This window comes from Lautropia dentalis (assembly GCF_003892345.1).
In the GTDB taxonomy this organism is placed as follows: Bacteria; Pseudomonadota; Gammaproteobacteria; order Burkholderiales; family Burkholderiaceae_E; genus Lautropia; species Lautropia dentalis.
The window spans coordinates 115,344-228,688 of the sequence record NZ_RRUE01000002.1 but is presented as its reverse complement, the minus strand read 5'-3'; the positions used below and the strand labels follow the sequence as shown (position 1 = coordinate 228,688).

At 64.3% G+C, this 113,345-nt stretch carries 108 protein-coding genes, 4 tRNA genes and 2 pseudogenes (2 of these 114 cut by a window edge); 86 read left to right on the top strand and 28 right to left on the bottom strand.

What is annotated here, in order from left to right:
* Positions 1-179, bottom strand: partial view of a glycogen/starch/alpha-glucan phosphorylase gene (locus EHV23_RS09095; RefSeq protein WP_238990404.1) — the 5' end (the start) only. It extends 2,311 nt beyond the left edge of the window; 179 of the gene's 2,490 nt are visible here — the first part of the coding sequence; the start codon lies at positions 177-179; its stop codon lies beyond the left edge, outside the window.
* 563 nt (positions 180-742) lie between these two features.
* On the opposite strand from EHV23_RS09095, the gene EHV23_RS09090 reads away from it, so the two are divergent.
* A tRNA-Tyr gene (locus tag EHV23_RS09090) sits at positions 743-828 on the top strand.
* Positions 829-896: 68 nt separating this feature from the next.
* Positions 897-970 (top strand) — tRNA-Gly (locus tag EHV23_RS09085).
* A gap of 314 nt (positions 971-1,284) precedes the next feature.
* Here EHV23_RS09085 and EHV23_RS09080 read toward each other — a convergent pair.
* Both EHV23_RS09080 and EHV23_RS09075 read right to left on the bottom strand, forming a co-directional pair.
* Positions 1,285-2,154, bottom strand: a complete 870-nt coding sequence (locus EHV23_RS09080; RefSeq protein ID WP_125095793.1) for a Crp/Fnr family transcriptional regulator — start codon at positions 2,152-2,154, stop codon at positions 1,285-1,287.
* Between the two features lie 370 nt (positions 2,155-2,524).
* Positions 2,525-2,941 (bottom strand): DUF2946 domain-containing protein, encoded by a 417-nt coding sequence (locus EHV23_RS09075; RefSeq protein WP_125095792.1) that lies wholly within the window; start codon positions 2,939-2,941, stop codon positions 2,525-2,527.
* Between the two features lie 525 nt (positions 2,942-3,466).
* On the opposite strand from EHV23_RS09075, the gene EHV23_RS09070 reads away from it, so the two are divergent.
* On the top strand, positions 3,467-4,783 hold the full coding sequence (locus tag EHV23_RS09070) for an anaerobic C4-dicarboxylate transporter (RefSeq protein WP_125095791.1): 1,317 nt from the start codon (positions 3,467-3,469) through the stop codon (positions 4,781-4,783).
* A gap of 149 nt (positions 4,784-4,932) precedes the next feature.
* On the opposite strand, the gene EHV23_RS09065 is transcribed toward EHV23_RS09070, so the two are convergent.
* The 4 genes from EHV23_RS09065 to EHV23_RS09050 form a co-directional block, all read right to left on the bottom strand.
* A complete protein-coding gene (locus EHV23_RS09065) occupies positions 4,933-5,598 on the bottom strand; it encodes a DsbA family protein (protein ID WP_125095790.1) in 666 nt (221 codons plus the stop codon).
* A gap of 123 nt (positions 5,599-5,721) precedes the next feature.
* Positions 5,722-6,117, bottom strand: coding sequence for a group III truncated hemoglobin (locus tag EHV23_RS09060; protein ID WP_125096783.1), 396 nt, complete (start codon positions 6,115-6,117; stop codon positions 5,722-5,724).
* Positions 6,118-6,403: 286 nt separating this feature from the next.
* A complete protein-coding gene (locus EHV23_RS09055; RefSeq protein ID WP_125095789.1) occupies positions 6,404-7,948 on the bottom strand; it encodes a flavodoxin domain-containing protein in 1,545 nt (514 codons plus the stop codon).
* Positions 7,949-8,035: 87 nt separating this feature from the next.
* Complete coding sequence (locus EHV23_RS09050) at positions 8,036-8,491, bottom strand: PAS domain-containing protein (protein WP_125095788.1); 456 nt, start codon at positions 8,489-8,491, stop codon at positions 8,036-8,038.
* A gap of 233 nt (positions 8,492-8,724) precedes the next feature.
* On the opposite strand from EHV23_RS09050, the gene EHV23_RS16495 reads away from it, so the two are divergent.
* Together EHV23_RS16495 and hpaR are read left to right on the top strand one after the other, a co-directional pair.
* The gene (locus tag EHV23_RS16495) at positions 8,725-9,693 is read left to right on the top strand and encodes a p-hydroxyphenylacetate 3-hydroxylase reductase component (protein WP_125095787.1); all 969 of its coding nucleotides are present in this window, start codon (positions 8,725-8,727) and stop codon (positions 9,691-9,693) included.
* A gap of 245 nt (positions 9,694-9,938) precedes the next feature.
* Positions 9,939-10,637 (top strand): homoprotocatechuate degradation operon regulator HpaR, encoded by a 699-nt coding sequence (gene hpaR, locus EHV23_RS16085; RefSeq protein WP_238990403.1) that lies wholly within the window; start codon positions 9,939-9,941, stop codon positions 10,635-10,637.
* Between the two features lie 191 nt (positions 10,638-10,828).
* Here hpaR and EHV23_RS09035 read toward each other — a convergent pair whose 3' ends face one another.
* A complete protein-coding gene (locus EHV23_RS09035) occupies positions 10,829-11,758 on the bottom strand; it encodes an MBL fold metallo-hydrolase (RefSeq protein ID WP_125095786.1) in 930 nt (309 codons plus the stop codon).
* A 532-nt stretch (positions 11,759-12,290) separates the two neighbouring features.
* On the opposite strand from EHV23_RS09035, the gene EHV23_RS09030 reads away from it, so the two are divergent.
* The 23 genes from EHV23_RS09030 (at position 12,291) to EHV23_RS08920 (ending at position 38,516) form a co-directional block, all read left to right on the top strand.
* Positions 12,291-12,365, top strand: a tRNA-Thr gene (locus tag EHV23_RS09030).
* A gap of 105 nt (positions 12,366-12,470) precedes the next feature.
* Positions 12,471-13,661, top strand: coding sequence for an elongation factor Tu (tuf, locus tag EHV23_RS09025; protein WP_125095775.1), 1,191 nt, complete (start codon positions 12,471-12,473; stop codon positions 13,659-13,661).
* A 30-nt stretch (positions 13,662-13,691) separates the two neighbouring features.
* Positions 13,692-13,767: transfer RNA gene (locus EHV23_RS09020), tRNA-Trp, on the top strand.
* Positions 13,768-13,873: 106 nt separating this feature from the next.
* Positions 13,874-14,260, top strand: a complete 387-nt coding sequence (gene secE / locus EHV23_RS09015) for a preprotein translocase subunit SecE (protein WP_125095785.1) — start codon at positions 13,874-13,876, stop codon at positions 14,258-14,260.
* Positions 14,260-14,793: a transcription termination/antitermination protein NusG gene (gene nusG / locus EHV23_RS09010; protein WP_125095784.1), complete on the top strand. Its 534-nt coding sequence runs from the start codon at positions 14,260-14,262 to the stop codon at positions 14,791-14,793. The genes secE and nusG overlap by 1 nt, the downstream gene beginning before the upstream one ends.
* A gap of 243 nt (positions 14,794-15,036) precedes the next feature.
* Positions 15,037-15,468 carry a 50S ribosomal protein L11 gene (gene rplK / locus EHV23_RS09005; protein ID WP_125095783.1) on the top strand — a complete coding sequence of 144 codons (432 nt, stop codon included), beginning with the start codon at positions 15,037-15,039 and terminating at the stop codon, positions 15,466-15,468.
* Positions 15,469-16,170 (top strand): 50S ribosomal protein L1, encoded by a 702-nt coding sequence (gene rplA, locus EHV23_RS09000; protein WP_125095782.1) that lies wholly within the window; start codon positions 15,469-15,471, stop codon positions 16,168-16,170.
* Between the two features lie 346 nt (positions 16,171-16,516).
* Positions 16,517-17,041, top strand: coding sequence for a 50S ribosomal protein L10 (gene rplJ, locus EHV23_RS08995; protein ID WP_125095781.1), 525 nt, complete (start codon positions 16,517-16,519; stop codon positions 17,039-17,041).
* A 71-nt stretch (positions 17,042-17,112) separates the two neighbouring features.
* Entirely contained in the window at positions 17,113-17,499 is a 387-nt protein-coding gene (gene rplL / locus EHV23_RS08990; protein WP_125095780.1) for a 50S ribosomal protein L7/L12, read from the top strand.
* 339 nt (positions 17,500-17,838) lie between these two features.
* On the top strand, positions 17,839-21,954 hold the full coding sequence (gene rpoB / locus EHV23_RS08985) for a DNA-directed RNA polymerase subunit beta (RefSeq protein ID WP_125095779.1): 4,116 nt from the start codon (positions 17,839-17,841) through the stop codon (positions 21,952-21,954).
* A gap of 30 nt (positions 21,955-21,984) precedes the next feature.
* Entirely contained in the window at positions 21,985-26,328 is a 4,344-nt protein-coding gene (rpoC, locus tag EHV23_RS08980) for a DNA-directed RNA polymerase subunit beta' (protein WP_238990402.1), read from the top strand.
* Between the two features lie 441 nt (positions 26,329-26,769).
* Positions 26,770-26,991 carry a type II toxin-antitoxin system HicB family antitoxin gene (locus EHV23_RS08975; RefSeq protein WP_125095778.1) on the top strand — a complete coding sequence of 74 codons (222 nt, stop codon included), beginning with the start codon at positions 26,770-26,772 and terminating at the stop codon, positions 26,989-26,991.
* Between the two features lie 410 nt (positions 26,992-27,401).
* Positions 27,402-27,782 (top strand): 30S ribosomal protein S12, encoded by a 381-nt coding sequence (gene rpsL, locus EHV23_RS08970; RefSeq protein ID WP_005674283.1) that lies wholly within the window; start codon positions 27,402-27,404, stop codon positions 27,780-27,782.
* Between the two features lie 447 nt (positions 27,783-28,229).
* Positions 28,230-28,700 carry a 30S ribosomal protein S7 gene (gene rpsG / locus EHV23_RS08965; RefSeq protein ID WP_125095777.1) on the top strand — a complete coding sequence of 157 codons (471 nt, stop codon included), beginning with the start codon at positions 28,230-28,232 and terminating at the stop codon, positions 28,698-28,700.
* Between the two features lie 128 nt (positions 28,701-28,828).
* Positions 28,829-30,934, top strand: coding sequence for an elongation factor G (fusA, locus tag EHV23_RS08960; protein ID WP_125095776.1), 2,106 nt, complete (start codon positions 28,829-28,831; stop codon positions 30,932-30,934).
* A 50-nt stretch (positions 30,935-30,984) separates the two neighbouring features.
* The gene (gene tuf, locus EHV23_RS08955; protein ID WP_125095775.1) at positions 30,985-32,175 is read left to right on the top strand and encodes an elongation factor Tu; all 1,191 of its coding nucleotides are present in this window, start codon (positions 30,985-30,987) and stop codon (positions 32,173-32,175) included.
* Positions 32,176-32,243: 68 nt separating this feature from the next.
* Positions 32,244-32,555 carry a 30S ribosomal protein S10 gene (gene rpsJ / locus EHV23_RS08950; RefSeq protein WP_125095774.1) on the top strand — a complete coding sequence of 104 codons (312 nt, stop codon included), beginning with the start codon at positions 32,244-32,246 and terminating at the stop codon, positions 32,553-32,555.
* A 249-nt stretch (positions 32,556-32,804) separates the two neighbouring features.
* Entirely contained in the window at positions 32,805-34,190 is a 1,386-nt protein-coding gene (locus tag EHV23_RS08945; protein WP_125095773.1) for a nucleobase:cation symporter-2 family protein, read from the top strand.
* Between the two features lie 26 nt (positions 34,191-34,216).
* Complete coding sequence (locus EHV23_RS08940; RefSeq protein ID WP_125095772.1) at positions 34,217-34,618, top strand: hypothetical protein; 402 nt, start codon at positions 34,217-34,219, stop codon at positions 34,616-34,618.
* 180 nt (positions 34,619-34,798) lie between these two features.
* The gene (gene istA, locus EHV23_RS08935) at positions 34,799-36,328 is read left to right on the top strand and encodes an IS21 family transposase (RefSeq protein WP_125095771.1); all 1,530 of its coding nucleotides are present in this window, start codon (positions 34,799-34,801) and stop codon (positions 36,326-36,328) included.
* 17 nt (positions 36,329-36,345) lie between these two features.
* Entirely contained in the window at positions 36,346-37,107 is a 762-nt protein-coding gene (istB, locus tag EHV23_RS08930) for an IS21-like element helper ATPase IstB (RefSeq protein WP_125094144.1), read from the top strand.
* 231 nt (positions 37,108-37,338) lie between these two features.
* Complete coding sequence (locus tag EHV23_RS08925; protein ID WP_125095770.1) at positions 37,339-37,653, top strand: alpha/beta hydrolase fold domain-containing protein; 315 nt, start codon at positions 37,339-37,341, stop codon at positions 37,651-37,653.
* Between the two features lie 5 nt (positions 37,654-37,658).
* Positions 37,659-38,516, top strand: a complete 858-nt coding sequence (locus EHV23_RS08920) for a subtype B tannase (protein ID WP_238990401.1) — start codon at positions 37,659-37,661, stop codon at positions 38,514-38,516.
* Between the two features lie 223 nt (positions 38,517-38,739).
* Here EHV23_RS08920 and EHV23_RS08915 read toward each other — a convergent pair whose 3' ends face one another.
* The 3 genes from EHV23_RS08915 to EHV23_RS08905 all read right to left on the bottom strand — a co-directional run bounded on the left by EHV23_RS08915 (position 38,740) and on the right by EHV23_RS08905 (position 43,660).
* A complete protein-coding gene (locus EHV23_RS08915; RefSeq protein ID WP_125095769.1) occupies positions 38,740-40,104 on the bottom strand; it encodes an MFS transporter in 1,365 nt (454 codons plus the stop codon).
* A gap of 57 nt (positions 40,105-40,161) precedes the next feature.
* Positions 40,162-41,586: a maltoporin gene (locus EHV23_RS08910; protein WP_125095768.1), complete on the bottom strand. Its 1,425-nt coding sequence runs from the start codon at positions 41,584-41,586 to the stop codon at positions 40,162-40,164.
* 142 nt (positions 41,587-41,728) lie between these two features.
* Positions 41,729-43,660 (bottom strand): alpha-amylase family glycosyl hydrolase, encoded by a 1,932-nt coding sequence (locus tag EHV23_RS08905; RefSeq protein ID WP_125095767.1) that lies wholly within the window; start codon positions 43,658-43,660, stop codon positions 41,729-41,731.
* A gap of 571 nt (positions 43,661-44,231) precedes the next feature.
* On the opposite strand from EHV23_RS08905, the gene rplC reads away from it, so the two are divergent.
* From rplC to rplQ, 28 genes are all read left to right on the top strand, one after another.
* Positions 44,232-44,948: a 50S ribosomal protein L3 gene (gene rplC / locus EHV23_RS08900; RefSeq protein WP_420813067.1), complete on the top strand. Its 717-nt coding sequence runs from the start codon at positions 44,232-44,234 to the stop codon at positions 44,946-44,948.
* A gap of 17 nt (positions 44,949-44,965) precedes the next feature.
* The gene (gene rplD, locus EHV23_RS08895) at positions 44,966-45,586 is read left to right on the top strand and encodes a 50S ribosomal protein L4 (protein WP_125095765.1); all 621 of its coding nucleotides are present in this window, start codon (positions 44,966-44,968) and stop codon (positions 45,584-45,586) included.
* Positions 45,583-45,879 carry a 50S ribosomal protein L23 gene (rplW, locus tag EHV23_RS08890; protein WP_125095764.1) on the top strand — a complete coding sequence of 99 codons (297 nt, stop codon included), beginning with the start codon at positions 45,583-45,585 and terminating at the stop codon, positions 45,877-45,879. The genes rplD and rplW overlap by 4 nt, the downstream gene beginning before the upstream one ends.
* Positions 45,880-46,707 (top strand): 50S ribosomal protein L2, encoded by an 828-nt coding sequence (rplB, locus tag EHV23_RS08885; protein WP_125095763.1) that lies wholly within the window; start codon positions 45,880-45,882, stop codon positions 46,705-46,707.
* A gap of 13 nt (positions 46,708-46,720) precedes the next feature.
* Positions 46,721-46,996 (top strand): 30S ribosomal protein S19, encoded by a 276-nt coding sequence (rpsS, locus tag EHV23_RS08880; protein ID WP_125095762.1) that lies wholly within the window; start codon positions 46,721-46,723, stop codon positions 46,994-46,996.
* Positions 46,997-47,074: 78 nt separating this feature from the next.
* Complete coding sequence (gene rplV / locus EHV23_RS08875; RefSeq protein WP_125095761.1) at positions 47,075-47,416, top strand: 50S ribosomal protein L22; 342 nt, start codon at positions 47,075-47,077, stop codon at positions 47,414-47,416.
* Between the two features lie 15 nt (positions 47,417-47,431).
* Positions 47,432-48,280 (top strand): 30S ribosomal protein S3, encoded by an 849-nt coding sequence (rpsC, locus tag EHV23_RS08870; protein ID WP_125095760.1) that lies wholly within the window; start codon positions 47,432-47,434, stop codon positions 48,278-48,280.
* A gap of 51 nt (positions 48,281-48,331) precedes the next feature.
* Entirely contained in the window at positions 48,332-48,748 is a 417-nt protein-coding gene (gene rplP / locus EHV23_RS08865) for a 50S ribosomal protein L16 (RefSeq protein WP_125095759.1), read from the top strand.
* A gap of 18 nt (positions 48,749-48,766) precedes the next feature.
* A complete protein-coding gene (gene rpmC / locus EHV23_RS08860) occupies positions 48,767-48,964 on the top strand; it encodes a 50S ribosomal protein L29 (protein ID WP_125095758.1) in 198 nt (65 codons plus the stop codon).
* Positions 48,961-49,239: a 30S ribosomal protein S17 gene (gene rpsQ / locus EHV23_RS08855; RefSeq protein WP_125095757.1), complete on the top strand. Its 279-nt coding sequence runs from the start codon at positions 48,961-48,963 to the stop codon at positions 49,237-49,239. Before rpmC ends, rpsQ begins: the two co-directional genes overlap by 4 nt.
* Before the next feature lie 550 nt (positions 49,240-49,789).
* Positions 49,790-50,158 (top strand): 50S ribosomal protein L14, encoded by a 369-nt coding sequence (gene rplN, locus EHV23_RS08850; RefSeq protein WP_005674255.1) that lies wholly within the window; start codon positions 49,790-49,792, stop codon positions 50,156-50,158.
* Positions 50,159-50,204: 46 nt separating this feature from the next.
* On the top strand, positions 50,205-50,522 hold the full coding sequence (rplX, locus tag EHV23_RS08845; RefSeq protein WP_125096780.1) for a 50S ribosomal protein L24: 318 nt from the start codon (positions 50,205-50,207) through the stop codon (positions 50,520-50,522).
* Between the two features lie 36 nt (positions 50,523-50,558).
* The gene (gene rplE / locus EHV23_RS08840; RefSeq protein ID WP_125095756.1) at positions 50,559-51,098 is read left to right on the top strand and encodes a 50S ribosomal protein L5; all 540 of its coding nucleotides are present in this window, start codon (positions 50,559-50,561) and stop codon (positions 51,096-51,098) included.
* A 50-nt stretch (positions 51,099-51,148) separates the two neighbouring features.
* Positions 51,149-51,454, top strand: a complete 306-nt coding sequence (gene rpsN, locus EHV23_RS08835; protein ID WP_125095755.1) for a 30S ribosomal protein S14 — start codon at positions 51,149-51,151, stop codon at positions 51,452-51,454.
* 93 nt (positions 51,455-51,547) lie between these two features.
* On the top strand, positions 51,548-51,943 hold the full coding sequence (rpsH, locus tag EHV23_RS08830; RefSeq protein WP_125095754.1) for a 30S ribosomal protein S8: 396 nt from the start codon (positions 51,548-51,550) through the stop codon (positions 51,941-51,943).
* A gap of 12 nt (positions 51,944-51,955) precedes the next feature.
* Positions 51,956-52,489, top strand: coding sequence for a 50S ribosomal protein L6 (rplF, locus tag EHV23_RS08825; protein ID WP_125095753.1), 534 nt, complete (start codon positions 51,956-51,958; stop codon positions 52,487-52,489).
* An 88-nt stretch (positions 52,490-52,577) separates the two neighbouring features.
* Positions 52,578-52,943, top strand: a complete 366-nt coding sequence (rplR, locus tag EHV23_RS08820; protein ID WP_125096779.1) for a 50S ribosomal protein L18 — start codon at positions 52,578-52,580, stop codon at positions 52,941-52,943.
* Positions 52,944-52,956: 13 nt separating this feature from the next.
* Positions 52,957-53,484, top strand: a complete 528-nt coding sequence (rpsE, locus tag EHV23_RS08815) for a 30S ribosomal protein S5 (RefSeq protein WP_125095752.1) — start codon at positions 52,957-52,959, stop codon at positions 53,482-53,484.
* Positions 53,485-53,525: 41 nt separating this feature from the next.
* Positions 53,526-53,717 carry a 50S ribosomal protein L30 gene (gene rpmD, locus EHV23_RS08810; RefSeq protein ID WP_005674245.1) on the top strand — a complete coding sequence of 64 codons (192 nt, stop codon included), beginning with the start codon at positions 53,526-53,528 and terminating at the stop codon, positions 53,715-53,717.
* Between the two features lies 1 nt (position 53,718).
* Positions 53,719-54,174 (top strand): 50S ribosomal protein L15, encoded by a 456-nt coding sequence (gene rplO / locus EHV23_RS08805; RefSeq protein WP_125095751.1) that lies wholly within the window; start codon positions 53,719-53,721, stop codon positions 54,172-54,174.
* Between the two features lie 4 nt (positions 54,175-54,178).
* Entirely contained in the window at positions 54,179-55,519 is a 1,341-nt protein-coding gene (gene secY, locus EHV23_RS08800; RefSeq protein WP_125095750.1) for a preprotein translocase subunit SecY, read from the top strand.
* Between the two features lie 22 nt (positions 55,520-55,541).
* On the top strand, positions 55,542-55,760 hold the full coding sequence (gene infA, locus EHV23_RS08795; protein WP_005674242.1) for a translation initiation factor IF-1: 219 nt from the start codon (positions 55,542-55,544) through the stop codon (positions 55,758-55,760).
* 87 nt (positions 55,761-55,847) lie between these two features.
* The gene (gene rpmJ, locus EHV23_RS08790) at positions 55,848-55,961 is read left to right on the top strand and encodes a 50S ribosomal protein L36 (protein WP_125095749.1); all 114 of its coding nucleotides are present in this window, start codon (positions 55,848-55,850) and stop codon (positions 55,959-55,961) included.
* A 16-nt stretch (positions 55,962-55,977) separates the two neighbouring features.
* Positions 55,978-56,343, top strand: coding sequence for a 30S ribosomal protein S13 (gene rpsM / locus EHV23_RS08785; RefSeq protein WP_125095748.1), 366 nt, complete (start codon positions 55,978-55,980; stop codon positions 56,341-56,343).
* A gap of 17 nt (positions 56,344-56,360) precedes the next feature.
* Positions 56,361-56,774, top strand: a complete 414-nt coding sequence (gene rpsK / locus EHV23_RS08780) for a 30S ribosomal protein S11 (RefSeq protein ID WP_125095747.1) — start codon at positions 56,361-56,363, stop codon at positions 56,772-56,774.
* Positions 56,775-56,866: 92 nt separating this feature from the next.
* Positions 56,867-57,490, top strand: coding sequence for a 30S ribosomal protein S4 (gene rpsD, locus EHV23_RS08775; RefSeq protein ID WP_125095746.1), 624 nt, complete (start codon positions 56,867-56,869; stop codon positions 57,488-57,490).
* A gap of 25 nt (positions 57,491-57,515) precedes the next feature.
* Entirely contained in the window at positions 57,516-58,586 is a 1,071-nt protein-coding gene (locus EHV23_RS08770) for a DNA-directed RNA polymerase subunit alpha (protein WP_125095745.1), read from the top strand.
* A gap of 31 nt (positions 58,587-58,617) precedes the next feature.
* Positions 58,618-59,013: a 50S ribosomal protein L17 gene (gene rplQ, locus EHV23_RS08765; protein ID WP_125095744.1), complete on the top strand. Its 396-nt coding sequence runs from the start codon at positions 58,618-58,620 to the stop codon at positions 59,011-59,013.
* A 321-nt stretch (positions 59,014-59,334) separates the two neighbouring features.
* Here the strand turns inward: rplQ and hemB are convergent, their stop codons facing one another.
* Both hemB and yihA read right to left on the bottom strand, forming a co-directional pair.
* Positions 59,335-60,405 (bottom strand): porphobilinogen synthase, encoded by a 1,071-nt coding sequence (gene hemB / locus EHV23_RS08760; RefSeq protein ID WP_125095743.1) that lies wholly within the window; start codon positions 60,403-60,405, stop codon positions 59,335-59,337.
* Between the two features lie 283 nt (positions 60,406-60,688).
* Positions 60,689-61,402: a ribosome biogenesis GTP-binding protein YihA/YsxC gene (yihA, locus tag EHV23_RS08755; protein ID WP_125095742.1), complete on the bottom strand. Its 714-nt coding sequence runs from the start codon at positions 61,400-61,402 to the stop codon at positions 60,689-60,691.
* Positions 61,403-62,025: 623 nt separating this feature from the next.
* Between yihA and EHV23_RS08750 the strand changes: the two genes are divergently transcribed.
* Positions 62,026-62,727 carry a c-type cytochrome gene (locus tag EHV23_RS08750; protein WP_238990486.1) on the top strand — a complete coding sequence of 234 codons (702 nt, stop codon included), beginning with the start codon at positions 62,026-62,028 and terminating at the stop codon, positions 62,725-62,727.
* Positions 62,728-62,735: 8 nt separating this feature from the next.
* On the opposite strand, the gene EHV23_RS08745 is transcribed toward EHV23_RS08750, so the two are convergent.
* The 3 genes from EHV23_RS08745 to lptM form a co-directional block, all read right to left on the bottom strand.
* A complete protein-coding gene (locus tag EHV23_RS08745; protein ID WP_125095740.1) occupies positions 62,736-65,003 on the bottom strand; it encodes a TonB-dependent receptor in 2,268 nt (755 codons plus the stop codon).
* A 350-nt stretch (positions 65,004-65,353) separates the two neighbouring features.
* Positions 65,354-66,742, bottom strand: coding sequence for a diaminopimelate decarboxylase (lysA, locus tag EHV23_RS08740; RefSeq protein WP_125095739.1), 1,389 nt, complete (start codon positions 66,740-66,742; stop codon positions 65,354-65,356).
* 202 nt (positions 66,743-66,944) lie between these two features.
* On the bottom strand, positions 66,945-67,292 hold the full coding sequence (lptM, locus tag EHV23_RS08735; RefSeq protein ID WP_125095738.1) for an LPS translocon maturation chaperone LptM: 348 nt from the start codon (positions 67,290-67,292) through the stop codon (positions 66,945-66,947).
* A gap of 130 nt (positions 67,293-67,422) precedes the next feature.
* Here lptM and cyaY point away from each other — a divergent pair, with 130 nt between their 5' ends.
* Positions 67,423-67,755: an iron donor protein CyaY gene (gene cyaY / locus EHV23_RS08730; RefSeq protein ID WP_125095737.1), complete on the top strand. Its 333-nt coding sequence runs from the start codon at positions 67,423-67,425 to the stop codon at positions 67,753-67,755.
* Positions 67,756-67,838: 83 nt separating this feature from the next.
* Here cyaY and EHV23_RS08725 read toward each other — a convergent pair whose 3' ends face one another.
* A complete protein-coding gene (locus tag EHV23_RS08725; protein ID WP_125095736.1) occupies positions 67,839-70,262 on the bottom strand; it encodes a penicillin-binding protein 1A in 2,424 nt (807 codons plus the stop codon).
* Positions 70,263-70,729: 467 nt separating this feature from the next.
* Here EHV23_RS08725 and EHV23_RS08720 point away from each other — a divergent pair, with 467 nt between their 5' ends.
* From EHV23_RS08720 to EHV23_RS08700, 5 genes are read left to right on the top strand one after another with little or no spacing between them, the layout of a single operon-like run.
* Entirely contained in the window at positions 70,730-71,812 is a 1,083-nt protein-coding gene (locus tag EHV23_RS08720) for a pilus assembly protein PilM (protein ID WP_125095735.1), read from the top strand.
* Entirely contained in the window at positions 71,809-72,444 is a 636-nt protein-coding gene (locus EHV23_RS08715) for a PilN domain-containing protein (RefSeq protein ID WP_125095734.1), read from the top strand. Before EHV23_RS08720 ends, EHV23_RS08715 begins: the two co-directional genes overlap by 4 nt.
* Positions 72,444-73,082, top strand: a complete 639-nt coding sequence (locus EHV23_RS08710; RefSeq protein ID WP_125095733.1) for a type IV pilus inner membrane component PilO — start codon at positions 72,444-72,446, stop codon at positions 73,080-73,082. Before EHV23_RS08715 ends, EHV23_RS08710 begins: the two co-directional genes overlap by 1 nt.
* Positions 73,083-73,099: 17 nt before the next feature.
* A complete protein-coding gene (locus EHV23_RS08705) occupies positions 73,100-73,627 on the top strand; it encodes a pilus assembly protein PilP (RefSeq protein WP_158615899.1) in 528 nt (175 codons plus the stop codon).
* 26 nt (positions 73,628-73,653) lie between these two features.
* A complete protein-coding gene (locus EHV23_RS08700) occupies positions 73,654-75,867 on the top strand; it encodes a type IV pilus secretin PilQ (protein WP_125095731.1) in 2,214 nt (737 codons plus the stop codon).
* A gap of 200 nt (positions 75,868-76,067) precedes the next feature.
* On the opposite strand, the gene EHV23_RS08695 is transcribed toward EHV23_RS08700, so the two are convergent.
* Both EHV23_RS08695 and EHV23_RS08690 read right to left on the bottom strand, forming a co-directional pair.
* On the bottom strand, positions 76,068-76,706 hold the full coding sequence (locus EHV23_RS08695; RefSeq protein WP_125095730.1) for an NYN domain-containing protein: 639 nt from the start codon (positions 76,704-76,706) through the stop codon (positions 76,068-76,070).
* A gap of 222 nt (positions 76,707-76,928) precedes the next feature.
* Positions 76,929-77,231, bottom strand: coding sequence for a type II toxin-antitoxin system TacA family antitoxin (locus tag EHV23_RS08690; RefSeq protein WP_125095729.1), 303 nt, complete (start codon positions 77,229-77,231; stop codon positions 76,929-76,931).
* A 262-nt stretch (positions 77,232-77,493) separates the two neighbouring features.
* On the opposite strand from EHV23_RS08690, the gene EHV23_RS08685 reads away from it, so the two are divergent.
* From EHV23_RS08685 to EHV23_RS08625, 13 genes are all read left to right on the top strand, one after another.
* Entirely contained in the window at positions 77,494-78,672 is a 1,179-nt protein-coding gene (locus tag EHV23_RS08685; RefSeq protein ID WP_125095728.1) for an RpnC/YadD family protein, read from the top strand.
* Positions 78,673-78,728: 56 nt separating this feature from the next.
* Positions 78,729-79,304, top strand: coding sequence for a shikimate kinase (locus tag EHV23_RS08680; RefSeq protein ID WP_125095727.1), 576 nt, complete (start codon positions 78,729-78,731; stop codon positions 79,302-79,304).
* 99 nt (positions 79,305-79,403) lie between these two features.
* Positions 79,404-80,492 (top strand): 3-dehydroquinate synthase, encoded by a 1,089-nt coding sequence (gene aroB, locus EHV23_RS08675; protein WP_125095726.1) that lies wholly within the window; start codon positions 79,404-79,406, stop codon positions 80,490-80,492.
* Between the two features lie 185 nt (positions 80,493-80,677).
* Positions 80,678-82,039, top strand: coding sequence for an amidase family protein (locus EHV23_RS08670; protein ID WP_125095725.1), 1,362 nt, complete (start codon positions 80,678-80,680; stop codon positions 82,037-82,039).
* 172 nt (positions 82,040-82,211) lie between these two features.
* The gene (locus EHV23_RS08665; RefSeq protein ID WP_125095724.1) at positions 82,212-82,757 is read left to right on the top strand and encodes an adenine phosphoribosyltransferase; all 546 of its coding nucleotides are present in this window, start codon (positions 82,212-82,214) and stop codon (positions 82,755-82,757) included.
* Positions 82,754-83,149, top strand: a complete 396-nt coding sequence (locus EHV23_RS08660; protein ID WP_125095723.1) for an RNA-binding S4 domain-containing protein — start codon at positions 82,754-82,756, stop codon at positions 83,147-83,149. Before EHV23_RS08665 ends, EHV23_RS08660 begins: the two co-directional genes overlap by 4 nt.
* 5 nt (positions 83,150-83,154) lie before the next feature.
* Positions 83,155-84,063, top strand: a complete 909-nt coding sequence (locus tag EHV23_RS08655; RefSeq protein WP_125095722.1) for a class II aldolase/adducin family protein — start codon at positions 83,155-83,157, stop codon at positions 84,061-84,063.
* Positions 84,064-84,070: 7 nt separating this feature from the next.
* Positions 84,071-86,308 (top strand): DUF898 family protein, encoded by a 2,238-nt coding sequence (locus tag EHV23_RS08650; RefSeq protein ID WP_158615898.1) that lies wholly within the window; start codon positions 84,071-84,073, stop codon positions 86,306-86,308.
* A 265-nt stretch (positions 86,309-86,573) separates the two neighbouring features.
* The gene (locus EHV23_RS08645) at positions 86,574-87,410 is read left to right on the top strand and encodes a CDP-alcohol phosphatidyltransferase family protein (RefSeq protein WP_203228955.1); all 837 of its coding nucleotides are present in this window, start codon (positions 86,574-86,576) and stop codon (positions 87,408-87,410) included.
* A gap of 123 nt (positions 87,411-87,533) precedes the next feature.
* A complete protein-coding gene (locus tag EHV23_RS08640; protein WP_125095720.1) occupies positions 87,534-87,791 on the top strand; it encodes a hypothetical protein in 258 nt (85 codons plus the stop codon).
* Positions 87,792-88,048: 257 nt separating this feature from the next.
* Entirely contained in the window at positions 88,049-89,191 is a 1,143-nt protein-coding gene (locus tag EHV23_RS08635) for an ABC transporter substrate-binding protein (protein ID WP_203228954.1), read from the top strand.
* A 161-nt stretch (positions 89,192-89,352) separates the two neighbouring features.
* Positions 89,353-90,375 carry a FecCD family ABC transporter permease gene (locus EHV23_RS08630; RefSeq protein WP_238990400.1) on the top strand — a complete coding sequence of 341 codons (1,023 nt, stop codon included), beginning with the start codon at positions 89,353-89,355 and terminating at the stop codon, positions 90,373-90,375.
* A 193-nt stretch (positions 90,376-90,568) separates the two neighbouring features.
* The gene (locus EHV23_RS08625; RefSeq protein ID WP_125095719.1) at positions 90,569-91,330 is read left to right on the top strand and encodes an ABC transporter ATP-binding protein; all 762 of its coding nucleotides are present in this window, start codon (positions 90,569-90,571) and stop codon (positions 91,328-91,330) included.
* A 68-nt stretch (positions 91,331-91,398) separates the two neighbouring features.
* Here EHV23_RS08625 and EHV23_RS08620 read toward each other — a convergent pair whose 3' ends face one another.
* From EHV23_RS08620 to uvrA, 6 genes are all read right to left on the bottom strand, one after another.
* A complete protein-coding gene (locus EHV23_RS08620) occupies positions 91,399-92,514 on the bottom strand; it encodes a hypothetical protein (RefSeq protein WP_125095718.1) in 1,116 nt (371 codons plus the stop codon).
* A 180-nt stretch (positions 92,515-92,694) separates the two neighbouring features.
* Positions 92,695-93,813, bottom strand: a complete 1,119-nt coding sequence (locus EHV23_RS08615; RefSeq protein WP_158615897.1) for a hypothetical protein — start codon at positions 93,811-93,813, stop codon at positions 92,695-92,697.
* A 267-nt stretch (positions 93,814-94,080) separates the two neighbouring features.
* Complete coding sequence (locus tag EHV23_RS08605) at positions 94,081-95,166, bottom strand: hypothetical protein (RefSeq protein WP_125095715.1); 1,086 nt, start codon at positions 95,164-95,166, stop codon at positions 94,081-94,083.
* A gap of 760 nt (positions 95,167-95,926) precedes the next feature.
* Entirely contained in the window at positions 95,927-96,982 is a 1,056-nt protein-coding gene (locus EHV23_RS08600; RefSeq protein ID WP_125095714.1) for a hypothetical protein, read from the bottom strand.
* Positions 96,983-97,342: 360 nt separating this feature from the next.
* Positions 97,343-98,431 carry a hypothetical protein gene (locus EHV23_RS08595; RefSeq protein WP_125095713.1) on the bottom strand — a complete coding sequence of 363 codons (1,089 nt, stop codon included), beginning with the start codon at positions 98,429-98,431 and terminating at the stop codon, positions 97,343-97,345.
* 358 nt (positions 98,432-98,789) lie between these two features.
* A complete protein-coding gene (gene uvrA, locus EHV23_RS08590; RefSeq protein WP_125095712.1) occupies positions 98,790-101,729 on the bottom strand; it encodes an excinuclease ABC subunit UvrA in 2,940 nt (979 codons plus the stop codon).
* Positions 101,730-102,035: 306 nt separating this feature from the next.
* Between uvrA and EHV23_RS08585 the strand changes: the two genes are divergently transcribed.
* Complete coding sequence (locus EHV23_RS08585) at positions 102,036-103,304, top strand: MFS transporter (RefSeq protein WP_238990399.1); 1,269 nt, start codon at positions 102,036-102,038, stop codon at positions 103,302-103,304.
* Between the two features lie 260 nt (positions 103,305-103,564).
* Entirely contained in the window at positions 103,565-104,101 is a 537-nt protein-coding gene (gene ssb, locus EHV23_RS08580) for a single-stranded DNA-binding protein (RefSeq protein ID WP_125095711.1), read from the top strand.
* Positions 104,102-104,243: 142 nt separating this feature from the next.
* On the opposite strand, the gene EHV23_RS08575 is transcribed toward ssb, so the two are convergent.
* Positions 104,244-105,575, bottom strand: coding sequence for a threonine/serine exporter family protein (locus tag EHV23_RS08575; protein WP_158615896.1), 1,332 nt, complete (start codon positions 105,573-105,575; stop codon positions 104,244-104,246).
* Between the two features lie 215 nt (positions 105,576-105,790).
* Between EHV23_RS08575 and EHV23_RS08570 the strand changes: the two genes are divergently transcribed.
* From EHV23_RS08570 to EHV23_RS08540, 8 genes and pseudogenes are all read left to right on the top strand, one after another.
* Positions 105,791-106,141, top strand: a complete 351-nt coding sequence (locus tag EHV23_RS08570; RefSeq protein ID WP_125095709.1) for an FmdB family zinc ribbon protein — start codon at positions 105,791-105,793, stop codon at positions 106,139-106,141.
* Between the two features lie 33 nt (positions 106,142-106,174).
* The gene (locus EHV23_RS08565) at positions 106,175-106,816 is read left to right on the top strand and encodes a DUF502 domain-containing protein (RefSeq protein WP_125096774.1); all 642 of its coding nucleotides are present in this window, start codon (positions 106,175-106,177) and stop codon (positions 106,814-106,816) included.
* Between the two features lie 133 nt (positions 106,817-106,949).
* Positions 106,950-108,773 carry an aspartate--tRNA ligase gene (gene aspS, locus EHV23_RS08560; RefSeq protein WP_238990398.1) on the top strand — a complete coding sequence of 608 codons (1,824 nt, stop codon included), beginning with the start codon at positions 106,950-106,952 and terminating at the stop codon, positions 108,771-108,773.
* 9 nt (positions 108,774-108,782) lie between these two features.
* A pseudogene (locus EHV23_RS16080) lies at positions 108,783-108,990 on the top strand (NUDIX domain-containing protein); the annotation flags it as partial.
* Between the two features lie 146 nt (positions 108,991-109,136).
* Positions 109,137-109,376, top strand: a pseudogene (nudB, locus tag EHV23_RS16075) (dihydroneopterin triphosphate diphosphatase); the annotation flags it as partial.
* A 187-nt stretch (positions 109,377-109,563) separates the two neighbouring features.
* Positions 109,564-110,328 (top strand): endonuclease/exonuclease/phosphatase family protein, encoded by a 765-nt coding sequence (locus EHV23_RS08550; RefSeq protein ID WP_203228953.1) that lies wholly within the window; start codon positions 109,564-109,566, stop codon positions 110,326-110,328.
* A 213-nt stretch (positions 110,329-110,541) separates the two neighbouring features.
* A complete protein-coding gene (locus tag EHV23_RS08545) occupies positions 110,542-111,573 on the top strand; it encodes a D-hexose-6-phosphate mutarotase (protein ID WP_125095707.1) in 1,032 nt (343 codons plus the stop codon).
* Between the two features lie 241 nt (positions 111,574-111,814).
* Positions 111,815-112,327, top strand: coding sequence for a GNAT family N-acetyltransferase (locus EHV23_RS08540; protein WP_238990397.1), 513 nt, complete (start codon positions 111,815-111,817; stop codon positions 112,325-112,327).
* An 11-nt stretch (positions 112,328-112,338) separates the two neighbouring features.
* Here EHV23_RS08540 and EHV23_RS08535 read toward each other — a convergent pair whose 3' ends face one another.
* Both EHV23_RS08535 and EHV23_RS08530 read right to left on the bottom strand, forming a co-directional pair.
* Entirely contained in the window at positions 112,339-112,773 is a 435-nt protein-coding gene (locus EHV23_RS08535; RefSeq protein ID WP_125095706.1) for an acyl-CoA thioesterase, read from the bottom strand.
* Positions 112,774-112,915: 142 nt separating this feature from the next.
* On the bottom strand, positions 112,916-113,345 hold the final stretch of the coding sequence (locus EHV23_RS08530; RefSeq protein ID WP_125095705.1) for an endonuclease/exonuclease/phosphatase family protein. Its footprint extends 812 nt past the window's final position; the window shows 430 of its 1,242 coding nt (coding positions 813-1,242); its start codon lies off the right edge, out of view — the gene reads right to left on this strand; it ends in the stop codon at positions 112,916-112,918.

Below are 113,345 nucleotides of genomic sequence, written 5' to 3'. Positions count from 1 at the left end.
GCGAGGGCCTGGTACCAGTCGGTCTTGGTGGCGGTCTTGGGATCCTTGCCGATGGTGTAGAGCAGGCGGTTGGCTACGTAGCGGCGCAGCGCCTCGTGATCATTCTGGTTGATCGGGGCGGGTTCGAACGCGTCGGCGAGCGGAGTGGGGTTCTTGGTCTTTTTGGAGATCTTGGCCATCTTCAAACCTTCAGGGGAAGGAAGCTCCCCGGTTGCCGGGAAGCGGTAGATACTAATTTTGCAACCTTGACGCCGGCTCTGCCAGTTAAACCCCGGCTTTCGATGTAACCGTTGTTGACGTGGCCACGGTACGGCATCCTTCGTACCGCCGGGCGTGGGCGCCAGGACGTTTCCGGGGGCCATTCTGGCAAATTTGCGACACGGTACGGGCATTCGATGCCCCCGAATGTGCGCAGTCTGCAGGGATGATCGCCGCACAACATGGGGAAGGGGATGAATACGCTGCACCGCAGCAGGGGCTTTGTACCCGACAGGAAAGGCAGGCGCCCACCCATTTTCGGGGTTTTTCACCGGCGATGGGTGCAATTCCCGTATTGTGATGGTGCGATGCACATTGTGAACACGGGGTTTCGGGGGGTGGGGCTCGAGGGGCTTCAGGGTGTGTCGTGGTATTGGGGAGCATCCGGACGGGGTCTGACAGGACCATCGCCTGACGGGCCACCCTCGGCAGGATTGCTGTTTGACAGGTACGAAACACTCCAGCATAATTGCACTTCTTCCCCGGAGAGGTGCCCGAGTGGCTAAAGGGGGCAGACTGTAAATCTGTTGGCTTACGCCTACGTTGGTTCGAATCCAACCCTCTCCACCAGTTCAGGACCCTGACCAGCCGGTCAGGGTCTTTTCGCAATGGCGTCCGGTGTGCAACGCACCGCTCGTGCGGGTGTAGCTCAATGGTAGAGCAGAAGCCTTCCAAGCTTACGACGAGGGTTCGATTCCCTTCACCCGCTCCATCCTTTCGCCTCGTTCCCGTTTTTCGCCTTGCCCCCGTTTTGTCTGCTGCCCTGTCCCTGGCACCCAAAAGGGTTTCGCGGGACGAAGGGAGGCATGGCACGCTCTGATCGTTCTTCCCGTTGTCGGGTCGCCCGTTTCGGCGTGTCAGTTTGGGACGCAGCAGCTCGTGGCCGGGCGGGTTGGTCGGTGTCGAGCGTCAGGACACGTCCAGCGCCTTCTCCGCAAAAAACCCGCTCCGGCGTGTGACCGGGAGCGGGTTCCGGGGCGCGCGAACGAACAGGTCCATGCGCGCTCTGGTACGACCTCGCCGGGTTCAGTCGGCCATGGCCTCCATGGCGGGGGCTGCGGCCTTGCGCCGCGTGCTGCTGCCCGTGCCGGCAGGCTTGGTGGCCTGTGTGTCGGCCTGCTGGACGGCATTGCTGCGGCGATAGCGACGCTGGCGGTGCAGCCCCAGGTGCCGCGTGAGGTAGCGGCAGGCGCTTTCGGGCGTGGAATCGATGATGAACGCCAGATCCCGTAGCTGCGGCAGCTTGCGGTGGCGCACCGATACCGGCTCGTCGTCATTCATGCCGGTGTCCAGCACCTGCAGCAGATGGTCCAGCCGGGCGCCTACCGGCCCCTGGCGCATGCGCATGGCATCGGCAGCACGATCCTGCTCCTGCAGGAAGGCGGTCATCAGGATCAGCATCCGCTGCATGTCGGTGCTGGCGTCCACCTGGGTCACGCGGCAGTCGGTCACCGCCACGGCGCGGAAGGTATAGGGCTGGTGCAGGGCAGATTCGGCGCCCAGCAGGTCGCCGGGCAGGGCCAGCCGCACGAAGCTGGCGCCGTCCGCCGTCACGGCTTCGAGGCGCACCAGACCCTGGTTCAGCTGCCAGATGGCGCCCGTTTCACCTGCCTGCAGCAGCACTTCGCCGATACCCAGGGTGCGGGAGGGCATTGGCCGAGCGGTGCTCTCCGTGTCGGCGTCGGCCTCTTCCGGCTGGCTATGGGCAGCCTCGGACTGCCCGGCGGTACAGGGGCGCGCGGCACGGACGGTCTCCGTTCTGCGGGTGGTGGCTGGCGCAATGGCGGCCGGCGTCCCGGCCAGGGGGGCATCGTCGCCATACAGGTTCGCGAATGTCCCGGCCGTCATCAGCGGCTGGGCGGGGGACGGGGTGGGAAGGACGGATTGGGTATTCATGACGGTCTCACTCCGGATGTCTGGTGCCGGGCCCCGCAACGCCTGTGTCTGTCGGGCGGATCGGGGCAGGGGAATCTCCTGACGGTCTGTGGCCTGCGGGGGCTCGGCGTGCCGTAGAGACAGGCCGGCGGGCAGGGACGGATTGACGCGGCGACAGGGGAGCGTCCTGGCCCGTGGCGGCAGGTATCACGGATTTCCGGGGGGAGACGGTGCCGGCATCGCGGTGTGCAGCGCAGCAGAAACCGTCAGGAATCGCCTGTTCCGGCGGGGAGCCGGTCATCCGTCGCCGTGCATGGCGGATGAAAAGCGGTGAACGGGAAGATCCGTGAGGCCGCGGCCGGGCAGGCGCAACGGGGCGCCGCAGGCCGGGTCAGGCGATGCGCGGAGGAGCGCGACCGAGGTGAGGGCGCCACAGCGCCAGGGCAGGCGGTGGCGTGGGGGCCAGCAGCTGGGTGACGCGGCTGGCAATGCGCACCGGCAGCACGAGCGCAGGCGGCACGCTGGCCACCATGGGCATGTCCTGCTGCAGGCGGCAGTAGGGGCAATGGCCGTCCCCATGCAGCGCGCTGTGATCGAGCGGGCTGGGCGTCGGGGCGTCGGTACCGTAGGTCTGCAGCAGCCGGTGATGGCCCGGGCTGCCCGGATAGGACGGCGTCGTGCAGACTTCCAGCGGATACTGGCCCGTCCAGCTGGCCAGCATGGCGGTGAACGAGGGCGCAAGCGTGCCGACCAGGACGGCCAGCATGGCCATCCAGACGATCAGCGGACGATTGCGGCGGGCGTTCATCGTTCAGCGTGGTACGTGGGGTTGAAGGACGGGACGATGCAGCCGGGAAGCGTTCCCCCAGGATGTCTGCGCAAAAGCCTCGCAGACCCTTGCAGACCTTCCGGAAGCTGCCATTGTCCGTCAGATTGACCGATTTCCTGCTTTGTGTCCAGAGGTGTCACGGGGTTTTACACGTCGGGGGAGGTGTTTCCGGGGGGTGTGCATTGCAGCATCGCTGTGGTGCCGGCCTGTGTCATGACCGCATCGATGCCCATGGACCCATGCGTCATGAGCGGGCCTCATGACACGTGTTGTCTGGGCGCTACGGGCAGAAGCCGATATACTCACACTTCGCAACAATCAAGAATCATTCATGCCTGTGGGAGACTCCCCGGCATTCAGGAGGCTCTGTCGCGATCTGCAGGGCGCACGCAGGGCATCCTTTACCCGGGGCGGGAGCCCCTGTCCCCATGCGGGGTCTCCCGGGCCGGACGGCACACCGTCTGGTGGCGTCACGCGCAGGCCACTCAGCCTCCGGGAATTATCATGTTTTTCGCCATTCAGTTTGCGATTGTTCTTTTGTGTATTCTGGTGGGTGCCCAGATCGGTGGTATCGGTCTGGGCGTCTTCGGCGGGATAGGTCTGGCCATTCTGGCCTTCGGCTTTCACCTGCAGCCCACCAGTCCCCCCATCGACGTGATGCTGATGATCATGGCGGTGGTTTCGGCCGCAGCCGCCATGCAGGCGGCGGGTGGCCTGGACTATCTGGTGCGGCTGGCCACCCGGGTCCTGCATCGCAATCCCCGCTACATCACCTTCATCGCGCCGGCGGTCACCTACACCTTCACTGTGCTGGCCGGTACCGGGCACGTGGCCTACTCGGTGCTGCCGGTGATTGCCGAGGTCAGCCGGCGCAACGGCATCCGCCCCGAGCGCCCACTGTCGATGGCCGTGATTGCCTCGCAGTTCGCCATCGTGGCCAGCCCCATCGCGGCGGCCGTGGTGTCGGTGGTCCACTATCTGGAACCGCAGCACGTGTCGCTGGCCGATGTGCTGAAGGTGACGGTGCCCTCCACCCTGCTGGGCATCTTCATTGCCTGCCTGTTCGTCAACCGGATGGGCGTGGAGCTGAAGGACGATCCGGGCTACCAGGCGCTCCTGAAGGATCCCGACTACCTGAAGAGCCTGGAGATTACCTCCAATACCGAAGACGGCCCGCTCAAGCCCACCGCGAAGACCTCGGTGGCCATCTTCGTGGGAGCGGCCCTGCTGGTGGTGCTGATGGGCGCCGTCAAGTCGCTGCGTCCGGTGTTCGACGGCGAACCGATGGGCATGGCGCATACCATCGAGATCATCATGCTGGCGGCCTCGGCCATCATCATCATGACCTGCAGGCCCGATGGCAACGAAATCACCCGTGGTAGCGTCTTCCATGCCGGCATGCGGGCCGTGATCGCCGTCTTCGGGGTGGCCTGGCTGGGTGACACGCTGATGCAGGCCCACATGGGCGAGCTGAAGGAGGCCGTGTCGTCGCTGGTGGAAACCGCCCCATGGACCTTTGCATTTGCGCTGTTCGTGCTGTCGGTGCTGGTCAACAGCCAGGGCGCCACGGTGGCCACGCTGTTCCCGGTGGGCATCGCCCTGGGCGTACCGGCGCCGATTCTCATCGGCACGCTGGTGGCCGTCAACGGCTATTTCTTCATCCCCAATTACGGCCCGATCATTGCTTCCATCGACTTCGACACCACGGGCACCACACGCATCGGCCGCTTCATCTTCAACCACAGCTTCATGCTGCCGGGGCTGCTCAGCATGGCCTTCAGCCTGGCCTTCGGGCTGCTGTTTGCGGAGCTGTTCCTGTAGCGCGCGGCATGGACCGGTCCGTTCCTGCGCTGGCTCCGGATTTGCGTGCTTGACAAGGTGCCGCGCAGGCGGGGAAACGCCGGCAGCACACGGCCGGATCCGGCCCGAAGGAAAATCTCCCCTGGGCGCCCGTGATGTGCCTCTGCCGGTTACAGCAGGTTGTCCAGCTCGTCCTCGGAGATACCGTGGATCTGCCGGGCAAAGTGCATGGGCTGGGTAATGAGCAGGCTGGCCGGCAGCGAGCGCAGACAGCCCTGCCCGTCGTCGAAGATGAAGGCGGGCACCCCGCGGGCCGAGTGCTGCTGCATCAGCGCCCGGGCGGTATCGATGCGGCTGCGGTGGGCCGCCTGCAGGGCATCCGTGGGGCGCTGCATGCCCAGGGCGGCCTCTGCCAGTCCCATCTCTTCCAGCAGCGCGGCCACTACGGCGGGATCGGTGACGTTCTGGCCGCCGGCATAGCGGGCGTGCTGCAGGCCCTGCAGGGCCTCGAACTCGCGGCAGGGGGTGGTGAGCGACACGGCCGTCAGGGCCAGGGTGGGCAGCGTGCTGTCGAGAGGCTGCTGGCTGCCCAGTACCCGGTCACGGTAGCGGGTGCTGAAGGGCAGGCCGGTGAGCTGCTCGATGTGCAGATCATTGGTCCACGCATGACCTGCCAGGGCGGTGCTCATCGGCCGGGCGCCATTGCCGGAGAACTGGCCGCTCGGCAGCAGGGCCAGCGCCACGCCGGTGGATTCCACCAGCCGGGCCAGTGCCTGATTGATGCCATAGCACCAGTCGCACAGCGGGTCGAAGAGGTAGGTCAGCGTCTTGCTCATGCCACAGCACCATGACTGGCCGGCGAATGTCCGGCCGCAAACCATCAGGAAACAGCCGGAGATTGTGGAACTGTGTGACGTAACGCGCTGAAAAGGTCTGTGTTGCCGTAGTGTTATTTGGTGTTAAGGCAGCGGTGTGGCCTCCCTGTCGGGAAAATTGCCCATCTGGTAGCCCAGCCACAGGCGCTGGGCAATGCGGCCGGCCATGGCGTTGGCCTGGGCGGCCATCCGCTGGTTGGGGTTGTCCTTCAGGTTGTCGGCAAAGAGGGCCAGCCAGCGCTCGAACATCTCGGCCGTGAGATGGGGCAGGGCCACGTGCTTGGGCATGGGCTGCCCCATGAAGCGGCCGGTGCGGCGCAGCAGGCTGGACCAGAAGTCTTCCAGCTTGACCAGATGGGCCGGCCAGTCGTCGATGTGATCGTTGAAGATCGGCCCCAGCACTTCATCCTCGCGGATGCGTGCATAGAAGCTGTGCACCATCTGGTGGATCTCTTCTTCGGTGCAGATGTCGGCAGGCATGATGATGCGGTCGGGCGCAAAGGAAAAGGACAGCGGAGGCGCCCCCCGTGCGGGAGGCACTTCCCGTGTCCTTCATTGTGACACCACGCCCCGCCGGTGTGCATTGACCTTCGTATAGAGCGTGTCATGGGCTCGTTCGTCCCCGCGGAACCTCCCTTTGGGCGTGCATGGACTGTGATGGCGGCGCTGCCAGTGTCTTGAAGCCGTGGAGGTTTCTGTGGTCCTGCCGCCTTGTCCTGCATGCTCGAGGGGGGCTTAGGGTCAGCCCCGAATCCGTGCGTTGATGTCAGTACAGCTCCAGGTGCAGCCGTCCCTGGCGCTGCAGCAGCTTCCAGCCCGTATCGTCGGCGGCCAGCTCGCTGCTGCCTTCCATCAGCGTGTTGACGGCGCCCGACACGGCCTGTTCCAGATGCGCCTTGTTGCCGCACAGGTAGACGTGCGCCCCCCGGTCCAGCAGCGGAAGCAGCGTACCGGCATGATCGGCAATGGCATTCTGTACGTAGTATTTTTCGGCGCCATCGCGCGAGAAGGCCGTGATCAGCGTGCCCAGCACACCTTCCTGCTGCAGGGCCTTCAGCTCGTCTTCGTACAGGAAGTCTTCCGAACGGTGTTTCTCGCCGAAGATGAGCACCGTTTCACGACGGATGCCCTGCGCCTGCATCTCGCGCAGCAGGCCGATCAGCGGGGCGATGCCCGTACCCGTACCCACCAGGATCAGCGGCGTGTCGGCACTGCCGGCCAGATGGAAGCCCGGATTGGCACGGCAGTAGATGCGGAACGGCCCCTCGTGCGACAGCAGCCAGCGGGTGGCCGTGCCCTTGTGCGGGCGGCCGTTGTGCTCGTAGCTCACCTCGCGCATGCACAGGTCCAGATGGCCGGCCTCACCGTGCGAGGCAATCGAGTAGGCCCGCACCAGGCAGGCCGACAGCAGTTTGGCCAGCTCGGGCAGCGGCACGCTCTCGGGCGAGGCGAAGTCCTTCAGGATGTCCAGGATGTCGGCGTGGTACAGGTACTCTTCCAGTGCCTTGCGGTTCTTGAACTTCTGCAGCTCCTTCAGCTTCTCGTTGCCGGTCAGCTTCGCCAGGTCGCGCAGCACGCCCTTGCTGATCTGCCGCAGCTCCTTGTGGCGCAGCAGGGCCGGCGCTTCGAACGAGCCATAGTATTTGGCCAGCGCGCCCAGCAGCTGCGGGTCGTTCTCGGCCATCACGTACACGGTGTCGCCGGCACGCCACAGCATGCCGCTGCCGGTGGTGTCCAGCCGGATGTGCCAGGCCGCCGGATCGCTGGTGTTGAGCTGCCGGCGTTCCAGCAGCGGGGCCTCGAAGGCCTCGCCGGCGCCGTAGGCCTTGACCTGCAGCTGCAGTGCGCGCCCTGCCTCCAGATCCCCGTGGAGCACCTTCTCCACCACCGGCGTCCACTTCTCGAAGAACTGCCGGTAGTTGCTGTCGGCATCCACCCGGTTGACCAGCGCCGTGGCGCCGCGTTCCTGCAGCAGCGCGTCCACCTGCTTCGTGAAGCCGCAGAAGTGGGGGTAGCTGGTGTCGCCCAGCCCAAAAATGGCATAGCGCAGGCTGGACAGGGAAGGCGTTGCCTGCAGCAGCGCCAGGAAGGCCTCGGCATTGCCCGGAGGCTCGCCGTCGCCAAACGAGGCCGAGATGATGAGCAGCGGATCATCGCCCTGCAACATGCCGGGCGAGATTTCGTCCAGCGTCAGAACCTCGGGGGAGAAAGCCTTCAGGGCCGGGTTGGCGGCCAGCTGCTGGGCCAGTGCCCGGGCATTGCCCGACTCCGACCCATAGCCGATCACCAGATGCTTGGCGATGGTGTTCATGCGTGAATGTGGTGCGTACTGCTGAAAGTGATTTCGTGACACGTTCCGGTGGCCCCGATCATAAAGCCATTTGGCCCCGCTGCCCGGTCAGTGCTGCCGGTCGTAGTAGTCGTCGAAGATTTCCTTCGCCTGTTCGACCGCCTCGAAGTCTTCCATCAGGTCGTTCACCATCCGGCGGATGCTGATGTAGGACGTGACCTTGCCTGTGTCATCGAACATTGGCTGTACCGTCGTGTCCACCACATAGACCGAGCCATCCTTGCCCACGTTGGGGATGATGCTCGTCCAGATCCGGCCGTCCCTGATCGTATCCCACATGTTCTTGTACAGCGACTTGGGTACATCCGGGTGGCGCACCAGGCTGTGCGGCCTGCCCACCAGTTCGTCGCTCGTGTAGCCGGTCAGCCGGCAGAACAGCTCGTTGGCATAGGTGATGTTGCCCTGCAGGTCGGTGGTGGAAATCACGGCCACCTTGTCCAGGGCGTCGAGCAGCGCCTGGTTGCTGGGGGCGATGTTTGCGGCGGTACTGGGAGCGATACTCATGGTTTACGTCCTTCGGGTTGGTTGCCGCCAGCCCCTGATTCCCGGCGGGGGAGGTGGCAGCAGGATAAAATAGTTGAGCAATATTATCGGGAATAAGCGCGAAGCGCCTGATCGCCCTGATGCAGGTGGGGGCAATGGTCCACGACACGCGCTGTACCGTCTGCGCCGCAGTACGGTGTGCCCCAGGGGCGGGATGTGATTGAATGCGCCCATTCCATTTTCCTTGCATGCCCATGAGCACCACTCCATCCCGGCCGCCGTCCTTCACCGAGACGCCGGCCATCGATCCGCGCGCCTTCCGGCGGGCACTGGGCAACTTTGCCACCGGTGTCACCATCATGACCGCCAGTGCAGGCGGGCGGCAGGTGGGCGTGACCGCCAACAGCTTCAATTCGGTATCGCTGGATCCGCCGCTGATCCTCTGGAGCATCGTCAAGCGGTCGGGCAGCTATCCGGTCTTTGCCGAGGCCACGCATTTTGCCGTCAACATCCTGGCAGCCAACCAGATCGACCTGTCCAACCAGTTCGCCCGTCCCGCCGATGACCGCTTTGCCGGCGTCGCCCACCGGGCCGGCGTGGGGGGCACCGTGCTGATCGACGGCACCGCGGCCAGCTTCGAGTGCGAGAAACATCAGACGGTGGACGGTGGCGACCACTGGATCCTGATCGGCCGGGTGGTGGCCTTTGGTGACTACGGGCGCTCACCGCTGCTCTACCACCAGGGCACCTACGGCATGGCCATTCCGCACCCGCAGGTCGATGAACCCTGCGAGTCCTGTCACACCACCAGCGGCCTGCACAGCCGCCTGGAGGACAACTTCTACTATCTGATGACCCAGGCCGTGCGTGCCTACCAGCAGGCGTACCAGGCCGAACGCCGCAGTTCCGGCTGGAGCCGTGGCGAGACCCGTGTCCTGCTGGTGCTCGACACCGGCGTCCCCTGCGACATGCGTTCGCTGGTCCAGCAGGCTGCCATGCCTGCACGGGAAGTGGGGCCGGTGCTGACCCTGCTGCGCGAGCGGGGGCTGGTCGAGCGGCTGGAGGGAGATCGCTTCCAGCTCACCCCGGCTGGCCACGAACAGGCGGTGGCCGTATGGGCCATGGCCGAGCGCCAGCAGGAACTGGCCTTCCGCCCATTCTCGGCGCAGCAGAAGGACGATTTCCGCGACATGCTCAAGACGCTGATTGCGGGCTTTCGCTGAGTCCAGGCCCCTCCCTTCGGTCCCTGCTCCCCCTTCGGAATACGCCCCTTCAGAACCGTGTCAGGCCCATCGGGCTGCGCCCTGTCAGTCACGGATCCGGGGAGGGTGACGCGGGGGGCGAATGAGGCCATGACACGCTCCGGCAACCCGGGATCAGGGGCCTGATGCGGGCCGAATCACCTACATTGCCTACCTTCAGGCGCGCTCTGGGGTATCCTGCCCCCATTGTGCATTCCTGCCATCCCATGAAAACAGACATTCGCCTCGACGCCCTTCAGGATGGATCGTCGCTGCCGGCCGATGCGCGGCAGGACGTGATGTCTCCTCAAACCGCCGCTTCACCCGGGCAGCCGCAGACGGTCGATGTGCCGGTTTCCCTGACCGATGTGCCCCTGCCTGCCGGCGCGGCTGCCCTGGATCACGACAGCATCCCGCTGGCCGATCCCGGCTTCCTGCTGTCCGTCGAATGCCCGGGGCGCCCCAATGCCGGCGCTTCGCCCGTCGGGCTGGTGCCGGGCGCGTCCCCCATGGAGCGCCCTTCGCTCACGCTGGCCCTGCTGCAGGCCCGGGAGGCGGCCATGCTGTTCTTCCGGCCGCTGCTCAACCGGCATGGGCTCACCGAACAGCAGTGGCGCGTCATCCGCGTGCTGTACCGCCACGGTGTGCTCGAAAGCCACTGCCTGGCCGATCTGGTCTGCATCCTGAAGCCCAGCATGACGGGCGTGCTGCAGCGCATGGAGCGCAACGGGATGGTGCGCCGCTACAAGGCCAGTCACGACCAGCGCCGCGTCTTCGTGGAGCTGACCGAAGCAGGGCGAACCTGCTTCGAGCGCATGTCCGGCGAGGTGGAGAACAGCTATGCCCGTCTGCAGGAGAAGTTCAGCGAAGAGAAGATCCACCAGCTGCTGATGCTGCTGGATGAACTGCGGGTGCTGCATCCCTGACTGTCATGAACGCATTCGTCCCCATGCACGCATTCGTTTCCGTGTGGGCCGGCCAAAGCCCTGGTTGTCCAGGACACGAACATAGTAACGGGGCAGCCAACCCCGCACGCGTGCCGCTGGCCCGGGCGCCGGAAGGCAAACGGCCTCCGGCAGGGAGGCCGACTCCCGGAATTACAGGCCCCTGACCGGCATCACGGCCACTGCATCTCGCCCTTGGCCACCTTGGCGCTCATCTCCAGCGAGCCTTCGCCGCTCAGCTTCGGATAGCGGACCTTCATGGCCTCGATCAGCTCGGCCGAGTTGCGCGCTTTGGCCGTTTCCTCGTCGAAGGCACGGATGTAGTCGGCCGTGAAACGTGCCGCGCTCGTGTCGAGGGCACTGCCGGGTGCATAGTGGCCGGGAATGACCACGGACGGCTGCAGCTGCTCGATGCGCGCCAGCGTTTCCAGCCAGGCCGCATGCGAGGCGGGGGTCTGCGTGTCGGCCATCCAGACGTGCTCGCCGGCCACGACCGGAATGCCGCCTGCCACCACGCGAATCGACGGAATCCACACGAAGGTACGGTCCGGCGAAGGTCCATCCAGCCCCACCACCTGCAGCGTCTGGCCTTCCAGCTTCAGGCGGTCACCGTCCAGGGGCTCGGGGATGATGATCTGCTTCGGTGCGTTCTCACCCAGCTGTGGGCCCCAGACCTTGCGCTTGACGGCCTCGGTGGCCCGGATGTTCCGGATGGTCTGCGGCGTGGCCACGATCCGCGCCTCGGGGAAGGCCGCGTGCAGCGTGTCCAGCCCGAAGTAGTAGTCTGGATCGGAGTGGCTGATGTAGATGGTGGTCAGCTTCTTGCCGCTCTTGCGGACCATCTCCGCCACCTTGCGGGCATCGGCAGCGGAGAACTGCGCGTCGATCAGCACGGCCTCCTTCTTGCCCTGCACCAGGGTGGACGACACGGCGAAGATGGCTTCCTCGCCCGGATTGTAGGTGCCGATGATCAGCGGCGCCTCGGCCATTTCCTTCACGCCGGCGGTGGCGCGGGAAGTGTGGGCAGCCTGCGGCAGCTGGCTGCAGCCGGCCAGGGCGGCAGCGACGGCGAGGGCGATCAGGGACGGGTTGAATCGTTTCATGGTCCTGGAGAAAAAGGTTGTGAAGCGCGAAGTGGAGACTGTGCGGCCGCAGGCCATGCGCCGGAGGGCTCTGTAAAAGCCTGCCTGCATTCCGGCTTTCATGCCCGTGCGGTCCAGAGGGTGGCCATTGCCGGCGATGGTGTTCTGGTTCGCCCTCATCATGGAGCCAAGGGCGCCCGCCTGCCTCTGCAGAGGCTCCGGTGGCTCATCCCGGTCATGGAGAAAGCGCTGGCAGATTCGTGCAGCGAACCCTGATGTGATGTTGCCAGAAACGCCGGCCCGATGCCGGCGGGACAGGCTGTTTCTCCCCACGGACCAGTCGATCATGTGTGTGGAAAGTCACAGATGGCGAGGGTCATCGCGTGCGGGAGGGGCGGGAGGACTTTTTTGCATCCCCCTTGCACGCAAGGGAAAAAGTCAGCATAATCCCGTTCTGACCACGCAGACAGCAGCTGCAGCACGTGTTATACTGCGCGCTTGCCCCCAAACGTCTGCTCCTTCGCTTGCCAAAGTGAAGCGTATCGGGGTCAATGCCCATGTGGCTCAGTGGTAGAGCACTCCCTTGGTAAGGGAGAGGTCGCGCGTTCGATCCGCGCCATGGGCACCACATTTTCTGCGCTGATTCTTCTGTCAGCGCATCCGGTCAGGGAGCGTCCCTGGCGTTTCATGGGCCAGCCAGCCACCTCCATCCAGACATCAGGAGTCTTCAGTTATGGCAAAGGGCAAGTTTGAACGGACCAAGCCGCACGTGAACGTGGGCACCATCGGTCACGTGGACCATGGCAAGACGACGCTGACGGCTGCGATCGCCACGGTGCTGTCGAAGAAATACGGTGGTGAGGCCAAGGGCTACGACCAGATCGACAACGCGCCGGAAGAGAAGGCCCGGGGCATCACGATCAACACCTCGCACGTCGAGTACGAAACGGCCACGCGTCACTACGCACACGTGGACTGCCCGGGACACGCCGACTACGTGAAGAACATGATCACCGGCGCCGCCCAGATGGACGGTGCGATCCTGGTGGTGTCGTCGGCCGACGGCCCGATGCCGCAGACGCGCGAGCACATTTTGCTGGCCCGTCAGGTGGGCGTGCCCTACATCATCGTGTTCATGAACAAGGCCGACATGGTCGATGACGCCGAGCTGCTGGAGCTGGTGGAGATGGAAGTGCGCGAGCTTCTGTCGAAGTACGAGTTCCCGGGCGACGATCTGCCGATCGTCAAGGGCTCGGCCCTGAAGGCGCTGGAAGGCGACCAGAGCGAGATCGGCGAGCCGGCCATCATCAAGCTGGCCGAGGCGCTGGACAGCTACATCCCCGAGCCGGAGCGTGCCGTGGACGGTACGTTCCTGATGCCGATCGAGGACGTGTTCTCGATCTCGGGTCGTGGTACGGTGGTGACGGGCCGTGTCGAGCGCGGCATCATCAAGGTCGGCGACGAGATCGAGATCGTCGGTATCCGCGACACGCAGAAAACCACCTGCACCGGCGTGGAGATGTTCCGCAAGCTGCTGGATCAGGGCCAGGCGGGCGACAACGTGGGTATTCTGCTGCGTGGTACGAAGCGTGAGGATGTCGAGCGTGGTCAGGTGCTGGCCAAGCCGGGCACGATCAAGCCGCACACCGAGTTCGAAGCCGAGGTGTACATTCTGAGCAAGGACGAAGGTGGCCGTCACACGCCGTTCTTCTCGAACTACCGTCCGCAGTTCTACTTCCGTACGACGGACGTGACGGGATCGGTGACGCTGCCGGAAGGCACCGAGATGGTGATGCCGGGCGACAACGTGCAGATGAAGGTCAAGCTGATTGCGCCGATCGCCATGGAACAGGGTCTGCGTTTCGCCATCCGTGAAGGTGGCCGTACCGTGGGCGCCGGCGTGGTGGCCAAGGTCATCGCCTGATCAGTCAAACACAGTTCATTGCAGGAAAGTAGGGGCATAGCTCAACTGGCAGAGCGTTGGTCTCCAAAACCAAAGGTTGGGGGTTCGATTCCCTCTGCCCCTGCCACTTTCCTCAAGGTGTTGCAATCGAAACGGGCCTCCCAAAGGCCCGCTTTCGTCAGAACAAGAGTCATCACAAGGCAGTTTTCACTGCATATTCCCAGGCTGGATACATGGCAGCTCAGCAAAAAGTCGAAGATGTCACTTCGGGTGGCGACCGAGTCAAGCTGGTGCTCGCCATCCTGGCTGTGGTGGCAGGTCTCGCTGGTTTCTACATGCTGTCCGAGCAGGCGCTGATCTTCCGCGTCCTCTCGGTCATCGGTGGCCTGGTGGTCGGTGCCGGTATTGCCTATCTGTCTGCACCTGGCCGTCGTGCGCTGGCCTTCATGCGTGAGTCGTGGGCCGAGGCGCGTCGCGTGGTCTGGCCCACCAAGAAGGAAACCTGGACCATCACCCTGTACGTCTTCCTGTTCGTGGTCGTCATGGCCTTGTTCCTGTGGCTCGTCGATTCCGGGCTGCAGTACGTGCTGTACGATCTCGTGCTGGGCTGGAGCCGTTGATGAGCAAACGCTGGTATGTCGTGCATGCCTACTCGGGCATGGAAAAGAGCGTTGGCCGTGCCATTCGTGAGCGGGTCGAGCGTTCGGGCATGCAGGATCTGTTCGGTCAGATTCTCGTCCCCACCGAAGAAGTGGTCGAAATGAAGAACGGCCAGCGCACCATCAGTGAGCGCCGCTTCTTCCCGGGCTATGTGCTCGTCGAAATGGAAATGAACGACGACACCTGGCACCTCGTCAAGAACACCAGCAAGGTCACCGGTTTCGTGGGTGGCAGTGGCAACCGTCCTGCCGCCATCTCGCAGGCCGAAGTCGACAAGATCATGAGCCAGATGGCCGAGGGCGTCGAAAAGCCGCGGCCCAAGACGCTCTTCGAGGTGGGCGAGATGGTGCGGGTCAAGGAAGGCCCGTTTGCCGACTTCAACGGCAACGTCGAAGAGGTCAGCTACGACAAGAACCGCCTCACCGTGTCGGTCACCATCTTCGGCCGTGCCACCCCGGTCGAGCTGGAGTTCGGTCAGGTCGAAAAGGTCTGATCCCCTTTTTCTTTCGCCCGGTTGCGACAGGTGTCGAACCGGGTGTTGACAAATCCAGCGACGGTACTGCAGAAGTGCCGTACGTTTGGTACCATTCCGCGATTCTGCATCGATGTCTTCGGGCATCGGCACGGTTTCAAGGCAGTGCGCCCCGTGCACACTGCATTTTGAGGAGCCTGGAGAAGGCCGGCCTACCCCGCCTGCCGCTCTTTGGGCGATCGCACTCACTCAGGAGTAGCCTTCATGGCCAAGAAAATCGTCGGCTTCATCAAGCTGCAGGTTCCTGCAGGCAAAGCCAACCCCTCGCCCCCGATCGGCCCCGCACTGGGTCAGCGTGGTCTGAACATCATGGAATTCTGCAAGCAGTTCAATGCCCAGAGCCAGGGCATGGAACCGGGCCTGCCCATTCCCGTGGTGATCACCGCCTTTGCCGACAAGAGCTTCACCTTCATCATGAAGACGCCCCCGGCGTCCATCCTGATCAAGAAGGCCGCCAAGATCGACAAGGGTTCCAAAACCCCCCATACCGACAAGGTGGGTACGCTCACGCGCGAACAGCTGGAGCAGATCGCCAAAACCAAACAGCCTGACCTCAGCGCTGCCGATCTGGATGCTGCCGTGCGTACCATCGCCGGCTCTGCCCGCAGCATGGGCGTCAACGTGGAGGGCGTATAAATGGCCAAGCTCAGCAAACGCGCCAAGGCACTTGCCGCCAAGGTCGAATCGAACCGCCTGTACCCCGCCGCTGATGCCCTGTCGCTGGTGAAGGAATGCGCCAACGCCAAGTTCGACGAGTCCGTCGACGTGGCCGTGCAACTGGGTATCGACCCGCGCAAATCCGACCAGCTGGTGCGTGGCTCGGTGGTGCTGCCCCGTGGTACCGGCAAACCGGTGCGTGTGGCCGTGTTCACCCAGGGTGCCAAGGCTGACGAGGCCAAGGCTGCCGGTGCCGACATCGTCGGCATGGAAGACCTGGCCGAACAGGTCAAGGCCGGCAACCTGAACTTCGACGTGGTCATCGCCTCGCCGGACGCCATGCGTGTGGTTGGCTCGCTGGGCCAGATCCTCGGTCCCCGTGGCCTGATGCCGAACCCGAAGGTCGGCACCGTCACCCCCAACGTGGCCGAGGCCGTCAAGAACGCCAAGTCGGGTCAGGTCCAGTACCGTACCGACAAGGCCGGGATCATTCACAGCACCATCGGCCGTGCCTCGTTCGACGTGGCAGCGCTGCAGGAAAACCTGGCAGCCCTGGTCGATGCGCTGGTTCGTGCCAAGCCGGCCACCTCGAAGGGTCTGTACCTGCGCAAGGTGGCCGTGTCCAGCACCATGGGCGTGGGCGTGAAGGTCGATACCGCGACCGTCAACCCCGGCGCCTGATTCACAGAACTTTGGGCCGCACCTCCGGGTGCGGGTTATCAAAGACCGTATGGGGCCAGCCGTGAGGCAGCACGCAGGTGCTGCCAGAGTGGGGACGCCTTGAATGTCCGGCCGGTCGTTACTACCTGAAGAAGCGAAACGCTTCGGCAGGCAGCAGGCCGAAACGCCGGACGCCATACGCAGATGGCGGTCCTGAAGCATGAAGGTTTCAATTGCAGACAGGGTTTGCGGTGCGGGCTTCCCGCGCATGCCGGCTTTGGCTGTGGCAGAAAACTTCACACCTGATCGCCGTGTTGTCAACGATGGGCGTGCTTCGGCACAACCATCTCATTTGTAAGGAAAGACCGTGGCTCTCAATCGTGAAGAGAAAGCGGCCGTTATCGAGGAAGTCTCTGCCCAGGTGGCAACGGCTGGCTCGATCATCCTGGCCGAGTACCGTGGTCTGACAGTCGAGAAGATTACCCAGCTGCGCAAGCAGGCACGGGAATCGGGTGTGTATCTGCGCGTGTTGAAAAACACGCTGGTACGTCGCGCCGTTCAGGGAACGCCCTACGAGAAGCTTGCCGACCAGATGGCCGGTCCGCTGATGTATGGCATTTCCACTGACCCGGTTGCGCCGGCCAAGCTGATGGCTGCCTTCGCCAAGGCCAACGATCAGCTCGTGCTCAAGGGTGGTGCCATGCCCAACGTGGTCATGGACATCGCCGGGGTTCAGGCCCTGGCCACCATGCCGAGCCGCGACGAGCTGCTGGCCAAGCTGCTGGGCACCATGCAGGCACCGGTTGCCACCTTCGTTCGCACCCTCAACGAGGTGCCGACGAAGTTCGTTCGCGGCCTGGCGGCCGTGCGCGACAAGCAGGAAGCTGCCTGAGCAACCCCAAGAACATCGACTGTCGGGCATTCAACCGACAAACCTACGCAATTGAACTGGAGTAATTCCAAATGGCACTGAGCAAAGAAGAGATCCTCGACGCAGTCGCAGGCATGACGGTTCTGGAACTGTCCGAACTGATCAAGATGATGGAAGAGAAATTCGGCGTGTCGGCTGCTGCCGCTGCCGTCGCCGTGGCCGCTCCGGCCGCTGGTGGCGCCGCTGCTGGCGCTGCTGCCGAAGAGCAGACCGAGTTCACCGTCGTTCTGGCCGCCGCCGGCGAGAAGAAAGTCGAGGTGATCAAGGTCGTGCGTGCCGCCACCGGCCTGGGCCTGAAAGAAGCCAAGGACCTGGTCGACGGTGCTCCGAAGCCTGTGAAGGAAGGCATCTCGAAAGCCGACGCCGACGCCCTGAAGAAACAGCTGGAAGACGCCGGCGCCAAAGTCGAAGTCAAGTAATTGACGGCTTTTGCCTAGGGCAAACGGACCGGGGTCTGCAGTTTCGGGGCCTCGGTCATTTGCCGTGTATCACCCGGGTCCGTTCGCGGCCCCGGGTTTTGTGGCCACAGGCCACGTGAAACGCTCTGCAAGACCCCGTTCCGTCCCGCCCCCGCAGATGGCGGTCACCGAGCCGGGTGTTGCAGCGGGTTTCGTTCCCCCACCCCTCTTTTTCAGCCAGGGCCATGAGGTCCATGTGTCACTGGCTGCCTGCCAGTCCACGATCAGTACCCTGCGGCGCACCGCCCACGTCCCAGTTTCTGTTCGCCTATCGTGACCCCGACGTCTCACGGAGAGTCCATGACTTACTCGTTCACTGAAAAGAAGCGCATCCGCAAGAGCTTTGGCCACCGTCGTGCCCGGGCCGTGCAGGAGGTGCCTTACCTGCTGGCCACGCAGCTTGAATCCTATGCCGAGTTCCTGCAGGAAGGTGTTCCTCCCGACCAGCGTAAGGATGTGGGGTTACAGGCGGCGCTGAAATCGATCTTTCCGATTTCTTCGCACAACGACATGGCCCGTCTGGAGTTCGTCGGCTACAACCTGGGAACGCCTGCCTTCGACATGAAGGAATGCCAGCAGCGCGGCATGACCTTCTGTGCGCCGCTGCGTGCCCGCGTGCGTCTGGTCATCATGGACCGCGAGGCCAGCAAGCCCACGGTGAAGGAAGTGAAGGAGCAGGAGGTCTACATGGGCGAGATTCCGCTCATGACCCCCACCGGTTCCTTCGTGGTCAACGGCACCGAGCGTGTCATCGTCTCGCAGCTGCACCGTTCGCCGGGCGTGTTCTTCGAGCACGACCGTGGCAAGACGCACAGCTCGGGCAAGCTGCTGTTCTCGGCCCGCATCATTCCGTACCGTGGCTCGTGGCTGGACTTCGAGTTCGACGCCAAGGACATCCTCTACTTCCGTATCGACCGTCGCCGCAAGATGCCGGTCACCATCCTGCTCAAGGCCATCGGCATGACGCCGGAGCAGATCCTCGCCCACTTCTTCGTGTTCGACTCGTTCACGCTGGAGTCCGAAGGGGCGAAGATGGAACTGGTGCCCGAGCGCCTGAAGGGCGAGACGGCCCGCTTCGACATCACCGACCGTGAAGGCAACGTGATCGTCGCCAGGGACAAGCGCATCAACGCCAAGCACATCCGCGAGATGGAAAAGGCGGGTCTGCGGCTGGTCAGCGTGCCGGACGAGTTCCTGCTGGGCCGTGCCGTGGCCAGGGACATCGTCGACCCGGAAACGGGCGAGATCGTCATGCGCGCCAACGACGAGATCACCGAGGACGCGCTCACCCGGCTGCGTACCGCCAACATCCACGAATTCCAGACGCTCTACACCAACGACCTGGACGCCGGTCCGTTCATCTCGCAGACCCTGCGTCTGGACGATTCCGCCGACCAGATCTCGGCCCGCATCGCCATCTACCGCATGATGCGTCCGGGCGAGCCGCCGACCGAAGACGCCGTCGAGGCGCTGTTCAATCGCCTGTTCTACAGCGAGGACACCTACGACCTGTCGCGTGTCGGCCGCATGAAGTTCAACCGCCGCGTCGGCCGTGAGGATCCCACCGGCCCGATGACCCTCGAGAACGAGGACATCGTCGCCGTCATCAAGCTGCTGGTCGACCTGCGCAACGGCAAGGGCGAGATCGACGACATCGACCACCTGGGCAACCGCCGTGTGCGCTGCGTGGGCGAGCTGGCCGAGAACCAGTTCCGCGCCGGTCTGGTGCGCGTCGAGCGTGCCGTGCGCGAGCGTCTGGGCCAGGCCGAGACCGAGAACCTGCTGCCGCACGACCTGATCAACTCCAAGCCGATCAGCGCCGCCATCCGCGAGTTCTTCGGGTCCAGCCAGCTGTCGCAGTTCATGGACCAGACCAACCCGCTGTCCGAAATCACCCACAAGCGCCGCGTCTCGGCCCTGGGCCCGGGCGGTCTGACCCGCGAACGTGCCGGCTTCGAGGTGCGCGACGTGCACCCCACCCACTACGGCCGTGTCTGCCCCATCGAAACGCCGGAAGGCCCGAACATCGGCCTGATCAACTCGCTGGCGCTGTACGCACGGCTCAACGAGTTCGGCTTCCTGGAAACCCCGTACCGCAAGGTCGAGAACCAGAAGCTGACCGACCAGATCGATTTCCTGTCGGCCATCGAGGAAGGCCGCTACGTGATCGCCCAGGCCAACGCCGAGGTCGATGACGAAGGCAAGCTGACCGGCGAGCTGGTGTCGGTGCGCATCAACGGCGAGACCCAGCTGGTCTCTGCCGACCGCGTCGAGTACATCGACGTGGCCCCGTCGCAGATCGTGTCGGTGGCCGCCTCGCTCATTCCGTTCCTCGAGCACGATGACGCCAACCGCGCGCTGATGGGTGCCAACATGCAGCGTCAGGCGGTGCCCTGCCTGCGTCCGCAGAAACCGCTGGTCGGTACCGGCATCGAACGCACCTGTGCGGTCGACTCGGGTACCGTGGTCACGGCCAAGCGGGGTGGGGTGGTCGATTACGTCGATGCCAACCGGGTGATCATCCGCGTCAACGACGAGGAAGCCACCGCCGGTGAAGTCGGCGTGGACATCTACAACCTCATCAAGTACACGCGCAGCAACCAGAACACCAACATCAACCAGCGTCCCATCGTGGCCAAGGGCGACCGCCTGTGCGCCGGCGACGTGATTGCCGACGGGGCCTCCACCGACCTGGGCGAGCTGGCCCTGGGGCAGAACATGCTGATCGCGTTCATGCCCTGGAACGGCTACAACTTCGAAGACTCGGTGATGATCTCCGAGAAGGTGGTGTCGGACGACCGCTACACCTCGATCCACATCGAGGAACTGACGGTGCTGGCCCGCGACACGAAGCTGGGGCCCGAAGAGATCACCCGCGACATCTCCAACCTGTCCGAGAACCAGCTCTCCCGTCTGGACGAGTCGGGCATCGTCTACATCGGCGCCGAAGTCTCGGCCGGCGACACGCTGGTCGGCAAGGTCACGCCGAAGGGCGAAACCCAGCTCACGCCGGAAGAGAAGCTGCTGCGTGCCATCTTCGGCGAGAAGGCCTCCGACGTGAAGGACACCAGCCTGCGCGTGCCGTCCGGCATGAACGGCACCGTCATCGACGTGCAGGTGTTCACCCGCGAGGGCATCACCCGTGACAAGCGCGCCCAGTCGATCATCGACGACGAGCTGAAACGTTTCCGTCTGGACCTGAACGACCAGCTGCGCGTCATGGAAAACGACGCCTTCAGCCGGCTGGAGCGCTTCCTCGATGGCAAGGAAGCCAACGGCGGGCCGAAGAAACTGGCCAAGGGCACGGAGATCACCCGCGAATACCTGCAGGATCTCGACCGCTGGCACTGGTTCGAGGTGCGTCTGGCCGACGAGGAAGATGCCCGCTGGCTGGAAGAAACCAAGAACGCCATCGAGCAGAAGCGTCACGAGTTCGACCTGGCCTTCGAGGAAAAACGCCGCAAGCTCACGCAGGGCGACGAACTGCCTCCGGGTGTGCTGAAGATGGTCAAGGTGTACCTGGCCGTCAAGCGCCGCCTGCAGCCCGGCGACAAGATGGCCGGCCGCCACGGCAACAAGGGTGTGGTTTCGCGCATCGTGCCGGTCGAGGACATGCCCTACATGGCCGACGGTACCCCGTGCGACATCGTGCTGAACCCGCTGGGCGTGCCTTCGCGGATGAACGTGGGCCAGATCCTGGAAATCCACCTCGGCTGGGCCGCCAAGGGCGTGGGCCTGCGCATCGGCGAGATGCTCGACCGTCACGTCAAGGTGTCCGAGCTGCGCCGCTACCTCGACAAGGTCTACAACGACCATGGCGAGAAGGCCAACCTGAACGAGCTGTCCGACGACGAGCTGATGACCATGGCGCAGAACCTGCGCGATGGCGTGCCGTTCGCCACGCCGGTGTTCGATGGTGCCACCGAAGACGAAATCCGCGCGGCCCTGAACCTGGCCTTCCCGTCGGAAGACCCGCGCACCGACAAACTGGGCTTCACGCCCAGCAAGACCCAGCTGATCCTGCGGGACGGCCGTACCGGCGATCCGTTCGACCGGCCGGTGTCGGTGGGCTACATGCACTTCCTGAAGCTGCACCACCTGGTCGACGACAAGATGCACGCCCGCTCCACCGGCCCTTACAGCCTGGTGACCCAGCAGCCGCTGGGCGGCAAGGCGCAGTTCGGTGGCCAGCGTTTCGGCGAGATGGAGGTGTGGGCACTGGAAGCCTACGGTGCCTCCTACACGCTGCAGGAAATGCTGACGGTGAAGTCCGACGACGTCACGGGCCGTGCCAAGGTCTACGAAAACATGGTCAAGGGCGAACACGCCATCGATGCCGGCATGCCGGAGTCGTTCAACGTGCTGGTGAAGGAAATTCGCTCGCTCGGTATCGACATCGATCTGGAACGCGCCTGAGCCACGCACTAGGAATTCAACGGAGAACCCATGAAAGCATTGCTGGATCTCTTCAAGCAGGTCGAGGAAAGCGATCACTTCGATGCCATCCGCATCGGTCTGGCCTCGCCTGACAAGATTCGCTCCTGGTCCTACGGCGAAGTCAAGAAACCCGAGACCATCAACTACCGCACATTCAAGCCGGAGCGTGATGGCCTGTTCTGCGCCAAGATCTTCGGCCCGATCAAGGACTACGAGTGCCTGTGCGGCAAGTACAAGCGCCTCAAGCATCGCGGCGTCATCTGCGAGAAATGCGGCGTCGAGGTCACGCTGGCCAAGGTGCGCCGTGAGCGCATGGGCCACATCGAGCTGGCCAGCCCCACCGCGCACATCTGGTTCCTGAAGTCGCTGCCGTCGCGTCTGGGCATGGTGCTCGACATGACGCTGCGCGACATCGAACGCGTGCTGTATTTCGAAGCCTATGTGGTGGTCGAGCCGGGCATGACCCCGCTCAAGCGCAACCAGCTCCTCACCGAAGACGACTTCCTCGCCAAGACGGAAGAGTACGGTGACGAGTTCGAGGCCGCCATGGGGGCCGAGGGCATCCGCAAGCTGCTGCAGTCCATCGACATCGACCGCGAGGTGGACCGTCTGCGCGAGGAGCTGCAGGTCACCACGTCCGAAGCCAAGGTCAAGAAGATCGCCAAGCGCCTGAAGGTGCTGGAAGGCTTCCAGCGTTCGGGCATCCGTCCCGAGTGGATGGTGATGGAAGTGCTGCCGGTGCTGCCGCCCGAGCTGCGCCCGCTGGTGCCGCTGGATGGTGGCCGTTTCGCCACGTCCGACCTGAACGATCTGTATCGTCGCGTCATCAACCGGAACAACCGCCTCAAGCGTCTGCTGGAGCTGAAGGCGCCCGAGATCATCGTCCGCAACGAAAAGCGGATGCTGCAGGAGTCGGTCGACTCGCTGCTGGACAACGGCCGCCGTGGCAAGGCCATGACGGGCGCGAACAAGCGTGCCCTGAAGTCGCTGGCCGACATGATCAAAGGGAAGGGCGGCCGCTTCCGCCAGAACCTGCTGGGCAAGCGGGTGGACTATTCCGGCCGTTCGGTCATCGTGGTGGGTCCGCAGCTCAAGCTGCACCAGTGCGGTCTGCCCAAGCTGATGGCGCTGGAGCTGTTCAAGCCCTTCATCTTCAACAAGCTGGAGTCGATGTCGGCGGCCACCACCATCAAGCAGGCCAAGAAGATGGTGGAAACCCAGGAACCCATCGTCTGGGATATCCTGGAAGAGGTCATCCGCGAGCATCCGGTCATGCTCAACCGTGCGCCGACGCTGCACCGTCTGGGCATCCAGGCCTTCGAGCCGGTGCTGATCGAGGGCAAGGCCATCCAGCTGCACCCGCTGGTCTGCGCCGCCTTCAACGCCGACTTCGACGGCGACCAGATGGCCGTGCACGTCCCGCTGTCGCTGGAAGCGCAGATGGAAGCCCGCGCGCTCATGCTGGCCTCCAACAACGTGCTGTTCCCGTCCAACGGCGAGCCGTCGATCGTGCCGTCGCAGGACATCGTGCTGGGCCTGTACTACGCCACCCGTGCCAAGGTCAACGGCAAGGGCGAGGGCATGTACCTGGCCGACATCAAGGAAGTGCAGCGCGCCTACGACAACGGCGAGGTCGAGCTGGGCACGAAGATCACCGTGCGCCTGAACGAGTACGAGCGCATCGGTGACGACGAGTTCCGTCCGGTGCTCAAGCGTTTCGAGACCACCGTCGGCCGCGCCCTGCTGTCCGAGATCCTGCCCAAGGGCCTGCCGTTCGACCTGATGAACCGCGCGCTCAAGAAAAAGGAAATCTCGCGGCTCATCAATGCCTCGTTCCGTCGCTGCGGCCTGCGGGCCACGGTCATCCTGGCCGACCAGCTGATGCAGAACGGCTTCCGCCTGGCCACGCGCGGCGGCATTTCCATCGCCATCGACGACATGCTGGTGCCGCCCTCGAAGCCGCAGATCCTGGCGGCCGCCGAGAAGGAGGTCAAGGAGATCGAGCAGCAGTACACCTCCGGTCTGGTAACCCAGGGCGAGCGCTACAACAAGGTGGTGGACATCTGGTCCAAGGCCGGTGACCAGGTGGCCAAGGCCATGATGGACCAGCTCGCCACCGAGAACGTCATCAACCGCGAGGGCCTGTCCGAGAAGCAGGAGTCCTTCAACGCCATCTACATGATGGCCGACTCGGGCGCCCGGGGTTCCGCCACGCAGATCCGCCAGCTGGCGGGCATGCGGGGCCTGATGGCCAAGCCGGACGGCTCGATCATCGAGACGCCGATCACGGCGAACTTCCGCGAGGGCCTGAACGTTCTGCAGTACTTCATCTCCACCCACGGTGCCCGTAAAGGTCTGGCCGATACCGCGCTGAAAACCGCCAACTCGGGTTATCTGACCCGCCGTCTGGTGGACGTGTCGCAGGATCTGGTCATCACCGAGCACGACTGCGGCACCTCCAATGGCGTGGCCATGCGGGCGCTGGTCGAGGGCGGTGAGGTCATCGAACCGCTGCGCGACCGCGTGCTGGGCCGTGTGACCGCGGTGGACGTGGTCAACCCCGAGACGCAGGAGACGGTCATCGCGGCCGGCGAACTGCTCAACGAGGATCTGGTCGAGAAGGTCGAGCAGCTGGGTATCGACGAGGTGCGCGTGCGCACCCCGCTGACCTGCGACGTGCGCTATGGCCTGTGCGCCAAGTGCTACGGCCGTGACCTGGGGCGCGGCGTGCTGGTCAACACCGGCGAGTCGGTGGGCATCATCGCCGCCCAGTCGATCGGCGAGCCGGGTACGCAGCTGACCATGCGGACGTTCCACATCGGTGGTGCTGCCTCGCGGGCCGCCGTGGCCAGCTCGGTCGAAACCAAGTCCAACGGGACGGCGCGCTTCACGGCCACCATGCGCTACATCACCAACGCCAAGGGCGAGCTGATCGTCATCTCGCGTTCCGGTGAGGTGATGATCACCGACGACAGCGGTCGGGAGCGCGAACGTCACAAGATCCCCTACGGCGCCACGCTGCACGTGCACGACGGCCAGGCCCTGACCGCCGGCTCGCAGCTGGCCAGCTGGGATCCGCTGACCCGCCCGATCATCAGCGAGTACGGCGGTGTGGTGAAGTTCGAGAACGTCGAGGAAGGCGTGACCGTGGCCCGGCAGGTGGACGAGGTCACCGGCCTGTCCACCCAGGTGGTCATCGACGCCAAGCGCCGCGGTACGGGTGCCAGGAACGTGCGTCCGACCATGAAGCTGCTCAACGAAGCCGGCGAGGAAGTCAAGATCGCCGGCACCGACCACTCGGTGCAGATCGGCTTCCCGGTTGGCGCGCTGATCACCGTGCGTGACGGCCAGCAGGTGGGTGTGGGTGAAGTGCTGGCCCGCATCCCGCAGGAATCGCAGAAGAACCGCGACATCACCGGGGGTCTGCCGCGGGTGGCCGAGCTGTTCGAGGCCCGCTCGCCCAAGGACGCCGGCATGCTGGCGGAAGTCACCGGGACCGTCTCCTTCGGCAAGGACACGAAGGGCAAGCAGCGTCTGGTCATCACCGACCTGGACGGCAATGCCCACGAGTTCCTGATTCCGAAAGAGAAGCACGTGCTGGTGCACGACGGCCAGGTGGTGAACAAGGGCGAGATGATCGTCGACGGCCCGGCCGATCCGCACGACATCCTGCGTCTGCTGGGTATCGAGGCGCTGTCGCGCTACATCGTCGATGAAGTGCAGGACGTCTACCGCCTGCAGGGCGTGAAGATCAACGACAAGCACATCGAGGTGATCGTTCGCCAGATGCTGCGTCGCGTGGTCGTGACCGCCCCGGGCGGTACCAACTTCATCGTCGGCGAGCAGGTCGAGCGCAGCGAGATTCTCGACGCCACCGACAAGATGAACGCCGAAGGCAAGCTCCCGCCGTCGTACGACAACATCCTGCTGGGCATCACGAAGGCTTCGCTGTCCACCGACTCGTTCATCTCGGCGGCTTCCTTCCAGGAAACCACCCGGGTGCTGACCGAGGCGGCCATCATGGGCAAGCGCGACGACCTGCGTGGCCTGAAGGAGAACGTCATCGTCGGCCGTCTGATTCCGGCCGGTACGGGTCTGGCCTATCACAAGGCCCGTCACGACAAGGAGTCGGTGGAGGCCCAGGAAGCCGCTGCCCTGGCCGCGGCCGAGGCTGCCTTTGCCATCCCGTCGGCACCCGAGCCCGAGCTGGTCACGGCCGACGAGGCGGTCTCCGCCCCGTCCGCAGCAGCCACGGCCGCTGCACTGGACCTGAACGCGCTGTTCAGTGGCACGGGCGTGGTGCCGGCGCCGGAAGAGCCGACCTCCGAAGGCGGGATGAACACCGAAGAGTGAGCCTCCCTGCGTAAGTGAGTGGCTGCTTTTCAAAAAGGCAGCCCGATGGGTCTGCTGCTGGCGTTGCTGGCTGCAGGCCCGTTTTTTTCGGGCGTTTCAGGCATCTTTCGTCCCCCTGGCCTGAATGCTCAAACACACCTATCGTGTACGTTCCACATGGCAGAAATGCCAGTCCGAACGACACAGTTACAAATAATTACTATTCCGTAGGACGGCGCAACGCCCGCGGCATCGAAGCTCATGTCAAATGGTGCGACGCCGGATCGTCAGGGGCTGACCCTGTCAGCGCCGACCATCCGGCTGGGCACCGCAGAACGGAAGGGCGGTTCACTGACTCCCTTTTCACGGCATGTACCAACTGCGTCACCTTTCCGCCCAGCGGTTCCACGGACAATATCCTCTTCCCGTCGTTGCATCTTCCGTCCCCTGGAGAAGCAGAACATGACGACCTACGCCATCGTGATCGAGCAGCGCGGCAGCTGCTTCCGTGCCTACGTCCCCGATCTTCCCGGCTGCACCGCCACCGGCAACAGCCTGGCCGAAGCCGAAACCGCCGTGCGCGAGGTCATGCGCTCCCTGCCGCCAGCCGGCGCCGCACTGGCGGCACAGGCCAATCAGAACCTGCGCAGTGGCGGCTATGCGTGGGTGAGCCCGGCGCGCTGAACCATCCCTGTCCGGCGGCGGCTCGGGCGCCCGCATGGGTACCGCCACAGCCGGATGCTGCAACGGGGACGCTGCCTGTCAGCCACGGGCAACGCGCACCGTAAAAGCCGTAACGGCCCGTCAGGCCGCAGCGCGTTGACTCGCCTGCACACTCCTTTTATACTCCCCTGTTCCTGGGGCGGCCCTCTGCTTGTCGCGCCAGATGCGCTCTTTGGGTAGCACCGGCGCTTGCCTTTTGCGGCAGCCCGGCGTCGATCGAAGGGACATCAGGCATCAGGCGGTCCCTTGCTGGTCCGGCTCGTCCGGCCAGATCCATCGAATTCAGGCAGACGCCGTAGCGCGTTGCCATGGATTGATCTCCGATCGACGCAACCCTGGCGGGTTGCTCCCAAGTCACAGCGTCAATAGCCATGCCAACCATCAATCAGCTCGTACGCAAACCGCGCAAATCTGCGGTCGTCAAGAGCAAGAGCCCTGCGCTGGAAGATTGCCCGCAGCGCCGCGGTGTCTGCACCCGCGTATACACCACCACCCCCAAGAAGCCGAATTCCGCGCTGCGTAAAGTGGCCAAGGTTCGTCTCACCAATGGCTTCGAGGTCATCAGCTACATCGGCGGTGAAGGCCACAACCTGCAGGAGCACTCGGTCGTGCTCATCCGCGGCGGCCGTGTGAAGGACTTGCCGGGTGTGCGTTACCACATCGTTCGTGGTTCGCTCGACCTGCAGGGCGTGAAGGACCGCAAGCAGGCCCGTTCCAAGTACGGCGCCAAGCGGCCCAAGGCTGCCAAGTAATCATCGGTTTGTGCCCGGTACCGCGGTTTCGTGGTGCCGGCGCAGGACGGGTGGAAAGGGCAGATGGCCTGCTTTGCAGGTGGCCCGCCATCCAGTAAGCGGCCCCGGCTCGCCGCAACCCGGAAATACGCCTTCCATCGCAACGGCCGTGTCACACACCACGGCCGGCTTCCGGCAACGGAAGCAGCGCTTCGAAGCGGGTTTCAGAAGGGCGAAAGCTGCGGGGCCAAGGAACGCACCGGCGTTCTTCCCTCCTGTACCGTTGTCGCCGTCTGGGCGGTCCCGGCCCTCGTGGGCCAGACCGGACAGAGACCGTAGCGGGCCCGCCCCGAAGGGGCAGCAGGAGTCCCTTTCCGTTCATTTCGCCCGTCACGGGGCGGACCTGCAACGGGAAGGGGTCTGGAAAACGCCGGTTGCCACACCAGCTGAAGTCAATCAGAGGTAAACATGCCACGTCGTCGCGAAGTACCGAAGCGCGTGATCCTGCCGGATCCGCTCTATCACAACGAAGAAGTCGCCAAGTTCATCAACGTGCTGATGCTGTCCGGCAAGAAAGCCGTGGCCGAACGCATCCTGTACGGCGCCTTCGAAATCATCCGCAGCAAGAGCGGCAAGGACCCCATCGAGGTGTTCAACTCCGCCCTGGCCAACTCCCGCCCGATGGTCGAGGTCAAGAGCCGTCGTGTCGGTGGTGCAAACTACCAGGTGCCCGTCGAGGTTCGCCCGGTTCGCCGTACCGCGCTGGCCATGCGCTGGCTGCGTGAAGCCGCCAAGAAGCGCGCCGAAAAATCCATGGGCCAGCGTCTGGCCAATGAACTGATGGAAGCGGCCGAGAACCGTGGTGGCGCCGTCAAGCGTCGCGACGAGGTTCACCGCATGGCCGAGGCCAACCGCGCCTTCTCGCACTTCCGCTTCTGAGCAACGCGCCGTTCTTCACGGCAACAGGACTTCCGTCCTGTCCCTGCACCGGACTGGCTGGCCTCTGCCGAACCTCGGCAGCTGCTGCCGGTCCAGTGCTTTAATGTATTACTCAAGGACTCACCATCATGGCTCGCAAGACCCCCATCGAGCGCTACCGGAATATTGGTATTTCGGCCCACATCGATGCAGGAAAAACCACGACCACCGAGCGCATCCTGTTCTACACCGGCGTGAACCACAAGCTGGGTGAAGTGCATGATGGCGCGGCCACCACGGACTGGATGGAACAGGAGCAGGAGCGTGGCATCACCATCACCTCCGCCGCTGTGACCACCTTCTGGAAGGGCATGGACCTTTCCTATCCCGAACATCGCATCAACATCATCGACACCCCGGGACACGTCGACTTCACCATCGAAGTGGAACGTTCCATGCGCGTGCTCGACGGCGCCTGCATGGTGTACTGCGCCGTGGGTGGTGTTCAGCCGCAGTCCGAAACCGTCTGGCGTCAGGCCAACAAGTACCATGTGCCCCGTCTGGCCTTCGTGAACAAGATGGACCGTACCGGCGCGAACTTCTTCAAGGTCTATGACCAGATGAAGACCCGCCTGCGTGCCAATCCCGTGCCCGTGGTCATCCCCATCGGTGCCGAGGACAAGTTCGAGGGCGTGGTCGACCTGATCAAGATGAAGGCCATCTACTGGGACGACTCCACCCAGGGCATGAAATTCGAGTATCGCGACATTCCGGCCGAGCTGAAGGCTTCGGCGGAAGAGTGGCGCGAAAAAATGCTGGAAGCCGCCGCCGAGTCCGACGAGGACCTGATGAACGAGTACCTCGAGAACGGCGACCTGCCCGAGGACAAGATCAAGGCCGGTCTGCGCAAGCGCACCATCGCCAACGAAATCCAGCCGATGCTGTGCGGTACCGCCTTCAAGAACAAGGGCGTGCAGCGCATGCTCGACGCGGTCATCGACTTCCTGCCGTCGCCGGTGGAAATTCCGCCGATCGAGGGCGAAACCGAAGATCACGAGAAGGTCACCCGCAAGGCCGACGACAACGAGAAATTCGCTGCGCTGGCATTCAAGCTGATGACCGACCCGTTCGTGGGCCAGCTGACCTTCGTGCGTGTGTACTCGGGTGTGCTGAACTCCGGCGACACCGTGCTCAACGCCACCCGTGGCAAGAAGGAGCGTATCGGCCGTCTGCTGCAGATGCACGCCAACAACCGCGAAGAGATCAAGGAAGTGCGTGCCGGTGACATCGCCGCCGTCGTGGGCCTGAAAGAGGTCACCACCGGCGAGACGCTGACCGACGTGCAGAACCCGATCATTCTCGAGCGCATGGTCTTCCCCGAGCCGGTGATCCGTCAGGCCATCGAGCCGAAGTCCAAGGCCGACCAGGAAAAAATGGGTCTGGCGCTGTCGCGTCTGGCCGCCGAGGATCCGTCCTTCCGCGTGCACACCGACGAAGAGTCGGGGCAGACCATCATCGGTGGCATGGGCGAGCTGCACCTCGAGATCATCGTCGACCGGATGAAGCGCGAGTTCAACGTGGAAGCCAACGTGGGCAAACCGCAGGTGGCCTACCGCGAAACCATCCGCAAGACGGTCGACGCTGCCGAAGCCAAGTTCGTCAAGCAGTCCGGTGGTCGCGGCCAGTACGGTCACGTCGTGCTCAAGCTGGAACCGCTGGAGCCGGGCGGCCCGAACTTCGAGTTCGTCGACGCCATCAAGGGCGGTGTGGTGCCGCGCGAGTTCATCCCCGCGGTGCAGAAGGGTATCGAAGACACCCTGCCGACTGGCGTGCTGGCCGGCTATCCGGTGGTGGACGTGAAGGTCACGCTGCACTTCGGTTCGTACCACGACGTGGACTCCAACGAAAACGCCTTCAAGCAGGCGGGTTCGATGGCGTTCAAGGAAGGCATGCGCAAGGCCAGCCCGGTTCTGCTGGAGCCGATGATGGCCGTGGAAGTGGAAACGCCGGAAGAGTATGCCGGTACCGTGATGGGCGACCTGTCCTCGCGGCGCGGCATGATCCAGGGCATGGAAGACATGGTGGGCGGTGGCAAGCAGGTGAAAGCCGAAGTGCCGCTGGCCGAGATGTTCGGCTACGCCACCACACTGCGTTCGCTGACGCAGGGTCGTGCCACTTACACTATGGAATTCAAACAATACGCCGAAGCGCCGAAGAACGTCGCCGAGGCTGTGATTGCGGCCCGGACCAAGTGATCCGGACCACAGACCAACACTGACTGAACAAGCATCAGGAGTAAATACAAATGGCAAAGGGCAAGTTTGAACGGACCAAGCCGCACGTGAACGTGGGCACCATCGGTCACGTGGACCATGGCAAGACGACGCTGACGGCTGCGATCGCCACGGTGCTGTCGAAGAAATACGGTGGTGAGGCCAAGGGCTACGACCAGATCGACAACGCGCCGGAAGAGAAGGCCCGGGGTATCACGATCAACACCTCGCACGTCGAGTACGAGACGGCCACGCGTCACTATGCACACGTGGACTGCCCGGGTCACGCCGACTACGTGAAGAACATGATCACCGGCGCCGCCCAGATGGACGGTGCGATTCTGGTGGTGTCGTCGGCCGACGGCCCGATGCCGCAGACGCGCGAGCACATTCTGCTGGCCCGTCAGGTGGGCGTGCCCTACATCATCGTGTTCATGAACAAGGCCGACATGGTCGATGACGCCGAGCTGCTGGAGCTGGTAGAGATGGAAGTGCGCGAGCTTCTGTCGAAGTACGAGTTCCCGGGCGACGATCTGCCGATCGTCAAGGGCTCGGCCCTGAAGGCGCTGGAAGGCGACCAGAGCGAGATCGGCGAGCCGGCCATCATCAAGCTGGCCGAGGCGCTGGACAGCTACATCCCCGAGCCGGAGCGTGCCGTGGACGGTACGTTCCTGATGCCGATCGAGGACGTGTTCTCGATCTCGGGTCGTGGTACGGTGGTGACGGGCCGTGTCGAGCGCGGCATCATCAAGGTGGGCGACGAGATCGAGATCGTCGGTATCCGCGACACGCAGAAAACCACCTGCACCGGCGTGGAGATGTTCCGCAAGCTGCTGGATCAGGGTCAGGCGGGCGACAACGTGGGTATTCTGCTGCGTGGTACGAAGCGTGAGGATGTCGAGCGTGGTCAGGTGCTGGCCAAGCCGGGCACGATCAAGCCGCACACCGAGTTCGAAGCCGAGGTGTACATCCTGAGCAAGGACGAAGGTGGCCGTCACACGCCGTTCTTCTCGAACTACCGTCCGCAGTTCTACTTCCGTACGACGGACGTGACGGGATCGGTGACGCTGCCGGAAGGCACCGAGATGGTGATGCCGGGCGACAACGTGCAAATGAAGGTCAAGCTGATCGCGCCGATCGCCATGGAACAGGGTCTGCGTTTCGCCATCCGTGAAGGTGGCCGTACCGTGGGCGCCGGCGTGGTGGCCAAGGTCATCGCCTGATTTTCACGTTTCATCCCGCAGAATAGGAGCGCGTCTGCCGCGCGCTCCTCGCTCTTTAAGGAATCACCATGGCAAACCAGAAAATCCGTATCCGTCTGAAAGCGTTCGATTACAAGCTGATCGACCAGTCCGCTGCCGAGATCGTTGATACGGCCAAGCGTACCGGTGCAGTGGTGCATGGCCCGGTGCCGTTGCCGACCCGCATCGAGCGTTTCGATGTGCTGCGTTCGCCGCACGTCAACAAAACGTCGCGCGACCAGCTGGAAATCCGCACGCACCTGCGTCTGATGGACATCGTGGATCCGACCGACAAGACCGTCGATGCGCTGATGAAGCTCGACCTGCCTGCTGGCGTCGACGTGGAAATCAAACTGCAGTGATCATGTCCACGGCAGCGTCTGGTTCACCTGCCGCTGTCCGGATCGCCCTGCCCCAGGCCCGCCGCCTTCCACTTCGGGAGCTGGCGGGTTTTTTGTATCCAGCATTCTGATACTGGCTGCCTGCTGTGGCACGGTGTTGATGACACACATGCCTATCATGTCGTCGTGCAGATGGCCGAATCGTTCTGTTCACCGCAGTGCTGGATGGAAAGAATTCATTATTCAGAATCACAACAACCCACTTCAACAATGAGTTCTCACCCTGCCCGTACCACCGATCCGTCCGACCTCGTCTATCGTCTGGAAGACAGGCCTCCCCTGGGCAACGCCCTGCTCAGCGCGATCACCCACCTGCTGGCCATCTTCGTGCCCATGATCACGCCGGCGCTGATCGTCGGACAGGCGCTGAGTCTGCCTGTGGAGATGACGGCCTATCTGGTGTCCATGGCCATGGTGGCGTCCGGCATCGGTACGTGGCTGCAGGTCAACCGTTTTGGACCGGTGGGTTCCGGCATGCTGTCCATCCAGTCGGTCAACTTTTCGTTCGTGACGGTGATGATTGCGCTGGGCACCGCCATGAAGGCGGACGGTCTCGACGAGCATGCCATGCTGTCCGCGCTGCTGGGCGTGTCCTTCGTGGGGGCGTTCCTGGTCTGTGCGTCGGCCTGGTTGCTGCCGTATCTGAAGCGTGTCATCACGCCAACCGTCAGTGGTGTGGTGGTCATGCTCATCGGTCTGAGCCTGATCCATGTGGGCATCACCGACTTCGGCGGTGGCTTTGTGGCCAAGGCCAATGGCAGCTTCGGTTCGATGGAGAACCTTGGACTGGCATCTCTGGTGCTGCTGATCGTGCTGTTCTTCAACTGCCTGAAGAATCCGCTGCTGCGCATGAGCGGCATTGCGGTGGGCCTGGTCATCGGCTACCTCATTGCGCTCTTCTGGGGCAAGGTTGATTTCTCGTCGTTGGACGGCTTGCCGCTGGTCACGATCCCGGTGCCCTTCAAGTATGGTTTCGCGTTCGATAGCCATGCCTTCGTGGTGGCGGGCGCCATCTACCTGCTCAGTGTCTTCGAGGCGGTGGGGGATCTCACCGCCACGGCCATGGTGTCGGGGCAGCCCATCGAAGGTGATGAGTACACGCGACGGCTGCGCGGCGGCGTTCTGGCCGACGGCCTCGTCTCCGTCATTGCCACCGCACTGGGGTCGCTGCCACTCACCACGTTCGCACAGAACAACGGCGTCATTCAGATGACGGGCGTGGCTTCGCGCCACGTGGGCAAGTACATCGCCGTCATCCTCGTGCTGCTCGGGCTGTTCCCGGTGGTGGGGCGGATCTTCACCACCATCCCGGCCCCCGTGCTGGGCGGGGCGATGGTGCTGATGTTCGGCCTCATCACCATTGCTGGTGTGCGCATCCTCATGACCAACGGTATCCGTCGGCGTGAGACCATCATTGCGGCCACCTCGGTGGGCCTGGGTCTGGGGGTTGCCTTCGAACCGGAAGTCTTCCAGCAGCTTCCCGTACTTTTCCAGAACTCCATCTCCGCCGGTGGCATCACGGCCGTGGTGCTCAACCTGCTGCTTCCGCTGGACCAGACCGAGAAGCCGGTCTTCCTCAGCGACGACCTGGAGTGATCCTTGCCCTCTCGATAGGAGAATCCATGAATGCCTACGTTGCCCCATCCTCCCAGCTGCACTCGGCGCGACCGCGGCAAGGCCGTCCCTTCCTTCGACACACCCGGCTGGCCCTGCTTGTTGCCAGTCTGCTAGTTGGAACGGCTGCATGGGCCGCCGGCCAGCACGGGCCTTCGGCCTCGATGGGCACCGCTCGCAAGAACGCCTCCCAACAGACCCGCCAGACCGACATGGATACCCTCGACCTTTCTCGCCTCACCCCCGTGTCCGGAAGCACCCGCGTCAATGGCAAGGCCGTGGCCTACAGGGCTTACGAGAACGTCGTCTACGTTCGCAACCCGGTCGATGCCGAGTACCAGAGCCTGAACATCTACGTGCCGGAAGCCTACTTCCAGGGTGGTGGGTATTCCGATGATCGTGACCGCTGATTCCGGCGATCGTGACCGGGCGGTTCCGGAGCCGTGGATTTGATGATTCCGGTATCGTGACCAGCGATTCCGGCATCGTGACCGCCGATTCCGGTGATCGTGACCGATGGTGTTCGAGTGTGTCGAGACAGCCCTGCTGTTCTCAACCTGCGCTACCGTTGGCGGCTTTGGAAGCCGCCAATGCCAGCGCCATCACTCGACACACAGATGATCAAAGCCATTCTCGAACACCGCCTCGTCAGAGGTGAATCGCTGGCGCGTTGTGCCCAGGCCCTTGGCGTTTCCAAGGGCGTCGTATCCAAGTACGTGACCCTGGCCCGTGCGCAGGGACTGGAGGACTGGTCGCTCATCGATTCGATGAGCGACGCAGAGCTGCATTCCCGCCTGCTTGCCGGACAGGACGAACGCTGCCCCTGCGTGCTGCCGGACTTTGCCCTGATGCACCGGGAACTCAGCCGCAAGGGCATGACCCTGATGCTGCTGTGGCAGGAGTACCAGGCCGAATACGTGGGCCAGCGTACGCTGCAGTACAGTCAGTTCTGCGAACGCTACCGGCAATACGTCAGGACGCTCAAGCGCTCGATGCGCCAGATCCATGTCGCCGGCGAGAAGCTGTTCGTGGACTTTGCCGGACCGACGCTGGCGCTGCGTGACGGCAGCAGGGCACACCTGTTCGTCGCGGCGCTGGGCGCCTCCCATTACACCTACGCACAGGCCACGCCCGGCCAGAAGACTGCTGACTGGATCAATGGCATGGTGGGAGCACTGCACTACATGGGTGGTGTCCCCGCCCTGATCGTGCCCGACAATCCCCGGGCGGTCATTGCCCGTGCCGATCGCTACGAACCCAGGGCAACCGACAGCATTCAGGACTTTGCCCGCCACTACGATTGTGCCGTCTTGCCGGCCCGGCCTCACAGTCCGCAGGACAAGGCCGTGGTGGAGTCGGCCGTTCAGGTGGTTGAGCGCTGGATTCTGGCCAGGCTGCGCCACGTACTGCCCAATGATCTGGGCAGCGCCAACCGGGCCATCGAACCGCTGCTGGAACAGCTCAACCACCGCCCCTTCCAGAAACTGCCGGGCAGCCGGGCCAGTGTCTTTGCCAGCCTCGATGCACCGGCCTTGCGCCCTTTGCCATCGGTTCGCTACGAATACGCTCGCTACAAGACCGTGCGGGTACACGTGGACTACCACGTCGAGATCGACCGGCACCGCTACAGCGTGCCCCATGTGCTGGTTGGACAGCGGCTCGATGCCCGCATCACCCAGCATGGCATCGAGCTGCTGCACGAGGGCAAACGGGTGGCCGCACACCTGAGAAGTCATCAGGCAGGCGGCTTTACCACCATCGAGGAGCACATGCCGGCCAGCCACCGTGCACATCGGCAATGGACACCGGAACGTCTGGTCGCGTGGGGTCGTGGTGTCGGCGAAAGCACGGCGCTGCTGATCGAGCGCATGCTGGCCCGATACAGGCACCCCGAGCATGGCTACCGCAGTGCGCTGGGTCTGCTGTCGCTGGCCAGACGCCACGGCCATGCCCGTCTGGAAGCGGCCTGCGAGCGCGCCCTGTCGCTGCAGATCCACACCTATCGCGCGGTACGCGACATCCTGCTCAACGGCAAGGAAAAAGCATTGCCGGCCCAACCGGGCAGGACATGGCAAAGCCCGGACCATGAGCACCTGCGCGGTGCACGGGCCTATCACTGACGCCAGGGAGGTGAATCATGACCCACAATCAAACCATTGCCCAGCTGCAGGAACTCCGACTTCAGGGCATGGCACAGGCGCTGCAGCGACAGCTCGAACAGCCCGCAAGCACAGAGTTGGGGTTCGAGCAGCGTCTGGCCCTGCTGGTTCAGCACGAGATCGACAGCCGCCACGACCGGCGCAGCGCCCGCCTGTTGAAGCAGGCCAGCCTGAAGTATGCCCAGGCCCACATCGAAGACTTCGACGCACGAGCCAGCCGGGGGCTGGAACGTGCCCGCTGGATGGCACTTGCCCTGAGTGACTGGGCAACGTCCGGCGCCACCATCATCCTGAGCGGGGCCACGGGGTGCGGCAAAACATGGCTTGCCTGCGCTCTCGGACAGTATGCCTGCCGCCAGGGACACAGTACGCGGTATCTGCGTCTGCCCAGGCTGGGCGAGGAGCTGGGCCTTGTACGGGCCACAGGCACCTACACCAGGTGGCTTGGCAAGCTGGCAAAGACGCAGGTCCTGATACTGGACGATTGGGGACTGGTGGCGCTGGACGCCCCCTGCCGGGAAGCGCTGATGGAGATCATCGATGACCGGGCCGGCAACAGGGCCACGCTGATCACCAGCCAGTTGCCCGTCGATCACTGGCATGCCTGGATCGATGAGCCGGCGGTGGCCGACGCGATGCTGGATCGTCTGCTGCCACAGGCGCAGCGGATCGTGCTCAAGGGGGAGTCACTGCGCGCTGCACGAACGAAGAAAACGCCTTCATCCGCCAACCAGAGCTGACGCTCTCCCGGAGGTACTGGGGGGGGCTGGAAGGCCCCCCGGATCAGGCAATCGTACAATTTGCCTGGCAGGCAATGTCTCTGACCACTCGACATCGGTCACGATGACCGGACTGCGCGGTCACGATGCCGGAATCGTCGGTCACGATCATCGGAATACGCAGGTGGCACCATCAATGGCTACACGGCCAGGACGGCGCCCATCTTCCTGCCCAATCAGGTGGGGGGCTACATGCCGGCCAAGCCCGGGGTGATGGGGCAGGCAGGTTTCGGCCCGCGCGACCCTGACCAGGCCGACGCCATGCAGACGGCGCTGGCACGGGGTCTGGTGGTCGTCTCGCCCGGTGCGCGAGGGCGTACCCAGGCCACCGGCAAGGCACCGGCCGCCATCGTTGACCTGAAGGCGGCGGTTCGCTACCTGAAGCACAACGATGCTGCCATGCCGGGCGATGCCAACCGGATCATCTCCAACGGGACCAGTGCCGGTGGCGCGCTGTCGGTCCTGCTGGGGGCCAGTGCCAACCGCCCGACTACGAGCCCTACCTGAAGGTATTGGGGGCCGCCGACGCGCCCGACGACATCTTTGCCGTCTCGGCCTACTGCCCGATTTCCATCCTGGAGCAGGCCGATGCCGCCTACGAATGGGAATTCAATGGCGTCGATGACTACGCCAGGATCGACATGCGTCAGATCGACTTCCATGTCAAGCGCAAGTTTGTGAAGGGAGTGCTCACTTCCGAACAGAAGAAGGTTTCAAGCCAGCTCAAGCCGCTGTTCACCGAATATGTGAATGCCCTGCACCTGCTCGGCCCGGATGGCCGCAAGCTCTCTCTGGATGCCCAGGGCAACGGCAGCTTCAAGACGCATGTGACGTCGTACCTGGCCGCCTCGGCCCAGAAGCAGCTGGATGCCGGCAAGGATCTGTCTGACCGTGGCTGGCTCACCCTCCAGGACGGCAAGGTGAAGGCCGTGGACTTTGCCGCCTTCGCACGCGCCGCAGGTCGCCAGAAGACGCCGCCCGCCTTTGACGGTCTGGCGCTGGACAATGGCGAGAATCAGGAGTTCGGAACCGACACGGTGGATGCCCGGCATTTCACCGCGTATTCGGCGGCGCACAGCACGGTGAAGGATGCCGGCGTGGCTGATGCCCAGACCGTCCGGCTGATGAACCCGATGAACTACATCGCCCATCGGCAGGCGGGGCCTCAGCACTGGCGCATCCGGGTGGGTACCGCCGACCGCGACACCTCCCACGCCATCGCCGTGATCCTGGCCACACGACTGCAGAACACGGGCAAGCAGGTGGACCTGTTCATGCCCTGGGACGTGCCGCACAGTGGCGACTACGACCTGGACGAGCTGTTTGGCTGGATTGACCGGACCGTGGCTGCAGGGAAGGGCGAACGCTGAACCTTTCAACAGGGGCCACGGATTCGTGGCCCGTACTACTGTCGGGGGTCTCCAGTCCGCCCGCACGCGTGTGCCCGGCAGAGATACCTGACCCATGAAAAAAGCCGGTCTCCGCAAAGGGACCAGCTTTCAACGGAGCCCGGCAGAGCCGGGCGAATGTGATGCCAATGCGCTGGGGGCATGACCCGCATTCTGCAGGGAGGCGAGCCTTGCCCGACGCGGATCAGGCCTTGTCCTGAGTGCGATTCTTCATCGGGAAGTTGTCCCGACGTGGCATGTGTGGCGTCGATACGAACAGCGTGGCGATGCAGGCAATCAGCAGCAGCAGGCCGGCGCAGGTCATTGCAGCGCCAGGATCATCGCCCAGCACGTGCTTGTAGATCCAGCCAAAGCTCACCGTCTGGAGCAGCATGGGGATCACGATCATCATGTTGATGATGCCCATGTAGACGCCATAGCGGCCCGACGGAATCTCGGCCACGGCGATCATGTAGGGCACGCCCAGCATGCTGGCCCAGCCAATGCCGAAGCCGATCATCGGCAGGAACAGCAGGAACTTGTTGCTGATGTGCGGGAACAGGCACAGCCCCAGGGACATCAGGGCCAGGGCAAAGGCATGCACCAGCTTGGCCTGGTACTTGCGGGCCAGGTACATCAGCACGAAGGCCGACAGGAAGGTGACGACGTTGTAGAAGCCGTTGACCAGCCCGGTCCAGGCCACTGCCTGCTCATACAGGTGCGCGGCAACTTTCGGATCGGTGGCTTCCGACCGGCCAAAGGCCGAGTCGGCAATGCTGTGCGACACGAACTGCCAGTAGACGAACATGGCGTACCACTGAAACATGTAGACCGCGCCCAGCTGCCACAGGGTCTTGGGCATTACCAGGATGGCTTCGTAGATCTCCTTGACGGCAGCGACCAGACCGTGGGGCTTGGCTTGGATTTCGGCCAACTCCTCGGGGGTGGGTTCGATTTCCGGGGTGGTCAGCACCGAGATCAGCACCGTGGCGATCGAGCAGAACGCACCGACGTAGAAGGATCCATACACCCAGACCGGCATGCCTTCATCGGTCACGGCGGTGAAATAGCGCTGGAAGAAATACAGCGACACGTTGGCCAGCGTGATGCCCAGGCCCGCGAAGAAGCTCTGCATCAGGAAGCCGGTGGCATGCTGCTCATCGGGCAGCTTGTCGGCGATGAACGCGCGATACGGCTCCATGGCGGTGTTGTTGCTAGCGTCCAGCAGCCACAGCAGTAGCACGGCCATCCACAGCTCGGTGACGTGCGGATACAGGAACAGGCAGACACTGCAACCGATCGCCCCCATCAGGAAGAACGGGCGCCGACGGCCCAGGCTGGGAATCCAGGTTCGGTCGCTGATGGCGCCGATGAGCGGCTGGATGATCAGGCCGGTCACCGGGCCGGCCAGGTTCAGGATCGGCAGCTGGTCGGGGTTGGCGTGCAGCATACTGAACACCGGGTTGATGGCGGTCTGCTGCAACCCGAAGCTGTATTGGATGCCGAAGAACCCGAAGTTCATCAGCAGTATCTGGCGAAATGTCATCACCACGCGATGGTCAATCTTCATGGGAGCGATCTTCCTCTGAAAGACGGCGCCGGGCCCCGGCGCCGGATGGACGCAACATCAGAACCAGGCTTCCACCTGGGCGCCGTAGGTCACAGCGCTGCGCTTGTTGGCGAACGAGGTCACGGCCGTGTTGCAGTCACGACCGGTGCAGGCCACGGGGCCGGCGTTTGCCGCCGCATCGTTCCACTTCGCGTAGGTGGCAAAGAGCCGCAGCGCAGGCCGCGCCATCACGCCCGGTCCCATCGAGAACTGCGTGCCCAGCGTCACCTTGGACAGCGTGCGGGTCGATTCTGAATCCTGCTTGACGCGCTGGTGGCTCAGCTCGGTGAACAGGCCCAGCACCTCGTTGATGTTGTAGAGCGGACGGGTGCCCACCCACATCTCGCGCATCTTCACGTCATTGACCTTGGCGTGGCGATAGCCCGCCGTGGAGGTGGCCGACCATTTGCTGTGCGCCGGTTCGTACAGCCAGTGGTCGAACAGCATCCATTCGCGGCGCTTGTCGGTGCTGCCACCCACGCCGTAGCCTTTCAGTAGGGCCGCGTCGTGCGCAAACTGCAGTACCAGCGAGTTCGTGCCGCCCAGGCCGAAGGCATTGGCCTGCTCGTGCGACAGCGTGAAGGCCGTGCCGTCGTTGCCCGCCTTGTTGTCGATGGTGCGGGTCTCGCGCACCACCACGTCCACGTTCGGCGTGGCCGGGTTGTTGTCCAGATCCACCGACTGCGTGGTGTCCACCGTGTAGGTACTGGTGCCTCCGCGGTTGCTGGCGCGCACCAAGTCCATGCCCACCGTCAGCTTGCCGCCCGGATTGACCCCGATCTCTTCCAGACGGAAGTCATGCACCGTGGCCGAACGCGAGCCGCCCCCGATCAGGTCGGGGTTGTAGCCGTTGAGGCCGTTGTTGACCCCAAAGCCGGTGAAGTCTCCCATCCGGAACATCGCATAGGCGAACTTGCCCGGCCCCAACGTCACGTTGTCCAGACCGAAACCCGGACCCTGACCTGGCTCCCAGTACGTGTAGTCCATCATGTGGACATCGGGGTTCTTGTAGAAGCGCTTGCCCACCCACAGGATCGCTCCGTCCAGGGCTCGCACGTCCAGCGACGAGCCGATGTCGCTGGCCGTCACGAACAGCTCGCGCAGCGCCGGCGTGCTCTGCTCCCAGTTGGCCATGCCCTGGGTTCCGTGCGACAGCGTGATCTTGGCGTCGAACTTGGTGCCCTTGACCTCTCCCAGGTACGACTTCAATTTCAGATCCACGTAGGAGTCGCATTCGTTGCCTAGACGGAAGAACGTCGCGGCGCCCGGCAGGCGGAAGCAGGCCTGCGAGCCGCCGTCGGAGGTGGTGCCGGCGCCGCTGCGAAGGTAGGCGCCGAACGAGAAGGTGGGGGCGGCCTCTTCGGCCGCGGCGGCGGTGCTCAGGCACGACATGGCCAGTACGATGCCCGTACCGGCAGCGGCCATCATCTGCGTCTTCTTCAAGAGAGCTCCTTTCTACTTCAGGTAAAAGGGTTGGAGGGAGAGAGCGGCAGCTGGCCAGAACAGGACGGACTCGCCCAGCCACCGCCCTGTGACTTGAATGTCGGACTTTGCATGACGAGGAACCCGGCATCCGGTCAGGGGGTCAGGCGTGAGCGGCCGATTCCGGCGCGCGGACCTCGAGCCAGAGCACCCCGTAAGGGGCCAGCGTCACGCCATCGCGCAGGCTGTATGAGCGGTCAGTCAGCAGGTCGCGTACCGGGTGACCGGGCATGGCCTGGAAGACCTGGGCCGGGCAGTGCTGCTCGAACTCGCTGTAGTTGGCCAGCACCAGCACCGTCTGCTGGGTGCTGCTGCGCGTGTAGCCCAGCACGGCCGGATTGCCTGCCCGGTAGCCGATCAGCTCGCCTCCGGCGAAGGCCGGTGTGTTGGCGCGGATGATGATCATGCTACGCAGGCCGGTGAAGATCTGGCCGGGCACCGTGTTGGGGTTGTTGCGCTGATCGTAGCGGGTCACGTCGCGGTGCGGGCGGTGGATCCAGCGGCTGTCGTCGGCCTCGTCGGGCGAGTCCAGGTAGCAGGGGTCGTTCAGCGTGCCCACCTCGTCGCCCAGGTAGATCAGCGGCAGGCCGCCGGTGCTCAGGATCACGCTGAACAGCAGCAGCATCCGCTGCACGGCCATCGGGTCACCCTGCTCCAGACCGGCCAGCGAGGCGAAGGTGCCGCTGACCCGGGCATCACCCGTGTCCGGATTCTCCTGGAACGGCACGCCGCGGGCGAAGCTGCCGGGGAAGCGGTTGTTGTAGAAGCGGTTCAGGAACTTGCGGTGGTCGTAGCCATTGATGCCGAACTGGGCGGCATCCTCGTCGGCAAAGGTCCAGCCGATGTCGTCGTGGCTGCGTACGTAGTTCACCCAGGCAGTGTTGTGAGGCAGGTGGTGCCACTTCTCCAGCGCCTGTTGCAGCAGGTTCACCTCGCGGGTGGCCAGCGAGTTCCACTGTAGCGCCATCTGCAGCGGGTTGTATGACAGCTGGCACTCTTCCGGCGAGATGTAGGACATCACCTCGGCCGGATGCACGATGGCTTCGGACTTGAAGAGCAGCGAGGGCGCTGCAATCCGGGCCAGCGCGTTGAAGGCACGGATCACGTTGTGCACCTCGGGCAGGCTCTCGCAGGGTGTGCCCGGCCGCTTCCAGACGAAAGCCACCGCGTCCAGACGCAGGATCTCGGCGCCCAGGTTGGCAATGGCCAGCATCTCGCCTGCCATGGCGTTGAACACCGCCGGATTGCTGTAGTTCAGGTCCCACTGGAACGTGTGGAAGGTCGTCCAGATCCAGCGACCGTCGGGCAGCTGCGAGAAGGCGCCCCGGTGCTCGTCCGGGAAGATCTCGCGCACCGTGCGCTCATAGATGTCGGGCTGGGTGCGGTCGGGGAACAGGAAATAGAAGTCCTTGTACCTGGGATCATCCTGGACCGCGGCCTGTGCCCAGGGGTGGTCGTTGGCCGTGTGGTTGAAGATGAAGTCCAGCACCAGGCTGATGCCTTCCTTGCGCAGCGCCTTGGCCAGCGCCCGCAGGTCCTCGATCGTGCCGATCTCGGGGTTCACGTCGCGGTAGCTGCTGACCGCATAGCCGCCGTCGCTCCTGCCCGGCGGCACCTTGAATGGGGGCATCAGGTGCAGATAGGAAAGCCCCAGCTCCTTGAAGTAGGGGATCTGCTCCTGCAGGTTCTTCAGGTTGCCCGCGAAGCGATCCACGTAGAGGACGCCGCCCACCACCTTCTCCGACTGGAACCAGGTGGGGGTCTTCTCCCGGGCCTCGTCCAGCGCCTTCATCTCCTTCGGGCGCTCGGACCAACCGGTCCAGGCCGTGTCGACCAGTGTGTCGAGCTGCTCCAGGAAGTCCGGGCGATGCCCGTAGAGTGGCTGCAGGTTGTCCAGCAGCGCCGGCAGATGGGTTCTCAGTCGATCCTCGAACTGCTGCCACTGAGCACCGGTGGCCTTGCGGCCCAGACGGTGCACCAGCGCATTGCGCACATGTTCGAAAGCCAGGGTATTTTGTTGGTCGAGTGTCAGCATGGCCGGCTCTTCTTGTCTGCGGGGGAGGGGATGCAGAGGACGTGATGCAGGCACGCGGCCCCCGCCGTGGCCGTGTTGCCGTGCCCGGTTGCCCGGTGCAGCCGGCAGGGTCACGAACCGGGCCTGCCCCGGAAATCCAGGGCTGACCCGGCAGGGCGGGCAGGGCGATGGCGTGCGGATGCGCCGGCTGGGCGCGTCTGCCGCAGGGCGGGATGTACAACGGAATGACCCGCCACAGCCCGTACCACCTTGCTGCGCGTGCGTTGCAATACGTCACATTGCCAAAATGTACTACGGACGGGGTCGTTGCAGTGCATGAAAACCTTGGGCCATGGGAGGAAACAGGGCCTTTGCGCAGGGCATTCGCGTGCGGGCTTGAGCCAGATCAGAACCCTGTGACGCGTCGCACGGTTCCGGCGCAGGCGGCAATGTCCGTTCATGCCTGCCCCGTGCTTGCGCCCGCATCCAACCCCGGTTTATACTCGCTCACTTTCGCAGGCTTGCGGCCAATCGAAGCCGCAGGTGTCAATAATCGCTTGAAGGGGGTCTCCGCATGGGGTCTCAGGCTGATATTTCCGGCGACGCCGGGAGTCAGGCTAGTTCCGCCTTTGGTCTTCTGGGCCGCAAGGTTGGAATGATGCGAATCTTTACAGATGAAGGTGAAAGCATTCCTGTCACCGTCATCGACGTTTCGGGCAACCGGGTTTCGCAGGTCAAAACCGTCGAAAACGACGGCTACACGGCTGTGCAGCTGGTCTATGGTGAGCGCCGCGCCTCGCGCGTGAATGCTGCCGAGGCCGGCCACTACGCCAAGGCAGGTGTGCAGGCCGGTACGGTCGCCGCCGAATTCCACGTCTCGCCCGAGCGCGCCGCCGAAGTGCCGGCTGGCACGGTTCTGGGTGCCGACCACTTCGTGGTGGGCCAGTACATCGACGTTCAGGGTACCTCGCAGGGCAAGGGCTTTGCCGGCACCATCAAACGTCACAACTTCGGTTCGCAGCGTGCCTCGCACGGCAACTCGCGGTCCCACAACGTGCCGGGTTCCATCGGCATGGCGCAGGATCCGGGTCGCGTGTTCCCCGGCAAGCGCATGGCTGGTCAAATGGGTAACGTCACCCGCACGGTCCAGAATCTGGTCGTCGAGCGCATCGACACCGATCGTGGCCTGCTGCTGGTTCGTGGCGCCGTGCCGGGTTCGGCTGGCGGCCATCTGGTCATCACCCCGTCGGTCAAGCGTCGTCTGAAGCCTGTCAAGGCTGGCGCCGCCGAAGCCAAGGGCAAGGCTTGAGAGAGGATCGTTCGAACATGGAACTCAATATCTTGAACGATCAGGGTCAGAAGGCTGGCGCCGTGCCGGTGGTTGACACCGTCTTCGGTACCGACTTCAACGAGCCGCTGATTCATCAGATCGTCGTTGCCTACCAGGCCAATGCCCGCAGTGGCAACCGTGCCCAGAAGGACCGCAGCGAAGTCCGTCACTCCACCAAAAAGCCCTGGCGCCAGAAAGGTACGGGTCGTGCCCGTGCCGGTATGACGTCCAGTCCGCTGTGGCGTGGAGGCGGCAAGATCTTCCCGAACAAACCGGACGAGAACTTCTCTCAGAAGGTCAACCGCAAGATGTACCGTGCCGGCATGCGTTCCATCCTGTCGCAGCTGGTGCGTGAAGAACGTCTGTCGGTGGTCGAGTCGCTGAAACTGGAAGCGCCCAAGACCAAACTGCTGGTCAGCAAGCTGAACGGCATGGGTCTGAAGTCGACGCTGATCCTGGTCGACGACGAAGATGAAAACCTGTACCTGGCAGCCCGCAACCTGCCGCACGTGCTGGTTCTCGAAACCCGCCATGTCGATCCGCTGTCGCTCGTGCACTACGACAGCGTGCTGGTGACCAAGCCGGCCCTGGCACAGATTCAGGAGATGCTGGGATGAGCCCGAATCGTCTGACACAAGTAGTGATCGCTCCGGTCATTTCCGAAAAGAGCACCCTGGTGGCCGAAAAGCAGAACCAGGTCGTGTTCCGGGTCATGCAGGACGCCACCAAGGCCGAAGTCAAGGCCGCCGTCGAGTCGCTGTTCAAGGTGACCGTCGAGGCCGTCAACATGGTCAACATCGCGGGCAAGCAGAAGCGCTTCGGCCGTGGTCTGGGTCGCCGGCGGAGCATCCGCAAGGCGTATGTGAGTCTGGCAGCGGGCCAGGAGATCAATTTCGCGGAGACCAAGTAAATGCCGGTCGTGAAACTGAAACCCACCTCGCCTGGTCGCCGGGCGATGGTCAAGGTCGTCACCCCGACCTTGCACAAGGGCGCCCCGGTTGCTTCGCTGATCGAGCCGAAAAAACGCGGTTCGGGTCGCAACAACCTGGGTCACATCACCACCCGCCATCGTGGGGGTGGTCACAAGCGCCACTACCGGATCGTCGACTTCCGTCGCAACAAGGACGGCATTCCCGCCCGCGTCGAGCGTCTGGAATACGATCCGAACCGCAGCGCGCATCTGGCCCTGCTGCTGTACGCAGACGGCGAGCGTCGCTACATTCTGGCCCCGCGTGGCGTGGCGGCCGGTGCCGAGCTGATGTCCGGTTCCGAAGCCCCGATCCGCGCCGGCAACGCCCTGCCCATCCGCAACATTCCGGTGGGGTCCACCATCCACAACATCGAGATGCAGCCCGGCAAGGGTGGCCAGATCGCCCGCTCGGCCGGCAATTCGGCCCAGCTGCTGGCGCGTGAGGGCACCTATGCCCAGGTCCGCCTGCGTTCGGGTGAAATCCGCCGCATCCATATCGAGTGCCGTGCAACCCTCGGCGAAGTCGGCAACGGCGAACACAGCCTGCGCCAGATCGGCAAGGCCGGCGCCACCCGCTGGCGCGGTATCCGTCCGACCGTTCGTGGCGTGGCCATGAACCCGATCGACCACCCGCACGGTGGTGGTGAAGGTCGCACGGGCGAAGGTCGTGTGCCGGTCAATCCGTGGGGCAAGCCGACCAAGGGCTATCGCACCCGTCGCAACAAGCGCAGCGATTCGATGATCGTTCAGCGGCGCAAGAAAAAATAACCGGTAATACGACATGGCACGTTCAATCAAGAAGGGTCCGTTTGTCGACCATCACTTGCTGGCAAAAGTCGATGCAGCTGCATCTGGCAAGGACAAGCGCCCAATCAAAACCTGGTCGCGTCGTTCGACGGTTCTGCCTGAATTCATCGGTCTGACCATCGCCGTGCACAACGGCAAGCAGCATGTTCCGGTGTTCATCAACGAGAACATGGTGGGTCACAAGCTGGGCGAATTCGCGCTGACCCGCACGTTCAAAGGGCACGCCGCCGACAAGAAGGCCAAGCGCTGATGCACGACGGGGCCGCACCGTCCCTGACGGCGGCGGCCCGGTCGCAGCTGGCCTGACAAGATCAAGGGAAAGTTGACGATGGAAACTCAAGCAGTCCTGCGCGGGGTCCGGATTTCTGCCCAGAAGGGTCGCCTGGTGGCTGACCAGGTGCGCGGAAAGTCGGTGGAAGCTGCGCTCAATATCCTGAATTTCTCGCCCAAGAAAGCGGCGAAGATTCTCAAGAAAGTGCTCGAATCGGCAATCGCCAACGCCGAGCACAACGATGGTGCTGACGTGGACGAACTCCGGGTGAGCCGGATTCACGTCGAGAAGGGCCAGTCGCTGCGCCGTTTTTCGGCGCGCGCCAAGGGTCGCGGCGTCCGCATCGAGAAACAAACCTGCCATATCTACCTGACGGTTGGTACCGGCAAAAAGGCCTGAGGAAGGACCGAGAACATGGGACAGAAAATCCACCCAACCGGATTCCGGCTTGCCGTCAGTCGCAACTGGGCTTCGCGTTGGTACGCAGGTAACAAAGAATTCGCTGGCATGCTCAAGGAAGACCTGCAGGTCCGCGAATTTCTCAAGAAGCGTCTGAAGAACGCCTCGGTCGGCCGCGTGCTGATCGAGCGTCCCGCCAAGAACGCCCGCATCACCATCTACTCGGCCCGTCCGGGTGTGGTGATCGGCAAGAAAGGCGAAGACATCGAACGTCTGAAGGTCGAGCTGACCAAAATGCTGGGCGTGCCCGTGCACGTCAACATCGAAGAGATTCGCAAGCCCGAACTCGATGCCCAGCTGATCGCCGACTCGATCACCCAGCAGCTCGAAAAGCGCATCATGTTCCGCCGCGCCATGAAACGCGCCATGCAGAACGCCATGCGTCTGGGCGCCCAGGGCATCAAGATCATGAGCGCCGGCCGTCTGAACGGTGCCGAGATCGCCCGTACCGAGTGGTACCGTGAAGGCCGTGTGCCCCTGCATACCCTGCGCGCCGACGTCGACTACGGCACCTCCGAAGCCCAGACCACCTACGGCATCATCGGTGTGAAGGTGTGGGTCTACAAGGGTGACACCCTCGGTCGTGGCGAAGCCCCCGAGACCACCGAGAAGGAAGCCGCCGGCAACGAACGCGAAGACCGTCGTGGCCGTCGTCCGGGCCGTCCCGGTGCCGCCCCTGGCCGTGGCCGTCGTCGTGACGCCGCCGGTGAAGGTGGCGAGGCCCGTGCACCCGGCCGTCGTGCGCCCCGCAAGGCCGCTGGCGAGGCAGCCCCCGCCGCAGCCGAAGACAAGGGCGACAACTGATGGGTCTGCCTGCGCAGTCCGATGAGTGAACACAGCTAAGGTAGAAGAATCATGTTGCAACCCTCCCGACGCAAATACCGGAAGGAACAGAAAGGCCGCAACACCGGCCTTGCCACCCGTGGCGCCACTGTTGCCTTCGGTGAATATGGTCTGAAGGCCACCGCCCGCGGTCGCCTGACGGCCCGCCAAATCGAATCGGCCCGTCGTGCCATGACCCGCCACATCAAGCGGGGCGGCCGCATCTGGATCCGGATCTTCCCGGACAAGCCGATTTCCCAGAAACCTGCGGAAGTCCGTATGGGTAACGGTAAAGGCAACCCCGAATACTGGGTTGCCGAAATCCAGCCCGGCAAGGTGCTCTACGAAATGGACGGCGTGAACGAAGCGCTGGCCCGTGAAGCCTTCGCCCTGGCTGCAGCCAAGCTGCCGTTGTCCACGGTTTTCGTCACCCGTCAGCCTGGCGTCTGACGCCAACACGGAGTCGAAATGAAAGCGACAGAACTGAGAACCAAGGACGTGGCAGGTCTGCAGCAGGAGTTGAGTGATCTGGGGCGCGCCCATTTCGCGCTGCGCATGCAGATCGCCACTCAGCAGAACAGCAATACGGCCCAACTGAAACGGCTCAAGCGCGACATCGCTCGTGTCATGACCGTCATCAAAGAGAAGCAGGTGGCAGCCAAATGAGTGAGCAACAAGCGGTGCAACCCACCACCAATACCCGCACCCTGACCGGCCGGGTCACCAGCAACAAGATGCAGAAGACCGTGACCGTTCTGGTCGAGCGCAAGGTCCGGCATCCGGTGTACGGCAAGTATGTGGTGCAGTCCAAGAAGTACCATGCCCACACGGAAGACTCGTTCAACGAGGGTGACGTCGTGGAAATCCAGGAAGGCAAACCGGTATCCCGCACCAAGTCCTGGTACGTGACCCGCCTGCTGACCGCCGCCAAGGTGGTCTGATACGGCGCGTTCGTTCGCCAAACCAGCGCCCGGCCCCGCCGGGCGTTGTCGCATCCGGAGGACGGCGTCGTCAGGGTGGCGCAGGGGGGTGTGTGGCGGTGTCCCGTACCCGCCATGCCTCACGTCCCTTGTCTGTGCTCTCACCTGTCCTGCCTCGTGTCCCCCGCTTGCGCGCTCGCCTGTCCTGCTTCAGGTCCACTGACTGCGCCCTCCTGGGGCAACAAATGTTCCGCGGCGGGTTGTAAACGCGCAAAAACTTTTCTATACTCCAAGTCTTCCAGCAATGCCCGTGGCGCCGTTTGTCACGGCATGGTGGGCATCAGTCTGTTGGGTGCGGTTGTGCAGCATCCAATGGGCGCCGACCGGTACCGGTTCATTCCGCCTGGCAGCAGCCGGGCACATGCGGATGCAGCGGGGCAGGTCGTTTCAATGAATTCAATCCGATCGGTTGCGCACCTGCACAATCGGTCAACGGAACCAAGACTGGTCTGCTGTGGGTCACAAAGCCATGGCGGGTCCAAGTTGGGCAAGTAATCGTCAGGATATTGCAATGATTCAGATGCAGTCGACGCTGAGCGTCGCCGACAACACGGGGGCGCGCGAGGTCATGTGTATCAAGGTGCTCGGTGGCAGCAAGCGCCGCTACGCCGGAATCGGTGACATCATCAAGGTCTCGGTCAAGGAAGCGCAACCCCGTGGTCGCGTGAAGAAAGGCGAGATCTACAACGCGGTCGTCGTGCGCACCGCCAAGGGCGTTCGCCGTCCCGATGGCTCCCTGCTGCGTTTCGATGGCAATGCCGCTGTGTTGCTCAACAGCAAGCTGGAGCCGATCGGCACCCGCATCTTCGGGCCCGTGACCCGCGAGCTGCGTACCGAGCGCTTCATGAAGATCGTCTCGCTGGCACCGGAAGTGCTCTGAGCTTGCCGGTCAACACAGGATTCAAGCCGAGGGCTGTTTAATCATGATGCAAAAGATTCGTAAGGGTGATGAAGTCATCGTCATCGCCGGGCGGGACAAGGGCAAGCGCGGTACCGTCACCCAGCGTGTGGATGACCGTCATCTTCTGATCGACGGTATCAACGTCGTCAAAAAGCACGTCAAGCCGAACCCCATGCGGGGCACCAGCGGCGGCGTGGTGGACAAGTCGATGCCCATCGACCAGTCCAACGTGATGCTGTTCAATCCGGCCTCCGGCAAGGGTGACCGGGTTGGATTCAAGGTTCTTGAGGATGGTCGCAAGGTTCGCGTCTTCAAGTCGAACGGCGAACAGGTTCCGGCCTGAGATCTGTCGGAACTGTAGACCCTAAAGGAAACATCGATGGCGCGTCTCTTAGAAACCTATCGTGACAAGCTCGTTCCCGAGCTGACCAAGCGATTCGGCTACAAATCCGTGATGGAAGTGCCGCGAATCACCAAGATCACGCTGAACATGGGCGTGGGTGAGGCGGTGGCCGACAAGAAAATCCTCGATAACGCAGTTGGCGACCTGACCAAGATCGCTGGCCAGAAACCGGTGGTCACCAAGGCCCGCAAGGCCATCGCCGGTTTCAAGATCCGCGAGGGTTATCCCATTGGCTGCATGGTCACCCTGCGTGGTGTTCGCATGTACGAATTCCTGGACCGTCTGATCACCGTGGCCCTGCCGCGCGTGCGTGACTTCCGGGGCGTGTCGGGCCGTTCCTTCGACGGTCGCGGCAACTACAACTTCGGTGTCAAGGAGCAGATCATGTTCCCTGAAATCGAGTACGACAAGGTTGACGCACTGCGTGGTCTGAACATCAGCATCACGACGACCGCAAAAACTGACGAGGAAGCCAAGGCGCTGCTGTCCGCTTTCCGGTTTCCGTTCCGCAACTGAGGTTGGCTGGCACTAGCCGAAAACCGAAGCTGACCTCCAGGGGTGATTGAATGGCAAAGGCATCCATGATCGAGCGCGAGAAAAAGCGCGAAGCACTGGTCAAGAAGTACGCCGCCAGGCGGGCCGCACTTCAGGCCATCATTGACGATCAGTCGAAATCGGACGAGGAGCGTTACCAGGCGCGTCTCGCCATCCAGAAACAACCGCGCGCAGCAAGCCCTACGCGCATGCGCAAGCGCTGTGCCCTGACCGGCCGTCCGCGTGGTGTGTTCCGCAAGTTCGGCCTGGGCCGCAACAAGCTGCGTGAATTCGCCATGCGGGGTGAAATCCCCGGTCTGACCAAGGCCAGCTGGTAACTGCGTCGGAGTGAAAGAAGTGATCAAGTTCGAATCGAATCTGGCCAAGGCTGGCAGCAAGCTGGCACTGGTCTGCTACGGGAGCGATTACCAATGAGCATGAGCGATCCGATCGCCGACATGTTCACGCGGATCCGCAACGCGCAGCGCGTCGAGAAGGAATCCGTCGTGATCCCGTCGTCCAAACTGAAGGTGGCCATCGCCCGCGTTCTGCAGGAAGAAGGCTACATCGAGGGCTTTGAAGTCCAGGAAAACGACGGCAAGCCGCTGCTGAAAGTGGCGCTGAAATACTATGCCGGCCGCCCGGTCATTGAACGTCTGGAACGTGTGTCCCGTCCAGGTCTGCGCATCTACAAGGCGCGCAACGACCTGCCGCAGGTGATGAACGGTCTGGGTGTTGCCATCATCACCACCTCGCAGGGCGTGATGACCGACCGCAAGGCCCGCCAGACCGGTATCGGCGGCGAAGTGCTGGGTTACGTCGCGTAAGGAGGCCACAACATGTCCCGTATCGGAAAGATGCCGATCCCCGTGCCCAAGGGTGCGGAGGTCAAGGTGGCCGCCGGCAGCATTACCGTCAAGGGCCCGCTGGGCACGCTGACGCAGGCGATCAACCCCAATGCCACCATCGCCCAGGAGGGTGAGCAGCTGGTGGTCAAGCCCGCCAATGACTCGGCTGAAGCCAATGCCATGTCGGGCACCCTGCGCGCGCTGGTGGCCAACATGGTCCACGGCGTCACCAAAGGTTTCGAGCGTCGTCTGACCCTCGTCGGCGTGGGCTTCCGTGCCCAGGCCCAGGGCAGCAACCTCAACCTGTCGCTGGGTTTCTCGCACCCCGTCGTGCACAAGCTTCCGGAAGGCGTCAAGGCTGAAACGCCGAGCCAGACCGAGATCGTGCTCAAAGGGGCCGACAAGCAGAAGGTTGGTCAGGTGGCCGCTAACATCCGCGCCTACCGTCCGCCCGAGCCTTACAAGGGCAAGGGCGTGAGGTACTCGGACGAAAGGGTCACGTTGAAGGAAACCAAGAAGAAGTAAGGGCACGAGAGGGTGATCTCCTGCGGGCAAGGACGCGGTTCCGGCCGGCAGCGGGCAGATCACCCGGGTGCAAGGAACAGACATGGCAATTGACAAAAAGGCATCGCGACTGCGTCGCTCGCGTCAGACGCGGCACAAGATCAACGAGTTGCGCGTCAACCGTCTGGCCGTTTTCCGCAGCAACGCTCACATCTACGCCAACATCATCTCCCCCGAGGGTGATCGCGTGCTGGTCTCGGCCTCCACGGTCGAAGCGGATGTGCGCGCCCAGCTGGCCGGCAAAACGGGCCGTGGCGGCAACGCCGACGCTGCCGCCATCGTGGGCAAGCGCGTTGCAGAAAAGGCACTGAAAGCTGGTATCGAATCGGTTGCGTTCGATCGTTCTGGCTATCGCTATCACGGACGGGTCCGCGCGCTGGCTGAGGCCGCTCGCGAGGCTGGACTGAAGTTCTAAGGACGGAAAACGAATGGCAAAGGTTCAGGCACGTGGCCCGCAGCGCGGGGCCGATGAGCGTGATGACGGTCTGAAGGAAAAAATGATCGGCATCAACCGCGTCACCAAGGTGGTCAAAGGCGGCCGGATTCTCGGTTTCGCCGCCCTGGTGGTGGTTGGTGACGGTGATGGTCGCGTTGGCATGGGCAAGGGCAAGGCACGCGAGGTGCCGGTTGCCGTCCAGAAGGCTATGGACGAAGCCCGCCGCAAGATGTTCAAGGTGCCCCTGCGCAGTGGCACGGTTCCCCACGTGGTCGAAGGCCGTCACGGCGCTTCCCGTGTGTATATCGCCCCGGCTGCCGATGGTACCGGTGTGATCGCGGGTGGTCCGATGCGTGCCGTCTTCGAAGTTCTGGGCGTGACCAACGTCGTGGCCAAGAGCCATGGCTCCAGCAACCCGTACAACATGGTTCGTGCAACGCTGGACGCCTTCCGTAATTTGTCGACCCCGGCCGAAATCGCTGCCAAGCGCGGCAAGACGGTCGAGGAAATCTTGGGTTGAGCGTCTGCGCCTGACGCGGACGTTCAGTCTGGAGAGACTTGATGAGCAACGAACAGAAGAAAACGGTCAAAGTGAAGCTGGTCCGCAGCCCCAGCCGTACGGTTGGCGGGCATCGCGACACAGTTCTCGGCCTTGGCCTGAAGCGGATGAATCAGGTCCGCGAACTGGAAGATACGCCCGCGGTGCGCGGCATGATCACCAAGGTGGCATACCTGGTCAAGGTGGTGGATTGATATGCGACTCAATGACTTGAAACCCGCAGCGGGCGCGACCCACGCTGCAAAACGTGTCGGTCGCGGCATTGGTTCCGGCCTGGGCAAGACGGCCGGCCGTGGTCACAAGGGCCAGAAATCCCGCGCCGGCGGTTTCCACAAGGTTGGCTTCGAAGGCGGCCAGATGCCGCTGCAGCGTCGCCTGCCCAAACGCGGCTTCAAATCGCTGCAGGCCGGTCGCGTTGGCGAGGTCCGCCTGTCCGACCTGCAACGTCTGGAAGCCACCGAAATCGACCTGTCCACGCTGAAGGCTGCCGGTCTGGTGTCGCAGCTGGCCCTGTCGGCCAAGGTCATCCTGGCAGGCGAGCTGAAGCGCAAGGTGACGCTGGTCGGCGTCGGTGCCACCAAAGGTGCCCGCAGCGCCATCGAAGCTGCCGGCGGCAGCGTGCAGGATCCTGTCGCAACCCAGTCGGCCTGAATCCATGGCAACCAATCGGTCAGTGCAGGCTCGTGAAGCCAACAAGTACGGCGATCTGAAGCGCCGTCTTGTCTTTCTGGTGCTGGCGCTGGTGGTTTTCCGCATCGGCACCCACATCCCGGTGCCCGGTATCAATCCGGACGCCCTGTCCGACCTGTTCAACAGTGAGCAGGGCGGCGCACTGGGTCTGTTCAACCTGTTCTCCGGTGGCGCGCTGAAGCGCTTCTCGGTGTTCGCGCTCGGGATCATGCCGTACATCTCGGCATCGATCATCATGCAGCTGCTGACGGTCGTCGTGCCGGCGCTGGAACAGATCAAGAAGGAAGGTGAGGCCGGCCGGCGCATCATCACGAAGTACACGCGCTGGTTCACGCTGGGTCTGGCCACGTTCCAGGCGCTGGGCATCTCGCTGGCGCTGGAGTCGCAGGCCAACCTGGTGACCGATCCCGGTTTCATGTTCCGTCTGGTGTCCGTCATCTCGCTGGTCACCGGAACCATGTTCCTGATGTGGCTGGGTGAGCAGATCACCGAGCGGGGGCTGGGCAACGGCATCTCGCTGATCATCTTCTCTGGTATCGTGTCGGGTCTGCCCGGTGCGGTGGCCGGCATGGGTGAGCTGGTCAGCAACGGCAACATGAACCCCGTGGCCGCGCTGATCATCATGGCGCTCGTCGTGCTGGTGACTGCCTTCGTTGTCTTCGTCGAACGGGGGCAGCGCAAGATCACCATCAACTACGCCAAGCGTCAGGTCGGCAACAAGATCTATCAGGGGCAGACTTCGTATCTGCCGCTGAAGCTCAACATGGCCGGCGTGATTCCGCCCATCTTCGCCAGCTCGATCATCCTGTTCCCGGCTACGGCCGCCCAGTGGTTCACTTCGGGCGACAGCGAGAACGCGGCGGTTCGCGCCATCCGCGATCTGGCGGCCGTGCTTTCCCCGGGGCAGCCGGTGTACATGGTGCTCTACGCCGTGGCCATCATCTTCTTCTGCTTCTTCTACACGGCCCTGCAGTACAACAGCCGTGACACAGCCGAGAACCTGAAGAAGAGCGGTGCCATGCTTCCCGGCATTCGCCCGGGCGAGCAGACGGCAAAGTACATCGACAAGGTGCTGATGCGCCTGACCGGTGTCGGAGCCCTTTACATCACGCTGGTCTGCCTGCTGCCCGAGTTCCTCATTCTCGAATGGAACGTCCCGTTCTACTTCGGGGGTACGTCGCTCCTCATCATCGTGGTGGTGACGATGGACTTCATGGCCCAGGTTCAGACGCACCTGATGTCCAACCAGTACGAAAGCCTGCTGAAGAAAGCCAACTTCAAGGGCATGGGTACGATGGGTCGCTGACAGCACACGCAACGGGAAAACAATGTCGAAGGAAGATGTCATCCAGATGCAGGGCGAGGTGTTGGAGAACCTTCCCAACGCCACGTTCCGGGTCAAGCTGGAGAATGGTCATGTGGTACTTGGCCACATTTCCGGGAAGATGCGGATGCACTACATCCGCATCCTGCCTGGAGACAAGGTGACGGTGGAGCTTACACCGTACGATCTTTCCAGGGCGCGTATCGTCTTTCGCGCGAAATAAGACGGAAAGTTCGCCGTGGCCTGGCGCTGCGGTGCATAGAGGTTATCAGGACGGGTTAAACTCCCGTCTGCAAGCAAGGGACAGATCATGAAAGTCATGGCCAGTGTCAAGAAAATGTGCCGGAACTGCAAAATCATCCGGCGCAACGGAATTGTCCGCGTTATTTGCGCCGATCCCCGGCACAAACAGCGTCAGGGTTGAGAGAGGAATCTGAAACATGGCACGTATTGCTGGAGTCAACGTTCCGGATCGTCAGCACACCGTCATCGGTCTGACGGCCATTTACGGCATCGGCCGGGCCCGTGCCCAGGCCATCTGCGCCGCCGTGGGTGTCGAGCCTTCCAAGAAGGTCCGCGACCTGAGCGACGCCGAAATGGAACGCATCCGTGAACAGGTTGGCCGCTTCGTCGTCGAAGGCGACCTGCGCCGGGAAGTCTCGATGTCGATCAAGCGTCTGATGGACCTGGGCTGCTACCGTGGTCTGCGCCATCGGCGTGGTCTGCCGGTCCGGGGACAGCGTACCCGCACCAACGCACGTACCCGCAAGGGCCCGACCAAGGCCGGCGTGGCATTGAAGAAGTAACTGGAGCCTGAGCAGAGATGGCACGTAATCCTACAGCGCAGCAGGTTGCCGCTTCCCAGCGCGCCCGCAAGAAAGTCAAGAAGAACGTATCCGACGGCATCGCGCACGTCCACGCGTCCTTCAACAACACGATCATCACGATCACCGACCGTCAGGGCAACACCCTGTCGTGGGCTACTTCGGGTGGCGCCGGTTTCCGTGGTTCGCGCAAGTCCACCCCGTTTGCGGCCCAGGTCGCTGCCGAAGCGGCTGGCCGCGTGGCCGTGGAGTACGGCATCAAGAACCTGGATGTCCGGATCAAGGGCCCCGGCCCCGGCCGTGACTCCTCCGTGCGCGCCCTGAACGCGCTGGGCATCAAGATCCTGTCGATCTCGGATGTGACGCCGGTGCCGCACAACGGCTGCCGTCCGCCGAAGAAACGTCGTATCTGATCAACTGAAGACCACCTTGTTCGACCGGCGGGCCACAGGGCCTGCGGCGGACTAACCGCGGCAAGAGCCGCGCAGCAACAAAGGAACGTAAAGTGGCACGTTATACCGGACCGAAGGCGAAACTGTCTCGCCGCGAAGGCACCGATCTTTTCCTGAAGAGCGCCCGTCGCTCGCTCGACTCCAAATCGAAGGCTGACACCAAGCCTGGCCAGCATGGTCGCACCAGCGGCCAGCGCACCAGCGATTATGGTCTGCAGCTCCGCGAGAAGCAGAAGGTCAAACGGATGTACGGCGTTCTCGAACGCCAGTTCCGTCGCTATTTTGCCGAAGCCTCGCGCAAGCGCGGCAACACCGGCGAACTGCTGCTGTCGCTGCTGGAATCCCGTCTCGACAACGTCGTCTATCGCATGGGCCTGGCGTCGACCCGTGCCGAAGCCCGTCAGCTGGTCTCGCACCGTGCCATTCTGGTCAACGGTTCGATCCTGAACGTGCCCTCCGCGCACATCAAGCCGAACGACGTCATCTCCGTCAAGGAATCCGCCAAAAAGCAGGCCCGCATCGAAGACGCCCTGAATCTGGCCGAGCAGCATGGTTTCCCGTCGTGGGTCTCCGTGGACAAGAACAAGAAGGAAGGGGTGTTCAAATCCCTGCCGGATCGTTCCGAGATCGCCGGTGACATCAATGAAAGCCTGATCGTCGAGCTGTACTCGCGCTGATCGGGTCAAGTGAGGTAAGTCCAATATGCAGACTGCAATGCTCAAGCCGCGCCTTGTGGAAGTCCAGGAAATTTCCGGACCTTCCCATGCCCGCGTGGTGATGGAGCCTTTCGAGCGTGGCTATGGCCATACGCTCGGCAATGCATTGCGTCGGGTTCTGCTGTCCTCGATGGTCGGCTATGCGCCGACCGAGGTGCAGATTGCCGGCGTGGTGCATGAGTATTCGACAGTCGACGGCCTGCGTGAAGACGTGGTCGATCTGCTGCTGAATCTGAAAGGCGTTACTTTCAAACTGCACAACCGCAGCGAGGTCTTCCTCACCCTGCGCAAGGAAGTTCCCGGTCCCGTCACGGCTGCCGATATCGAGCTGCCGCACGATGTCGAGATCATCAACCCCGAGCATGTCATTGCCACCCTCACCGAAGGCGGCAAGATCGACATGCAGATCAAGGTTGAGAAAGGTCGCGGCTACGTGCCCGGTACGATGCGCAATCTGGGCGACACCAAGACCATCGGTCGTATCGTGCTGGATGCCTCGTTCTCGCCGGTCCGCCGTGTCAGCTATGCCGTCGAGAGCGCCCGTGTGGAGCAGCGTACCGACCTCGACCGTCTGCTGATCGACATCGAGACCAACGGTGCCATCGCGCCGGAGGAAGCCGTTCGCCAATCGGCCCGCATTCTGGTCGACCAGCTGCAGGTCTTCGCCTCCATCGAGGGCAATGAGCCCCCGATCGCCATCGGCATGGGTACCGACATCGGCAGCCTGTCCCCGGGGCGCATCGGAGGCAACGAACGTCCGGCCGCGACCGAAGTCAACCTGGGCATCAGCGGTGGTGCCGGCGGCACGATCGACCCGATCCTGCTGCGTCCGGTCGACGATCTGGAACTGACCGTCCGTTCCGCGAACTGCCTGAAAGCCGAGAACATCTACTACATCGGCGATCTGATCCAGCGCACGGAAAACGAACTGCTCAAGACACCGAATCTCGGTCGTAAGTCACTGAACGAAATCAAGGAAGTGCTGGCGTCGCGTGGTCTGACGCTGGGCATGCGGCTGGATGACTGGCCGCCCGCCGGGTTGGAACGCAACAGCTGACCCCGCTTTGAAGAACAGGATCTGAAGAATCATGCGTCATCGTCTCGGCCTCAGAAAACTCAACCGCACCAGCGCGCACCGTCAGGCCATGCTGCGCAACATGACCAACTCGCTGTTGCGTCATGAAGTGATCAAAACCACCCTGCCGAAGGCCAAGGAACTGCGCCGCGTCGTCGAGCCCATCATCACGCTGGGCAAGAAACCGTCGCTGGCCAACCGCCGCCTGGCCTTCGATCGCCTGCGCGATCGTGAAATGGTGGTCAAGGTCTTCAACGAACTCGGCCCCCGCTATGCCGGTCGTCCCGGCGGCTATGTCCGCATCCTGAAGTTCGGCTTCCGTGATGGCGACAATGCCCCCATGGCCTACGTCGAACTGCTGGACCGCCCTGAAGTGGTGGAAGGCGCCGAAGAGGACAAGGCTGCGTAAGCTGTCAGGTACTGCAGCGAGCCCTTGCTGCAGTACCTCTTCGGGAGTGATACGGATCAGGCCCGCCCGATTGCGTCACTCCCCCAAACAAAAAGCCCCTTTCGGGGCTTTTTGTTTGGGCAGGGCTGGCGTAACGGGCTCCCTGTTGCTCACTTTCTGGAGCGCTGCCGATGATCATGGCCGCTCCGGCCCACATCATGACGCTGCCCATGCGTTTCAGCGCAGGATGTGCCCTCATCATCGTCTTCTTCCCAAGGATATTGAGCTGACGTTAGCACGACCGCAGGGGCGGGAGCAACGGACAATGATGGTTTGAACGGGTTACGCCGGCGGGAGCCCCCCTTCGTCTTTCATCCACTGCGCGGCCTGAATGGCATAGTAGGTGAGCACGCCATTGGCCCCGGCGCGCTTCATCGCCAGCAGGGCCTCCATCGCCACGGCCTTTTCGTCGATCCAGCCATTCTGGGCTGCCGCCTTGATCATCGCGTACTCGCCGCTGACCTGATACACGAAGGTGGGGGCGCCAAACGCGTTCTTCACCCGTCGCACGATGTCCAGATAGGGCAGGCCGGGCTTGACCATCACCATGTCTGCGCCTTCCTGCAGGTCCAGCGCCACCTCGCGCAGGGCCTCGTCGCTGTTGGCCGGGTCCATCTGGTAGGTCTTCTTCGAACTCTTGCCCAGATTGCCCGCCGAACCCACCGCATCGCGGAACGGGCCATACCAGGCGGAGGCATATTTGGCCGAGTAGGCCATGATCTGCGTATGAATCAGCCCGTTCTCCTCGAACGCCTGCCGCAGCATGCCGATGCGCCCGTCCATCATGTCCGACGGCGCCACGATGTCCACGCCGGCCTCGGCCTGGACCAGCGCCTGCTGACGCAGCATGGCCAGGGTCTCGTCATTCAGCACATAGCCGCTCTCGTCGATCAGGCCGTCCTGCCCGTGGCTGGTGTAGGGGTCCAGCGCCACGTCGGTCATCACGCCCAGCTCCGGAAAGCGTGCCTTGAGTGCGCGCACCGTGCGGGGAACCAGTCCCTCCGGGTCGGCGGCCAGTTTGCCGTCGGTGGTTTTCAGGTTGGCCGGGATGACCGGGAACAGGGCCAGTACCGGTATCCGCAGCGCGCTGCACTGTTCCGCCACGTGCAGCAGCTGGTCGATGGTGTAGCGATGCACACCCGGCATCGAGCCGACAGCCACGGGTTCGCGCGTGGCGGCGCCATTGTCGTCATGCACGAACACCGGGTAGATGAAATCATCCGGGCGCAGGTGCGTTTCCTGCAGCATGCGCCGCGAAAAGTCATGACGCCGGTTGCGGCGCATCCGGGTACCCGGGAAGGCGCCCAGGGCAGAGCCAGCGGAGGAGGAAAGAGAAAGTCTGTCTGAATTCATGATGCAGCAGATAGTCGAGCAAGAGTGACTGGAAAGGTCGGAGTGACCGGAAAAGGCGGAACGGTCGGAAGAGGGCGAAGAGGGCGAAGAGGGCGAAGAGGGCGAAAACGGCAAAAAGGGTGAAGAGGATGAAAACGGCGAAAGCAGTGGGGGTAGTGGGAGCAGTGGGAGCAGCGGAAACAGCGGAAATTCGGCCTCATGACGCAGCGTCGGGCTGTGATGATGTGACTGTCAGTACCGCGGGGTGCATGCATTCAGCAGGCACTGCATCATAAATGCAGAATTAGCCGGCTACAGCTACCCCCAACCCCTTCACCAGCATCGGTGCATTGGGGCCGTGATGTTCGGCCACCAGCGCCTGCCAGTCCTGCGCACTGCTGGCGAAGAGGATGTCGATGGCTTCGCGCAGCGGGTCGATGCCCGTCCGGTTCAGTGCCGAGAAGATCTGTACCAGTACGGGGCCTTCGCGGTTCTGGATCACACTTTCCCGGCACAGCTTGCAGCGCACTTCCAGTGCCTGCTGGCGCGACAGCTTGTCTGCCTTGGTCAGCACCAGCACGAGGGGCAGGGTGCCGGGAATCCAGGTCAGCAGCTGCCGGTCGAGGTCGGTCAGGCCGCGGCGGATGTCCACCATCAGCACGATGCCCGAGAGCGCCTGCCGGCGGGTCATGTAGTCGCCGGCCAGCGACTGCCAGGAGCGCTTGGCTTCGGGACTGGCCGTGGCAAAGCCGTAGCCCGGGGTGTCCACCAGAAAGCCCAGCGGTTCGGGCTGTTTGACGGGGCCCACGGCAAACAGGTTCAGCGCCTGGGTGCGGCCAGGGGTGCGGCTGGAGAAGGCCAGCCGTTTCTGGTTGCACAGCGCATTGATGCACGAGGACTTGCCGGCATTGGAACGCCCCACGAACGCCACTTCGGGCAGGCCGTGAGGGTTGGCGCGGTTGAGCTGGGGCAGCTTTGCGACCGTGTCGGCAAAGCGCGCGGTAGTCAGATTCGTCATGTTCCCGATTATCCCGCATGCGGGACCGCCAGTGTCGATCCGCGGCGTGCTTCTTCGACAGCCTCCCGGGGCACCGGGGCACGTTGCCGCCACCAACTTCCATTGCGGCAAGGCTGCGACTGTCAGCAACACCGCCATCCGCCAGCCTTCGTATGTCAGGATATACCGCGCTCCGGCAGCCGCCCGGTCACGATACCGGAATCATCAAATCCGCGGCCCCGGAACTGCCCGGTCACGATCACCGGAATACCCACACCACCTTCCGGCAGCCACCCGCACATCCAGATACGCTGCCCCCGGCAGCCACTCCCATGCCCGGGACGCCGCCCGCCTTTCCGCCCCGACGGACGGCACCAAAAGTTGCTGGGGCAGCCCCAAAGTTTGATCATGCGCAACGTATTGGTCGTGTGCACTGGGTATCCTCAGCTGAATCTGAATTAGCTCCTATGAGTAGGGTCGAGAGGAACATGCGGACGACAGGAACGATGGCTGCGCAACTGGGCGTGCAGGATGCCTGTGATTGCCGGAAACCGGCTGCTTCTGCGGGTATGACCGCATGGGTGGGCCGCTGGCTGCAACCCCGCGCCCTGGCAGGCGTGGCAACCGCCGTGGCACTGGGCATCATGGCCGGCCCCGCACTGGCCGAAGAGGCCGCCAAGGACGACGCGCCGCTGAAGCCGGACCTCGCCGCTGGCCAGGAGACGGTGGAAGACGTATGTGCCGCCTGTCACGGAGCGGATGGCAACAGCACCATCTCTGCCAACCCCAAACTGGCCGGTCAGCACGCCGAGTACATCCGCAAGCAGCTGCAGGACTTCACACCGCCCGAAGACGGAAAGCCGGCCAAACGCGCCAGTGCCGTCATGGGGGCCTTTGCCTCGTCGCTCGAGCCGCAGGACATCGTCAACGTGTCGGCCTACTTTGCTGCGCAGAAGCTCACTGCACCGGCCGCCGCCTCCAACGCCGAGCTGGTCGAGCTGGGCCAGAGCATCTACCGGGCTGGTATTGCTGCCAAGGGCGTTCCTGCCTGTGCCGCCTGCCACGGTCCGGCCGGTGACGGCATGCCGGCACAGTACCCGCAGCTGCGTGGCCAGTTTGCCGAGTACACCACCGCCCAGCTGGTGGCCTTCCGCGACGGCGCCCGCAAGAACAACCATCCGATGGCCGAAATCGCGCTGCGCATGACCGATCCGGAAATCAAGGCCGTGGCCGATTACATCGCCGGCCTGCGTCCCGAAGGGGGTACGCCGGAGGCCAAGCCCGCCGACGCCCCCAAACCGGAAGCCGACAAGAAAGACGAAGCCAACAAGGAAGCCGACGAGTAACGCTGCCCTCAGAACGCCACCTTCACCGTCAGCCAGGCCGAGCGCGGGTCGCCCAGCACCACCATGTCTGGCTGTGACTCGGTGGCATAGAGGCGGTCGGTCACGTTGTTCACAAAGCCCGACAGCGTGACCGTGGGGCTGAACCGGTACTCGAAGCCCACGTCGGCAACGGTGTAGGACGGCCACCAGATGGTGTCGTTCTCGTTGCCGTAGAGCCGGGTGACATGGCGGGCGCCGGCCTGCAGTTTCAGCTCGGGCGTCAGCGCGTAGCTGGTCCAGAGATTGGTCACGGTGCGGGGCACGTTGGAGGGCGTCTTGCCGGCGAGGGATTCCCCACGCCGGTAGAACTGTTTGTACTCGGCGTCCACATAGCCCACATTGGCCTGCATGGACCAGGCCGGGGTCAGCTGCAGGCCCAGTTTGGCCTCCACGCCCCTGGCATCCTGCCGGCCGATCAGGTAGGTTACCCGGCGGTCACGCGGGTCGTTGGTGGCAATGTTGCGGCGGCTGATGTCATACACCGACAGCGTGGCACTGCCGCGGTTGCCCCAGAAGCTGATCTTCGTGCCCAGCTCCAGCATGCGGCCGGTGGTCAGCCGGTCGTTGGCCAGGATCTGCGAGTAGTAGGTGCTGGCCAGGTTGCCGGCGGCCGGGTCGGCGGCGGTGGCGTACTGGGCATAGACCATGGTCTGCGGGGAGATGTCCCAGGTCAGCCCGATGCGGCCGGTGGTGGGGTGGTAGCTGCGCTTGCCGTCGCGTTTGACCTCCTCCGGGTCCAGACTGGAGAAGTGCAGCTTGATGCGTTCGTGCCTCAGGCCGGTGAGCAGCTTCAGGGTGGGTGTCAGGTCGGTGCGGTTCTCCAGATAGAAGGCCAGGTTGTCTACACGGTGGCGGTTCTTCGGCACGTAGGTGGACACCATGCCCGGCAGGTCGTAGAAATACTCGGTGACGAAGTGGTCCGGATCGACGGCGCTTTCCCAGTCGTCCGAGGCGTAGGCCGGGTAGGTGGTCTGGCGGTTGAACGACACGTCCACGCCAAAGCTCCAGTCGCTGCGGTGGCCGGCAATGGCCGAGCGCAGGGTGGCGTCGATGCGGTCGCCGAACACGCGGTGGTCGTGGCGCTGCAGCAGGGCGCTGGTGCGGTTGACCTGCGTGTTGGTGCTGTCGAGGGCGTATTCTTCGACGTTGCGGTAGTCACGCACCGCGTCGTACCCGTAGAAGGTGTTCTTCACGGACAGCGCATCGCTGAGTTTCCAGTCGGCCATCGAGCGCAGCCACTGCACGCGCTGCATGTACAGGCCGTCGGCGCTGTTGTAGTTCTTGTAGCGCAGCCTTTCCAGCACGCTCTGCCGGCCTTCGGCGGGTTGGATGACCGGCGTGCCCCAGTAGGGGCGGTAGTCGCGTTCGTGCTGGTACTCATAGGCCAGCGTGTGGGTAAAGCCGCCACCGAGGTCCGAGAGCAGCGAGGTGACGATCTGTGAGCTGTGGCCGCGGTTGTCGTCGGCCCACTGGCCACCACGCTCGTGGTTGGCGTCGATGCGGACGTAGTGGTCTTTCTGGCCACTGCCGTCTCCGGCCAGACGGCGGTTCAAGCCGAAGGCAGCCTGGCGGTAGCGCCGTGTGCCGGCGCCCAGCTGCACTTCGCTGATGTCGTGGCGCTGTGCGGTCTTGGTGATGTAGTTGATGGTGGCACCCACGCCACCGGCCCCATACAGGAAGCTGGACGGGCCGCCGATGTCTTCCACCCGTTCGTAGATCCAGGCATCCACCGGCTGGGTGGCAATGCTGTACTGCAGGTTGATGCCGTTGTAGACCTGATTGATCGAGGCGCCGCGAAAGCCGCGCTGTGTGACATTCACGTCTCCGTGGGTGGCACTGGCGTGCACGCCGGGCAGTTCGTTGAGTACGTCGTGGGTGGTGCGGGCGCCGCGGGCTTCAATGGTCTCGCGGTCTATCACCGTGACGGAGGCCGGCGTTTCCCGCTCGGTCAGGCCCAGGCGGCTGCCGGTGCTGTTGGCGGTGTCCATTCGCAGCAGGCCGTTCGGATCCTGGCGCCGGTCGTGCACCGAAATGGTGGGCAGGGTCTGCCGCGTGGTGGCCGGGCTGGCACTTTGCCGGCTGGCCCCGCTCATGTCCGCCGTCTGCGCCAGGGCCTGCGAGGCCATCAGTACGCCCAGCGAACAGGACAGGCCGGCCAGCAGGCGGTGGGAGGGTACGGACGGGAAAACATGACGCCGTGCGCCCGAAAAATCAGGAACAGGATATATTGTCGACATGGTGATTGACCCAGAAGGGAAGAAAAATTTCTTCCCGAATTATCGACAATTTTTTCTTCCCTGATTGTGAATATGCATGAATGGTTTTGATGACAATCGTCCGGTTTGCGCTGGGTCAAATTTGCAGGGCCGGATATGGGTTTTGGGTGGTGTTGCGAAGTTTATAAATTGAAATTCATCAATATATGGGTTTCCCGGTGGCTATTGAGGATTCTGCGGTCCTGCCGCCTTTTTTGCGCGCCCAAAAGGGGAGGGCGCGGGGGCAAGTGGGGCCAGGCGCGCAATACCCGGCGGTCAGCCGATAGCTGTCATCTGCCCGTTTCTGGTGGATGAAAGTTTCTCGGTCCATGTCAGATTTTCAGCCGCCGCTCGTGCCGCATCAGGTCGGCCACGGTTTCACGCTCGCGAATCACGCGCACGTGCCGGCCGTCCAGCAGCACCTCGGCGGGGCGCGGGCGGGTGTTGTAGTTCGAGGCCATCGTGGCCCCATAGGCACCGGCCGACAGGATGGCCAGCACGGCATCGTCCGGCAGCGCCAGCGTACGCCGCTTGCCCAGCCAGTCGCCGCTCTCGCATACCGGCCCCACCACATCGGCCGTCACCACCGGTGCATCGCCCGGATTGACTACCTCGATGCGGTGCCACGCCTGATACAGCGACGGGCGCATCAGGTCGTTCATCGCCGCATCCACCACGGCAAAATGGTGTCCTTCGTTGTCCTTCAGGTATTCCAGACACGTCAGCAGCAGGCCGGCATTGCCGATCAGCGCCCGCCCGAATTCGAACATCACCTGCGGTACACGGCCCGGCCGCCACTGATCCAGCCGGTCGAACAGCGCCTGCATCAGCGTTTCGGGCAGCGGTGGCGTTTCCTCGTCGTAGCGGATGCCCAGTCCGCCCCCCAGGTCCAGATGGTGCATGGCAATACCGGCCGCTTCCAGCTGGTCCACCAGCGCCAGCACCTTGTCCAGCGCGGCCAGGAAGGGAGCCGTTTCGGTGATCTGCGAGCCGATGTGGCAATCGATGCCGCGAATGGCCAGATGGGGCAGGGCGGCGGCCTGCCGATAGGCCGCCAGTGCCTGGCTGTGCGGAATGCCGAACTTGTTTTCCTTCAGGCCGGTGGAAATGTAGGGGTGGGTGGCCGCATCCACATCCGGGTTGATGCGCAGCGAGACCGGGGCCTTCAGGTGCAGTTCACCGGCGATCTGGTTCAGGCGCTCCAGTTCGGGCAGCGATTCCACGTTGAAGCAGCCGATGCCGGCCGTGAGCGCCTGGCGGATCTCGTCGGCCGACTTGCCCACGCCGGAGAACACCACCTTTGCCGGATCACCGCCGGCCGCCATCACACGGGCCAGCTCGCCGCCCGACACCACGTCGAAGCCGGCGCCCAGGTGGGCAAACAGCGCCAGAATGGCCAGGTTGCTGTTGGCCTTCACGGCATAGCAGATGCGCGCGTCACGCCCGGCCAGTGCCTGGGCGAAGCGCTGCCAGGTGGCCTCGATGGCCTCGCGGCTGTACACGTAGAGGGGCGTGCCGTACTCGCCGGCCAGGGCCAGCAGGCTGTGCGGGCCGGCCTGCAGCTCGCCATCGGCCGTGCGCTGCAGCCAGCCGTCGGGGGTGTTGAAGGCGTTGGTCGTGCTGGCCGCTGCGGCGGCTGCAGCGGGGGCAGCCGCCGCAGATGTGTCGATGGCAGCGGCCGGTGTGGCAGCTGTGGAAGCGGAAGCGGTGGAACTGGACATGCGTCAGATGCCGGCAAAGAGCCGGAAGGCAGGATCAGGGAAAAGGACTGCCCGCAGAATGGGCAGTGGGAGGAAGGCTGACAGCAACCCGGGTCAGGAAAACCAGGGCGGGCAGGCAGGGCCAGAAAAGGGTAGCCCGTGTGCCGGAAGGCAGCAGGGGCAGGATGGTTCCGCGCGGGCCGTGCAGCAGGCGAAGGCCAGCTTACTTCGAGGTGTCGCCGGTGTCGGTGCTGCCGGAGCCGGCGCTGTCCCTGCCGGTATTGCCGGTGTTCGTGTTGCCGGTATCTGTGCTGCCCGAACCACTGGACGACTGCTGCTCCAGCACCTCGGCCGCAGTACCGCTGTCCACGCCGTTGACCGGTGCCGTGACGGCCTGCCTGTCGTCCTGCGCGCTGGTGCCGGACTGTGAACCGGCCCGGGAGGCTGCATCCGCGGCCGGTGTGGCCGGCGTTTCGGGCGGCAGGTACAGCGGGCCTTTCTGGCCGCAGCCGGCCAGCAGCAGGGTGCCCAGCAGGGCCAGAAGGGGAGGAATTAGAATCGGGGAACGCATCTATGGACCCGGGCCCTTCGGCCCATCGGATTGGCATGGGTAGCGGCCCCGGCAGATCAGGAAGCAGGCAGGCGCCTGTCATCCACGCTCCGGGCCCGGCAGCCCATTACAGAAGGAACTGAACTTTAGCATGAGCGAATTCTCACAGCAGGTCGGCGTCGTGCTCGACGCGCTCACCGAAGGCATCGAAGTGGCCGGCGAGAACGCCGACATGGATCTGGAAGTCACCCGCGCCGGCAACGTCATCACCCTCGAGTTCGAAGACCGGTCGCAGATGGTCATCAACAGCCACGAGGCGGCCGGCGAGGTGTGGGTGGCCTCCAAACGGGGCGGCTTTCACTTCCGCCCAGCCGATGGCCAGTGGATCGACACCCGCAGCGGCAAGGAACTGCTGGCCCTGCTGACCGAAGAAATCGGCTTTCATGCCGGCCAGCCCATCGACCTGTCGGCCATCCGGTTCTGAAAACCGTCCGGGCAGTCTGGACCCGACTTTCAGGTGCCACACCTCATCCCTCCATGAGGTGTGGCCATGGAACGGCCCCGAACTCAGAAGATCTGGTCCTTGGTCTGCTGGCCGTCCTTCAGATCGGACGAAAGACCGTCCTCGGTGATCCCCAGCGCCCGTTTCACCCCCGGGCTGCTGGGCTGGGCCTCGTCCAGATAGTATTCGCCGTCGATCTCGGTCACCCCGTGCGGCACCGGCCGTGCCTTCTCCGGCACCCCGGGCATCACTTCCTTCAGGTATTCGATCCAGATCGGCAGTGCCAGGCCACCGCCGGTCTCGCGTTCGCCCAGGGGTCTTGGCCGGTCGTAGCCCAGCCACGTCACCCCGGCCACTCCGGTGGCATAGCCGGCAAACCAGGCATCGCGTGAATCGTTGGTGGTGCCGGTCTTGCCGGCCAGGTCGTTGCGCTTCACCTCCTTCGTCACCCGGGCGGCCGTACCGTGGCGGGCCACCGTCTTGAGCATGCTGTCCATCAGGAAGGCATTGCGCGGATCGATGGTCAGGTTGTCCTCGCCGCCGGCCCGGGGCGGATTGGCCCTGGCCACTTCACGGCCGGTCTGGTCGGTGATGCGGTCGATCAGGTACGGCTCCAGCCGGTAACCGCCGTTGGCAAAGGTGGCGATCCCGGTGGCGATCTGCATGGGCGTCACGCTGCCGGCGCCCAGCGCCATGGTCAGGTAGGCGGGGTTGCGCTCGGGCCGGATGCCGAAGTTGCGGCCCAGATAGTCCTGCGCGTAGTCGACACCGATGTCCTGCAGGATGCGGATCGACGGCATGTTCTTCGACTTGGCCAGCGCCGTGCGCAGCGTCATCGGCCCCTCGTAGTGGCCGCCGTAGTTTTTCGGTTCCCAGAGCTGGTTGCCCGTGGTGGCCGGATCCAGAATGATCGGCGCATCATTGACCACCGAGGTGGTCATGAAGCCCTTTTCCAGCGCGGCCGAGTAGATGAAGGGCTTGAGCACCGAGCCCGGCTGGCGCACCGACTGCGTGGCCCGGTTGAACTTGCTGCGGCTGAAATCGTAGCCGCCCACCATGGCGCGGATGGCGCCATCGTTGGTGTCGAGCGTCACCATGGCCGCTTCCACCTCGGGTGCCTGGGTGATCTCCCAGCCGTTCTTCCCTTCGGTGATGCGCACCACGGCGCCCGGGCGCAGCCGCCGGTTGGCGGGTGCCTTCGGATTGAGCCACCCCTTCACGAAGGCCAGCCCGGGCCCGGAAATGTCGAAGCTCACCTCGCGTCCACGCGACACCGTGACCTTCTGCGGGCTGGCCGACAGCACCACCGCCGACAGCAGTTTGCCCACGTCACCCGCCTGGGCCACGGCTTCCTCGATGCGGTCCTCGCGTTCGGTCTCGTCGTTAGTGTTCAGGTCCACCGCCGATTCAGGGCCGCGATAGCCATGCTTGCGGTCGAAGGCAAACACGGCATCCTGCACTGCCCGGTTGGCTGCCCGCTGGTCCTTTGCGCGGATGGTGGTGTAGACACGCAGCCCGCCGGTGTAGGCGTCGTCCCTGAACTGCTCGGCCACCAGCGTGCGGGCCATTTCGGAGGCCCACTGTGCCTGCAGCGGGAAGGTGGGCCGGTCGATGTGTACCTTCAGCTCCTCGTTGCGGGCCTGCTGGTACTGCTCTTCCGTGATGAAGCCCAGCGTGCGCATGCGTGACAGCACGTACTGCTGCCGCTGGCGCGCCCGCTCGGGGTTGGCAATCGGGTTGTCACGGGCCGGTGCCTTGGGCAGGCCGGCCAGCATGGCCATCTGGCCGATGGAGAGTTCCGACAGCGGCTTGCCGAAGTAGGTCTGGGCCGCCGTGGCAAAGCCGTACGAGCGCTGCCCCAGGAAGATCTGGTTGGCGTAGATCTCGAAGATCTGCTGCTTGGTCAGCTCCTGCTCGATGCGCAGCGTCAGCAGCACCTCGTAGAACTTGCGTGTGAACTTGCGCTCGCGGCTCAGGAAGGTGGTGCGCGCCAGCTGCATGGTGATGGTGCTGGCACCCTGGCCACGGCCACCGCTCTTGATGTTGGCCAGGATGGCCCGCGCCACCCCCGGCAGGTCGATGCCGTGGTGGGAGAAGAACTCGTCGTCCTCGGCCGCCAGGATGGCCTCGCGCATCTTGACCGGGAAGCTGTCGTACGACACCACCGTGCGCTTCTCTGCGCCGTACTCGCCGATCAGCAGCCCGTCGGCCGAGAAGACCTGCATGGGCAGCTTGGGCCGGTAATCGGTCAGGGCCGTGAGCGGCGGGAGCTGGCTGGAGGCCACCTCGTAGGCCATCACGCCCAGCAGCCCCGCCGTGATCACCAGGACGCCCCCTGTCGCTGCCGACCAGCCCAGAAAACGCAGCACCGGATGCCGGCGGGGGGGCTTGGCGGGACTGCGGCCCCGGGGGGCGCGGCGGCCCGGGGCGGGCCCCAGGGAGGAGGGCTGCCGGGTGGGGGAGCTGGACAGAGTGGGTTCTTGCTTCATGAATGCGTGCGTGAACAGGGGGAGCGGGCATGCCGCGCCAACTCGACACTATAAAGGAAGCGCACCGCGAGGTCATCCGGTGTGGCTTGCCACCGGTCGGCTGCAGGGGGCGCCGGGCAGCTGCATCAGTTACATCTACACCCGTGTCGACGAACAGCGTGCTGTGCCGCCGGATGTCGCAAGCGCCTGGCCGGCCTGGGAAACGTGTCATTGGTCCCATGCCTCCCGGCAGGATTTCCGACCCCTGCTGCAGCGCAAACGACCGTTCGACCGGCAAATTCGACTGCTCTTCCCCGACGAGCGACCAAAGGGTAACGCGCCTTGATCAGTGGTTCGGGAAGGTGGATGAAAACGTCGAAAAAGATCTTAAAGTGAGCCCCTGTTTGTCAGGCGGTAAATGGGGAATTGTAAGGGATGCAGGTCTTCGGACCGGTTTCCCGGGGATTTTTTCTTGATCGGGTGGTTTTGTGGGATTTGGCCTTCAAACATTGTTATCGCGTGGACCGGCCCCGTTGATCGGGGTGGATTTCAGCGCGTCCAGCGTCAAAGTCGTCGAGCTTTCCGCCGGTAAACAGGCACCGATGCGCCTGGAACGGTACGCCATCGAGCCGATCGAGCGTGGCGCCGTGGTCGATGGCAACGTGGAACGTCACGAAGCCGTGGCCGATGCGCTGCTGCGTGCCCTGCGCAAGGCCGGTACCTCGACCCGGCAGGTGGCCATGGCGCTGCCTTCGTCGTCGGTCATCACCAAGCGGATCACGCTGCCGGCGGATCTGACCGAGGATGACTACGAGGTGCAGGTCGAATCGGAGGCCAGCCAGTACATCCCCTTCGCCATCGACGAAGTGAACCTGGATTTCCAGGTGCTGGGTCCCTCGGCCACCGACGAAACCAGCGTCGACGTGCTGCTGGCCGCCTCGCGCAAGGAAAAGGTCGATGACCGGGTGATGGTGGCCGAACTGGCCGGCCTGAAGCCGCTGATCATCGATGTCGAACCCTACGCGGCCCGCATCTCCATCGACAACATCATCAGCCAGCTGCCGGCCGGCGGTGAAGGGCAGATCCTGGCCGTGTTCGACATCGGCCAGACCGCCACGCGCCTGGCCGTGGTCTACAACGGCCAGACCGTCTTCGAGCGCGAACAGCCCTTCGGCGGCAACCAGCTGACGCAGGAAATCGTGCGCCTCTACGGTCTGACCGCCGAAGAGGCCGAGCTGAAGAAGCGCAGCGGCGACCTGCCCGAAAACTACACGAAAGAACTGCTGCACCCCTTCGTCGAGGCCGGCGCCACCGAACTGGCCCGCTCGCTGCAGTTCTTCTTCTCGTCCACGCCGTACCAGCGTGTCGACCGGATCCTGCTGGCAGGCGGCGCGGCCGTCACCCCGGGCCTGGCCGAAGCGGTACTGCAGAAAACCTCGGTGCCCACCGAAATCCTCAGCCCCTTCCAGGGCATGGAAATCGGTGATGCCGTGTCCGAGAAACAGATGAATCTGGACGCGCCCGCACTGCTCGTGAGCTGCGGCCTGGCCATGAGGAGGTTCGACCAATGATCCGTATCAACCTGTTGCCGCACCGCGAACAGAAACGCGAGCGGCGCAAACGCGACTTCAACGGCCAGCTGGTGGCCGCGGCCCTGGTGGGCGGTGGCCTGGTGTTTCTGGGCGGGATGTTCATCAACCACCAGATCGAGAACCAGAATGCCCGCAACGACCTGATCCGCAACGAGAACCAGAAACTCGATGCGCAGATCGCGGAAATCAAGGATCTGGAAAGCGCCATTGCCTCGCTGAAGGCACGCCAGACCGCCGTGGAAGACCTGCAGAGCGACCGGACCATCCCGGTGCACCTGTTCGACGAGCTGGTCAAGATGACACCTGAAGGCGTGTACCTGGACAAGCTGGAACAGCGCGATATGCAGGTCACGCTCACCGGCAAGGCACAGTCCAACGAACGCGTGGCCGAATTCCTGCGCAACCTCAGCGACGGCAGCCCGTGGCTGGAAAAACCGCAGCTCGAGGAAATCCGTGAGGAAGAACTGCGCAGCCGCGGCCGCAACGGCGATGTCAAGCGTGCGCATGAATTCCGCCTGAACGTGCTGGTCAAGCGCCAGGCGCCGGCGCAGCTCAACGCCCAGCCCGGCAAGGTGGCCCTCAACACCGCTGCCACCCAGGGAGCCAAGTGATGAAGAACGTTGAAATCAATTTCAGCGGCCTGACCCGGCAGTTCGAGGGTCTGAACGGCCGCCACCCCGGCCTGTGGCCGATTGCCCCCAAGGCGCTGCTGCTCTCGGGCGTCGTGGCTGCCCTGGTGGCTGCCGGCTGGTTTGCCTACTGGAGCGGCCTGAACGAGGAACTGGAATCGGCCCAGGCCCAGGAGCAGACCCTGAAGGACGAATACACGCAGAAAGTGGCCAAGGCCGTCAACCTCGACGACCTGCGCCGCCAGAAAGTGCTGGCCGAACAGTACGTGGGCGTGCTGGAGAAACAGCTGCCCAGCCGTGCCGAAATGGATGCCCTGCTGTCGGACATCAACCAGGCCGGTGTGGGTCGTGGCGCCACGCTGCAGCTGTTCCGCCCGGGTTCCGTGGAGCTGAAGAAACACTACGCCGAACTGCCCATCGCCGTGAAGGTGGTGGGCGGGTTCCACGACCTGGCCTCGTTCAGCAGCGACCTGGCTAACCTGCCACGTATCGTGACGCTCAACAACATCACCATCGAACACAAGAACGGTGGGAATCTGGAAATGAGCGCCACCGCAAAAACCTTCCGCTATCTGGACAAGGATGAAATCGCCGGTCAGGCGGCCGGGGGCAAGAAATGAACGCGCACAAACGATGGATGACCGCAGGCTCGGCCCTGCTGCTGGGCACCGTGCTCAGCGGCTGCAGCGCCAACCTCGATGAAGTGCAGGCGTGGATGGACAACACCCGCAACGACACGCCGCGCAAGGTGGGCAAGCTGGACGAGCCGAAGAATTTCGTGCCCTTCCGCTACGAAGCGAAGCTGGACTACGACCCCTTCTCGGACAGCAAGCTGGTGGTGGCCATGGCCAATCTGAGCGACCGCAGCCGCTCGGGCCTGGCGCCGGACCGCAACCGCCGCAAGGAAGTGCTCGAGAACTTCCCGCTGGACTCCGTGAAGCTGGTGGGTCACCTGCAGAACAAAACCAACGGCAACGTTGCATTGCTGGCGGTGGATGACGTGGTCTATCAGGCACGCGTGGGCAACTACGTGGGCCAGAACTACGGTCGCATCACCAGGATTACCGAAACCGAAATGGGCGTGAAGGAGCTGGTGCGCGATGCCGCCGGCGACTGGGTGGAACAGGACACCACGCTCTCTCTCGAAGACGAACCCAAATCATGAACCAACGACCTGGGAAACATACGGCCATGCGCTTTCTGAAAACCTCCATCGCCGCAGCCCTTGTCGGGTTCGGCACCGTTGCTGCCAGCCCGGCCTGGGCCATCAGCAATTCCATCGAATCGATCATCGGCTCGCAGCAGGGTGAAGCCACGCAGGTGCGCATCCGCATGGGCATGCCGCTGACCGAGGTACCGCCCAGCTTCAGCCTGGCCAACCCGCACCGGCTGGCGCTCGACTTCAAGGACACCGACAACCGCATCGGCCGCAGCCTGGTCGAAATTGCCGGCGGTGACGTGAAAAGCGTCAACGTGGTGCAGAGTGGCGAGCGTTCGCGCGTCGTCCTGAACATGTCGCGTCCCATGCGCTTTCAGACCGAGATCGACGGCAACGACCTGATCCTGTCGCTCAACCGCCAGGACACCGTGGTCGGCGCCCCGGTCAAATCCGGCCCGCTGCCGATGGTGGCCCAGAACGCCCGCGGCAGCGCCCACGCGCTGAAGGACATCGACTTCCGCCGTGGCAAGGACGGTGAAGGCCGTGTGGTCATCGACCTGTCCGACGACGGCGCCGGTGTGGACGTGCGCCAGCAGGGCAAGAACCTGATCGTCGAATTCCAGGGCACCTCGCTGCCGGCCAACCTGCGTCGCCAGCTGGACGTGGCCGACTTCGGCACGCCCATCAAAACGGTGCGCACACAGTATCAGAGTGGCAACACCCGCCTGATCATCGAGCCGCAGGGCCTGTGGGAGCACAGCGCCTACCAGAGCGACTCGCAGTTCGTGGTGGAAGTCAAACCCGTCAAGGAAGACCCGAACCGCCTCACGCAGGGCAGCCGCCCCGGCTACCGCGGCGAGCGTCTGTCGCTGAACTTCCAGAACGTCGACGTGCGTGCGCTGCTGCAGGTCATTGCCGACTTCACCAATCTGAACATCGTCACCAGCGACACCGTGCAGGGCAAACTCACCCTGCGCCTGAAGGACGTGCCCTGGGACCAGGCACTGGACATCATCATGCAGTCGCGTGGCCTGGACATGCGCAAGAACGGCAACGTCGTGATGATCGCCCCACGTGAAGAACTGGCCACCAAGGAAAAGCTCACGCTGGAATCGAAACAGCAGATTGCCGAAATCGAGCCGCTGCGTACCGAGACCTTCACGCTGAACTACCAGACCGCCGAGAAGATCCGCGACATGCTGACCGACGAGAAACAGTCGGTCCTGTCCAAGCGCGGCAGCGCCCTGGCCGACATCCGCTCGAACAAGCTGTTCGTGATGGACACCCCGTCGCGCCTGGATGAAGTGCGCCAGATGATTGCGCAGATCGACATCCCGGTGCGCCAGGTGCTGATCGAGGCCCGCATCGTCGAAGCCGACGACCGCTTCTCGCGCAACCTCGGCACCAAGCTGGGCTACTACGACCGCCGCTCCACCATGTACCGCACGGTGTCGCGTCCGAACCCGGTGACGGGCGAGGCCGAAGCCTACAACGTGCCGGTCTATGGTCCGGGCTCGAAGCTGGGCCGCGTGGGTTACGGCACCATTTCGGGCAACCTGTCCGGTTCGGCCGACCTGTCCGCGCAGCTGGGCGGTGAAGAATCTGGCGCCGCCGTGGGCCTGGGCAAGGCCACGGACCTGGCCAACACCAACTTCTTCAGCTTCCCGGCCGGTGGCATCAACGGCACGAACCCGGCCTCGCTGGCCATCAGCCTGTTCGGTTCCAGCCTGTCGCGCTTCATCAACCTGGAACTCTCGGCCCTCGAAGCCGACCAGCGCGGCAAGGTGGTTTCCAGCCCGCGCGTGCTGACCTCCAGCCAGCGCCCGGCCGTGATCGAGCAGGGTACCGAGCTGCCGTACCAGTCGGCCACGTCCAGCGGCGCCACCTCGGTGTCGTTCCGCAAGGCCAACCTGCGCCTGGAAGTGACTCCGCAGATCACGCCGGAAGGCAACGTGATTCTGGATGTGGACGTGAGCCGCGACGCCGTGGGCCAGCTGACCAACGCCGGCTACGCCATCGACACCCGCCACGTGAAGACGCAGGTGCTGGTGGAAGATGGCGGCACGGTGGTGATCGGCGGCATCTACGAACAGTACGAGCGCAACCGTACCGACAAGGTGCCCCTGCTGGGCGACATCCCCATCCTGGGCTACCTGTTCCGCAGCACCTCGCGCTCGAACGACCGGACCGAACTGCTGGTGTTCCTGACGCCGCGGATCGTGACGGACAAGCTGGCGCAGCGGTGAGCTGATGCCCGCCTGAAAGGAAGGGCCGCGCCTGGTGGGGCGGTTCTTCCGGGAAAGCAAAAAGCGGCCGGGTGGCCGCTTTTTGCTTGCAGGAGACCGAAGTCAGGTTTGGTTTTCCGGCGGCCTTGGTGACTGCATGAGCTTTTCTACCAGGCAAGTGCCTCGAAGCCGATCCTGTGAGCCTGAATCAATGTTCAGGCCTACCAGTCTTGCGGTTTTCTGACGACGCCATGTTCGTCGCTGATCGATTCAGGGAGTTGACAAGCTTCCAGTGCGCCTGGGCGGATCTGCTTGATAAAATCCACGTGAGGAACGATGGCGCGGCTGGGTTTCTTTTGTGGGTTGAGAATGCCCACTGATTTACCCAGTTCGCCTCTTGCCAGTTTGATGGGCTCCAGCAGGTCGGAGTCGTTGGACACGACGACAGCAATGTCGAAACGATCAAGATGTGCGTCATGCAGCAGGTGGGCTGCCAAGTTGACGTCCGAGCCCTTCTCTTCCGTCTTGATGATGTCAACGTATGGATTTTTTCCTGGTTCCGGGTTTGCAAGTCTTGCTTTCACCTTGTGGGACAGGTAGTGCCCATAGATGATGTCCACAACAGGAATTGTCGAGAGGGCGCGCAGATAGGCCTGCTGGCGGGCTGGCTGCAACGGATCGTTGGGCCGGGCGCTGATGCGTGCAGTAAAATACTTGATGTGATCTATATCGTTATTGGGCAGATAGGCTTGGCACAGAGCCCTGAGATCCAGCCATTTGAAAGGAGTCCCTTTCAGAGCGCCGTAATACAGGTTGAACCCGTCGATGTAAACACTGGTTCTGGGCTTCTTTGCGGCCATTTCATGTTCCAGAAATGCAGAAGCCCCCTTGCGGGGGCCTCGCGCCTAAAGGCCGAAGCCTTCAGGGGGGTAGGGATGCTGGCCTCCTGACGGAGGCCGCACTCACGAACCGAGGTTCGTGAGGGGATACAGTCACTATTGTGTGGGATGTCACTGCGAAAGTCAATAGGTGGCGTCTCATGGATGACGGCAGTGCTGTCGAAACCAGAAATGGCGCGTCCATCATTCGGAACGCAGCAGGTCGTCATGACGGTCCAGCGCACGCCGCAGGGCAGGGGGAGCCGCGGGAGGCGAAAGCAGCGCGTCGGCAAAGCGTTCCTGATCAGTCAGGGACAGGCGAATCACTTCCTGCTGGTCGATGGCCTGCAGGGCTGCGGTCTGCACGGCTGACACGACAAAATCGGTCATCGTGCGTCCCTGCAGTTCGGCTGCGCGTTTGAGCATGGCGTGCAGATCGGCGCTTATGCGTGCTTCGAGTCGCGCAGAAGCCTTGGGGGCTGGCTTGGCAGAGGTAATGGCGGTCATGATGAAAATGCTCCCAGCGATGATCTGCGTCTGCCCTCGACTGGACGAGGTTCCTGCTGGGATTCATTGTGCGGCTGGGAGCCGTACGGGTCAATCTGGGGTTAAGGTTGTCTGCCGTCGTTTGGCAGCAGCCCGGCGCTGCGCATGCCCGAGGCTGATCGTCCATCTGGCCTAGGTCGTCCGTCCACCCCGTGCATTTGTCGCACGCCAGCGCTGACCTGCCCTGCTGAAATGCCCGAATCCCAGCTTTCGGGCTTTCACGATGAACGCCAGTGATGAACCAGACAACCGCAGCAATCCGCCTCCGGGCGAGCCTCTGGCTGAGCGCACACCGGGTGGTGATGCCGGCCATGTTGCCGATGCAGGCCATATCCCCGATGCCAGCCCTGTTCCAGATGCCGTCCACGCCTCCCCGTGTCCCGGCGGAGAGCCGCCGCCGCACCCCAGCCACGACCAGAACTTCAAGAACCTGATCCTTGCCTGTCCCCGGGAGGCACTGGCCTTCTTCCTGCCGGAGGAGGGCTTCACGCTGGACGGCAACTTCACCGTCCGTCCGCTGCGCCAGGAGCTGCCCAAGCGGCGCCTGGGTGATCGCTTCTTCGAGATGGACACGCCACTGCGTGTCTCGTGGCCCGGCGGCGAGCGCGAGGACATGGTGGTGCTGTTCGAGGAGGAGAGCGTGCCCTCGCGTTTCTCGCCGCTGCGGCTGCTGCATTACACCACCGGTCTGGCGCTGGCCGAGAAGATCGAACGGGCCGCGGTGGTTGTGATCTTTCTCAGGCGTGGCAGAATCAGAAGCGAGTTCTGCCTGCAGGCGGACAGTGACTGGACGGTGCGCTTTCGCTTCCGGACCGTGGAGCTGCCCCGCCTGAAGGCCGCAGACTTTGCGGCGCATCCCAATGTGGTGGCCCGCATCCTGTCGGTCTGCATGGGCTACCCGTCCGATCCGCTGTCGCGGGTGCGGGTGTACGCGCATGCTGTCAACGGTCTGCTGGAACTGGAGTCCGACCCGGAGAAGCAGAACCTCTTCGAGGGGTTCATTGCCAGTTACCTTCATCTGGGCGATGATGAGTTTCGCCTGTATCAGCAGCTTTACCCTTCGGAGAAAACGCACATGGCAGGTTTGGTGGAACACCTCAGGGAGAATCTCACGAAAGAGCTGGAGCCCATGCTGCGCCAGCAGCTGATTCCCGGGCTGAAGCAGGAGTTGCGGCAGGAGCTGCGGCCGGCGCTCATGCAGGAATTGCGCCCGGCGCTCATGCAGGAGGGCGCGCAACAGGGGGTGGCCCGGATGCTGGCCGACATGCTGGCTGAGCGCTTCGGTCCGCTGGACGACGAAACATCGAAGCGTCTCGCTGGTGCCAGCCAGGAGGAACTGCGCCACTGGAGCCTGCGCCTTCTGACGGCCCAGTCGCTGGACGAGGTCTTCCGTCTGCAGTGACCCCCCCAGAACCTGCACCCCGACACCCCGCCCGCTTTCTGGTACCTTTAGGCGCCATGAGCCCCCCGTATTCGATATTCCTGGTGGGCATGATGGGCGCTGGCAAGTCGACCGTAGGGGTGAGACTGGCACGGCGGCTGGATCGTGCCTTCATCGACGCCGACCGCGAGCTGGAAGAGCGCCTGGGCGTGAGCGTGCCAACCATCTTCGAGCTGGAAGGCGAGGCCGGCTTTCGCCGGCGCGAAAGCATGCTGCTGGACGAGCTGACGCTGCGGTCCGGGCTGGTACTGGCCACGGGCGGTGGCGCGGTACTGTCCGAGGCGAACCGGCAGATGCTGCATGCCCGGGGCCGCGTCATCTATCTGCAGGCGTCGGCGTCCGATCTGTGGCAGCGGCTGCGACGCGACCGCAACCGGCCACTGCTGCGCACGGCCAACCCGCGTGAGCGCATCCAGAAGCTCACGGCCGACCGCGAGCCGCTCTATCACGCGGTGGCCCATCATGTGGTCACCACCAGCCGCCAGCCCATCGACCAGATCGTCGATGTCATCGTGAAGCTGCTGGCCGGCCACGTGGAGCCACCGTCTGCTCCCCCGGCAGCGTCTCCGCCCGGTGTGTCCGCTGTGCCGTGACGATCCGCTTCCGTGCCGTGGCGGTGTATTTCCTTTCCGGGAAGGTATGACCCTTTCCGCCGCTCCTTTGCTCCTTTCTTCTCCCGTCTGACTTCTGCCATGTCCGATCCCCAGATTCTCACCGTCGATCTCGGCGCCCGCAGTTACGACATCCAGGTGGGCCATGGCCTGCTGGAAGCCAATCCGGCCTTCCAGGCTGTGGCGAAGGGGCGCTCGGTGGCCATCGTGTCCGACAGCAATGTGGATCCGCTCTATGGTCATCAGGTGGAGCTGCTGCTGGCGCCGGTGGCGCATCAGGTGGTGCGCATCGTGGTGCCGGCGGGCGAGTCCAGCAAGTGCTGGGAACAGCTCGATGCCATTCACGACCGCATGCTGGAGGCCCATCTGGACCGCAAGAGCCTGGTGGTGGCGCTGGGCGGGGGTGTGGTGGGGGACCTGGCCGGGTTTGCGGCCGCCAGTTTCCAGCGGGGCATCGATTTCGTGCAGGTGCCCACCAGCCTGCTGGCACAGGTGGATTCGTCGGTGGGGGGCAAGACGGGCATCAATCATCGCCGGGGCAAGAACATGGTGGGGGCGTTCCACCAGCCGCGGCTGGTGGTGGCCGACACCGGCGTGCTCAGGACGTTGCCTCCACGCGAGCTGGCGGCCGGTCTGGCCGAGGTGATCAAGCACGGTGCCATTGCGGACCGGACCTATCTGGAACAGGTGGCGGCCGACATGCCGGCGCTGCTGGCCTGCGATCCCGATGCGCTGGCGCGCGCCATCCTCGTGTCGATGCGCATCAAGGCCGGGGTGGTGGCAGCCGACGAGCGTGAGGCCGGTGTGCGGGCACACCTGAATTTTGGCCATACCTTCGGCCATGCCGTGGAGGTGGGGGCAGGCTACGGCAAGTGGCTGCATGGCGAGGCGGTGGCGGCCGGCATGGTGATGGCGGCCGATCTGTCGGTGCGGCTGGGCAGGATGCCGGCCACCGACATGGCGGTGCTGGTGCAGGCCATCGAGGCGGCCGGCCTGCCGGTGAAGGCACCGCAGTGGCCGGTGGACGATTATCTGCGCTACATGTCCATCGACAAGAAGGCCGACCGGGGGACACCGGTGTTCGTGGTGCTCGACGGTCTGGGCAAGGCTGCCACCACCCGCGCCGACGAGGCACTGGTGCGAGAGGTCATCGCCACTCACTTGGGGTGACGTACCCGGTGTGCCATGCATCCATGCCGCGCCGTCACTGATCGGCCGCGGCTGCCTGCCGGTCAGTGCGCGGCAGGCCCGTGCATTTCTTCCTTCTACAGTGCCTGCCATGGGTGGGTGAATATGCCCCACACCGCACATGGCCGCGCAGGCACGACCTGCCGGCCGCAGACAGGGAAGGAATCATGGCAGACTGGGTAGGGGCAAGCAGCGAGGAACTGACCGCTGCCTATGCCAGACAGGACGTGTCGCCGGTGACGGTGGCCGAAGCGCTGTTCGATTATGCAGCCCGGCGTGATGTCGCGCTGGGGGCGGTGCGGGTGCTGAGCCGCGAGGCAGCGCTTGAAAGTGCGGCGGCGTCGGAGCGACGCTGGCGCCGGCATGCGCCGCAATCACCGCTCGATGGTGTGCCTGTGATGCTGCGCGAGGACATCGCGGTACCCTCGTATGCCAACGAGGTCGAGGGCGTGTCACCCGTGGTGGCGCGGCTGCTGGAAGCGGGCTGCATCATTCTGGGCAAGACGGTGATGGCGGCGCACGATTCGCTGGTGGCCGGTCGCTGCATCGAGGGGCGGCTGGTGCAGAACCCGTGGCAGCCGGCACTCACGTCCGGGGGATCGTCCTGCGGGGCGGCGGTGGCCTGTGCGGCCGGCTATGCGCCGCTGCACATCGGTATCGACCGCATCGGGTCGGCCAGGCTGCCGGCAGCCTTCTGCGGGGTGTTCGGTTTCAAGCCCACGCAGGGCCGGGTGCCGCTGGGCAAGCCTTCGACCGGCCGGGTGGCGGCGCCCATCACGCGCAGCGTGCACGATGCGGCGGCGCTGATGAACATTCTGGTGCGCCCCGATGACCGCGATTTCACCAGCCTGCCGCCCGAGAGTCTGGAATACCGGATGCGGGTGGATGGCCTGAGTCCGAAGTCGCTGTCGGTGGCGGTGCTGACCGACATGGGGCTGGGGCCGGCGGTGGATCCGGTCATTCGCCAGACGGTGCAGGAGGCGGCACGCCTGCTGCAGATGGCTGGGGCCAGTGTGGAGATGATCGACAGCTTCCTGGCGCCGGAGATGTTCGAGAGCGTGCAGATCCTGCTGGAAGCCGATGCGCACCTGGATCTGCAGGCCATGAGCGAACAGGAGCGGATGCGCCTGCCGTCCTTCGTGACGGACTGGGCCGGCCAGCGTGCCGATGCGCTGACCGGGCAGCAGATCATGCAGGCCTGGCGCGACATCACGGCCATGCGGGCGGCCATCAACGAGGCCATGATGGGCTACGACTATCTGCTGATGCCGGTGTCGCCCGTCATGCCGTGGGCGGCCACGTCGCTGTCGCCCGGCAACGACCCGGCCGGGGGGCTGCCGCACGTGGTGTTCACGGCCCCGTGGAACTTCGCCGAGCATCCGGCGGCGTCGCTGAACTGGCGTCATGGGGCCGACGGGGTACCCATCGGGCTGCAGGTGGTGGGGCACCGCTTCGACGATCTGGGTGTGCTGCGCCTGTCGCGCACGCTGGAGATCATGCGGCCCGAGCAGGCCGCGTGGCCGCAGTGACAAAAAGAAGGTAGCGGGAAGCGTTTCCGGCGGGTATTGGACGGTATCATTGAGGGTGGGACCATGCTGTCATGCGGGCGTTGCTGCCTGCCCGGCTGCAGGTCCGTGGGAGGCTTCGCGCCGGTGTGCTGCTGCGGCCGGGCTTCCCGTTCCCCACAACCTTCCACACACCATGTCCGAACTCGACGAGCTGAAGCGGCATATCCGCACCATTCCCGACTGGCCCAAACCCGGGGTGATGTTCCGTGACATCACACCGCTGCTGCAGGATCCACGCCTGCTGCGCGCCATGACGCGCATCCTGGTCGAGCGCTATGCCGAGGCGGGTATCAATCTGGTGGCCGGTATCGATGCCCGGGGCTTCATCATCGGGCCGCTGATCGCGCATCAGCTGGGTGTCGGCTTCGTGCCCATCCGCAAGGCGGGCAAGCTGCCGTTCGAAACGGTGTCTGCCACCTACGACCTGGAATACGGCCAGGCCACCGTCGAGGTGCACATCGATGCCTGCAAGGCGGGCGACCGTGTCCTGCTGGTCGACGACCTGATCGCCACCGGCGGTACCATGCTGGCAGGGGCCGGGCTGCTGCGCACGCTGGGCGCCGAGGTGGTGGAAGCGGCGGCCATCATCGAGCTGCCCGACCTGGGGGGCGTGGCCAAATTGCGTGAAGCCGGCGTGCCCACGTTTGCGCTGGCACGCTTTTCCGAAACCGAACAATGAAGGAGGCATCCGGCCCGGCGCCGGTCAGGATCGACAAGTGGCTGTGGGCCGCACGCTTTTTCAAAACGCGTGCGCTGGCCCAGGATGCCGTCGAAAATGGCCGGGTGCTGGTCGAGGGTGAGCGCGTGAAGGTGGCGCGGCTGCTGAAGGGGCAGGAGCGTGTGCGCATCCGCATCGGTGATGTGCAGCGCGAGGTGGTGGTGCTGGGGCTGTCCAGCGTCCGGGGGCCGGCACCGGTGGCCCAGACGCTCTATCAGGAAACGCCCGAATCCGTCGCCGCCCGCGAGGCAGCGGCCGAGCGTCGCCGCTTCGAACGCGAGCCGGCCCAGGGCCTGCATGGCCGTCCTTCCAAACGTGACCGGCGTGAACTCTCCCGGATCCGACTCGACTGAATTCCATGAACCCATTTTCTGAAAACGCTGCCCGGCTGGCGCTGGTCCAGCAGGCGGTATCCCTGGGGCACGAGGGCCTCGACCCGCTGGGCAGTGCCACCCTTTCCATGCGCTGGGCACGCCCGGCGGCCGATGGTCTGTTGCTGGTGTCGGCCAGTGCGTGCCTGCAGGCGCAGGCAGACTGTTCCGCTCCATCCGTCGATGGTGCCGCGCTGGCGGCAGGGATGTCCGACCCTGTGCTGACCGGCACGCTGGCCGATACCCAGTCCGACGTCTGGGCGGATGCCTGGGCCGATGGGGCGGGGACGGATGAACGGCCCGGTGCCGGCGCCACGCCGCCGGCGTTCGATCTCTCCCTGCCCGAATGGCACCCGCTCGATGCGGCCAGCCTGGCAGGGCTGCACGGGGCCATCTATACCCACCGCCCCGAGGCGGGGGCCGTGGTGCTGGTGGCCTCGCCCTATGCGGCCACGCTGGCCTGCAGTCGTGACGTGCAGCTCGACGGCATTCCGTTCTTCCATCCGATGGTGGCACTGTCGGGCCAGACGCACATCGACTGCTGCGCAGCCGATGTCTATGCCACGCTGGCCGGGGCGGGTGAGCCCGCCCAGCCCGTGCCGGAAGCCGACAGCGATGTCTGGAGCGAGGCGGCCAGTGCCGCTGCCGAACGTGCGGCCGACGGTGAAGCCGAAGCCAGCGGCTACGCCGCCTGTGCCGGACGTGCCCAGCAGATGATCCTCGAAGCGCTGGGCCACGGCAATGCCTGCCTGGTGGCCCATTATGGCCTGCTCACCGTGGGCCCCAACCCCCGGGCGGCCGCCTCGCTGGCGCGACAGCTCGAAGCGCTGTGCCGCATCTACTGGCAGGCGCTGCAAACCGGCAGCGTGCGGGTCATGCCGATCCGTACCCGCTGAAAGCGACGTGAAGGCCGGTACAGCGGCGCCCCCAACCGTCTCGCAGGCCCCACCGGTTCCTGTCGGTGGGGTGGGGGTACGCTGTGTCGCGCGTGGTCGGGACTACTTTCGTATCTGGATTGCCGACCTGTTCTTCATGATGCTCACCCTGGGCCTGTACTGGCCCTGGATGCGCCGCCGCCGCTGGCAGTTTCTCGATGCCAACACCTGGGTGGGCGCGCAGTGCATCGCCAATCCCGACGTGGCCACCCAGCCCGGTGCCTGGCCACCCCGGCGCCAGCAGCTGCTGGTGGGGGCGCTGATCGTGGCCATGTGGCTGTTCATCACGCGCCCGCAGGGTATCTTTGGCTGGCCGATGCTGCTGGGGCTGATCAGCCTCACCGGTCCGTTCTGGCTGGTCACCGAATGGCGGGGCCGGCTGGCGCAGCTGCGCTGGCGGGGCGACACACCTACGTTCACCGGCACGTACGGACAGGCCATTCTGGTCTGGCTGCGCCTGTGCCTGCCGATGGTACCGGCCGGCATGCTGATCGGCGCGCTGTTTCTGGACAACTTCCGGCTCTGGCTGCTGGGCAATACCTTCACCGAACGCTGGGGCCTGTCGGATGAGTTCCGTGCCTGGATTCCCTGGACCGCAGCCTTTTTCGTGGCGCTGTCGCTGGCCAACTGCTTTCATGCCGTCATGCACTTCGGCCTGTCGCACGTGGCACATCCGCGGGGCCGGGGGCGTTGCCGGCTGAGGTTCTGGCCACTGCTGCGCGCTGCGCTGGTCTCGATGGTGCTGATCCTGCCGGCGCCCTTTCTGGCCATCGGGCTGGGCTATGCCAACTGGCCGGTGCTGCTGTCGCTGCTCAGCATCGAGCCGCCGGGTACGCTGGAAAACCTCTCCAACCTGGCTCCTGGCGCCGATTCGCTGTTCGGCGGACTGAAGTTCGACGTGGCGGTGTTCGACGGCAGTGTGCTGACCGATGGCGGCCTGTGCGTGGCCTGCCGGGCCACCGTGGTGATCGCCCTGCTGCTGGGCTGCGCCCTGCTGCTGCTGATGGGCTGGCGCTACTTTGCCACCCGGCTGTGGAACCAGCGCTGGAACACCTTTCGCGTGGGCGGCTGCGCCTTCGAGGCACATCTGCCGGCCGGCCGTGTGATGGCCACGGGGTTTTTCTGCGACGTGCTCACGCTGCTGACGCTGGGGCTGTATTTTCCGCTGGGGGTGGTGCGCATGGCGCGGCTGCGGCGCGAGTCGCTGCGGGTGACTGCGTTGACCGGTGCCATTCAGGGGGAGCAGCATTCGTCCGGTGCCGGTGCCGGTGCCGGTGCTGGGACTGGGACTGGGACTGGGACTGGGACTGGGACTGGGACTGGGACTGGATCCGGGGTCGCCGGGTCTGAGCCCAAGGGGGAGTCTGGGGCGATGTTCGCGCCCATGCCGGTGGCCGTGCCCGAACCGCGTACCCACTGGACACTGGCGCTGGGCCTGATGGCCACGCCGCTCATCCTGGCCGTCTGGATGAAGCTCTACGGCAAGCCGGTGCTCAGTGAATGGCTGGTGCGGGCCATGCCCGCTTCGCTGAATGCCGCGGTGGGCGAAGCCGCCCTGCGCCAATTGCAGCGGGAGGGGGTGCGCCCTTCCGTGCTGAGCCAGGCCACCCAGCAGCAGCTGCGCGAGGGCTGGCAGCGTGCGGCCCGGGCTGCCTGGCCTGCGGGTATGTTGCCGCCGTACCGGGTGGAATTCGTGCATGGCGGTGATGTGCTGGGCCCCAATGCCCTTGCGCTGCCGGGCGACACCATTCTGGTCACCGACGAGCTGCTGGCCCTGGTGGCTGGCCAGCCCGATCCGTCGGCCGTGCTGCTGGGCGTGATGGGGCACGAGCTGGCCCACCTCGTTCACCAGCATCCGCAGCGCATCCTGCTGCTGGCCTCGCTGCGCAAGTCGTTGGGCATGGTGCTGCTGGGCGGGCGGGGCGAGGATGACCTGCTGGCCTCCGGTGCCAATACCGTGCTGTACCAGGGCTACGCGCTGAAGCTGCAGCAGGATGCCGACCAGGGCAGTATGCGCATGCTGCAGGCCAATGGCCGTGATCCCGCCGCGATGGTGCGTTTTCTGAAGGATCTCGAGGCCGCCCGTACCTCACGCCCTGCCTGGACGGTGGCGGCCCAGCGTGTACCCATCAGCCTGGCCGCCCAGCCGGTGGACACGCCACGACTGGAAAGCTTCATGGCCGGGCCGCATCCTGCCGGGCGCTGAGGGGATTGGGGCTCTGGAAGCCGCATGCAGAGGGAGCGAAAACGAAGGAGTCCATCGCACGCCCTCAGGGAACGGCATATCGGAGAATTCGGGGAGTGGGAGGAAGCCCTGAAGATGTGGTCCTCCTGATGTGTGGGTGATGTGTGGGCGGCACCGCCCGGGGGACGGTACGGGCCGCTGGTGAGGCTGGCCATGGCCGGCCGGGCAGGGGAGCGGCACAGTGATGGTGCAGACCTTTTCCTGCAACCAGACCTGGAACCGGAACATGCAGACCCACAGCCCGGCGGGCGCCCAGAGCGGTGCTCCCGCCACGAATGCCACGCCCACCACGACAGCCGTCACGACGGCAGCCACGACGACCGAAGCGACTGCTTCCACGACGGCTGCCATGACCGTCACGCACGCCATCGATACCACGACGGCTGGCACGTCCGTCGCACACACCATCGATACCGCGAACCCGGCGGCCATGCCGGACGCCGGGGGAGTCGCAGGCAGCGTGAACCCCGAGGCCAACCGCCGGCCGCTGAAATCGCGCGGCAATGCGCTGATCCAGGCGGTGGCCCGCAGCGCCGTGCGCCGGGGCTGGACGCCCAATGGCATCTCGGTGGCCAGCGTGGTCTTTGCCCTGCTGGGCGGTCTTTGCCTGCTGGTGAACCCGCTTGGCTGGGGGGCCATCCTGTGCGCAGTGGGTATCCAGCTGCGCCTGCTGTGCAACGTGGTCGATGGTCTGGTGGCCATCGAGGGTGGCAAAAAGACATCGACGGGCGTGCTCTACAACGAGGTGCCCGACCGCGTGGCCGACACCGTGCTGCTGGTGGCGGCCGGCTACGCCGTGGGCGCGCCGGCGCTGGGCTGGGCGGCAGCCACGGCGGCGGTGTTCACGGCCTATGTCCGCCTGCTGGGCGGATCGCTGGGCCAGGTTCAGCGCTTCACCGGCCCGCTGGCCAAGCAGCACCGCATGGCACTGCTGACGGGAGCCTGTCTGCTGACGCCGCTGTTCGGTACCACCGGCCTGCTGCAGCTGGCCGTCATCATCATCACGGTGGGCGGGTTCTACACCGGTTTCGTCCGCCTGAAGGCGGTTGCCGCCCAGCTCTGAATCGCAGGCTGGCAGGGGCGGGGCATCGGATCCATGACAGATCCCTGCACCCTGCACGGGTATGCCCGATGCGGGGCGCGAAACGGCGGACAATGGATGCTTTCCCGTGTACCGGTTTGCGTCATGCGTCCGTTCACTTCGCCCCCGGATGACTCTGCATCCACCCCGCCCCCCGTTCTGCCGTTCGAGGCCCGCCTGACCTCCCTCCTGCGCCGACCCCTCACCCGCACCATCATGGCGCTGCCCATGCTGACCGTGCTGCTGTCGCTCAGCGACCCGCACGGGGCCACGGCGGCCGTGCGTGTGACCGCGTGCACGACCCCGGCAAAGGCACCCGCGGCCCATGGTGCCTGCCTGCCGAATCGCGTCCGCGCTATCTGATCCCCACGTCCCGCGCGCTACCGGGCCATGCCGGCCGTTGCTTCCTGTGGCGGATCGAACATCCCGGTGTCGTCCGTTTCCAGTGTCGATGGTTCCGGCGTCCTGAGCGCCGGTGTTCTGGGTACCGGGTGATCCCCGTTCCGGCCGCGTGTGCGCTGCCTGCCGGGGTTGGCCCATGCGCGGTATGGGATTTGTGTGTGCCGGCAGACCTTTATGTAACAATGCGACTCCTCCTCATTCATGGTCGTATTTGATACATGTCCCCGACGTTCCCGTTCCGCCGTTCTGCCGTTGCCGGCCGCATCACCGCCACGGTTTCCGCCGCCTCTCGTACTGTACGCAGCGTCCGCGTGCCCGGTGCCCTGCCCCGCGTGATGATGCTCGCCCTGCCACTGGCCGGTGCGCTGGCGCTGGCCGTGCCCGGAACCGTACAGGCGGCTGACGCCCACACCCAGTATCCCCTCACATTAGAGAACTGCGGCCAGAAAATCACCTACACCCACGCTCCAGAACGCGCCGTGGCCCTGGGGCAGAACAGCGCCGAAATTCTGCTGCTGCTGGGCCTGCAGGACCGCATGGTGGGTACCGCCTTCTGGCCCAGCAAGGTTCTGCCGCAGCTGGCCGATGCCAACGCGAAGGTCAAGCTGCTGACGGTGGAAATGCCGCGCCTGGAGTCCATCCTGGCCGAAGCCCCGGATTTCGTGGCGGCGGCCCTGCCCAGCCTGATCGGCCCCAACAGCAAGGTGGCCAAGCGCGAGGACTTCGAGAAAATGGGCGTGCCCACCTACCTGTCGCCCGGCACCTGCCTGGCCAGTGGCACGGCAAAGGACGCCTATGGCAGCCGTGACCAGCTCTGGAGCCCCGAACTGGCCTACCGCGAAATCGATGACCTTTCGCGCATCTTCGACGTACCCGCCCGTGGCCAGGCGCTGATTGCCGACCTGAAGGCCCGCGTGGAAAAAGCCCGGCAGACCGCCGAAAAGGCAGGGCTGGCCGGCAAGTCGTACCTGTTCTGGTTCTCCAGCCCCTCGCCCTCGGCCGATGCCTACGTGGCCGGCAAGAACAGTGCCTCCGGTTACATCGCCACGGTACTGGGTGGCCGCAATGCCGTGACCAACGAAACCGAGTGGCCGACCATGAGCTGGGAGAGCATCATCGCCACCCAGCCGGATGTGATCGTCGTGGCCACGCTGGACCGCAACCGCTGGGAGCTGGACAAGCCCGAGGCCAAGATCAAATACCTGACCACCGACAGCGCCACCCGCGAAATGCCGGCCGTCAAAAATGGCGCCATCGTCGTGATGGATGGTTCGGCCATGAACCCCTCGGTGCGCACCATCTACGGCGCCGAACAGGTGGCCCAGTCTCTGGCGAAGAAAAAGGCTGCTGCAGACAAATGAACACATGGGCACGCTGAAAAAGGCGTCAGGCAGGAAGGATCGACCAACAAAACCCTGCCATCGGCAGGGGCACCTCCTGAATTTGACCGGTTTTGTTATCTGCTCCAGATACACGGACACTTCGTCATGAGCATGCATGAAAAAGCGCAGGGGCGTTGCCCATGATGCGCACATTGTCGCTGTGGCTGGCCCTGCTGCTGGCCGCCCTCGTCGTCATCGCGCTGGTGGTAGGGGTGAGTGTGGGCATCGGTGATCTGCCCATTCCGCTCTCCACCACCTGGCACGCCATCACCAACCGGCTGGGCTGGAGCAGTCACGACATCAGCCGCATCCACGAAACCGTCATCTGGGACTATCGCCTCAGTCGCGCCCTGGCCGCCACGTTTTGTGGGGCCGGCCTGGCGTTGTCGGGCGCGGTGATGCAGGCACTGCTGCGCAACCCGCTGGCCGAACCTTACGTGCTGGGCATTTCCGCCGGTGCCTCCACCGGTGCGGTGCTGATCGTCATCCTGGGTATTGGCGTGGGCGTGGTGGGCCTGTCGATGGGCGCCTTTGCCGGCGCCTTTGCAGCGTTCTTTTTCGTGGCGCTGCTCTCCAATGCCATGCGCGCCGGGCCGGACCGTACCATTCTGGCCGGTGTGGCGGCTTCGCAGCTCTTCAATGCCGTCACCGCCTACATCGTCACCACCGCGGCCAACGCCCAGCAGGCACGTGACGTGATGTTCTGGCTGCTGGGCAGTTTCGGGGGCGTGCGCTGGCCGGAATTCATCCTGCTGTCCGTGGTCATCACCATGGGCCTGCTGGGCTGTCTGGCGTATTCCCGCGTGCTGGATGCCTTTGCGTTCGGCGATGAGGCTGCGGCGGCACTGGGCGTCAACGTGGGCGCTGCGCGGATGGTGCTGTTTGCACTCACCGCACTCATGACGGCCACCATCGTCAGCATGGTTGGCTCCATCGGCTTCGTGGGTCTGGTGGTGCCACACGCCATGCGCTACGTGGTGGGGCCGCTGCATGCCCGGCTGCTGCCGGCCTGCGCACTGGCCGGTGCCGTGTTCATGGTGCTGGCCGACATCGGCTCGCGCGTGCTGGTCAGCCAGCAGGTACTGCCGGTGGGCGTGGTGACGGCGCTGGTCGGTGTGCCGTTCTTCTCCGTGGTGCTGTACCGGATGCAGAAGGCAGGGTGATGGAAAGGACATTCATGAAGGAACATCGCGCCCATGACGCAGGGATGCGTGCAGGCGGAAGCGCTGCAGCCGGGGTGATGGTCAGGGCTGCGCTGAATGAGGGTGTGCTGGCCGGGAATGTGTTGGCCGGAGACGTGTTGACTGGGGACGTGCCGGTCATGGCGGCGCTGGCTGGGCCGGGAGGTGTGTGTTCATGACGGTCACGGCACAGAATCTGGTCTGGAAAATCGGCCGCAAGACCATTGTCGATGGCGTATCTTTCGAGCTACCGCCGGGCCAGACCCTGGGGCTGCTCGGCCCCAACGGCTCCGGCAAGACCTCACTGCTGCGGCTGCTCTCGGGCCTGCGCAAACCGCACGAAGGCCGCGTGCTGCTCGATGGCGAAGCCGTACTCGACATGCCGCGCAAACGGCTGGCGCAGCGCGTGGCCTTTGTGGAGCAGCATGCCAGCACTACGGCCAACCTGCGCGTCATCGATGTGGTGAAACTCGGGCGCTTTCCGCACCGCAGCTTTCTGTCGGGCTGGACGGCGGAGGATGAGCGTTCGGTCGAAGAAGCCATGAAGCGCACCGGCATCGATCACAAGCGCAACGATGGCTGGCAGCACATGTCGGGCGGTGAGCGCCAGCGGGCACACATTGCCCGGGCGCTGGCGCAGAACCCGCGCGAACTGTTTCTGGACGAGCCCACCAATCACCTGGACATCGAGCACCAGATCAGCCTGCTGCGGCTGATTGCGGGGCTGCCCATCACCAGCATCATCTCGTTGCATGATCTCAACCATGCGGCGATGTTCTGCGATGCGCTGATGGTGCTGCAGCAGGGCAGGGTCGTGGCTCACGGTACGCCGACCGAGGTGCTGACGGAGGAGCTGCTGCATGAGGTGTTTCGGGTGGAGGCGCGGGTGGTGCCTGCGGAGGACCATCCGGGGCCGCATATCCTGTACTTGCGATAATTGCGGCCCTTCGCCAAGGGGCGTCTATACCGGTGTGAACCGGTATGGACTGCCAATTTCTCGGATGCTCAGTTTTGAGCCGGGATGACAGCACCATGATAGGTGAAATTGATCAGTCCAGTTTCACCATAGGGCGTACGGTCTTCGATCAGATAGTGGTCGTGAACGTAGAGAGGGTCACCATAGGTCCAGTTCTGCTCAGCCGAGAACACGGTGCAGTGCAGGCGCTTGACGCCGGTCATGTTGTTGTTCCAGCAAAGCTTGGCCTGGCCGGTATTGCCTTTGACGAGCATGAGCCGGTTGCTGCGTCCAGCGGCGTCACGCCACTGTTGAAGTACGCCATAGGGAACGGCCGAAGTGCGCTGGGCGCTGAAGGAGGTGTTGCTGGTGAGCGTGGCCTGTTCATCGGGGCCTGTGTTTGTCTTCGGATTGCCCTCTTCACCACGATCGACGTTGACGATGCCCTGAAGCTCCCGGCCGATGGAAAAGCCATTCTCATCATACTGAATGGGAACCTTGCCCTCCCAGTAGTTGAAGGCTTTTGGTGCCTTTTTGTTGGTGTTCTGGTGGTAATCGACGTAGCTGACTTCCCTGAGCACGTTTTCGCCGGATTTTGGCGCCACATAGCTCTGATAGAAAGTGCTGAAGCACTCAGTATATTTCGGACCAGGAGGGAAATTTATCGTGGTGTTGCCATTCTTCCAGGTATGCTGTGGCTTGCCGGAAGGTGAATAATTCGAAGTGGCCAGAGCCAGGTCTGCCAGTATTTCGGGATATTCCTCCTGCTGGGCCTTGGGAAGCCCAATGCCGTCAATGGCTTTGTCGCTCAATGCCACCGGCGTGCAGGTCCGTTGGGCCAGCATGGTCAACAGCACATCGCCTCGTACGTAATCGTTATTGATGGGAGGCGTTGCTGCTGTTTCAGCGGATGCGGCCAGCGCACCGGCGCCTTCATCGTTGCTGGCAGTTTCGGCTATGGCTGTTGGATTGCCCGTTTCAACGGCATTCTGGATCACGGCATTATCCTTGCGGGTCGCTGCCGGCGCGGAGGATGCATTGGTGCCTGAGACGGCCTTGGTGGCTGGATCGGTAGTGGAGCTGGCAGAGTCTGTACCACTGCCGCAGGCGGCGAGTACCAGCAGGGCAGCAGCGGTAAGGGGGATGTGGTATTTGAGCTTGAACATGATTTCCTCGCAGATGAAAGGATGCCGGGCGATCCGGCAACAGTGAAAAGGAAGGGAAAAACCTTTGGTGGGTGGATGTCCGGGCCATGGGATGTGTCATGGACCCATCCGCTCCCGTGACCCCCCCCCATTGGAGAGTTCACGGCCCTGCCCGGACATCCGGTTCAGCCGTCTGGCTGGTTATTTCACGTCTTTGTTGTTGAAGTAGATCAGGCCCTGTTCGCCATAGGCGGTACGGTCATCGATCGTGTAGCGCAGACCTTCCTTGAGCTGGTCGCCGCGTTTCCAGTTCTGCGGTGCGCTCCAGGTGCTGCAGCTCAGGCGTTTGACGACATCGGTGTTGACGTTCCAGCACAGCCGGACTTCGCCGGTTTCGCCCGGCCGCACCGCCAGCTGGTAGTTGTGGCCCTGTGCATCCTTCCAAACCGCCAGAACACCATACCCGACGCGTGAGGAAAAGTTTGCCGAGAAGGGCTTGTCCGTGGTCAGGGTGAGTTTCTGGTCGCTGCCAACCGGAGGTTTGCTGGCATCGCCGTTGCGGGTGTCCACACTGGCCTCACCCGTAACCTGTCCACCCAGGGTGAAACGGTCGTTGCTGACGGTCAGCGTCGTATTGCTGGTCCACCCGTTGAAGCGGAAGTCGAAGTGACGTTCGTCCCGATAAGGCATCCAGTAGTACTGGCCTTCGCTTTCCTCCAGATTGTAGGTTCCCGGTGCCACGGCATGGTACGTGGAATACTCGGGGCGGCATTTTCTGTCGCCATACGGATAGGACTTGTTCGGAACGTCCTGGTAGTTGTCCGGCGAGAGTTCGTGGTTCTGACGAACAGTGGGATATTTCTCGTCAACGTGCTTGCCATTGGGACCACTGGAATGACCCTGTGCTTCGCAGTTGAAACGGTCCAGTATCGACAGAATCACATCACCCCGTACGCTGGTGCTGGTGATTGGGGTCGTGTCGGCAGTTTCTTCCACGGCAGCGTAGGGGGTTGCACCATCAGCAACCTGTGCCACAGTCGCAGGATTGTCGCTCAGTGCTGCAGCAGCCTCGGGCGAGCTGGCAGCCACGGCATTGACGGCGTTTGCGTCTGCGGGGGCTGCTTCGGCCGCAGCGGCCGCACCAGCCTGTTCCGCCGGCGTGTTGGCCTTCGTCGTCAGGTTCGACTGTGCTGCGCCACCATTGGCCAGCGATTTGGCAGCGGTGCCTGCATCGTTACTGCTGTCAGAGCCACTGCCGCAGGCGGCGAGTGCCAGCAGGGCAGCAGCGGTAAGGGCAACGTGAAGTTTCTGTTTGAACATGAGATCCTCTCGAAACGGTAGGGACCGGGGGGCGGCACCCCCCGGTGTTTGCTGCAGGATTGCAGCGGGTTTTGGTGGATGGCCGGCAGGAACCCGGTTACGGGTCACGCTGTCGCACGGTTGTTGTCGTTGTTGTTGCGGCCGCGACCCGGGCTCTCCGGCCCGGTGCCACGGTTTTGTGGGAATGCGCGAGTCCATGACACGCTCTGGATCCCGGCACTGTGAATGGTGTGCCAGCCGTATTTCGGAACGGCTTCTGGAACCTGCTTAGTCGTTGGCAAAGTACGCCAGACCGGATTCGCCGTAGGCAGTGCGATCATCGATCGTGTATTGGCCGACCACGTTCAGCAGCTGCCCGCGCTTCCAGCCGTTGGGCACTGTCCACGTGGTGCAGCTCAGGCGCTTGACGATGCTGGCGTTGACGTTCCAGCACAGGCGTGCCTGCTCGGAGGTGTTGCCTCGCAGCAACATCAGCTGGTAATTGAAGCCCTGCGCATCCTTCCAGATGGTGAGCACGTCATAGGGCACGCGGCCGTCCAGCCGTGCGGAAAGGGGGTGGTCGGTGGTCAGCTGCAGCTTCTGGTTCTGCCCCACGGTGGGTGCCTTGCCACCATTGTGCGTGTCGATGTTGGCCTCAGCATTCACGGCCGTCCCCAGGGTGAAACTGTCGGCCGTGGTGGTGAGCGGGATGGAGGCCTTCCACTGGTTGAAGCGATGCGTGGTGGTCCGACCCAGGTAGCCGTGGTGCACCCAGTCGATGGCTTCGGTCTCGGTCAGCGTGTGGTTACCCACGCCAATAGGGCTGTACTGGTAAATGTCGTTCTTGCAGAACGCCGAAGCATCGGCTATGGCATGGCCCCCCACTTTCTTGTAATTGGTGCCGAACTCCTCGGTGCTGCGAACGGTTGGGTATCCGTCACCGGTTGCGGTGTCGAGCTTGTTCTTCTGTCGGTCCTGGGCGTTGCATGCGCGCTGGTCCAGCATGGTCAGCAGTACGTCGCCTCGTACGCCATTGCTGGCAATGGGTGGTTGTCCATCGGCGGGTGCGGCTTCGACGGCCTGTGTGGTGCTGGCGGCCTCTGCGGCAGCAGCAGGGTTGCCGTTCATTGCAGCGGCAGCCGCCGGCGATGCGGCTTGATCGGCTGAAGCAGCAGCCTGGCCCGCGGCCGCTGCTGCCTGCTCACCCGCGGCTGTTGCCTGTCCTGCTGTCGCTGTGGCTTGCTCTGCTGCCGTGGTGGTAGCCGCAGCTGCACCGGATTCGGGCGCGTCTTCTGCCATGACGGAGAAGGATGCCGTGGCCAGCGCAAGCAGTGCCGCCGAGGTCATGGTGACATGGATTTTTCGAGTGAACATTCAAGTTCTCCTGAGTTGCGAAACGGACAGGAATCCTGCACGGGGCATCCTGAAAAAATGCGGAGGAAAACCATTCGCCGGGATTCCGGTTGCATGTTAAGGACCGTGAATGACGCGCTCGTTTCCTTATGTAATCACTCGCCTTAAATTCCCGAACGGGATACGCGAGGGCGTGCATGGCAGATATTCAGGACGCTCATGCACGATCAACCGCTTTTATGTGCTTATTGCCGGACGAATTGTGGACTCGCATTCATCCATGTGAACGCAAGCCACATTTCACGGTTTTCTTTGAATTCAGCGGGTTGGTGCGGGACAGGCCGTTTTCCTGTCAATTCTGGTAATACTTTCAGGAGAATGTGTGGGCGGATTGTGCGGTTTTATGCCGTCTGGCGCCCCAGGTCGCCGTGGTGATGGTACGGGGCTTTCCTGCGATGGAGCGTGCCGGGTTGTTCCATTCGGGAAAAGTTCCACGTCCGTCGACAGACAGTCTGACGTTTTTTCCTGAACGGGTCGGGTTTTCCCGAACGGGTTTGTCAGGCTGAATGGTGATGGCGTCCCTGCAGGTGCGCTGCCATGTTTCCGTCCTGAACGCATGGCGCGCATTTTCGGATGACGCGATAACCGCCGGAGCACGTCATGGGCTGATTCGTTCCTGCAATCCCCCGTTGGGGCTGGCTCCAGATCCGTGCGCTGCCGGCAGACCTGCAGGCACAAAAAAGCCCGGCATAAAGCCGGGCTGTGTGGGGGTACGGGATGATCAGTCTGGCTGCACCGCAGTACGGAAGTAGCGCATGCCCTGCTCGTTCGGGTAGACGCTGCGGTCATCCACGATGTACTGGTCGACACTCTCCAGTTCCTGGCCGCGCTTCCAGTTGGCGGGTACCTGCCAGACCATGCACTGCAGGCGCTTGACGAGCTGGGTATTGACGTTCCAGCAGACCTTGGCCTGGTTGCTCTGGCCCGGCAACAGCAGCAGCTGCACGGAATCGGTGCCCGATTTCCATTCATGCACGGCGCCGCCCAGCGGGGTGCTGCTCGTCAGGCTGAAACTGAAGGCCGTGTCGGCCGTGAGATTCATGTCCTTGCGCTCGGGCGTCATCGTTTTCTGCACGGCGTCCGGATAGGGATTCAGATCACGTTTGGTCTGCATGGTGATCTCGCGGCCGATGGTCAGACCACTGTCGCTGATGGTGACCGGCAGCTGGATGCTGAAATCGTTGAAGCCCTTGTCCAGTTTCACCGGGCGGGTGCGGCTGAATGCATAGGACGAGACGTTCATTTCGTACTGGCCCGTGCCGGCAGGATGGTAGATGAATGCCTTGCAGGGACGGGTCAGCAGAATGGCATTCGGTGGCCAGTTGAAATCGGGATTCTGGGTGTAATTGGTCGGGGCCAGGCTGAACTGCACCTTGCTGTCGGAGACGGTATTGTCGGCACGCGGGAAGGCCGGGCCGTCCACCGCACTGGTTTCCGAGGGATCCTGCGGGCAGGGGACGCTGTCCAGCATGCTGGCCAGCAGGTCGCCACGCACCTCCTTCGCGCTCAGTACGCTGCCTGCCTTCGGTGTGGCAGTGGCTGTACTGGATGCGTTCGCTGTCTGCACACCGGTACTGGCCGCCGTGCTTTCCGTGTTCGTGCCGGATGGGGCGGAACTGGCCGATGCCGGTCCCGTCACGGACGATGTGCCGGGGCTGGACAGGACGGCCTTGCTGTCGTTGCTGGTGGTATCGCTGCTGCCACCGCCGCCGCAGGCGGCCAGAAGGACGCCCAGGGCAATGGCAGTCAGGGGTGTGCGCAGAAAATGTGTTTGCATGATGCACCTCATGGGGGAATGCGTACTCCGCAGCGTCAGCATACGGCCCGGTGCATCACTGTTTGCGACGGATGTATCCGCCATAGGGGGCGATACGTCACTTCTGCAGCGAATGGAAATGCCTGTTACATAAAATCGTTAACTTGTGCTGTCTGGGTTGCAGATTGCACTCCCGCAAATGAGGGGGGTATTCCGGCCTGTTTGCAACGCCTCCTGCTGGCAGTACTTCCGGGGCCATGAGCAGCAGGTGAGGCCGGGAAAGAAAGGGAAAGGGCCAGACGGAAACAGGCTGTGTTTCCGTCCGGCCCTGCCGGAATGTCGGAATGCCGGCTGTGCCGCTATCCGGTTTCCCCGGTGGCGTCAGTTGCTGGTGGCGCGCCAGTACAGCGAACCGCTTTCGTGTTCGGTGTAGGTGCCGCGGTCGTCCTGCAGCGACTGGGCAACCTTCAGTTCATCGCCGCGTTTGAAACTGGCCGGAATGGTCCATTCCGTGCAGTGCAGGCGCTTCACGTATTCCATGCTGGCGTTCCAGCACAGGCGGGCCTGCTGCGGGGCGCTGCCCCTGAGCACCATGATCTGGTAGACGGGCTGGCCGTCACGCTTCCATTCCTGCAGCACGCCCCATTTGACCAGACTGTCGTTGGCGATGGTCAGATCCTCCGCGGCGTTCAGGTTCAGCTTGTGGACCTTGGGTGATTCGTTGAGGCTTTCCGGATGGGCGGCTTCCCATGCCTTGCCCAGATCCTGCGTTTCGGTCAGGGCCAGGCCCCGGCCGAGGGTGAAGGACTGGTCGCTCACGCGCAGCGACATTTCTGCGCCGAAGTAGTGGAAGCCCCGTTTGACGGATTCCGGGGTGAAGCGGTAGACGGGATTGGTGTTCTGCGCCAGGGCATAGGTGGTGCCGGGTTTGGCCGGGGCGTACATCTGGTCCGGGCGGCACAGGACGCCGGCACCCAAACCGGGTGTGCCGGTGGCGCCGGGTCTGCGTACGTAGTTGCTGCCCGTTTCGGTGTTGCCGGGCAGGTTCAGCAGGGTTTCCAGCACGATTTCGGGGGTGTCGTCCAGGGCGCCGGGCACGGGCTCACCGTCCATGGCGGTGCTGCGTACGCCGTAGTTGTTGCAGGTGCGCTGGTCCAGCATGGTCAGCAGCACGTCGCCGCGAATGCCTTCATCCGAAAAGGCGGCCACCGGGCGTTGTGGGGTGGGCGGTACGGTGGGCGCAACCGGGGTGACGGTGTTGCCGTTGGCGTTGGTGCCGCCATCGAGGGTTTCGCTGGTTCCGTTGGCCGCCGTACCTGTGCTGCCTGCGGTGCTGCTGCTGCCCGGGGCGTTCGGGCTGGCCGACACGGCCTTGCCCTCGGTGCCACCGCCACCCCCGCCCCCGCAGGCGGTGAGCAGCACGGCCAGGGCTGCGGCGGTGATCGGAACATGCAGGCTGCGGATATTCATCGAAAGCTCCCGGGCTGGATGGCCGCCGCATCGGTGTGGGGCGGTCCTTGTGTGAGGAGGAGGCCCGGGGCATCACACGGTGTGATCCGGTTTCCGTGTGGCTGCCTTCAGGCCCGGTGCGGGAAGCATAGACGCAGCAAAATGTTTCGTGCCCTTACTTTAGGGGCAGGGGGCGCAGCGGCCGCTGGCAGGCGCCGAACGGCGGCAGGCTGTGGACGCGGGACAACGGCCTGCGCGGGGATGGATCATTCGACACCATGACCGCATGGACTGGTGTTGTATGACGTGTGCTGGTGGCCAGCAGTGCGGCAGACGCTGTGATGTCGCGGGTCGTATGGGGCAGGCCACCGGGCACGGCTCAGCTTTCGGGCACTGTCTGCGCTTTGGCAGCCCGCTGCACGGCAGCGGGATCGAGCAGCGGGCGCAGGTAGCGTCCGGTGTGGCTGGCCTCGACGGCGGCCACCTGCTCCGGTGTGCCGGCGGCCATCAGGCGGCCACCGCCTGCGCCGCCTTCGGGGCCCATGTCGATGATCCAGTCGGCGGTCTTGATGACATCGAGGTTGTGCTCGATGATCACCAGCGTGTTGCCCTGGTCGCGCAGGCGCGTCAGTACCTGCAGAAGCAGGGCAATGTCGTGGAAGTGCAGGCCGGTGGTGGGCTCGTCCAGAATGTAGAGGGTGCGGCCGGTGTCGCGCTTGGACAGCTCCTGCGAGAGCTTCACGCGCTGGGCTTCGCCGCCGGACAGGGTGGTGGCACTCTGGCCCAGGCGGATGTAGCCCAGGCCCACTTCCATCAGTGTCTGCAGCCGGCGGCTGATCTGGGGATGGGCCTCGAAGAACGCCAGGGCCTCTTCCACCGTCATGTTCAGCACGTCGGCAATGCTCTTGCCCCGGTAGCGGATCTCCAACGTTTCGCGGTTGTAGCGCTGGCCCTTGCAGGTGTCGCAGGGCACGTATACGTCCGGCAGGAAGTGCATTTCCACGCGCAGCACGCCGTCGCCCTCGCAGGCTTCGCAGCGTCCGCCCCGCACGTTGAAGGAAAACCGTCCCGGGCCATAGCCGCGTTCGCGGGCCGCCGGTACGCTGGCAAAGAGTTCGCGGATGGGGGTGAAGAGGCCGGTGTAGGTGGCGGGGTTGCTGCGCGGGGTGCGGCCGATGGGGCTCTGGTCCACGGCAATGACCTTGTCGAAATGCTCGAGACCGCGGATCTGCTCGACCGGGGCGGCTTCGGCCTGGGCGCGGTAGAGCTGCCGGGCCATGGTGGTGTAGAGGGTGTCGTTGATCAGCGTGGACTTGCCGCTGCCCGATACGCCGGTGACGCACACCATCAGGCCCACGGGGATGTCGATGCGGGGCTCCTTCAGGTTGTTGCCGGTCGCGTTGATGATGCTGATCTTCTGGCTGCCGGGCGCCTTGCGCTGCGCGGGGACGGCAATTTTCAGGACACCGCCCAGATACTGGCCGGTGACCGATTCGGGGGTGTCGATGATGTCCTGCACGCTGCCCTGGGCGATGACTTCGCCGCCGTGCTCGCCGGCACCCAGCCCCATGTCGATGATGTGGTCGGCGGCGCGGATGGCGTCTTCGTCGTGCTCGACCACCAGCACCGAGTTGCCCAGGTCGCGCAGGTGGGTGAGGGTTTCGAGCAGGCGGTCGTTGTCGCGCTGGTGCAGGCCGATGGAGGGCTCGTCCAGCACGTACATCACGCCGGTCAGGCCGGAACCGATTTGCGAGGCAAGACGGATGCGCTGGGCCTCGCCGCCCGAGAGGGTGTCGGCCGAGCGCTCCAGCGACAGGTAGTTGAGACCGACGTTGTTCAGGAAGCGCAGGCGGCTGGCAATCTCGCGGATGATGCGTTCGCCCACGGCAGCCCTGGCACCGTCGAGTTTCAGGTGCTCGAACCAGTCGGCGGTCTCGCCCAGCGTCCAGGCGCTGACTTCCCAGATGGCCCTGTCGGCACCCGGGGGGCCGACGCGCACGTTGCGGGCGTCGATGCGCAGGCGGGTGCCGTGGCAGGCCGGGCAGACGCGGGTGTGCTGGAACTTGGCCAGTTCCTCGCGCACGTGGTTCGAGTCGGTTTCCTGGAAGCGCCGCTCGAAATTGTGCACGATGCCTTCGAAGGGTTCGGTCTTCGTGGAGGGCTTGCCGGTGGCGCTGAACTGGGTGAAGGTGATGGCCTCGGTGCCCGAACCGTACAGCAGGATGTTGCGGATGTTCTCCGGCAGCTGGTTGAAGGGCAGGTCGAGGTTGAACTGGTAGTGGCTGGCCAGCCCCTGCAGCTGCTGGTAGTAGAACTGGTTGCGGCGGTCCCAGCCGCGGATGGCGCCGGCGCCCAGGCTCAGATCCGGGAACTGCACGATGCGGTCGGGGTCGAAGAACAGGGTGTGCCCCAGCCCGTCGCACTCCGGACAGGCGCCCATGGGGTTGTTGAACGAGAAGAGCCGTGGCTCCAGCTCGGGCAGCGACCAGTTGCAGACCGGGCAGCCGTAGCGGGACGAGAACAGCAGGGCGCTGTCCGGGCCTTCGTCCATGGGCTGGACGATGACGCGGCCGTTGGCCAGATTCAGCGCCGTTTCCAGCGATTCGGCCAGGCGCTGGCGTATGTTTGCGCTTACTTTCACGCGATCGACCACTACGTCGATGCTGTGGCGATGCGAGCGGTCCAGATCGGGCACTTCGGCGAGGTCGTAGACTTGGGGCTGGGGCGGGTCATCGCCGGTCGCCCCGGCGTCGGTGCCACGGTGCAGGGCCTCGCTGCGGATGCGCACACGCACGAAGCCCTGGGCCTGCAGCTGTTCGAACAGCTCCAGGTGCTCGCCCTTGCGGTTCTGCACCACGGGGGCGAGGATCATCAGCCGGGTGCCTTCGGGCTGGGCCAGGATGGCGTCCACCATCTGCGAGACGCTCTGGCTTTCCAGCCGCTGGTCGGGGTGATCGGGGCAGTAGGGGGTGCCGGTGCGGGCAAAGAGCAGCCGCAGGTAGTCGTTGATCTCGGTGACGGTGCCGACGGTGGAGCGCGGGTTGTGGCTGGTGGACTTCTGCTCGATGGCAATGGCGGGAGAGAGCCCCTCGATCATGTCCACGTCGGGCTTGTCCATCAGCTGCAGGAACTGCCGGGCGTAGGCCGAGAGCGATTCCACATAGCGGCGCTGCCCCTCGGCATAGAGGGTGTCGAAGGCAAGCGACGACTTGCCCGAGCCCGAAAGCCCCGTGAGCACCACCAGCCGGTTGCGGGGGATGTCCAGCGAGATGTTCTTCAGGTTGTGGGTGCGGGCACCACGCACGCGGATCATCGGCAGGCCTCTCCAGAAATTCGGGCGAACCCGACACTATACCGAAAGTGCCCGCCGAGGGGACAGCAGACTGTCGTGCAGGAGTCAGGCGCCCGGCCGGTCGTCCGCTGCCGGCCGGGGTGGCTGATACCATTGCTCCAGGCTTTGGCGCGCGTCAGAGCGTGTCATGGACCCATTCGTCCTCGTGCAACGACTGGCTCGGGAAGATGCTTGCCGTCATCGGTGTGGACACTTCGTCCCCGTGCAGGCGAACGACAGGTTCATGACACACGCCAGTCCTTTCGGTCCATCCATGTCTGTCAGTCTCCATCCATGAACGAATCGGTCAGTAACGAGCCGGCTGGTGCTGCACCTGCCGCCGGCGAGCGGGTGCGCATGTCGCGGCAGGAGCTGAAGTCCAGCCTGTGGCTGGCCAGCCTGTACGCCATCCGGATGCTGGGCCTGTTCCTGGTCATGCCGGTGTTTGCGCTGCATGCCCGCACGCTGCCGGGTGGGGCCGATCCGGCCTGGGTGGGCTTTGCGTTCGGCGCCTATGGCCTGACGCAGGCGCTCTTCCAGATTCCCTACGGGGCCGCGTCCGACCGCTTCGGCCGCAAGCCGGTCATCACCGCAGGGCTGCTGGTGATGGCCGCCGGCAGCGTGCTGGCTGCCATGGCCGATACGGTGACGATGCTGGCGGTGGGCCGGGCGCTGCAGGGGGCCGGTGCGGTGTCGGCGGCCATCAGTGCGCTGGTGGCCGATTCGACGCAGGACCAGAACCGCAGCAAGGCCATGGCCCTGATCGGCGTGATGATCGCCATGTCCTACGCGGTGTCGCTCATCGTCGGGCCGCTGCTGTACGAGCACGTGGGGCTGTCGGGCATCTTCCTGGTCACCGGGGGGCTGGCGCTGCTGGCCATCGGGGTGCTGTGGACGCTGGTGCCGCAACCGCCGCATGCGCCGGTGAAGCAGGTGCGGCCGCCGGTGCGTGAGGTGCTGCATGGCGACCTGTGGCGGCTCAATGCCGGCATCTTCCTGCTGCACCTGACGCAGATGGCGCTGTTCGTGGTGCTGCCGGCCCGGCTGCTGGCCGCCGGCATGGCGGTGGGCGATCACTGGAAGATGTACCTGCCGGTCGGCGCACTGGGCTTCGTGCTGATGCTGGGGCCGATGCGTTCGGCCGAAATGGGTAACCGCATGAAGCCGGTGTTTCTGGCCGGCGTGGCGCTGCTGGCGCTCAGCCAGGCCGGGCTGGCCTTCGTGCCCGACCACGTCTGGCCGCTGGCGGGGCTGCTGCTGGTGTTCTTCACCGGCTTCAACCTGATGGAGGCCATGCTGCCGTCGCTGGTGTCGCGGCTGGTGCCCGCCAATGGCCGGGGGCTGGCGCTGGGCGTGTACAGTACCTGCCAGTCGCTGGGCGTGTTTGCCGGCGGGGCCTTTGGTGGGCTGGTGCTCAAGTATGCGGGCAGCACCGGGGTGCAGCTGGCCTCGGCCGGCCTGCTGGTGGTGTGGCTGCTGCTGGCATGCTCGGCGCGGCGCTGGCCGTCGGCAGCCTCGCTGCGCGCCGGGGCAGCCGGCAAGGAAGCCGCGAGGCAGAGCTGAGCTGCGCCACAGGCTGGACGGTCCCGGAGGGTCGGGCTGCATCGCAGGGCTGGTCTGCCGTGCCTGCCTGTGCAGCGGCCCTGGCCTGTGTGGCAGGAAGCACGTGTTGCAACCGGTTGCTGCAGCCGGGTGGGCCGGTCATCCGGACGAGTCATCTGGCCTAGGTCGCCTAGGTCATCTGGCGGATGGTTTTTTGGGGACAGGGCACCGACAATCCCTTTCGTTGTTTTCCTCCCCTTGTTTGGTTTCAGGAGTTTGTCATGGCATCAGTCAACAAAGTCATTCTGGTGGGCAATCTGGGTCGCGACCCGGAAGTCCGCTACACGGCCGAAGGTTCGGCCATCACCAGCATCTCGGTGGCCACCACCTCCACGTGGAAGGACCGCAACTCGGGCGAACGCCGCGAGGAAACCGAGTGGCACCGCGTCACCTTCTTCAACCGCCTGGCCGAGATTGCCGGCGAGTACCTGAAGAAGGGCCGTTCGGTGTATATCGAGGGCCGCCTCAAGACCCGCAAGTACACCGATGCCAACGGCGTCGAGAAGTACGCCACCGACATCATCGCCGAGCAGATGCAGATGCTCGGCGGCCGCGAGGGTGGCGGCGGTGGCGGTGATTTCGGCGGTGACGGCGGCGGCCGTTCCGGCGGCTACAGTGGCGGTTCGTCCGGGGGCTATGGTGGTGGTGCTTCCGGCGGTGGTGCCCGCAGTGGCGGCGCTGCAGGCGGTGGCGCCCCGGCAGGCGGCAACCGTCCGGCCCCCACCTTCGACGACATGGACGACGACATTCCGTTCTGACGGTCCGGGGCGCATCGGCATCACGCCCTACGCCCGTTCCGGGGCAAAACCCGTGAAAAAAGCGCCGCATCTGCGGCGCTTGTCGTATGGGGGAAGGGAACGGGGCCGCATCTGGGTGGGCGCAGTCCCGGCCTGGCAGCGCCTACGCGCTCATGCGTTTGAGCCGTTCGCGGCGGCCCACCCATTCGTCATGCATGCGCTTGGGAATGATCAGGCCCAGTGACAGTGCCAGTGCAATCTGCACGGCGGTGACGCCATGCGACAGGGTGGCCACCAGGGTGGGCAGGGCATCCACATCGGGCTGCTGCAGTTGCAGAAGACCGCTGGCCATCCGGAAGACGTAGCTGCCCGGAATCATCGAGACCACGGCGGCAAAGCCGATGCCGGCAAAGGGCAGGTCCAGCCTGTGGGCAACCGGCGCCAGCACCAGGCCGGCCGCCGCGGCCGCCAGTCCTGCGGCCTCGCCGGGCGACAGGCCGAACTCGGTCTTGCACAGCCAGTTCAGCGCGTGGGCAGCCATGCCTACGCAGATGGGCCAGACCAGTGCGCGCAGGGGCATCGAGAACAGCAGGCCGAAGCTGCCCGCTGCCAGCCCGGCCGAGAGCACGTCCTTCCAGAGCGGAACAATCCGTGCACCCGGCAGCAGCGGCAGTGCCACGTGGTTGAGCGACAGGCCCAGCAGCAGGCCCGTGCAGATGGCGGCCAGCAGGGTGGCGGCGTAGGCCAGCCGGGCGATGCCCATGCTGGCGCGGGTGGCCGACAGGTCCATCAGGCCGTTGAGGATGGCGGGCCCGGGTACCAGGATCATGGCCGGGCACAGGGCCACCAGATGCAGTCGGGAGGTGAGATCCCAGTGCACGGCCAGTGCGCCGATGGCGCCAGCCAGCCAGGCGGCGACGCCCACCTGCCAGACGATGCCGATGCCCAGATGGGCCATATGGCGACGGATGAGTGCGCCCAGTCCGGCGCTGATGGCCATCAGGCCGATGGCGCCGGGGCGCTGGGCGCCAAAGATGAAGGCCATGCCCAGGGCACCGCTGATGCAGGCCAGCACGTACAGCAGCAACGGGGTGGCGTGCATGCGCTGGATGCTGCTCAGGCGGGAGAGGGCGGCAGGCAGATTGTCCGGTCGGGTGGTGCGCGCCAGGTGCATGTAGGCCGCCACCCGGTGCATGGCCACGGCGTGTGGCGAGCATGGGGCGATGTCGAGCAGGTCACGCTGGGGGGACGGCTGCCGGGTCCGCATGATCAGCTCGCCCCAGCGCGGCATGAGGATGACTTCCTGCCCCAGGCGCTGCCCGAGTTCGGTGGCCACGCGTACGGTCTCGCCGGTCTGCAGTCCATCGGACAGCATGCCCCGGGCCATCTCGAAGACCAGGTGACGGGCATCTTCCTCGTGGCTTGAGGCTGCTGGCGGTGTGGCGGACTCGGGGGTGTCAGGACCTTTCTCTCCGGACTCGGAGGAGGCAGGCATGTTCTGTTTCTGTGAAGGAAGTGTGCTCTGCATCCGGCAACGATACGCCCAACCCGCTTGTGATGCGGGTCATACCCGTGTGCGACGCTTGCTGCACGGGCTGGGTGTGTCGATGCCGCAACGCCGGTCCGAGGGCGCCGGAGGCCGTTCGGCGGGTCATCGCTCTGTCATGGGTACTGCCTTATAATGAAAGGCTTTTCCTGTGCATTTCGATCATGCCGATCTACGCCTATCGATGCAGCAGCTGCGGATATGAGCAGGACGTGCTGCAGAAAATCTCCGCCGCCCCGCTGACGGACTGTCCCTCGTGCGGCAAGCCGGATTTCCACAAGCAACTGTCCGCGCCCGCCTTTCAGCTCAAGGGCACGGGCTGGTACGTGACGGACTTCCGCGACAACGGCACCAAGCCGGCCGGGCAGGACGCCAAGCCAGGCAAGAGCCCCGGTTCCGGGGATTCGGGCAAGGGTGCTTCGTCGGGAGCAACGGACGGTGGGTCGAGTGCCGGGACCACGGTGTCGTCGGGGGCAGCCTCCGGCGGTGCAGGGGCTGCTTCGGGCAGTGATTGATCGTATCGGGATGTCCCAGGGAGCCCTGCCATGCTGAAGCGCTATTTCGTGACTGGCCTGCTGCTGTGGGGTCCGCTGGTGATCACCGTCTGGGTGCTGAATCTCATCGTCGGCACCATGGACCAGAGCCTGGCACTGCTGCCTGCCAAGTGGCAGCCGCAGGTCTGGCTGGGGCGCGACATTCCCGGCGTGGGCGTGGTGCTGACGGTGCTCATCGTCTTCGTCACGGGGCTGCTCACCACCAACTTCATCGGCCGGGCGCTGGTTCAGCTGGGCGAATGGATCCTGTCGCGCATTCCGGTGGTGCGCACGCTGTACTCCAGCGTCAAGCAGGTCAGCGACACCATCCTGTCACCGCATGGGCAGGCGTTTCGCAAGGCGCTGCTGGTGGAGTACCCGCGTCGTGGCTGCTGGACGCTGGGCTTCCTGACCGGGGCGCCCTCGGCCGCGATGCAGGCGAAGATGGGCGTGTCGTCCGGGCAGGAAGAGGATACGATGGTGTCCGTGTTCGTGCACACCACGCCCAATCCCACCTCCGGCTTCTTCCTGATGATGCGTCGCGAGGAGACGGTAGAGCTGGACATGAGTGTGGATGCCGCGCTGAAGTACATCGTGTCGATGGGGGTGGTGGCACCCCCGGTCGGCCGGAACGAAGCTGAAACCAATCATGAATGAGGCCGTGGGTCGAGTCGGGCGAAGCGTCCGGTCCGGCCGGCGGAATCCATAGAACGACGGTCCCGGGGTCGGGGCCATGAAACCGGTGTCCGGCATGGCCGGGCGCCATACTGCGGTTGCCAGGAGAGAATCAGTGAAACGTAGCTGTTATGTCGGTGAATTGTCCGAGGCCTTTCTGGATCAGGAAGTGACCCTGATGGGGTGGGTGCATCGGCGGCGGGATCATGGCGGGGTGATCTTCATCGATCTGCGCGACCGCGAGGGCCTGGCGCAGATCGTCTGCGACCCTGACCGCGCCGAGACCTTCCGCACGGCGGAAAGCCTGCGCAACGAATACTGCATCCGCATCACCGGCAAGGTGCGTCGCCGTCCGGAAGGCACCGTCAATGACGGTATCCGCAGCGGCCAGGTGGAGGTGCTGTGCCATGAGCTGGAAGTGCTGAACCCGTCGGTCACGCCGCCGTTCCTGCTCGACGACGAGAACCTGTCCGAGAACACCCGCCTGACCTACCGGGTGCTGGACCTGCGCCGCCCGGCCATGCAGAAGAACCTGATGCTGCGCCACCGGGTGACGATGGCGGTGCGCCGCTATCTGGACGACCTGGGCTTCGTGGATGTGGAAACGCCCATGCTGACGCGCTCCACGCCCGAGGGCGCACGGGACTACCTGGTGCCGTCGCGCGTGCACGATGGCTACTTCTACGCGCTGCCGCAGTCGCCGCAGCTCTTCAAGCAGCTGCTGATGGTGGCCGGCTTCGACCGCTACTACCAGATCACCAAGTGCTTCCGGGACGAGGACCTGCGTGCCGACCGCCAGCCGGAATTCACCCAGATCGATTGCGAGACCTCGTTCCTGAACGAGGAAGAGATCCGCGGGATTTTCGAGCCGATGATCCGCACCGTGTTCAAACAGGTGATGGGTGTCGATCTGCCCGACCCGTTCCCGACCATGAGCTTTGCCGACGCCATGGCCCGGTACGGTTCGGACAAGCCCGACCTGCGCGTGAAGCTGGCGTTTACCGAACTCACCGACGTGATGAAGACGGTGGACTTCAAGGTCTTCTCCGGACCGGCCAATGCGAAGGATGGCCGGGTGGTGGCCCTGCGTGTGCCGAAGGGCGCCTCCATCAGCCGCAGCGAAATCGATGCCTATACCCAGTTCGTGGCCATCTATGGTGCGAAGGGGCTGGCGTGGATCAAGGTCAACGACGTGAAGGCCGGCCGTGAGGGCCTGCAGTCGCCCATCGTCAAGAACCTGCACGACGAGGCCATTGCCGCCATTCTGGAACGCACCGGCGCCCAGGACGGTGACCTGATCTTCTTCGGTGCCGACCGGGCGAAGATCGTCAACGACGCCATCGGCGCGCTGCGCGTCAGGATCGGCCATTCCGAGTTCGGCAAGGCCAACGGTCTGTTCGAGGCCGGCTGGCAGCCGCTGTGGGTGCTCGACTTCCCGATGTTCGAGTACGACGAGGACGAGAAGCGCTGGGTGGCCCTGCATCACCCGTTCACCTCGCCCAAGGACGGCCACGAGGACCTGCTGGAATCCGATCCGGGCGCCTGCATCGCCAAGGCCTACGATCTGGTGCTCAACGGCTGGGAAATGGGCGGGGGCTCGGTACGTATCCACCGCGAGGACGTGCAGAGCAAGGTGTTCCGGGCGCTGGCCATCGGACCGGAAGAGGCCGAGGCCAAGTTTGGCTTCCTGCTGTCGTCGCTGCGCTACGGGGCGCCCCCGCACGGTGGCCTGGCCTTCGGTCTGGACCGGATGGTGACGCTGATGACCGGCGCCGAATCCATCCGCGACGTGATCGCCTTCCCCAAAACCCAGCGCGCGCAGGACCTGCTCACCCAGGCTCCGTCGCCGGTGGACGAAAAGCAGCTGCGCGAGCTGCACATCCGCCTGCGCAACCCCGTGGTGGCGCAGCCGGGTGCCGCCCAGGACAGTACGTCCTGAGTGGACGGCATGAGGTGGCGCACGGCATCCGGGAAGTCCCTCAAGATTCCCGTCTCGGTGCTGGTGGTCATCCACACGCCCGACGGGCAGATCCTGCTGCTGGAACGGGCCGACCGGCCCGGCTTCTGGCAGTCGGTGACCGGCAGCCTGGATGCGCCGGATGAACCGCCGGCGCTGGCGGCGGCCCGGGAGGTCTTCGAGGAAACCGGCCTTCGGGTGGGCGAGGGGATCGAAGTCGCCGCGGAATTCGCCGCCGGCGAGCCTGCCTTGTCCGGCCATGACAGCGTGCCAGAGGCAGCCAGCCCGGTGAAAACCACCGCCACCCCAGCCGCCTCCGGGGTGGCAACCGGGGGCCACCTGCTGCTGCAGGATCTGCACATCCAGAACCGCTACGAAATCTTTGCCCACTGGCGTCACCGCTACGGTCCGGGCGTGACGCACAACACCGAACACGTGTTTGCGCTGCCGGTGCCGGCCCCCTGCGCGGTACGGCTGGCGCCGCGCGAGCATCTGGCCTTTGCATGGCTGCCCTGGGCCGAGGCGGCGGCACGCTGCTTCTCGCCGAGCAATGCCGAAGCCATCCGGCTGCTGGCCGGCCGGCTGGGCTGGTGCGGCCGCGCAGTGCCGGCGGATGATCCCGCGCCGGATGCAGGACCTGTACCCTGCTGTTCCACGCCGGGTGTACGACCTGTGTCGGGCTGTTCCGTGCCGGGCGATGACCCCGCGACGCCGGCTGACCCAGCGCCACGGCGGCCATGATGCGCGACAATGACGGGAAAGGATCCTGCCGATGAGTGCACTGAAGCTGCGGGTAGCCACCTACAACATCCACAAGGGCGTGTCGCACAGTCCGTCCCTGCGCCGGCGTGCCACCGTGCATGAAATGCGCCAGCGCCTGCACGAGCTGCAGGCCGATGTCGTGTTTCTGCAGGAAGTGCAGGGCAAGAACAGCCGCATGGCCGAGCGCCTGCAGCACTGGCCGGCAGACCCGCAGGCCCAGTACCTGGCGCTCGATCCGGCGTCCGGTCGGCCGTTTCAGGCCGTGTACGGGCTCAATGCGCGGTACCTGCACGGGCATCATGGCAATGCGCTGCTGTCGCAGTTTCCGGTGCTCACCTCCGAGAACCGCGATTTTTCCGATCACGTGTTCGAGCGGCGGGGCGTGCTGCACTGCACCCTGCAGATGGGCAGCCGGGTGGTGCACTGCTTCGTCATCCACTTCGGCCTGTTTGCCCGCAGCCGGGCCCGGCAGGCCGAGGCGCTGACCGAATGGATTCGCGCCGAGGTGCCCCCCGGGGCGCCACTGCTGATTGCCGGTGACTTCAACGACTGGCAGGATGCCCTGAGCCAGCATCTGGTGGAGGCGCTGGCCGTGCACGAAGTGCTCGACAGTGCCCGCACCTTCCCGGCGCTGATGCCCTGCCTGCGCATGGACCGCATCTACGTGCGCGGCTTTGCCGTGGAAAGTGCCCAGGTGCTGCGTGGCATCAGCTGGGCGCGGCTGTCGGACCATGCCCCCGTGGTGGCCGACCTGTGGCTGCTCGGGGATGAATGAGGTCCAGCCTGCATGTGCGTGTTCCGGTGTCCCGATGCAGCAATGACGCGACGCCGCGATGACGCAATGCCCTGATATCGCGGGTAGCGGATCCTGACGGAGCCGTATCCTGCCCCATGGGGGTGCGGGCCGGCTATCATGATTCATCACACACAACTGGCACAGTGCCCGGCAACGGTGAACCCTGTGCCGCCCAGACAGGGAGCTGAAACCATGACAAGCGATTCCCGGGGAGCCGGTGGTACCGTCGAGACCATCACCGTGGCGGGGCAGCCCGCCTTCAGCCTGCGCAACAGCGTGGGCGACCAGCTGGTCGTGCTGCAGCACGGCGCCCAGGTACTGTCCTGGATGACGGCCGACGGCATCGAGCGCATGTACTGCACGCCGCGTCTGCCTTCCACCCCCAAACCCGTACGCGGTGGTGTGCCGGTGATCTTCCCGCAGTTCAACCTGCGGGGACCGGATTTCAGCCTGCCGCGCCATGGCTTTGCCCGCCACCAGCCGTGGGAACGGCTGGATGCCGTGTTTGCCGCCAGTGCCCTGCATGGTGCCTCGGCCCCGGCGGGTGACCACGAAGCCGGCGCACGCGTGCCCCCGCCCCCGGCTGCCGCACTGCCGGCAGCCCATGTGCCGCATGACATCGTCGGTGCAGAAGACGCTGCCGCAGCCGGCCTGCACGCCACCGACCTGGTGCTGGGTCTGCATGCCAACGAGGCCACCCGGGCTGCCTGGACGCACGATTTCAGCCTGCAGCTGCACATCCGCATGCTGCCCGGCCAGCTGGACCTGCAGCTGGTGCTGGACAACCTCGACCCGCAGGGCTGCGCGCCGATGCACTTCACCGCCGCCCTGCACACGTACTTTGCGGTCACCGAACTGACCGCCAGCCAGGTGGACGGGCTGGCCGGTAGCACCCGGGTCGATACACTGGTGCAGCCCAATACCCAGGGGCCTGCCGGCAAGGGGCCCCTGGTCCTCACCGGGGCCATCGACGACATCTACCTTGGTGTGCAGCGCCCGCTGGTGCTGCAGAGTGGCCTGGGACGGCTGCGCATTGCCATGAGTGGCGGCTTTGCCGACACCGTGGTGTGGAACCCGGGGCCGGTCAACGCCGCCGCCATCGACGACATGCCCGATGACGACTGGCGCCGCATGCTCTGCGTGGAAGCCGCCTGCATCGGCCAGCCGGCCGAACTGCCGCCGGGCGGTCGCTGGCTGGCCGGCCAGCATCTGCAGGTCATGTAACAGCTGATACCATTTTTGCTGACCCCGCGCGTGTCGTGAACGCATCCGTCTGTACGCTGCCCGTTTCGGGGTACGGAAAAAACAGGCCGTGGCGACGTACATCAGCGTTTTCTTGCGCCATGTCGATGCGCCTGACAGCTGATATGTGATATTTTTTTGTGTTGCGGGGATGTCACAACTGGAGCAAGGAGCAATGAAGCACGAATCCTGGAGCCTGAGCGCGAGCCTGCCAGGGGCTGTCATGAGGAACGGAATCGAATGGGTGGCCATGCCCTTCCACGCGCTCGATCCGGCCGTGCTCTATCGCATACTGGCACTGCGGGCCAGCATCTTCATGATCGAGCAGGAGTGCCTGTATCAGGACCTGGACGGCCAGGATCCGCAGGGGCTGCACGTGGTGGGCATCCGTCCCTGGGGTGCCACCGGCAGCAGCCGGGCCACGATGTTCGATGTCATTGCCACGGCGCGCATCCTGTCGCCCGGTACCAGTTTCGACGACCCGTCCATCGGCCGCATGTGTCTGGCGCAGCCCTTCCGGCAGCACGGCCTGGGCAAGACCCTGCTGGGCTTTGCGGTGCAGACCGCCCGGCAGGCGTATCCGGGCCTGCCGCTGCGCATGTCGGCGCAGGCCCATCTGGTCAACTTCTACAAGGCCGCCGGGTTCCAGCAGGTGTCCGAGCCCTATCTGGAAGACGGCATCCCGCACATCGAGATGCTGCTGGCCCCGGGCAAGGATACGCCCTACATCGCCTGATCTTTCCGGCTTCAGGCCGGCCGCGGCCCATCCACCGGCTGCGGTTTGCCGTGTTCGTCCAGCGACACATACACGAACTGCGCCTCCGACACCTTCACCGTGGCGGGTTCGGCCTGGTTGCGCTCGGTGTAGACCTCGATCTTCACCGTGATGGACGTATTGCCCACCCGCACCACGTCGGCGTAGAACAGCACCCGTTCGCCCACGAACACCGGCGCCATGAACGTCATCGAATTGACGGCCACCGTGCTCACCCGGGCGCGGGCGCGCCGCATGGCCGGAAGGGCGCCGGCCATGTCCGCCTGGGCCATCAGCCAGCCGCCGAACACATGACCGTTCGGATTGCTGTCGGGCGGCATCGGTACCACGGCCAGCATCGGTACGCGGCCAGAAGCCAGCCCGTCGGGGGCGGGCATGGAAAAAGTGGCAGACCTGGAATCACTCATGGAAGGGAAGTGCTGCGGGTATGCAGCGTTGTTGGTGATGCCTCAAGCATAACCCAGCCCGCAGGAAATCCTCCTTCAGGGCGTGTCATGGACGCTTCGTCCCCGCGAAATCCCGTTGGGTGCGCATGAGCGGGTGGCCGGCTCAGCGCAGCGGCAGCGCCAGCAGGTGCGGGCAATGGTCGCTGGGGCGGGGCTGCTCCGGCGACAGTGGTGCTTCGAAGGGAATCACCCGCACCTGCAGGGCGTCCAGCGGCTGCCGCAGCCGGCTGCCCAGCCCGCGGCTGGCAATGAATGGATCGATGTACTTGTGACACTGCGCCAGCTGCCGGTAGGGGCCGCTGCGGATCAGCACGAGGTCGGCGCCCACGGGGTCGCCATCGTTCAGTTCGGGCAGCACGCTGGCCACGCGCTGCGCGTCGCCGGCGCGGCGCAGCGGGGACGAGGCGGGGCTGTCATCGCCCCGGGCGGGCAGCTGGCGGTTCTGCTCCTCCCGCAGGTTGCGGTTGAAGTCGCCACTGACCAGCACCGCATGGCCCGCGGCGATCTGCCGGTCCAGCCAGCCTTCGATTGCC

Excerpts from the sequence above, each read along its gene's own strand:
- rplA (WP_125095782.1), top strand. The coding sequence starts at position 15,469 with ATGGCCAAGCTCAGCAAACGCGCCAAGGCACTTGCCGCCAAGGTCGAA.
- rplW (WP_125095764.1), top strand. The coding sequence starts at position 45,583 with ATGAGCCCGAATCGTCTGACACAAGTAGTGATCGCTCCGGTCATTTCC.
- EHV23_RS08925 (WP_125095770.1), top strand. The coding sequence starts at position 37,339 with ATGCCGGCCAAGCCCGGGGTGATGGGGCAGGCAGGTTTCGGCCCGCGC.
- lptM (WP_125095738.1), bottom strand. The coding sequence starts at position 67,292 with ATGCGTTCCCCGATTCTAATTCCTCCCCTTCTGGCCCTGCTGGGCACC.
- hemB (WP_125095743.1), bottom strand. The coding sequence starts at position 60,405 with ATGAATTCAGACAGACTTTCTCTTTCCTCCTCCGCTGGCTCTGCCCTG.
- lysA (WP_125095739.1), bottom strand. The coding sequence starts at position 66,742 with ATGTCCAGTTCCACCGCTTCCGCTTCCACAGCTGCCACACCGGCCGCT.
- rpmC (WP_125095758.1), top strand. The coding sequence starts at position 48,767 with ATGAAAGCGACAGAACTGAGAACCAAGGACGTGGCAGGTCTGCAGCAG.
- EHV23_RS08640 (WP_125095720.1), top strand. The coding sequence starts at position 87,534 with ATGCGTCCGTTCACTTCGCCCCCGGATGACTCTGCATCCACCCCGCCC.
- rpsJ (WP_125095774.1), top strand. The coding sequence starts at position 32,244 with ATGGCAAACCAGAAAATCCGTATCCGTCTGAAAGCGTTCGATTACAAG.
- EHV23_RS08545 (WP_125095707.1), top strand. The coding sequence starts at position 110,542 with ATGACAAGCGATTCCCGGGGAGCCGGTGGTACCGTCGAGACCATCACC.
- EHV23_RS09065 (WP_125095790.1), bottom strand. The coding sequence starts at position 5,598 with ATGAGCAAGACGCTGACCTACCTCTTCGACCCGCTGTGCGACTGGTGC.
- rpsN (WP_125095755.1), top strand. The coding sequence starts at position 51,149 with ATGGCAAAGGCATCCATGATCGAGCGCGAGAAAAAGCGCGAAGCACTG.
- istB (WP_125094144.1), top strand. The coding sequence starts at position 36,346 with ATGACCCACAATCAAACCATTGCCCAGCTGCAGGAACTCCGACTTCAG.
- EHV23_RS08725 (WP_125095736.1), bottom strand. The coding sequence starts at position 70,262 with ATGAAGCAAGAACCCACTCTGTCCAGCTCCCCCACCCGGCAGCCCTCC.
- fusA (WP_125095776.1), top strand. The coding sequence starts at position 28,829 with ATGGCTCGCAAGACCCCCATCGAGCGCTACCGGAATATTGGTATTTCG.
- EHV23_RS09055 (WP_125095789.1), bottom strand. The coding sequence starts at position 7,948 with ATGAACACCATCGCCAAGCATCTGGTGATCGGCTATGGGTCGGAGTCG.
- EHV23_RS08660 (WP_125095723.1), top strand. The coding sequence starts at position 82,754 with ATGAAGGAGGCATCCGGCCCGGCGCCGGTCAGGATCGACAAGTGGCTG.
- rplO (WP_125095751.1), top strand. The coding sequence starts at position 53,719 with ATGCGACTCAATGACTTGAAACCCGCAGCGGGCGCGACCCACGCTGCA.
- EHV23_RS08685 (WP_125095728.1), top strand. The coding sequence starts at position 77,494 with ATGAACGCCAGTGATGAACCAGACAACCGCAGCAATCCGCCTCCGGGC.
- rplX (WP_125096780.1), top strand. The coding sequence starts at position 50,205 with ATGCAAAAGATTCGTAAGGGTGATGAAGTCATCGTCATCGCCGGGCGG.
- secY (WP_125095750.1), top strand. The coding sequence starts at position 54,179 with ATGGCAACCAATCGGTCAGTGCAGGCTCGTGAAGCCAACAAGTACGGC.
- EHV23_RS08945 (WP_125095773.1), top strand. The coding sequence starts at position 32,805 with ATGAGTTCTCACCCTGCCCGTACCACCGATCCGTCCGACCTCGTCTAT.
- rplB (WP_125095763.1), top strand. The coding sequence starts at position 45,880 with ATGCCGGTCGTGAAACTGAAACCCACCTCGCCTGGTCGCCGGGCGATG.
- EHV23_RS08620 (WP_125095718.1), bottom strand. The coding sequence starts at position 92,514 with ATGTTCAAGCTCAAATACCACATCCCCCTTACCGCTGCTGCCCTGCTG.
- EHV23_RS09060 (WP_125096783.1), bottom strand. The coding sequence starts at position 6,117 with ATGCCTGCCGACATCTGCACCGAAGAAGAGATCCACCAGATGGTGCAC.
- EHV23_RS08680 (WP_125095727.1), top strand. The coding sequence starts at position 78,729 with ATGAGCCCCCCGTATTCGATATTCCTGGTGGGCATGATGGGCGCTGGC.
- EHV23_RS08905 (WP_125095767.1), bottom strand. The coding sequence starts at position 43,660 with ATGCTGACACTCGACCAACAAAATACCCTGGCTTTCGAACATGTGCGC.
- EHV23_RS08550 (WP_203228953.1), top strand. The coding sequence starts at position 109,564 with ATGAGTGCACTGAAGCTGCGGGTAGCCACCTACAACATCCACAAGGGC.
- EHV23_RS09035 (WP_125095786.1), bottom strand. The coding sequence starts at position 11,758 with ATGAAACGATTCAACCCGTCCCTGATCGCCCTCGCCGTCGCTGCCGCC.
- EHV23_RS08645 (WP_203228955.1), top strand. The coding sequence starts at position 86,574 with ATGCAGACCCACAGCCCGGCGGGCGCCCAGAGCGGTGCTCCCGCCACG.
- EHV23_RS08595 (WP_125095713.1), bottom strand. The coding sequence starts at position 98,431 with ATGAATATCCGCAGCCTGCATGTTCCGATCACCGCCGCAGCCCTGGCC.
- EHV23_RS16495 (WP_125095787.1), top strand. The coding sequence starts at position 8,725 with ATGAGCACCACTCCATCCCGGCCGCCGTCCTTCACCGAGACGCCGGCC.
- rpsS (WP_125095762.1), top strand. The coding sequence starts at position 46,721 with ATGGCACGTTCAATCAAGAAGGGTCCGTTTGTCGACCATCACTTGCTG.
- EHV23_RS08600 (WP_125095714.1), bottom strand. The coding sequence starts at position 96,982 with ATGCAAACACATTTTCTGCGCACACCCCTGACTGCCATTGCCCTGGGC.
- EHV23_RS08605 (WP_125095715.1), bottom strand. The coding sequence starts at position 95,166 with ATGTTCACTCGAAAAATCCATGTCACCATGACCTCGGCGGCACTGCTT.
- EHV23_RS08535 (WP_125095706.1), bottom strand. The coding sequence starts at position 112,773 with ATGAGTGATTCCAGGTCTGCCACTTTTTCCATGCCCGCCCCCGACGGG.
- EHV23_RS08690 (WP_125095729.1), bottom strand. The coding sequence starts at position 77,231 with ATGACCGCCATTACCTCTGCCAAGCCAGCCCCCAAGGCTTCTGCGCGA.
- EHV23_RS08540 (WP_238990397.1), top strand. The coding sequence starts at position 111,815 with ATGAGGAACGGAATCGAATGGGTGGCCATGCCCTTCCACGCGCTCGAT.
- rpsK (WP_125095747.1), top strand. The coding sequence starts at position 56,361 with ATGGCACGTAATCCTACAGCGCAGCAGGTTGCCGCTTCCCAGCGCGCC.
- EHV23_RS08630 (WP_238990400.1), top strand. The coding sequence starts at position 89,353 with ATGATGCGCACATTGTCGCTGTGGCTGGCCCTGCTGCTGGCCGCCCTC.
- rplN (WP_005674255.1), top strand. The coding sequence starts at position 49,790 with ATGATTCAGATGCAGTCGACGCTGAGCGTCGCCGACAACACGGGGGCG.
- rplE (WP_125095756.1), top strand. The coding sequence starts at position 50,559 with ATGGCGCGTCTCTTAGAAACCTATCGTGACAAGCTCGTTCCCGAGCTG.
- EHV23_RS08975 (WP_125095778.1), top strand. The coding sequence starts at position 26,770 with ATGACGACCTACGCCATCGTGATCGAGCAGCGCGGCAGCTGCTTCCGT.
- rpmD (WP_005674245.1), top strand. The coding sequence starts at position 53,526 with ATGAGCAACGAACAGAAGAAAACGGTCAAAGTGAAGCTGGTCCGCAGC.
- rpsG (WP_125095777.1), top strand. The coding sequence starts at position 28,230 with ATGCCACGTCGTCGCGAAGTACCGAAGCGCGTGATCCTGCCGGATCCG.
- EHV23_RS08940 (WP_125095772.1), top strand. The coding sequence starts at position 34,217 with ATGAATGCCTACGTTGCCCCATCCTCCCAGCTGCACTCGGCGCGACCG.
- nusG (WP_125095784.1), top strand. The coding sequence starts at position 14,260 with ATGAGCAAACGCTGGTATGTCGTGCATGCCTACTCGGGCATGGAAAAG.
- EHV23_RS09070 (WP_125095791.1), top strand. The coding sequence starts at position 3,467 with ATGTTTTTCGCCATTCAGTTTGCGATTGTTCTTTTGTGTATTCTGGTG.
- EHV23_RS08655 (WP_125095722.1), top strand. The coding sequence starts at position 83,155 with ATGAACCCATTTTCTGAAAACGCTGCCCGGCTGGCGCTGGTCCAGCAG.
- rplV (WP_125095761.1), top strand. The coding sequence starts at position 47,075 with ATGGAAACTCAAGCAGTCCTGCGCGGGGTCCGGATTTCTGCCCAGAAG.
- infA (WP_005674242.1), top strand. The coding sequence starts at position 55,542 with ATGTCGAAGGAAGATGTCATCCAGATGCAGGGCGAGGTGTTGGAGAAC.
- tuf (WP_125095775.1), top strand. The coding sequence starts at position 30,985 with ATGGCAAAGGGCAAGTTTGAACGGACCAAGCCGCACGTGAACGTGGGC.
- cyaY (WP_125095737.1), top strand. The coding sequence starts at position 67,423 with ATGAGCGAATTCTCACAGCAGGTCGGCGTCGTGCTCGACGCGCTCACC.
- ssb (WP_125095711.1), top strand. The coding sequence starts at position 103,565 with ATGGCATCAGTCAACAAAGTCATTCTGGTGGGCAATCTGGGTCGCGAC.
- EHV23_RS08635 (WP_203228954.1), top strand. The coding sequence starts at position 88,049 with ATGTCCCCGACGTTCCCGTTCCGCCGTTCTGCCGTTGCCGGCCGCATC.
- EHV23_RS08665 (WP_125095724.1), top strand. The coding sequence starts at position 82,212 with ATGTCCGAACTCGACGAGCTGAAGCGGCATATCCGCACCATTCCCGAC.
- EHV23_RS08715 (WP_125095734.1), top strand. The coding sequence starts at position 71,809 with ATGATCCGTATCAACCTGTTGCCGCACCGCGAACAGAAACGCGAGCGG.
- rplK (WP_125095783.1), top strand. The coding sequence starts at position 15,037 with ATGGCCAAGAAAATCGTCGGCTTCATCAAGCTGCAGGTTCCTGCAGGC.
- EHV23_RS08570 (WP_125095709.1), top strand. The coding sequence starts at position 105,791 with ATGCCGATCTACGCCTATCGATGCAGCAGCTGCGGATATGAGCAGGAC.
- aroB (WP_125095726.1), top strand. The coding sequence starts at position 79,404 with ATGTCCGATCCCCAGATTCTCACCGTCGATCTCGGCGCCCGCAGTTAC.
- EHV23_RS08750 (WP_238990486.1), top strand. The coding sequence starts at position 62,026 with ATGGCCGGCCCCGCACTGGCCGAAGAGGCCGCCAAGGACGACGCGCCG.
- EHV23_RS08915 (WP_125095769.1), bottom strand. The coding sequence starts at position 40,104 with ATGAAGATTGACCATCGCGTGGTGATGACATTTCGCCAGATACTGCTG.
- EHV23_RS08745 (WP_125095740.1), bottom strand. The coding sequence starts at position 65,003 with ATGTCGACAATATATCCTGTTCCTGATTTTTCGGGCGCACGGCGTCAT.
- EHV23_RS08710 (WP_125095733.1), top strand. The coding sequence starts at position 72,444 with ATGAAGAACGTTGAAATCAATTTCAGCGGCCTGACCCGGCAGTTCGAG.
- EHV23_RS08770 (WP_125095745.1), top strand. The coding sequence starts at position 57,516 with ATGCAGACTGCAATGCTCAAGCCGCGCCTTGTGGAAGTCCAGGAAATT.
- rpsQ (WP_125095757.1), top strand. The coding sequence starts at position 48,961 with ATGAGTGAGCAACAAGCGGTGCAACCCACCACCAATACCCGCACCCTG.
- rplP (WP_125095759.1), top strand. The coding sequence starts at position 48,332 with ATGTTGCAACCCTCCCGACGCAAATACCGGAAGGAACAGAAAGGCCGC.
- rpsL (WP_005674283.1), top strand. The coding sequence starts at position 27,402 with ATGCCAACCATCAATCAGCTCGTACGCAAACCGCGCAAATCTGCGGTC.
- rpmJ (WP_125095749.1), top strand. The coding sequence starts at position 55,848 with ATGAAAGTCATGGCCAGTGTCAAGAAAATGTGCCGGAACTGCAAAATC.
- EHV23_RS09050 (WP_125095788.1), bottom strand. The coding sequence starts at position 8,491 with ATGAGTATCGCTCCCAGTACCGCCGCAAACATCGCCCCCAGCAACCAG.
- EHV23_RS08585 (WP_238990399.1), top strand. The coding sequence starts at position 102,036 with ATGAACGAATCGGTCAGTAACGAGCCGGCTGGTGCTGCACCTGCCGCC.
- hpaR (WP_238990403.1), top strand. The coding sequence starts at position 9,939 with ATGAAAACAGACATTCGCCTCGACGCCCTTCAGGATGGATCGTCGCTG.
- EHV23_RS08705 (WP_158615899.1), top strand. The coding sequence starts at position 73,100 with ATGACCGCAGGCTCGGCCCTGCTGCTGGGCACCGTGCTCAGCGGCTGC.
- yihA (WP_125095742.1), bottom strand. The coding sequence starts at position 61,402 with ATGACGAATCTGACTACCGCGCGCTTTGCCGACACGGTCGCAAAGCTG.
- EHV23_RS08670 (WP_125095725.1), top strand. The coding sequence starts at position 80,678 with ATGGCAGACTGGGTAGGGGCAAGCAGCGAGGAACTGACCGCTGCCTAT.
- EHV23_RS09080 (WP_125095793.1), bottom strand. The coding sequence starts at position 2,154 with ATGAATACCCAATCCGTCCTTCCCACCCCGTCCCCCGCCCAGCCGCTG.
- rplD (WP_125095765.1), top strand. The coding sequence starts at position 44,966 with ATGGAACTCAATATCTTGAACGATCAGGGTCAGAAGGCTGGCGCCGTG.
- rpsE (WP_125095752.1), top strand. The coding sequence starts at position 52,957 with ATGGCAAAGGTTCAGGCACGTGGCCCGCAGCGCGGGGCCGATGAGCGT.
- tuf (WP_125095775.1), top strand. The coding sequence starts at position 12,471 with ATGGCAAAGGGCAAGTTTGAACGGACCAAGCCGCACGTGAACGTGGGC.
- rplF (WP_125095753.1), top strand. The coding sequence starts at position 51,956 with ATGTCCCGTATCGGAAAGATGCCGATCCCCGTGCCCAAGGGTGCGGAG.
- rpsM (WP_125095748.1), top strand. The coding sequence starts at position 55,978 with ATGGCACGTATTGCTGGAGTCAACGTTCCGGATCGTCAGCACACCGTC.
- istA (WP_125095771.1), top strand. The coding sequence starts at position 34,799 with ATGCCAGCGCCATCACTCGACACACAGATGATCAAAGCCATTCTCGAA.
- EHV23_RS08700 (WP_125095731.1), top strand. The coding sequence starts at position 73,654 with ATGCGCTTTCTGAAAACCTCCATCGCCGCAGCCCTTGTCGGGTTCGGC.
- EHV23_RS09075 (WP_125095792.1), bottom strand. The coding sequence starts at position 2,941 with ATGAACGCCCGCCGCAATCGTCCGCTGATCGTCTGGATGGCCATGCTG.
- rpoB (WP_125095779.1), top strand. The coding sequence starts at position 17,839 with ATGACTTACTCGTTCACTGAAAAGAAGCGCATCCGCAAGAGCTTTGGC.
- rplQ (WP_125095744.1), top strand. The coding sequence starts at position 58,618 with ATGCGTCATCGTCTCGGCCTCAGAAAACTCAACCGCACCAGCGCGCAC.
- rpsH (WP_125095754.1), top strand. The coding sequence starts at position 51,548 with ATGAGCATGAGCGATCCGATCGCCGACATGTTCACGCGGATCCGCAAC.
- rpoC (WP_238990402.1), top strand. The coding sequence starts at position 21,985 with ATGAAAGCATTGCTGGATCTCTTCAAGCAGGTCGAGGAAAGCGATCAC.
- rpsC (WP_125095760.1), top strand. The coding sequence starts at position 47,432 with ATGGGACAGAAAATCCACCCAACCGGATTCCGGCTTGCCGTCAGTCGC.
- EHV23_RS08695 (WP_125095730.1), bottom strand. The coding sequence starts at position 76,706 with ATGGCCGCAAAGAAGCCCAGAACCAGTGTTTACATCGACGGGTTCAAC.
- secE (WP_125095785.1), top strand. The coding sequence starts at position 13,874 with ATGGCAGCTCAGCAAAAAGTCGAAGATGTCACTTCGGGTGGCGACCGA.
- rplL (WP_125095780.1), top strand. The coding sequence starts at position 17,113 with ATGGCACTGAGCAAAGAAGAGATCCTCGACGCAGTCGCAGGCATGACG.
- EHV23_RS08625 (WP_125095719.1), top strand. The coding sequence starts at position 90,569 with ATGACGGTCACGGCACAGAATCTGGTCTGGAAAATCGGCCGCAAGACC.
- EHV23_RS08575 (WP_158615896.1), bottom strand. The coding sequence starts at position 105,575 with ATGCCTGCCTCCTCCGAGTCCGGAGAGAAAGGTCCTGACACCCCCGAG.
- EHV23_RS08615 (WP_158615897.1), bottom strand. The coding sequence starts at position 93,813 with ATGTTCAAACAGAAACTTCACGTTGCCCTTACCGCTGCTGCCCTGCTG.